110 protein-coding genes and 1 other RNA gene (1 of these 111 cut by a window edge) are annotated in these 111,070 nt (G+C 65.8%); 72 read left to right on the top strand and 39 right to left on the bottom strand.

All coding sequences use genetic code 11. From position 1 onward, the window contains the following. The 3 genes in view from FFS62_RS21830 to FFS62_RS21820 are tightly spaced (at most 2 nt apart) and all read left to right on the top strand, a layout consistent with a single transcriptional unit that may run on beyond the window. Positions 1-1,477, top strand: the final stretch of a protein-coding gene (locus FFS62_RS21830; RefSeq protein WP_256662346.1) for an alpha-2-macroglobulin. Its footprint begins 3,068 nt before the window's first position; 1,477 of the gene's 4,545 nt are visible here — the last part of the coding sequence; its start codon lies beyond the left edge, outside the window; it ends in the stop codon at positions 1,475-1,477. A gap of 2 nt (positions 1,478-1,479) precedes the next feature. Beyond that, the gene (locus FFS62_RS21825) at positions 1,480-3,129 is read left to right on the top strand and encodes a DUF2300 domain-containing protein (protein WP_137974965.1); all 1,650 of its coding nucleotides are present in this window, start codon (positions 1,480-1,482) and stop codon (positions 3,127-3,129) included. Next, entirely contained in the window at positions 3,126-3,914 is a 789-nt protein-coding gene (locus FFS62_RS21820; RefSeq protein ID WP_137974964.1) for a YfaP family protein, read from the top strand. The genes FFS62_RS21825 and FFS62_RS21820 overlap by 4 nt, the downstream gene beginning before the upstream one ends. An 81-nt stretch (positions 3,915-3,995) precedes the next feature. On the opposite strand, the gene FFS62_RS21815 is transcribed toward FFS62_RS21820, so the two are convergent. Genes FFS62_RS21815 through gatC form a run of 5 tightly spaced genes read right to left on the bottom strand, consistent with a single transcriptional unit; the run spans position 3,996 to position 8,135 of the window. Continuing rightward, entirely contained in the window at positions 3,996-4,379 is a 384-nt protein-coding gene (locus FFS62_RS21815) for a carboxymuconolactone decarboxylase family protein (RefSeq protein ID WP_137974963.1), read from the bottom strand. A gap of 43 nt (positions 4,380-4,422) precedes the next feature. Then, positions 4,423-4,875, bottom strand: a complete 453-nt coding sequence (locus FFS62_RS21810) for a septal ring lytic transglycosylase RlpA family protein (RefSeq protein WP_137974962.1) — start codon at positions 4,873-4,875, stop codon at positions 4,423-4,425. Positions 4,876-4,922: 47 nt separating this feature from the next. Then, positions 4,923-6,368, bottom strand: a complete 1,446-nt coding sequence (gene gatB / locus FFS62_RS21805) for an Asp-tRNA(Asn)/Glu-tRNA(Gln) amidotransferase subunit GatB (protein WP_137974961.1) — start codon at positions 6,366-6,368, stop codon at positions 4,923-4,925. 11 nt (positions 6,369-6,379) lie between these two features. After that, positions 6,380-7,831, bottom strand: a complete 1,452-nt coding sequence (gatA, locus tag FFS62_RS21800) for an Asp-tRNA(Asn)/Glu-tRNA(Gln) amidotransferase subunit GatA (protein WP_137974960.1) — start codon at positions 7,829-7,831, stop codon at positions 6,380-6,382. Positions 7,832-7,847: 16 nt separating this feature from the next. Next, positions 7,848-8,135 (bottom strand): Asp-tRNA(Asn)/Glu-tRNA(Gln) amidotransferase subunit GatC, encoded by a 288-nt coding sequence (gatC, locus tag FFS62_RS21795; protein ID WP_137974959.1) that lies wholly within the window; start codon positions 8,133-8,135, stop codon positions 7,848-7,850. Positions 8,136-8,353: 218 nt separating this feature from the next. Here gatC and mreB point away from each other — a divergent pair, with 218 nt between their 5' ends. From mreB to tldD, 8 genes are all read left to right on the top strand, one after another. Continuing rightward, entirely contained in the window at positions 8,354-9,391 is a 1,038-nt protein-coding gene (mreB, locus tag FFS62_RS21790) for a rod shape-determining protein MreB (RefSeq protein ID WP_021701292.1), read from the top strand. A gap of 126 nt (positions 9,392-9,517) precedes the next feature. Further along, positions 9,518-10,501, top strand: a complete 984-nt coding sequence (mreC, locus tag FFS62_RS21785) for a rod shape-determining protein MreC (RefSeq protein WP_371920170.1) — start codon at positions 9,518-9,520, stop codon at positions 10,499-10,501. Next, complete coding sequence (mreD, locus tag FFS62_RS21780; protein ID WP_137974958.1) at positions 10,501-10,989, top strand: rod shape-determining protein MreD; 489 nt, start codon at positions 10,501-10,503, stop codon at positions 10,987-10,989. The genes mreC and mreD overlap by 1 nt, the downstream gene beginning before the upstream one ends. Positions 10,990-11,060: 71 nt before the next feature. Further along, entirely contained in the window at positions 11,061-11,645 is a 585-nt protein-coding gene (locus FFS62_RS21775) for a nucleoside triphosphate pyrophosphatase (protein WP_137974957.1), read from the top strand. A gap of 69 nt (positions 11,646-11,714) precedes the next feature. After that, positions 11,715-13,172, top strand: a complete 1,458-nt coding sequence (gene rng / locus FFS62_RS21770) for a ribonuclease G (RefSeq protein ID WP_137974956.1) — start codon at positions 11,715-11,717, stop codon at positions 13,170-13,172. Next, entirely contained in the window at positions 13,173-17,012 is a 3,840-nt protein-coding gene (locus tag FFS62_RS21765; RefSeq protein WP_137974955.1) for a YhdP family protein, read from the top strand. 46 nt (positions 17,013-17,058) lie between these two features. Next, a complete protein-coding gene (locus tag FFS62_RS21760) occupies positions 17,059-17,913 on the top strand; it encodes a carbon-nitrogen hydrolase family protein (protein ID WP_137974954.1) in 855 nt (284 codons plus the stop codon). Further along, a complete protein-coding gene (gene tldD / locus FFS62_RS21755; RefSeq protein ID WP_137974953.1) occupies positions 17,910-19,367 on the top strand; it encodes a metalloprotease TldD in 1,458 nt (485 codons plus the stop codon). Before FFS62_RS21760 ends, tldD begins: the two co-directional genes overlap by 4 nt. A gap of 45 nt (positions 19,368-19,412) precedes the next feature. Here tldD and yjgA read toward each other — a convergent pair whose 3' ends face one another. After that, positions 19,413-19,934: a ribosome biogenesis factor YjgA gene (yjgA, locus tag FFS62_RS21750; RefSeq protein ID WP_137974952.1), complete on the bottom strand. Its 522-nt coding sequence runs from the start codon at positions 19,932-19,934 to the stop codon at positions 19,413-19,415. 89 nt (positions 19,935-20,023) lie between these two features. Between yjgA and pmbA the strand changes: the two genes are divergently transcribed. Beyond that, positions 20,024-21,370: a metalloprotease PmbA gene (gene pmbA, locus FFS62_RS21745; protein ID WP_137974951.1), complete on the top strand. Its 1,347-nt coding sequence runs from the start codon at positions 20,024-20,026 to the stop codon at positions 21,368-21,370. A 57-nt stretch (positions 21,371-21,427) separates the two neighbouring features. On the opposite strand, the gene FFS62_RS21740 is transcribed toward pmbA, so the two are convergent. The 10 genes from FFS62_RS21740 to FFS62_RS21695 all read right to left on the bottom strand — a co-directional run bounded on the left by FFS62_RS21740 (position 21,428) and on the right by FFS62_RS21695 (position 28,503). Further along, positions 21,428-21,700, bottom strand: coding sequence for an HPr family phosphocarrier protein (locus FFS62_RS21740; RefSeq protein WP_137974950.1), 273 nt, complete (start codon positions 21,698-21,700; stop codon positions 21,428-21,430). An 8-nt stretch (positions 21,701-21,708) separates the two neighbouring features. Then, complete coding sequence (rapZ, locus tag FFS62_RS21735) at positions 21,709-22,566, bottom strand: RNase adapter RapZ (protein ID WP_137974949.1); 858 nt, start codon at positions 22,564-22,566, stop codon at positions 21,709-21,711. A gap of 14 nt (positions 22,567-22,580) precedes the next feature. Next, on the bottom strand, positions 22,581-23,045 hold the full coding sequence (gene ptsN, locus FFS62_RS21730; protein ID WP_137974948.1) for a PTS IIA-like nitrogen regulatory protein PtsN: 465 nt from the start codon (positions 23,043-23,045) through the stop codon (positions 22,581-22,583). Positions 23,046-23,058: 13 nt separating this feature from the next. After that, positions 23,059-23,367 carry a ribosome hibernation-promoting factor, HPF/YfiA family gene (hpf, locus tag FFS62_RS21725; RefSeq protein WP_021701305.1) on the bottom strand — a complete coding sequence of 103 codons (309 nt, stop codon included), beginning with the start codon at positions 23,365-23,367 and terminating at the stop codon, positions 23,059-23,061. Positions 23,368-23,524: 157 nt separating this feature from the next. Then, positions 23,525-25,027, bottom strand: a complete 1,503-nt coding sequence (locus tag FFS62_RS21720) for an RNA polymerase factor sigma-54 (protein ID WP_137974947.1) — start codon at positions 25,025-25,027, stop codon at positions 23,525-23,527. A gap of 140 nt (positions 25,028-25,167) precedes the next feature. Continuing rightward, positions 25,168-25,893 carry an LPS export ABC transporter ATP-binding protein gene (lptB, locus tag FFS62_RS21715; RefSeq protein WP_137974946.1) on the bottom strand — a complete coding sequence of 242 codons (726 nt, stop codon included), beginning with the start codon at positions 25,891-25,893 and terminating at the stop codon, positions 25,168-25,170. After that, positions 25,893-26,438, bottom strand: a complete 546-nt coding sequence (lptA, locus tag FFS62_RS21710; protein ID WP_137974945.1) for a lipopolysaccharide transport periplasmic protein LptA — start codon at positions 26,436-26,438, stop codon at positions 25,893-25,895. Before lptA ends, lptB begins: the two co-directional genes overlap by 1 nt. After that, entirely contained in the window at positions 26,425-26,994 is a 570-nt protein-coding gene (gene lptC / locus FFS62_RS21705) for an LPS export ABC transporter periplasmic protein LptC (RefSeq protein ID WP_137974944.1), read from the bottom strand. The genes lptA and lptC overlap by 14 nt, the downstream gene beginning before the upstream one ends. Before the next feature lie 9 nt (positions 26,995-27,003). Beyond that, complete coding sequence (locus tag FFS62_RS21700; protein WP_137974943.1) at positions 27,004-27,528, bottom strand: HAD family hydrolase; 525 nt, start codon at positions 27,526-27,528, stop codon at positions 27,004-27,006. Further along, on the bottom strand, positions 27,529-28,503 hold the full coding sequence (locus tag FFS62_RS21695) for a KpsF/GutQ family sugar-phosphate isomerase (protein ID WP_137974942.1): 975 nt from the start codon (positions 28,501-28,503) through the stop codon (positions 27,529-27,531). It abuts the gene before it with no gap. Between the two features lie 245 nt (positions 28,504-28,748). Between FFS62_RS21695 and FFS62_RS21690 the strand changes: the two genes are divergently transcribed. From FFS62_RS21690 to hisC, 10 genes are all read left to right on the top strand, one after another. Then, positions 28,749-29,558 (top strand): ABC transporter ATP-binding protein, encoded by an 810-nt coding sequence (locus FFS62_RS21690; RefSeq protein WP_137974941.1) that lies wholly within the window; start codon positions 28,749-28,751, stop codon positions 29,556-29,558. Then, positions 29,558-30,355, top strand: a complete 798-nt coding sequence (gene mlaE, locus FFS62_RS21685; protein WP_137974940.1) for a lipid asymmetry maintenance ABC transporter permease subunit MlaE — start codon at positions 29,558-29,560, stop codon at positions 30,353-30,355. The genes FFS62_RS21690 and mlaE overlap by 1 nt, the downstream gene beginning before the upstream one ends. Then, on the top strand, positions 30,355-30,822 hold the full coding sequence (gene mlaD / locus FFS62_RS21680; protein WP_137974939.1) for an outer membrane lipid asymmetry maintenance protein MlaD: 468 nt from the start codon (positions 30,355-30,357) through the stop codon (positions 30,820-30,822). The genes mlaE and mlaD overlap by 1 nt, the downstream gene beginning before the upstream one ends. Before the next feature lie 2 nt (positions 30,823-30,824). Continuing rightward, a complete protein-coding gene (locus FFS62_RS21675; protein WP_137975011.1) occupies positions 30,825-31,472 on the top strand; it encodes a phospholipid-binding protein MlaC in 648 nt (215 codons plus the stop codon). Then, entirely contained in the window at positions 31,469-31,777 is a 309-nt protein-coding gene (locus FFS62_RS21670) for a lipid asymmetry maintenance protein MlaB (protein WP_137974938.1), read from the top strand. Before FFS62_RS21675 ends, FFS62_RS21670 begins: the two co-directional genes overlap by 4 nt. Positions 31,778-31,894: 117 nt before the next feature. Then, entirely contained in the window at positions 31,895-32,134 is a 240-nt protein-coding gene (locus tag FFS62_RS21665) for a BolA family protein (protein WP_137974937.1), read from the top strand. 28 nt (positions 32,135-32,162) lie between these two features. After that, positions 32,163-33,428 (top strand): UDP-N-acetylglucosamine 1-carboxyvinyltransferase, encoded by a 1,266-nt coding sequence (murA, locus tag FFS62_RS21660; protein ID WP_137974936.1) that lies wholly within the window; start codon positions 32,163-32,165, stop codon positions 33,426-33,428. 12 nt (positions 33,429-33,440) lie between these two features. Beyond that, complete coding sequence (hisG, locus tag FFS62_RS21655; RefSeq protein ID WP_043309132.1) at positions 33,441-34,076, top strand: ATP phosphoribosyltransferase; 636 nt, start codon at positions 33,441-33,443, stop codon at positions 34,074-34,076. A 125-nt stretch (positions 34,077-34,201) separates the two neighbouring features. Further along, positions 34,202-35,512: a histidinol dehydrogenase gene (gene hisD / locus FFS62_RS21650; RefSeq protein WP_137974935.1), complete on the top strand. Its 1,311-nt coding sequence runs from the start codon at positions 34,202-34,204 to the stop codon at positions 35,510-35,512. Positions 35,513-35,570: 58 nt separating this feature from the next. Continuing rightward, positions 35,571-36,626, top strand: coding sequence for a histidinol-phosphate transaminase (gene hisC / locus FFS62_RS21645; RefSeq protein ID WP_137974934.1), 1,056 nt, complete (start codon positions 35,571-35,573; stop codon positions 36,624-36,626). 55 nt (positions 36,627-36,681) lie between these two features. Here the strand turns inward: hisC and algW are convergent, their stop codons facing one another. Then, complete coding sequence (algW, locus tag FFS62_RS21640) at positions 36,682-37,842, bottom strand: Do family serine endopeptidase AlgW (RefSeq protein WP_137974933.1); 1,161 nt, start codon at positions 37,840-37,842, stop codon at positions 36,682-36,684. A gap of 114 nt (positions 37,843-37,956) precedes the next feature. On the opposite strand from algW, the gene FFS62_RS21635 reads away from it, so the two are divergent. From FFS62_RS21635 to cysN, 3 genes are all read left to right on the top strand, one after another. Beyond that, positions 37,957-38,715 carry a Nif3-like dinuclear metal center hexameric protein gene (locus FFS62_RS21635; RefSeq protein ID WP_137974932.1) on the top strand — a complete coding sequence of 253 codons (759 nt, stop codon included), beginning with the start codon at positions 37,957-37,959 and terminating at the stop codon, positions 38,713-38,715. 123 nt (positions 38,716-38,838) lie between these two features. Next, on the top strand, positions 38,839-39,756 hold the full coding sequence (gene cysD / locus FFS62_RS21630; RefSeq protein WP_137974931.1) for a sulfate adenylyltransferase subunit CysD: 918 nt from the start codon (positions 38,839-38,841) through the stop codon (positions 39,754-39,756). Positions 39,757-39,768: 12 nt separating this feature from the next. Continuing rightward, positions 39,769-41,667 (top strand): sulfate adenylyltransferase subunit CysN, encoded by a 1,899-nt coding sequence (gene cysN / locus FFS62_RS21625; RefSeq protein ID WP_137974930.1) that lies wholly within the window; start codon positions 39,769-39,771, stop codon positions 41,665-41,667. A gap of 195 nt (positions 41,668-41,862) precedes the next feature. Here cysN and FFS62_RS21620 read toward each other — a convergent pair whose 3' ends face one another. Continuing rightward, positions 41,863-42,297: a YhcB family protein gene (locus FFS62_RS21620; protein WP_137974929.1), complete on the bottom strand. Its 435-nt coding sequence runs from the start codon at positions 42,295-42,297 to the stop codon at positions 41,863-41,865. Between the two features lie 132 nt (positions 42,298-42,429). Between FFS62_RS21620 and FFS62_RS21615 the strand changes: the two genes are divergently transcribed. The 3 genes from FFS62_RS21615 (at position 42,430) to zapE (ending at position 45,589) form a co-directional block, all read left to right on the top strand. After that, complete coding sequence (locus FFS62_RS21615) at positions 42,430-43,062, top strand: alpha/beta hydrolase (RefSeq protein WP_171016390.1); 633 nt, start codon at positions 42,430-42,432, stop codon at positions 43,060-43,062. A gap of 11 nt (positions 43,063-43,073) precedes the next feature. Next, entirely contained in the window at positions 43,074-44,420 is a 1,347-nt protein-coding gene (locus FFS62_RS21610; RefSeq protein ID WP_137974928.1) for a tryptophan--tRNA ligase, read from the top strand. Between the two features lie 74 nt (positions 44,421-44,494). After that, positions 44,495-45,589 carry a cell division protein ZapE gene (zapE, locus tag FFS62_RS21605; protein WP_137974927.1) on the top strand — a complete coding sequence of 365 codons (1,095 nt, stop codon included), beginning with the start codon at positions 44,495-44,497 and terminating at the stop codon, positions 45,587-45,589. Between the two features lie 79 nt (positions 45,590-45,668). Here zapE and FFS62_RS21600 read toward each other — a convergent pair whose 3' ends face one another. After that, the gene (locus tag FFS62_RS21600; protein WP_171016389.1) at positions 45,669-46,571 is read right to left on the bottom strand and encodes a GlxA family transcriptional regulator; all 903 of its coding nucleotides are present in this window, start codon (positions 46,569-46,571) and stop codon (positions 45,669-45,671) included. Positions 46,572-46,792: 221 nt separating this feature from the next. On the opposite strand from FFS62_RS21600, the gene FFS62_RS21595 reads away from it, so the two are divergent. Together FFS62_RS21595 and nfi are read left to right on the top strand one after the other, a co-directional pair. Next, positions 46,793-47,929, top strand: a complete 1,137-nt coding sequence (locus FFS62_RS21595; RefSeq protein WP_137974925.1) for an acyl-CoA dehydrogenase family protein — start codon at positions 46,793-46,795, stop codon at positions 47,927-47,929. Between the two features lie 88 nt (positions 47,930-48,017). After that, positions 48,018-48,725, top strand: a complete 708-nt coding sequence (nfi, locus tag FFS62_RS21590; protein WP_137974924.1) for a deoxyribonuclease V — start codon at positions 48,018-48,020, stop codon at positions 48,723-48,725. Positions 48,726-48,728: 3 nt separating this feature from the next. Here the strand turns inward: nfi and FFS62_RS21585 are convergent, their stop codons facing one another. Then, positions 48,729-49,766 (bottom strand): NADP(H)-dependent aldo-keto reductase, encoded by a 1,038-nt coding sequence (locus tag FFS62_RS21585; protein WP_137974923.1) that lies wholly within the window; start codon positions 49,764-49,766, stop codon positions 48,729-48,731. Between the two features lie 276 nt (positions 49,767-50,042). Between FFS62_RS21585 and rplM the strand changes: the two genes are divergently transcribed. The 7 genes from rplM to FFS62_RS21550 all read left to right on the top strand — a co-directional run bounded on the left by rplM (position 50,043) and on the right by FFS62_RS21550 (position 54,850). After that, complete coding sequence (rplM, locus tag FFS62_RS21580) at positions 50,043-50,471, top strand: 50S ribosomal protein L13 (protein WP_137974922.1); 429 nt, start codon at positions 50,043-50,045, stop codon at positions 50,469-50,471. Between the two features lie 14 nt (positions 50,472-50,485). Then, the gene (gene rpsI / locus FFS62_RS21575) at positions 50,486-50,878 is read left to right on the top strand and encodes a 30S ribosomal protein S9 (RefSeq protein ID WP_137974921.1); all 393 of its coding nucleotides are present in this window, start codon (positions 50,486-50,488) and stop codon (positions 50,876-50,878) included. Between the two features lie 251 nt (positions 50,879-51,129). Then, on the top strand, positions 51,130-51,723 hold the full coding sequence (gene petA / locus FFS62_RS21570; protein ID WP_137974920.1) for a ubiquinol-cytochrome c reductase iron-sulfur subunit: 594 nt from the start codon (positions 51,130-51,132) through the stop codon (positions 51,721-51,723). Further along, positions 51,723-52,934, top strand: a complete 1,212-nt coding sequence (locus FFS62_RS21565; protein ID WP_137975009.1) for a cytochrome bc complex cytochrome b subunit — start codon at positions 51,723-51,725, stop codon at positions 52,932-52,934. The genes petA and FFS62_RS21565 overlap by 1 nt, the downstream gene beginning before the upstream one ends. Next, a complete protein-coding gene (locus tag FFS62_RS21560; RefSeq protein WP_137974919.1) occupies positions 52,934-53,716 on the top strand; it encodes a cytochrome c1 in 783 nt (260 codons plus the stop codon). The genes FFS62_RS21565 and FFS62_RS21560 overlap by 1 nt, the downstream gene beginning before the upstream one ends. Positions 53,717-53,803: 87 nt before the next feature. Then, positions 53,804-54,421 (top strand): glutathione S-transferase N-terminal domain-containing protein, encoded by a 618-nt coding sequence (locus FFS62_RS21555; protein ID WP_137974918.1) that lies wholly within the window; start codon positions 53,804-53,806, stop codon positions 54,419-54,421. Positions 54,422-54,436: 15 nt separating this feature from the next. Beyond that, entirely contained in the window at positions 54,437-54,850 is a 414-nt protein-coding gene (locus FFS62_RS21550; protein ID WP_137974917.1) for a ClpXP protease specificity-enhancing factor, read from the top strand. 65 nt (positions 54,851-54,915) lie between these two features. On the opposite strand, the gene FFS62_RS21545 is transcribed toward FFS62_RS21550, so the two are convergent. The 4 genes from FFS62_RS21545 to FFS62_RS21530 all read right to left on the bottom strand — a co-directional run bounded on the left by FFS62_RS21545 (position 54,916) and on the right by FFS62_RS21530 (position 58,330). After that, positions 54,916-55,449: a BON domain-containing protein gene (locus tag FFS62_RS21545; RefSeq protein WP_137974916.1), complete on the bottom strand. Its 534-nt coding sequence runs from the start codon at positions 55,447-55,449 to the stop codon at positions 54,916-54,918. After that, positions 55,446-56,039, bottom strand: a complete 594-nt coding sequence (locus FFS62_RS21540) for a phosphoheptose isomerase (protein WP_137974915.1) — start codon at positions 56,037-56,039, stop codon at positions 55,446-55,448. The genes FFS62_RS21545 and FFS62_RS21540 overlap by 4 nt, the downstream gene beginning before the upstream one ends. A 127-nt stretch (positions 56,040-56,166) precedes the next feature. Beyond that, entirely contained in the window at positions 56,167-56,523 is a 357-nt protein-coding gene (locus FFS62_RS21535) for a YraN family protein (protein ID WP_137974914.1), read from the bottom strand. Then, on the bottom strand, positions 56,519-58,330 hold the full coding sequence (locus FFS62_RS21530) for a penicillin-binding protein activator (RefSeq protein ID WP_137974913.1): 1,812 nt from the start codon (positions 58,328-58,330) through the stop codon (positions 56,519-56,521). The genes FFS62_RS21535 and FFS62_RS21530 overlap by 5 nt, the downstream gene beginning before the upstream one ends. A gap of 91 nt (positions 58,331-58,421) precedes the next feature. Between FFS62_RS21530 and rsmI the strand changes: the two genes are divergently transcribed. The 18 genes from rsmI to lpxC all read left to right on the top strand — a co-directional run bounded on the left by rsmI (position 58,422) and on the right by lpxC (position 77,785). Beyond that, positions 58,422-59,321 (top strand): 16S rRNA (cytidine(1402)-2'-O)-methyltransferase, encoded by a 900-nt coding sequence (gene rsmI, locus FFS62_RS21525; protein ID WP_137974912.1) that lies wholly within the window; start codon positions 58,422-58,424, stop codon positions 59,319-59,321. A gap of 40 nt (positions 59,322-59,361) precedes the next feature. Beyond that, positions 59,362-59,711: RNase P RNA component class A (rnpB, locus tag FFS62_RS21520), an RNA gene on the top strand. Between the two features lie 295 nt (positions 59,712-60,006). After that, positions 60,007-60,462: a division/cell wall cluster transcriptional repressor MraZ gene (gene mraZ / locus FFS62_RS21515; RefSeq protein WP_137974911.1), complete on the top strand. Its 456-nt coding sequence runs from the start codon at positions 60,007-60,009 to the stop codon at positions 60,460-60,462. Between the two features lie 2 nt (positions 60,463-60,464). Continuing rightward, complete coding sequence (gene rsmH, locus FFS62_RS21510) at positions 60,465-61,406, top strand: 16S rRNA (cytosine(1402)-N(4))-methyltransferase RsmH (RefSeq protein WP_137974910.1); 942 nt, start codon at positions 60,465-60,467, stop codon at positions 61,404-61,406. Then, entirely contained in the window at positions 61,403-61,696 is a 294-nt protein-coding gene (gene ftsL, locus FFS62_RS21505) for a cell division protein FtsL (protein WP_137974909.1), read from the top strand. Before rsmH ends, ftsL begins: the two co-directional genes overlap by 4 nt. Next, positions 61,693-63,447 (top strand): penicillin-binding protein 2, encoded by a 1,755-nt coding sequence (locus tag FFS62_RS21500; RefSeq protein ID WP_137974908.1) that lies wholly within the window; start codon positions 61,693-61,695, stop codon positions 63,445-63,447. The genes ftsL and FFS62_RS21500 overlap by 4 nt, the downstream gene beginning before the upstream one ends. Next, the gene (locus tag FFS62_RS21495) at positions 63,447-64,910 is read left to right on the top strand and encodes a UDP-N-acetylmuramoyl-L-alanyl-D-glutamate--2,6-diaminopimelate ligase (RefSeq protein WP_137974907.1); all 1,464 of its coding nucleotides are present in this window, start codon (positions 63,447-63,449) and stop codon (positions 64,908-64,910) included. The genes FFS62_RS21500 and FFS62_RS21495 overlap by 1 nt, the downstream gene beginning before the upstream one ends. Further along, a complete protein-coding gene (murF, locus tag FFS62_RS21490) occupies positions 64,903-66,276 on the top strand; it encodes a UDP-N-acetylmuramoyl-tripeptide--D-alanyl-D-alanine ligase (protein ID WP_137974906.1) in 1,374 nt (457 codons plus the stop codon). The genes FFS62_RS21495 and murF overlap by 8 nt, the downstream gene beginning before the upstream one ends. A 2-nt stretch (positions 66,277-66,278) precedes the next feature. Then, a complete protein-coding gene (gene mraY, locus FFS62_RS21485; RefSeq protein WP_137974905.1) occupies positions 66,279-67,361 on the top strand; it encodes a phospho-N-acetylmuramoyl-pentapeptide-transferase in 1,083 nt (360 codons plus the stop codon). A 6-nt stretch (positions 67,362-67,367) separates the two neighbouring features. Further along, the gene (murD, locus tag FFS62_RS21480; RefSeq protein WP_137974904.1) at positions 67,368-68,714 is read left to right on the top strand and encodes a UDP-N-acetylmuramoyl-L-alanine--D-glutamate ligase; all 1,347 of its coding nucleotides are present in this window, start codon (positions 67,368-67,370) and stop codon (positions 68,712-68,714) included. 2 nt (positions 68,715-68,716) lie between these two features. Continuing rightward, positions 68,717-69,934 carry a putative lipid II flippase FtsW gene (gene ftsW, locus FFS62_RS21475; protein WP_137975008.1) on the top strand — a complete coding sequence of 406 codons (1,218 nt, stop codon included), beginning with the start codon at positions 68,717-68,719 and terminating at the stop codon, positions 69,932-69,934. Continuing rightward, positions 69,924-70,994, top strand: coding sequence for an undecaprenyldiphospho-muramoylpentapeptide beta-N-acetylglucosaminyltransferase (gene murG / locus FFS62_RS21470; RefSeq protein WP_137974903.1), 1,071 nt, complete (start codon positions 69,924-69,926; stop codon positions 70,992-70,994). Before ftsW ends, murG begins: the two co-directional genes overlap by 11 nt. Before the next feature lie 34 nt (positions 70,995-71,028). Then, positions 71,029-72,435, top strand: a complete 1,407-nt coding sequence (murC, locus tag FFS62_RS21465) for a UDP-N-acetylmuramate--L-alanine ligase (protein ID WP_218569309.1) — start codon at positions 71,029-71,031, stop codon at positions 72,433-72,435. Further along, a complete protein-coding gene (locus tag FFS62_RS21460; RefSeq protein ID WP_137974901.1) occupies positions 72,432-73,373 on the top strand; it encodes a D-alanine--D-alanine ligase in 942 nt (313 codons plus the stop codon). Before murC ends, FFS62_RS21460 begins: the two co-directional genes overlap by 4 nt. A 3-nt stretch (positions 73,374-73,376) precedes the next feature. Continuing rightward, positions 73,377-74,249 carry a cell division protein FtsQ/DivIB gene (locus FFS62_RS21455; protein WP_137974900.1) on the top strand — a complete coding sequence of 291 codons (873 nt, stop codon included), beginning with the start codon at positions 73,377-73,379 and terminating at the stop codon, positions 74,247-74,249. Positions 74,250-74,271: 22 nt separating this feature from the next. After that, positions 74,272-75,516: a cell division protein FtsA gene (gene ftsA / locus FFS62_RS21450; protein ID WP_137974899.1), complete on the top strand. Its 1,245-nt coding sequence runs from the start codon at positions 74,272-74,274 to the stop codon at positions 75,514-75,516. A gap of 51 nt (positions 75,517-75,567) precedes the next feature. Then, positions 75,568-76,767, top strand: a complete 1,200-nt coding sequence (ftsZ, locus tag FFS62_RS21445; RefSeq protein ID WP_137974898.1) for a cell division protein FtsZ — start codon at positions 75,568-75,570, stop codon at positions 76,765-76,767. A gap of 106 nt (positions 76,768-76,873) precedes the next feature. Further along, positions 76,874-77,785, top strand: a complete 912-nt coding sequence (lpxC, locus tag FFS62_RS21440; RefSeq protein WP_137974897.1) for a UDP-3-O-acyl-N-acetylglucosamine deacetylase — start codon at positions 76,874-76,876, stop codon at positions 77,783-77,785. Between the two features lie 82 nt (positions 77,786-77,867). Here lpxC and FFS62_RS21435 read toward each other — a convergent pair whose 3' ends face one another. Beyond that, positions 77,868-78,320 (bottom strand): DUF721 domain-containing protein, encoded by a 453-nt coding sequence (locus FFS62_RS21435; RefSeq protein WP_137974896.1) that lies wholly within the window; start codon positions 78,318-78,320, stop codon positions 77,868-77,870. A 246-nt stretch (positions 78,321-78,566) separates the two neighbouring features. Between FFS62_RS21435 and secA the strand changes: the two genes are divergently transcribed. From secA to FFS62_RS21415, 4 genes are all read left to right on the top strand, one after another. Further along, positions 78,567-81,299, top strand: coding sequence for a preprotein translocase subunit SecA (secA, locus tag FFS62_RS21430; RefSeq protein ID WP_137974895.1), 2,733 nt, complete (start codon positions 78,567-78,569; stop codon positions 81,297-81,299). A gap of 101 nt (positions 81,300-81,400) precedes the next feature. Next, complete coding sequence (gene argJ / locus FFS62_RS21425; RefSeq protein WP_137974894.1) at positions 81,401-82,633, top strand: bifunctional glutamate N-acetyltransferase/amino-acid acetyltransferase ArgJ; 1,233 nt, start codon at positions 81,401-81,403, stop codon at positions 82,631-82,633. Positions 82,634-82,812: 179 nt separating this feature from the next. Continuing rightward, complete coding sequence (locus tag FFS62_RS21420; RefSeq protein WP_137974893.1) at positions 82,813-83,445, top strand: glutathione S-transferase family protein; 633 nt, start codon at positions 82,813-82,815, stop codon at positions 83,443-83,445. Next, on the top strand, positions 83,442-84,383 hold the full coding sequence (locus FFS62_RS21415) for a Nudix family hydrolase (protein ID WP_137974892.1): 942 nt from the start codon (positions 83,442-83,444) through the stop codon (positions 84,381-84,383). Before FFS62_RS21420 ends, FFS62_RS21415 begins: the two co-directional genes overlap by 4 nt. A gap of 31 nt (positions 84,384-84,414) precedes the next feature. Here FFS62_RS21415 and FFS62_RS21410 read toward each other — a convergent pair whose 3' ends face one another. The 4 genes from FFS62_RS21410 to FFS62_RS21395 are packed head-to-tail and all read right to left on the bottom strand — an operon-like array spanning position 84,415 to position 88,938. After that, positions 84,415-84,999 carry a cob(I)yrinic acid a,c-diamide adenosyltransferase gene (locus FFS62_RS21410; RefSeq protein ID WP_137974891.1) on the bottom strand — a complete coding sequence of 195 codons (585 nt, stop codon included), beginning with the start codon at positions 84,997-84,999 and terminating at the stop codon, positions 84,415-84,417. Then, positions 84,999-87,020, bottom strand: a complete 2,022-nt coding sequence (locus FFS62_RS21405) for an ATP-binding protein (RefSeq protein WP_371920169.1) — start codon at positions 87,018-87,020, stop codon at positions 84,999-85,001. Before FFS62_RS21405 ends, FFS62_RS21410 begins: the two co-directional genes overlap by 1 nt. A 44-nt stretch (positions 87,021-87,064) precedes the next feature. Further along, complete coding sequence (locus FFS62_RS21400) at positions 87,065-87,976, bottom strand: putative 2-dehydropantoate 2-reductase (protein WP_137974889.1); 912 nt, start codon at positions 87,974-87,976, stop codon at positions 87,065-87,067. Beyond that, a complete protein-coding gene (locus FFS62_RS21395) occupies positions 87,973-88,938 on the bottom strand; it encodes a response regulator (RefSeq protein WP_137974888.1) in 966 nt (321 codons plus the stop codon). Before FFS62_RS21395 ends, FFS62_RS21400 begins: the two co-directional genes overlap by 4 nt. A 148-nt stretch (positions 88,939-89,086) precedes the next feature. On the opposite strand from FFS62_RS21395, the gene FFS62_RS21390 reads away from it, so the two are divergent. Next, positions 89,087-89,566 carry a YajQ family cyclic di-GMP-binding protein gene (locus FFS62_RS21390; RefSeq protein ID WP_137974887.1) on the top strand — a complete coding sequence of 160 codons (480 nt, stop codon included), beginning with the start codon at positions 89,087-89,089 and terminating at the stop codon, positions 89,564-89,566. A 107-nt stretch (positions 89,567-89,673) separates the two neighbouring features. Then, the gene (locus FFS62_RS21385) at positions 89,674-90,510 is read left to right on the top strand and encodes a mechanosensitive ion channel family protein (RefSeq protein WP_137974886.1); all 837 of its coding nucleotides are present in this window, start codon (positions 89,674-89,676) and stop codon (positions 90,508-90,510) included. Here the strand turns inward: FFS62_RS21385 and FFS62_RS21380 are convergent, their stop codons facing one another. Both FFS62_RS21380 and FFS62_RS21375 read right to left on the bottom strand, forming a co-directional pair. Then, positions 90,511-92,121, bottom strand: a complete 1,611-nt coding sequence (locus tag FFS62_RS21380) for an AmpG family muropeptide MFS transporter (RefSeq protein ID WP_137974885.1) — start codon at positions 92,119-92,121, stop codon at positions 90,511-90,513. It abuts the gene before it with no gap. A 38-nt stretch (positions 92,122-92,159) separates the two neighbouring features. Continuing rightward, entirely contained in the window at positions 92,160-92,552 is a 393-nt protein-coding gene (locus FFS62_RS21375; RefSeq protein ID WP_137974884.1) for an MGMT family protein, read from the bottom strand. On the opposite strand from FFS62_RS21375, the gene FFS62_RS21370 reads away from it, so the two are divergent. Both FFS62_RS21370 and FFS62_RS21365 read left to right on the top strand, forming a co-directional pair. Further along, positions 92,551-93,546: a DUF481 domain-containing protein gene (locus FFS62_RS21370; RefSeq protein WP_137974883.1), complete on the top strand. Its 996-nt coding sequence runs from the start codon at positions 92,551-92,553 to the stop codon at positions 93,544-93,546. The genes FFS62_RS21375 and FFS62_RS21370 overlap by 2 nt on opposite strands. A gap of 107 nt (positions 93,547-93,653) precedes the next feature. After that, complete coding sequence (locus tag FFS62_RS21365) at positions 93,654-94,661, top strand: DUF481 domain-containing protein (protein WP_137974882.1); 1,008 nt, start codon at positions 93,654-93,656, stop codon at positions 94,659-94,661. 5 nt (positions 94,662-94,666) lie between these two features. Here the strand turns inward: FFS62_RS21365 and FFS62_RS21360 are convergent, their stop codons facing one another. The 6 genes from FFS62_RS21360 to FFS62_RS21335 form a co-directional block, all read right to left on the bottom strand. Next, positions 94,667-95,419: a phytanoyl-CoA dioxygenase family protein gene (locus FFS62_RS21360; protein ID WP_137974881.1), complete on the bottom strand. Its 753-nt coding sequence runs from the start codon at positions 95,417-95,419 to the stop codon at positions 94,667-94,669. Positions 95,420-95,717: 298 nt separating this feature from the next. Next, positions 95,718-96,518, bottom strand: coding sequence for a cyclic nucleotide-binding domain-containing protein (locus tag FFS62_RS21355; protein WP_137974880.1), 801 nt, complete (start codon positions 96,516-96,518; stop codon positions 95,718-95,720). A 106-nt stretch (positions 96,519-96,624) separates the two neighbouring features. Then, positions 96,625-96,897, bottom strand: coding sequence for a TfoX/Sxy family protein (locus tag FFS62_RS21350; RefSeq protein ID WP_137974879.1), 273 nt, complete (start codon positions 96,895-96,897; stop codon positions 96,625-96,627). A gap of 26 nt (positions 96,898-96,923) precedes the next feature. After that, a complete protein-coding gene (locus tag FFS62_RS21345; protein ID WP_137974878.1) occupies positions 96,924-97,685 on the bottom strand; it encodes a class I SAM-dependent methyltransferase in 762 nt (253 codons plus the stop codon). 12 nt (positions 97,686-97,697) lie between these two features. After that, positions 97,698-98,042 (bottom strand): pentapeptide repeat-containing protein, encoded by a 345-nt coding sequence (locus FFS62_RS21340; protein WP_137974877.1) that lies wholly within the window; start codon positions 98,040-98,042, stop codon positions 97,698-97,700. Between the two features lie 56 nt (positions 98,043-98,098). Next, entirely contained in the window at positions 98,099-99,661 is a 1,563-nt protein-coding gene (locus FFS62_RS21335) for a bifunctional aminoglycoside phosphotransferase/ATP-binding protein (RefSeq protein WP_137974876.1), read from the bottom strand. Positions 99,662-99,779: 118 nt separating this feature from the next. Here FFS62_RS21335 and mrcB point away from each other — a divergent pair, with 118 nt between their 5' ends. The 3 genes from mrcB to FFS62_RS21320 are packed head-to-tail and all read left to right on the top strand — an operon-like array spanning position 99,780 to position 103,164. Next, positions 99,780-102,098 carry a penicillin-binding protein 1B gene (gene mrcB, locus FFS62_RS21330; protein WP_137974875.1) on the top strand — a complete coding sequence of 773 codons (2,319 nt, stop codon included), beginning with the start codon at positions 99,780-99,782 and terminating at the stop codon, positions 102,096-102,098. 23 nt (positions 102,099-102,121) lie between these two features. Next, positions 102,122-102,835, top strand: coding sequence for a tetratricopeptide repeat protein (locus FFS62_RS21325; protein ID WP_137974874.1), 714 nt, complete (start codon positions 102,122-102,124; stop codon positions 102,833-102,835). Further along, the gene (locus tag FFS62_RS21320; RefSeq protein WP_137974873.1) at positions 102,835-103,164 is read left to right on the top strand and encodes a YqcC family protein; all 330 of its coding nucleotides are present in this window, start codon (positions 102,835-102,837) and stop codon (positions 103,162-103,164) included. The genes FFS62_RS21325 and FFS62_RS21320 overlap by 1 nt, the downstream gene beginning before the upstream one ends. A 16-nt stretch (positions 103,165-103,180) precedes the next feature. Here FFS62_RS21320 and FFS62_RS21315 read toward each other — a convergent pair whose 3' ends face one another. After that, a complete protein-coding gene (locus FFS62_RS21315; RefSeq protein WP_137974872.1) occupies positions 103,181-103,612 on the bottom strand; it encodes a DUF4124 domain-containing protein in 432 nt (143 codons plus the stop codon). Positions 103,613-104,020: 408 nt separating this feature from the next. On the opposite strand from FFS62_RS21315, the gene FFS62_RS21310 reads away from it, so the two are divergent. Together FFS62_RS21310 and ilvN are read left to right on the top strand one after the other, a co-directional pair. Next, the gene (locus tag FFS62_RS21310; RefSeq protein WP_137974871.1) at positions 104,021-105,751 is read left to right on the top strand and encodes an acetolactate synthase 3 large subunit; all 1,731 of its coding nucleotides are present in this window, start codon (positions 104,021-104,023) and stop codon (positions 105,749-105,751) included. 2 nt (positions 105,752-105,753) lie between these two features. After that, a complete protein-coding gene (gene ilvN, locus FFS62_RS21305) occupies positions 105,754-106,245 on the top strand; it encodes an acetolactate synthase small subunit (RefSeq protein ID WP_137974870.1) in 492 nt (163 codons plus the stop codon). Between the two features lie 40 nt (positions 106,246-106,285). Here the strand turns inward: ilvN and ilvY are convergent, their stop codons facing one another. Beyond that, complete coding sequence (gene ilvY, locus FFS62_RS21300; protein WP_137974869.1) at positions 106,286-107,167, bottom strand: HTH-type transcriptional activator IlvY; 882 nt, start codon at positions 107,165-107,167, stop codon at positions 106,286-106,288. A gap of 125 nt (positions 107,168-107,292) precedes the next feature. Here ilvY and ilvC point away from each other — a divergent pair, with 125 nt between their 5' ends. From ilvC to msrQ, 4 genes are all read left to right on the top strand, one after another. After that, entirely contained in the window at positions 107,293-108,309 is a 1,017-nt protein-coding gene (ilvC, locus tag FFS62_RS21295) for a ketol-acid reductoisomerase (RefSeq protein ID WP_137974868.1), read from the top strand. 156 nt (positions 108,310-108,465) lie between these two features. Then, entirely contained in the window at positions 108,466-109,281 is an 816-nt protein-coding gene (gene pssA / locus FFS62_RS21290) for a CDP-diacylglycerol--serine O-phosphatidyltransferase (RefSeq protein ID WP_137974867.1), read from the top strand. A gap of 63 nt (positions 109,282-109,344) precedes the next feature. After that, positions 109,345-110,346: a protein-methionine-sulfoxide reductase catalytic subunit MsrP gene (msrP, locus tag FFS62_RS21285; protein ID WP_137974866.1), complete on the top strand. Its 1,002-nt coding sequence runs from the start codon at positions 109,345-109,347 to the stop codon at positions 110,344-110,346. Continuing rightward, positions 110,346-110,975 carry a protein-methionine-sulfoxide reductase heme-binding subunit MsrQ gene (gene msrQ, locus FFS62_RS21280; RefSeq protein ID WP_137974865.1) on the top strand — a complete coding sequence of 210 codons (630 nt, stop codon included), beginning with the start codon at positions 110,346-110,348 and terminating at the stop codon, positions 110,973-110,975. Before msrP ends, msrQ begins: the two co-directional genes overlap by 1 nt. Positions 110,976-111,070: the final 95 nt, after the last annotated feature.

Below are 111,070 nucleotides of genomic sequence, written 5' to 3'. Positions count from 1 at the left end.
GGACGCCAGCAATATCCGCCTGCGCCTCGGCGACAGTAGCCAGATGCTGTTCCGCTCGGCCCTCGACGACCTGCTGGAATACCCCTACGGCTGCGTCGAGCAGACCGCCAGCCGCCTGTTGCCGCTGAGTCTGGCCTACCCGACGCTGGCCAAGGGCGAGGCGCGTATCGGCGACCGCCTGCGCCTGATCATGCAGAACAGTCGCCTGCGCCTGGTGCAGATGGCCGGGCCGGAAGCGACCTTCACCTGGTGGGGCGAGGGTGAGAACGCCGATGCCTTCCTCACCGCCTACGCCTACTACGCCGACTGGCACGCCAGCCGCGCCCTGGCCGTGCAGCTGCCGCCGGAGCACTGGCAACGCGTGCTGGATATTTACGCCGCGCAGGCGCCGAGTGTGCCGCTGCTGCAGCGCGCGCTGATCCTCGGCTTCGCCCGCGAGATGCGGCTGCCCACCGAGACCCTGCTCAAGGGCCTGCTCGACGACCTGGCCGACGCTGCCGAGGGCGAGGAGGTGGCACTGGACGACAGCGGCGAGACCAGCCTGGTGATGGCCTACCCGGACTCGCGCCTGGGCCTGGACCTGGCCCGCGTACTGGCCGCCGACATGGCCGGCAGCAAGGTCGGCCTGCCGCCGCGCTTCGCCGTCGGCCTGGCCGCCGCCCGCGAGCGCGTCGCGGCCAGCACCCAGCCATTCGCCGAGGCGGTGCGCCTGTCGCGTGGCCCGGTCGATCCGCTGCAGATCAATGCCCTGTTGCAGCGCCTGACCCCGGCCCAGGCCACCCTGGAGCGTGCCTTGGCGCTGACCTGGCTGCAGCGTCGCCTGGGCGATGCCCCGCTGGTCGCTGTACCGCAGCCGGGCGCCAGCTGGCAGGCCCGCGGGGGTGCCAGCGGCGAGACCCTGTGGCAGTGGCAGGGCAACCAGCCGCCGAGCGCCCTGGAACTGCCGGCCGAGCTGGGCAGCCCACTGGTTGCAGCGCTCAGTTACGACAGCGCCGCCACCCCGCCGAGCGGTCCGCTGGAGGTGAAGGTCAGCCGCCGCCTGCTGCGCCTGGTGCCGGGCGAGGCGGCGTTCAGCTTCAGCGCCGAGGAGGTGGGTGACGGCCCGATCTCCGGCGACCAGCTGTATCTGGACGAGATCACTTTGGAGAGCGAGGCCGAGACGCCGCGTCGTTATGGCCTGCTGGAAGTACCGCTGCCGCCGGGAGCGGACGTCGAGCGCACGACCTGGGGCCTGCAGGTCAGCGGCCTGGATTCGGAGGAGGCGGCGCCGCTGGAGAAGGCCCGCCACGAGCCCGGCCAGCTGCTGTATGCGGTGCCGGTGGATAGCCTGCAGGGCACTCTCACGTTGCGCCACCTGGTGCGCTTCTCGCAGAAGGGTGAGTTCCACCTGCCGCCGGCGCGCTACTCGCGCATGTATGACCCGCAGGCTCAGGCCTTCGAGCAGAAGCCGGCGCTGGCCGAGCTGAAGGTCGAGTAAGGATGCGCGCGTTCGCCTGGCTGGCGCTGTTGCCGCCGCTGTTGGCGTCGGCCGGGCCGGGGCCGCTGCAGCTGGCCTGGCACACGCCGCAGGGCGCCGAGTTGCTGCGTCTGGACGAGCAGCAGCTACTGTCCCGTGAGCCGTTGCCGGCGGGCCTGGAGGCGCCGCTGGGCAGTCTGTGGAAGCTGTTCGTCTACGCCTACCAGGTCGACCGCGGCCTGCCCGATCCGGGCTACGCCTGCACCGGCCAGGATCGCGAGGAGCTGTACTGCTGCAAGGCCGGCGAGCGCATCGACCGCGACCAGGCGCTGGTGCGCTCCTGCGGCCTGTACTTTGCGCCGCAACGTCTCGGCCTGCGGGCCGGCGAGTGGCGCGACTATTGGCAGGCGCGACGTGCGCCGGACTGGCTGCTCGACCTCGACGGCCTGCAGCCCCAGCGCCGGGTGGCGGTAGGCGAACTGCTCGACAGCCTGGCCACGCTGCCGGCCCAGGTCGAGGCGCGCCGTGTGCTGCTCGACGTGCCGGTCAGCTCCGCCGACGGCGCGCTGCTCGGCCCGTTGGGCGGCCGCCTGCGGGTGAAGACCTGGAGCTGGCTGGCCGATGGCGATGCCCAGGCGCGCCAGGGTGGCTTCGCCGGCTGGCTGGTCGACGGCACATCGCTCTGGGCCGGCGGTTCCGGTACCAGCCAGGCTGTGCTCAAACGCCATGCCGAAGCTCTCGGCAGGGTGCTGCCGGCGCCCTGGCCGGCGGAGCCGGGCGGCTGCGTCGAGGTAGCGCTGTTCGATCGTTATCCGCTGCGCAGCCTGGTGCGCGCGGACGGCGTGGCGCTCAGCCAGTCCGGTGCACTACGTGGGCGTTACCGGGCAGAGTTCGTCAACGGCAACGCCCTGGAGATCGAGAGCCAGGGCGAGCTGTTCCTGCTGGCTGGCGAGCAGCCCAAGCTAGTGGCGCGCCTGAGTCGTGAGGAGTACGTGGCGCGGGTGCTCGACCGCGAGGCGACGGCGCAGCCGGCCGAGGCGGCCAAGGCCCTGGCGGTGAGCATCCGCAGTTACCTGCTGCAGAACGGCGAGCGCCGTGGCGAGTGCATGGCGATCCGCGACAGCAGCGCCCAGCAGCGGGTGGCGCCGCGTCCGGCCAGCGCCGCCGCGCGCGAGATCGCCGCCTGGACCGCCGACCTGGTGCTGGCCGGCAGTCCCGTCACCTATCACGCCGATCAGTCCGGCGCGGATCGCCTGGCCTGGAGCCAGGCCGTCGAGCAGGCCCAGGCCGGCCTGCGTTACGACGCCATTCTCGCCCGCGCCTTTCCGCGTGCCAGCCTTGGGCGTTGGGACCGGCCGGTGGCCGCCTGCCAACCACTGCCATCCGCCGAGGACTGGCTGCACAAGCAGCGCCGCAGCTGGCGCGAGCTGCTGGACAGCGAGCCGGGCTATGCCGAGACCGCCGAGTTCGCCGTGTGCCGCCTGTACAGCGGCAACCCGCATGTTGATCGCGAGCGTCGGCGTATCTACGTGCGCGGCCTGCACTCGCTGCAGGACCGCCTCGACCTGACCCACGAATACCTGCACCTGGCCTTCGACGCCCATCCGAATGGCCAGGATGAAACCTATATCGAGGGCCTCGCCCGTCATCTGCTGCTGGAAGCTCAGCCATGAATCATCGCCTGTATCCCTTCGTCCTTCTGGCCTGCACCATGCCCATCGGTGCTTTCGCCGGGGTCACTTTAGACACCCCGCGCGCCGGCTGGCGCACCGGCTCCGATGAGGGCGCGCACTTCATGCAGGAGGTCAACTACCCGGCCTCGACAGTCAACAGCGCGCCCGACCAGGGCGACAGCGCACGCATCCGCGGGCAGATCAGCGCTACCGACAAGGCGCCCAGCGGCGCGCCGGCGCGCCTGGTGGTCAATGGCCTGAGCATGCCGCTCAAGGTGCAGGAGGGGGGCGGCTTCGACCGGCCGTTCGTGTTCCCGGCCGGCAGCAACAATGTCGAAGTGCGCAGCCCGGATGGCCAACAGGTGCGCCGCGTGCAGTTCTACAACAACGGCAGCGGCGAGACACCGGCCAAGCTGCGGGTGGTGCTGTCCTGGGACAGCGACAACACCGACCTCGACCTGCACCTGGTGACGCCCGATGGCGGTCACGTCTGGTACGGCGAGCGCGCCCTGGCCAACGGTGCGGCGCTGGACGTGGACGTGACCGGCGGCTTCGGCCCGGAGATGATCGCCTCGCCGACCCCGCTCAAGGGCGAGTACCTGGTCTACGTCAACTACTACGGCGGCGGGCAGGGCTCCGAGGGCGACCCGGCCCAGGTGCTGACCACGGCGCAGGTGACGCTGATCAGCGGCGAGGGCAGTTCCAACGAGAAGCAGGAATCCTTCCTCATCCCCATGCGCGCGCCGGGCGAACTGACCCTGGTGAAGCGCTTCAGCTATCCCTGAGCGGTTGGATAGCTCGTGTAGGGAGGGTGAAACCCGCGCCACTCATGGCGCATCGCACGCGGGTTGCACCCGCCCTACGGTTCAGGCGTCGGGCGCCTGCCAGGTGTCGATCACTTCCTGCGCCGCACGAAAGGCGTCGATGGCCGCCGGCACGCCGGCGTAGATGGCGCAGTGCAGCAGCGCCTCGCGGATCTCTTCCACGCTGCAGCCGTTGTTCAGCGCGCCGCGCACATGGCCCTTCAGCTCCTGCGGGCACTTCAGCGCGGTCAGCGCGGCCAGGGTGATCAGGCTGCGGGTCTTGCGCTCCAGCACGCCGCGGGTCCAGACCCCGCCCCAGGCGTGTTCGTTGACGAACTCCTGCAGCGGTTGGCTGAACTCGGTGGCGTTGTTCAGGGCGCGGTCGACGAAGGCGTCGCCCATCACTTCACGGCGCACCTGTTCACCGGCTTTGGCGTTGTCGTTCATGGCTGCTCCTGGGCGGCCCCGGTGCTGCGGGGCCGGATGGGTATCAGTTGTCCACGCTCTCGACCCGCACCTGGGCGACGCCGGCGCGCAGCATGCCCAGCTCGCGGGCGGCGGCCTGCGACAGGTCGATCAGGCGGCCGCGGGTATGCGGGCCGCGGTCGGTGATGCGTACCACCACCGAACGGTCGTTGGCCAGGTTGGTAACCTTGACCCGCGTGCCGAACGGCAGCTCGCGGTGGGCGGCGGTGAAGGCGTTGTTGTTCAGGCGCTCGCCGCTGGCGGTGCGCCGGCCTTGGTGGCGCGAGGCGTAGTAGGACGCCTTGCCCTGGGCCTGGTAGCTCGGCTCCGCCTTGGGTTTGGCGACCGGTGTCGGTGCCTTGACCACCGGAGCAGTCTTGGGCGGCGGCGCGGGTGGCGTGGGTTGCTGCACAGCTGGCTGGCTGACGCAGCCGGCCAGCAGCAACAGCGGCAGGATGAAAGTCGCGATCTTGTGCATGGCGGCTCCCGAAGAAGGGAACGCCGGGTTGCCCCGGCGTTGCGCTCTTAGTTTTCGAGCTTCTTTTTCAGCAGCTCGTTGACTTGGCCGGGGTTGGCCTTGCCCTTGGCGGCCTTCATCGCCTGGCCGACGAAGAAGCCGAACATCTTGCCGCGCTTGGCCTCGTCGCTGGCGCGGTACTGTTCGACTTGCTCGGCGTTGGCGGCCAGTACTTCGTCGAGCAGCTTCTCGACGGCGCCGCTGTCGGTGTTCTGCACCAGGTCCTTGGCCTTGATGATCTCGTCTGGCGAGCCTTCACCTTCGGCCATGGCGGCGAACACGGTCTTCGCGGCCTTGCCGTTGATGGTGCCGTCCTTCAGGCGCAGGATCATCTCCCCCAGGTGCTGGGCGGAGACTGGCGACTGCTCGATCTCCAGGTTGTCCTTGTTGAGCAGACTGGACAGCTCGCCCATCACCCAGTTGGCGGCCAGCTTGGCGTCGCCGCAGGTCTGCTGAACTTGCTCGAAGTAATCGGCCAGCTCGCGGCTGGCGGCCAGCACGCTGGCGTCGTAGGCGGACAGGCCGAACTGCGCCTCGAAGCGCTCGCGCTTCTGCACCGGCAGTTCCGGCAGGCTGGCGCGCACCTCATCGAGGAAGCTCTGCTCGATCACCACCGGCAGCAGGTCGGGGCAGGGGAAGTAGCGGTAGTCGTTGGCTTCTTCCTTGCTGCGCATGGAGCGCGTCTCGTTGGCCGCCACGTCGTACAGCACGGTCTCCTGAACGATCTTGCGCCCGGACTCCAGCTCGTCGATCTGCCAGGCGATCTCGGTGTTGATGGCGCGCTCGATGAACTTGAACGAGTTGACGTTCTTGATCTCGCGGCGTGTGCCGAACTCGGCCTGGCCCTTGGGCCGTACCGAGACGTTGCAGTCGCAGCGCAGCGAGCCTTCGGCCATATTGCCATCGCAGATGCCGAGGTAGCGCACCAGGGCGTGGATGGCCTTGGCGTAGGCCACGGCCTCCTTGGCGCTGCGCATTTCCGGCTCGGAGACGATCTCCAGGAGCGGTGTGCCGGCGCGGTTCAGGTCGATACCGCTCATGCCGTGGAAGTCTTCGTGCAGACTCTTGCCGGCATCCTCTTCCAGGTGCGCGCGGGTGATGCCGATGCGCTTGGTGCTGCCGTCTTCCAGAGTGATATCGAGGAAGCCCTTGCCGACGATGGGGTGGTCCATCTGGCTGGTCTGGTAGCCCTTGGGCAGGTCCGGGTAGAAGTAGTTCTTACGGGCGAAGACGTTCTTCGGCGCGATCTCGGCGTCGATCGCCAGGCCGAACTTGCAGGCCATGCGCACGGCCTCGGCGTTCAGCACCGGCAGGGTGCCGGGCATGCCCAGGTCGACCAGGCTGGCCTGGGTGTTGGGCTCGGCGCCGAAGGTGGTGGCGCTGCCGGAGAAAATCTTCGATTGGGTGCTGAGCTGAGCGTGGATCTCAAGCCCGATCACGGTTTCCCATTGCATCTTTATCGTCCTCAGAAGCCGCTCGGTGCTTGTTTGTGCCAGTCGCTGACCTGCTGGTACTGGTGCGCGACATTCAGCAGGCGACCTTCCTGGAAGTAGTTGCCGAGCAACTGCACGCCGACCGGCAGACTGTCGACGAAGCCGGCGGGCATCGACAGGCCGGGGATGCCGGCCAGGTTGGCGGTGATGGTGTAGATGTCTTCCAGGTATTCGGCGACCGGGTCGTTGTTCTTCGCGCCGATCTTCCAGGCCAGGTTCGGCGTGGTCGGGCCGAGGATCACGTCGACCTCGTTGAAGGCGGCGACGAAGTCGTTCTTGATCAGGCGGCGGATCTGCTGGGCCTTGATGTAGTAGGCGTCGTAGTAGCCGGCGGAGAGGGCGTAGGTGCCGACCATGATGCGCCGCTTCACCTCTGCGCCGAAGCCTTCGCCGCGCGAGCGCTTGTACAGGTCCTGCAGGTCCTTGGGGTTCTCGCAGCGGTAGCCGAAGCGCACGCCGTCGAAGCGCGACAGGTTGGAGCTGGCTTCCGCCGGGGCGATCACGTAGTAGGCCGGGATGGCGTGCTGCATATTCGGCAGGGAAATCTCTTTGACGCTGGCGCCGAGCTTTTTCAGCTCTTCGACCACCGCCATGACCTTCTCGCCGATGCGGGCGTCGAGGCCGGCGCCGAAGTATTCCTTGGGCAGGCCGATGCGCAGGCCGGCCAGCGGCTGGGTCAGGGCGGCCAGGTAGTCATCCACCGGCTGGTCGACGCTGGTCGAGTCTTTGGGGTCGAACCCGGCGATGGCGCCGAGCAGCAGGGCGCAGTCCTCGGCGGTGCGGGCCAGCGGGCCGCCCTGATCGAGGCTGGAGGCATAGGCGATCATGCCCCAGCGCGAAACGCGGCCGTAGGTGGGCTTGATCCCGGTGAGGTTGGTCAGCGCGGCCGGCTGGCGGATCGAGCCGCCGGTATCGGTGCCGGTGGCGGCCGGCAGCAGGCGCGCGGCCACGGCGGCGGCGCTGCCGCCGGAGGAGCCGCCCGGCACGCGGGAAGTGTCCCAGGGGTTCTTCACCGGGCCGTAGTGGCTGGATTCGTTGGCCGAGCCCATGGCGAACTCGTCCATGTTCAGCTTGCCCAGGGTCACGGTACCGGCGGCGGCCAGTTTGTCGACCACGGTGGCGTCGTAGGGCGCCTTGAAGCCGGTGAGGATCTTCGAGCCGCAGCTGGTCAGCACGCCCTTGGTGCAGAACAGGTCCTTGTGGCCGATCGGCGCGCCGAGCAGGGCGCCGTCTTCACCGCTGGCGCGGCGGGCGTCGGCGGCCTTGGCCTGCTCCAGCGCCAGGTCGGCGGTCACGGTGATGAAACTGTTCAGTTGCGGGTCGAGCTGCTGGATACGGGCCAGCAGGGCGCCGGTCAGCTCGGCGGAGGAGAAGGTCTTGTCCTTCAGGCCGCGGGCGATCTCGGCCAGGGTCAGTTGGTGCATGGGAAACCCTTTCCTTTTATTCGATGACTTTCGGCACGAGGAACAGGCCGCTTTCCACGGCCGGGGCGACCGCCTGGTAGGCGTCGCGTTGGTTCTGTTCGGTCACTACGTCGGCGCGCAGGCGCTGGGTGGCTTCCAGCGGGTGGGCCAGGGGCTCGATGCCGCTGGTGTCGACTGCCTGCATGGCGTCGATCAGGCCGAGGATGTTGTTGAGGGTCGCGGTGGTTTGTGGAATCTCGCCTTCGCTCAGGCCGAGACGGGCCAGATGGGCGATTTTTTCCACGTCGGAGCGTTCGAGCGCCATCGTGATTCTCCAAGAAGCAGGCGGGTGACCGGGCGGAAGCAGGCGGGGAACGGATGCCGCATGGGGCGGTCAGATGCCGCGATTTGGGGCCCTAAAGGCCCGGAAAAGCAGGCAATTTAGCACAGACGCCGCCTTGCCCAAAAGGTCGCTCATTGATAGAGTTTGCCGCACTTTTTTACCCAGCGTTTTCATCGCGCTCTGGCTAGGGCTTCTTTCTCATGTTCAAGAAACTGCGTGGCATGTTTTCCAGCGATCTGTCGATCGACCTGGGCACCGCCAATACCCTGATCTATGTCCGCGAGCGTGGCATCGTCCTCAACGAGCCTTCCGTGGTCGCCATTCGTAGCAGTGGCAACCAGAAATCCGTGGTTGCCGTCGGCACCGAGGCCAAGCGCATGCTCGGCCGTACCCCGGGCAACATTTCCGCGATCCGCCCGATGAAAGACGGCGTGATCGCCGACTTCAGCGTCTGCGAGAAGATGCTGCAGTACTTCATCAACAAGGTTCACGAGAACAGCTTCCTGCAGCCGTCGCCGCGCGTGCTGATCTGCGTGCCGTGCAAGTCCACCCAGGTCGAGCGCCGCGCCATCCGCGAATCCGCCCTCGGCGCCGGTGCTCGTGAAGTGTTCCTGATCGAAGAGCCGATGGCCGCCGCCATCGGCGCCGGCCTGCCGGTCGAAGAGGCCCGCGGCTCCATGGTCGTCGATATCGGCGGCGGCACCACCGAAATCGCCCTGATCTCGCTGAATGGCGTGGTCTACGCCGAATCCGTCCGCGTCGGTGGCGACCGCTTCGACGAAGCCATCATCACCTACGTGCGCCGCAACTACGGCTCGCTGATCGGCGAATCCACCGCCGAGCGCATCAAGCAGGAAATCGGCACCGCCTACGCCGGTGGCGATGTGCGCGAAGTCGACGTGCGTGGCCGCAACCTGGCCGAAGGCGTACCGCGCAGCTTCACCCTCAACTCCAACGAAGTGCTGGAGGCTCTGCAGGAGTCCCTGGCGACCATCGTTCAGGCCGTGAAGAGCGCCCTGGAACAATCCCCGCCCGAGCTGGCCTCGGACATCGCCGAACGCGGCCTGGTGCTGACCGGTGGTGGCGCCCTGCTGCGCGACCTGGACAAGCTGCTGGCCCAGGAAACCGGCCTGCCGGTGATCGTCGCCGAAGACCCGCTGACCTGCGTGGCGCGCGGCGGTGGTCGTGCCCTGGAGATGATGGATCGTCACTCGATGGACCTGCTGTCCACCGAGTGATCTTTCCCGATGTGAGCCGAAGCCGGAAGCGAAACTTCCGGCTTTGTGTTTTCTAGCCGTCAGCCGAGGGTAGCTGCCATCAAACCGCTATTTGCCAAGGGACCGTCGCTGGGCGTACGACTGCTGGTGCTGGTCGTGCTGTCGGCCGTGCTGATGGTGGTGGATGCGCGTTTCGAGGTGCTGCAGCCGCTGCGCACCCAGGTCGGCCTGATCACCGAGCCGGCCTATCGCATCGCCCGCCTGCCGGTCACCCTCTGGGAGGATGCGACCCAGCAGCTCACCAGCCGCAGCGAGCTGATGGCCGAGAACGAGAAGCTCAAGGCTGAGTCGCTGCTGATGCAGGGCCGCCTGCAGAAGCTGGCCACCCTCACCGAGCAGAACGTGCGCCTGCGCGAGCTGCTCAACTCCGCCGCCCTGGTGGACGAGCGGGTGCTGGTCACCGAGCTGATCGGCGTCGACCCCAACCCCTTCACCCACCGCATCCTGATCGACAAGGGCGAGAAGGACGGCGTATTCCTCGGCCAGCCGGTGCTCGATGCCCGTGGCCTGATGGGCCAGGTGGTCGAAGTGATGCCCTATACCGCCCGCGTGCTGCTGCTGACCGACACCAACCACAGCATTCCGGTGCAGGTGAATCGTAACGGTCTGCGTGCCATCGCCGCCGGCACCGGCAACCCGGAGCGCTTGGAGCTGCGCCACGTGGCCGACACCGCGGATATCAAGGAAGGCGATCTGCTGGTCAGCTCCGGCATGGGCCAGCGCTTCCCGGCCGGTTACCCGGTGGCCACGGTCAACGAAGTGGTGCACGACTCCGGTCAGCCCTTCGCCATCGTCCGCGCCGTGCCCACCGCCGCCCTCAATCGCAGCCGCTACATGCTGCTGGTATTCACCGACGGGCGCACCGCCGAGCAGCGCGCCACCGAGGCCGCCGAGGCCCAGGAGGCCGCCGACCGCGAGGCCGCCGATGGCCAGGCCAAGCCCGCGGCACAGCCGGCGCCGACCGCCGTGCCGCCGCAGGGCGCGCCGAGCGGCACGGCGCCGGCGCAACCGGCGGCTGCCCCGGCGCCTACCGCACCCGCCGCTCCGGCCGTCGAACGGGAGAGTCAGTGATGGTCCAGGTCAAGGCACGCAACGGCTGGATCATCTGGGCCAGCCTGGCGCTCGCCCTGCTGCTCAGCGTGGCGCCCATGCCGCAGTTCATGGAGATCGGCCGCCCCTTGTGGCTGGCGCTGTTCCTGTCCTATTGGGTGCTGGCCGTGCCGCACCGCATCGGCATGATCGGCGCCTGGTGCATGGGGCTGGTGGAGGACGTGCTGTTCGGCTCGCTGCTCGGGCAGAACGCGCTGATCCTGACCCTGATCATCTTCCTGGTGCTGTCCCTGCAGCGCCGCCTGCAGATGTTCCCCATGTGGCAGCAGAGCCTGGTGCTGCTGGTGGTGTTCGGCATCGCCCAGCTGGTGCAGCTGTGGCTCAACGCGCTGACCGGTAATCGCCCGCCGACCCTGGCCTTCGTCCTGCCTGCGCTGATCAGCGCCTTGCTCTGGCCCTGGGTGTTCGCCATCCTGCGTGGGCTGCAACAACGCTTCGCCGTCCATTGAGTCCGGCCCGGGCTGGTTCCGGGCGGGCTCCGCTTCATCCTCCACCCCACCCCTGATAGGGAGATGTCTGCATGGCCAAGCTGCACCTGGCCTCGGGTTCCCCCCGCCGGCGCGAGCTGCTGGCGCAGATCGGTGTGTCCTTCGTCACGCTGAGCGCCTCGATTGACGAGACGGCATTGCCTGATGAACCCGCCGAGCGCTATGTAGAGCGCCTGGCGCGGGAAAAGGCGCAGGCCGGTCTGGCTGCGCTGGAACAGGCGCAGACGGCTGTGGTGCTGGGCGCCGACACCAGCGTGGTGCTCGACGGGCGTATTCTCGGCAAGCCGGAGAACCGCGCCGAGGCGCTGGCCACCCTGGCGGCGCTGTCCGGCCGCGAGCATCAGGTGCTGACCGCCGTGGCCCTGGCCAGCGCCGGGCGCATCGAATCGCTGGTGGTGACCAGCCGGGTGCGTTTCCGCCCACTGCGTGCGGGCGAGGCCGAGGCCTATTGGGACACCGGCGAGCCGTGCGACAAGGCGGGCAGCTATGGTATTCAGGGACTGGCGGCGGTGTTCGTCAGCCAGATCGAGGGTAGCTATTCGGCCGTGGTCGGCCTGCCGCTGTGCGAAACCGCGCAGCTGCTCGAGGAATTCGGGATTCCGTGCTGGCAGGCCTGACCTGCCGGCCCAAACAGTTAGAGTGGCAGCGGCCCCTGGCCAGCAGTCGCGACGCGCAGAGTAGGACGCATGAGCGAAGAGATCCTGATCAACATCACGCCGATGGAGTCGCGCGTGGCGGTGGTGGAAAACGGCGTGCTGCAGGAAGTGCACGTCGAGCGCACGCAGAAGCGTGGCATCGTCGGCAATATCTATAAAGGCAAGGTGGTGCGGGTGCTGCCGGGAATGCAGGCGGCCTTCGTCGACATCGGTCTGGAGCGCGCCGCCTTCATCCATGCGGCGGAGATTTCCACCCGCGAAGGCAGCGCGGTGGAATCCATCGGCGCGCTGGTCCACGAGGGCCAGAGCCTGGTGGTGCAGGTGACCAAGGACCCGATCGGTACCAAGGGCGCGCGCCTGACCACTCACCTGTCCATTCCTTCCCGCTATCTGGTCTACATGCCACGCACCGCGCATGTCGGCATCTCGCTGAAGATCGAGGACGAGGCCGAGCGCGAGCGCCTCAAGCAGGTGGTGGCCGACTGCGTCGCCGCCGAGGGCATCGAGGAAGCCGGCGGCTTTATCCTCAGGACCGCCGCGGACGGCGCCGGGGCCGACGAGATCCTCGCCGACATCCGCTACCTGCGTCGCCTGTGGGAGCAGATCGCCGCGCAGATGAAGACCGCGCCGACCCCCTCGGTGATCTACGAGGACCTGTCCCTGGCCCTGCGCACCCTGCGCGACCTGGTCAATCCGAAGATCGAGAAGATCCGCGTCGACTCGCGGGAGACCTTCGGCAAGATCACCCAGTTCGTCGACGAGCTGATGCCGGAGATCGCCGATCGCCTGGAGCATTACCCCGGCGAGCGGCCGATCTTCGACCTGTACGGCGTCGAGGACGAGATCCAGCGCGCCCTGGAGCGCAAGGTGCCGCTCAAATCCGGCGGCTACCTGATCGTCGATCCGGCCGAGGCGATGACCACCATCGACGTCAATACCGGCGCCTTCGTCGGCCACCGCACTCTCGAAGAGACCATCTTCAAGACCAACCTCGAGGCGGCCACCGCGATCGCTCGCCAGCTGCGCCTGCGCAACCTGGGCGGGATCATCATCATCGACTTCATCGACATGGAAGATGAAGAACACCAGCGCCAGGTGCTGCGCACCCTGGAGAAGCAGCTGGAGCGCGACCACGCCAAGACCAACATCATCGGCATCACCGAGCTGGGCCTGGTGCAGATGACCCGCAAGCGCACCCGCGAGAGTCTCGAACAGGTGCTGTGCGAGCCGTGCAGCTGCTGCCAGGGCCGCGGCAAGCTGAAGACCCCGGAAACCATCTGCTACGAGATCTTCCGAGAGATCCTCCGTGAGGCCCGCGCCTACCAGGCCGAGGGCTATCTGGTGCTGGCCGAGCAGAAGGTGGTCGACCGCCTGCTCGACGAGGAGTCGGGCAATGTCGCCGATCTGGAGGCCTTCATCGGTCGGCCCATCAAGTTCCAGGTGGAGAGCATGTATTCCCAGGAGCAGTACGACGTGGTGCTGCTCTGAATGAACTTCCTCGCTAGCCTGCTGAACAGGCTACTGCGCTGGGGCCTGGGCCTGTGCGCGCTGGTGCTGGTGCTGGCCGCGCTGTACGTCAGTCTGGGCCGCGAGCTGGTGCCGCTGGTGGCCGAGTACCGCGACGAAGTCGAGGCCAAGGCCGCCACCGCGCTGAACATGCCGCTCGCCATCGGCAGCCTGGAGGGCGGCTGGCGTGGCCTGGCGCCGGTGCTCACGGCCCATGACGTGCTGGTCGGCGAAGGCGCCAGCGCTGTGCGCCTGGATCAGGTACGGCTGGTGCCGGACGTATTGGCCAGCCTGCTGGCGCGCGCGCCGCGCATCGCCAACCTGCAGGTCGAGGGCCTGCAACTGAGCCTGCGCCAGGATGCCGAAGGGCGCTGGGCGGTGGAGGGCCTGCCGCAGCGCCAGCCATCCAAGCCGCTGGACCCGCAGAAGCTGATCGACGGCCTGGGCATGCTCAGCAAGGTCTCCCTGCTCGGCAGCCAGCTGACCTTCGAACCCTTCGAACAGCCGCCGCAGAGCCTCACCTACATCGACCTGACCCTGCGCAGCGGCAGCGTGCGCCAGCGCCTCGATGGCCGCCTGCGCCTGCCCGATGGCCAGCCGCTGGCGTTCAACCTGCGCGTGCGTCTGGATCCTCAGGACTGGCGCGCCAGCAGCGCCGATGCCTACCTCAGCCTGCCGCAGAGCGACTGGGCGACCTGGCTGCCCAAGGGCCTGACCCGCGACTGGCAATTGAGCAGGGCCCAGGCCGGCGGCGAGTTCTGGCTGGAGTGGGCGCAAGGGCAGGTGCAGCGCGGCGCGGCGCGTCTGCATGCGCCGGAGATTCGTGGCGCCTACGCCAGGCGCGAGCCGGTGCAGGTCAGCGACCTGGGCCTGAGCGCCTATTTCGAGCGGCGCGCCGATGGCTTCGACCTGCTGGTGGACGCCCTGGCCCTGAGCCTGGGCGAGACCCGCTGGGGCGAGGCGCAGCTGGCCCTGAAGCAGACCCTGGACAGCGCCGGCCAGGTCGAGCGCTGGAGCCTGAGCGCCGATCATCTCGACCTGACCCCGCTGACGCCGGTGGTACTGGCCCTGGCGCCGCTGCCGGACAAGGCCGCGGAGATTGTCGGCGCCCTGCGCCCGCGTGGCGCGCTGCGCAACCTGCAGCTGGACTACCTGCCGCAGCTGAGCGACGCCAAGCGCGTGCAGTTCTCGAGCAATCTGGAGCGCGTCGGCATTGGCGCCTGGCAGGGCGTGCCGGCGGTGGACAACGCCAGCGGCAGCGTGCGCGGCGACCTGGGCAGCGGCGAGGGGCTTGCCGCCAGCGAGAACTTCGGCCTGCACTTCCCCAACCTGTTCCCCGAGATGTGGCGCTACCGCCAGGCCGGCGCCCGCCTGCTGTGGGAGCTCAACGACGAGGGGCTGACCCTGCAGAGCCCCTATCTGCAGGTGGTCGGCGACGAGGGTCGGGTGGCCGGCGACTTCCTGGTGCGCCTGAAGAAGGACCCGGCCCTGGAGGACTACATGGACCTGCGGGTCGGCCTGCAGGACGGCGATGCCCTGCAGGCCAAGAAGTACCTGCCGACCCTCTCGCCCGGCCTCAGCCCGGCCCTGGCCCAGTGGTTGAACGAGTCGATCCGCAAGGGCCATATCGACGACGGCTGGTTCCAGTACCAGGGCTCCCTGGCCAAGGGCGCCGAGGATGCCTCGCGCAGCATCAGCCTGTATTTCCTGGTGGACGGCGCCGAACTGGCCTTCCAGCCCGGCTGGCCGGTGCTGCGCGAGGCCCGCGGCGAGGTGCTGATCGAGGACGACGGCGTCGATGTGCGGGTGCCCGAGGCTCGCATTCTCGACAGCCGCGTGCGCGACGTGACGGTCAACGTACCCAGGGCGCCGGCGGGGCAGTCGCCGCGCCTGGCGCTGAACGGCGAGCTGGACAGCAGCCTGCCCGATGCCCTGAAGATTCTGCAGGAGGCGCCGATCGGCACCGCCGAGATCTTCGCCGGCTGGCAGGGGCAGGGCCCGCTGAGCGGCAAACTGAAGCTGGACATTCCCCTGGCCAAGGGTCAGAAGCCCCAGGTGCAGGTGGACTTCGCCACTGAGGGCGCCCAACTGCAGATCAGCACGCCCAAGCTGGCGCTGAGCCAGATCAAGGGCGCATTCCGCTTCAACACCGCCACCGGCCTCAGCGCTCCGGATATCCGTGCCCACGCCCTGGGCCACGCCGTGCGCGGCCGGGCCGTGGCCGAAGGGGCGCGCGGCAATGCGCGCACGCGCATCGAGGCCAGCGGCAAGATCCCCCTGGCCCAGCTCACCGGCTGGCTGGGGGTGACCCAGCCGTTGCCGCTCAAGGGCGAGATTCCCTACAAGCTCAACCTGGCGCTGGACGGCGGCGACAGCCAGCTGCGTATCGAGTCCGACCTCAAGGGCCTGGCCGTGGAGCTGCCGGCTCCTTTCGCCAAGGCCGCCGCCGATGCGCGTCCCACCACCTGGCGCATGACCCTGCAGGGCAATGAGCGGCGCTACTGGCTGGACCATGGCAGCGTGGCCAGCCTGGCTTTCGCCGCGCCACCGGGGGCGGCGCTGCAGGGGCGCGGCGAGCTGCGCCTGGGCGGTGAGCCGGCCCGCCTGCCATCGGACCAGGGCCTGCGCGTCAGCGGGCGCATCGCCGAACTGGACTGGAGCGCCTGGCAGGCCGTGGCCAAGCCGCATGCCGGTCTGGCCGGGGATGGTCAAACCCTGCGCTTCTTCCGTGGCGCCGATCTCAATATCGATCGCTTCAGCGGTTTCGGTACCCAGGTCGACAACCTGGCGGTCAAGCTGGCGCGGGCCGAGGCCGGCTGGCAGCTGGGTCTGAACAGTGCGCTGCTGGAAGGGCAGGTCGCTCTGCCGGATGCCAAGGACGCGCCGATCGGCATCGACCTGGCGCGCCTGAGCTTCCCGCCGGCCGAGCCGCGCAAGGCTGACGAGCCATCCGAGCCGGATGCCCCCGATCTGCTAGCCACCGTCGATCCGCGGCAGATTCCCGCCCTGGACGTGCGCATCGCCAAGGTCATGCAGGGCGATGCGCTGGTCGGCGCCTGGTCACTCAAGGCGCGGCCGACGCCCCAGGGCGTGGACTTCAGTGATATATCGCTCGACCTCAAGGGCCTCAAGCTCGGTGGCAGCGCCGGCTGGCAGGGCGCGCCGGGGGCCAGCTCCAGCTGGTACAAGGGGCGCATCGAGGGCAAGAACCTGGCCGATGTGCTGAGCGCCTGGGGCTACGCGCCCAGCGCCACCAGCGAACGTTTCCGCCTGGATGTGGATGCCAACTGGCCCGGTTCGCCGGCCTGGTTCGGCCTCAAGCGCCTGTCCGGCCGTCTCGACGCCAGCCTGCGCAAGGGCCAGTTCGTCGAGGTGCAGGGCTCGGCCTCGGCCCTGCGCGTGTTCGGCCTGCTCAACTTCAACTCGATCAGCCGCCGCCTCCGCCTGGACTTCTCCGACCTGCTCGGCAAGGGCTTCAGCTACGACACCACCAAGACCCTGCTGGTCGGTGAGAACGGCGTGTTCCAGACCCGCGAGCCGCTGCGAGTGGTCGGCCCGTCCAGCACCCTGGAACTGGACGGCACCCTGGACATGGCCCGTGACCAGATCGACGCCAAGCTGCTGGTGACCCTGCCGGTGACCAACAACCTGCCGCTGGCTGCGCTGATCGTCGGCGCGCCGGCCGTCGGCGGTGCCCTGTTCGTGGTCGACAAGCTGCTCGGCGACCGCGTGGCGCGCTTCGCCAGCGTGCAGTACAAGGTCAAGGGCCCCTGGCAGAACCCTGAGATCAGCTTCGATAAACCGTTCGAGAAGCCACGTTGAAGCCAGTTCGGGCGACTTGCGGTAGCATGCGGGCAAGGAGGCCTTCATGTCCCTCGCCGTAATCCAGATGGTCAGCCAGGACGATGTTCTGGCCAATCTTGCCGCCGCCCGCCGCCTGCTCGAACAGGCGGCCGAGCGCGGTGCGCGTCTCGCCGTGCTGCCGGAAAACTTCGCCGCCATGGGCCGCCGCGACCAGGCCGACCTCGGCCGGGCCGAGGCCGCGGGCACCGGTCCCATTCTGCCCTGGCTGCGCCAGGCCGCCCGTGATCTAGGGTTATGGGTAGTGGCAGGAACCATCCCGCTGCCGCCGGACTCTCGACCCGAGGCCAAGGCCCATGCCTGTTCGCTGCTGGTCGACGAGCACGGCGAGCGGGTGGCGCGCTACGACAAGCTGCACCTGTTCGACGTGGATGTGGCCGACAGCCGTGGCCGCTACCGCGAGTCCGACGACTACGCTTTCGGCGAGCAGGTGGTGGTGGCCGATACGCCCGTGGGGCGCTTGGGCCTGAGCGTGTGCTACGACCTGCGCTTCCCCGAGCTGTACAGCCGGCTGCGCGAGGCCGGCGCCGAACTGATCAGCGCACCGGCGGCCTTCACCGCCGTTACCGGCGCCGCCCACTGGCAGGTGCTGACCCGCGCCCGTGCCATCGAGACCCAGTGCTACGTGCTGGCGGCGGGGCAGGGCGGTACGCACCCGGGAGGGCGCGAGACCTTCGGCCACTCGGCGATCATCGATCCATGGGGCCGGGTACTGGCCGAACAGACGGAAGGCGAAGCGGTACTGCTCGCCGAACGCGATGCCGCCGAGCAGGCGGCTGTGCGCCAGCGCATGCCGGTGGCGCGACACAGACGATTCATTGCGCCGGCCGAGCCCGGCCCGGCGCCCACGGAGCAGTTATGAGCGACATCCTCGGCCGCGTCAGCGGCCACCTGCTGGCCCCCGGCAACCTGACCATCGAGCAGTTGCCGGCGATCCTCGGCGAACTGGCCGGCCCCGGTATCGACGCGGCCGACCTGTACTTCCAGAGCCAGGTCTCCGAGTCCTGGGTGCTGGAGGACGGCATCGTCAAGGAAGGCAGTTTCAACCTCGACCAGGGTGTGGGCGTGCGCGCCCAGTCCGGCGAGAAGACCGGTTTCGCCTACAGCAACGCCATCCATGCCGAGGCCCTGAGCCAGGCGGCCCGCGCCGCCCGCTCGATCGCCCGCGCCGGCCAGCAGGGCCGCGTGCAGGCCTTCGCCAGCCCGGCGGTGGTCGCCCTGTATGGCCAGGACAACCCGCTGGAAGTGCTGGAGCGCGCCGAGAAGGTCGAGCTGCTCAAGCGCATCGACGTGTTCACCCGCACCCTCGACCCGCGCATCAAGCAGGTCACCGTCAGCCTGGCCGGGGTCTGGGACCACGTGCTGGTGGCCGCCAGCGATGGCAGTCTGGGCGCCGACATCCGCCCGCTGGTGCGCTTCAACGTCAGCGTGATCGTCGAGCAGAACGGTCGCCGCGAGCGTGGCGGCCATGGCGGCGGCGGGCGCAGCGACTACCGCTACTTCCTCGAGCAGGACGGCAACGGCGAAGAGCGCGCCATGGGCTATGCCCGCGAGGCGCTGCGCCAGGCCCTGGTCAACCTGGAGGCGGTCCCCGCGCCGGCCGGTACCCTGCCGGTGGTGATGGGCGCCGGCTGGTCCGGCGTGCTGCTGCACGAGGCGGTCGGCCATGGCCTGGAAGGCGACTTCAACCGCAAGGGCAGCTCGGCCTACAGCGGTCGCGTCGGCCAGCCGGTGGCGTCCAAGCTGTGCACCATCGTCGATGACGGCACCCTGGCCGGGCGCCGCGGCTCGCTGAGCCTGGACGACGAAGGCACCCGCACCCAGTGCACCACGCTGATCGAGAACGGCGTGCTCAAGGGCTACATGCAGGACAAGCTGAACGCCCGCCTGATGGGCGTGGCGCCGACCGGCAACGGCCGTCGCGAGTCCTACGCGCACCTGCCGATGCCGCGCATGACCAACACCTACATGCTGGCCGGCGAGAGCGACCCGGAAGAGATCATCCGCTCGGTGAAGCGCGGCATCTACTGCGCCAACCTCGGCGGCGGCCAGGTGGACATCACCAGCGGCAAGTTCGTGTTCTCCACCAGCGAGGCCTACCTGATCGAGGACGGCAGAATCACTGCGCCGGTGAAGGGCGCGACCCTGATCGGCAACGGTCCTGAGGCCATGAGCAAGGTTTCCATGGTCGGCAACGACCTGGCCCTGGACAGCGGTGTGGGCACGTGCGGCAAGGACGGTCAGTCGGTGCCGGTGGGCGTCGGCCAGCCGACCCTGAAGATCGACGCGATCACCGTGGGTGGCACCGGCGCCTGAGGCGCCGGCGCGGGACACGCCCGGTGATCCGGGGCGGCGGGAGGTTTAACGCAGGCCGCGCTGGACCTCGTCCAGGTCGCGGATGTACTTGAAGATTTTGCGTGCGGCGGCTGGCGGTTTGTTCCGCGCCGCCTCGTGCTGGGCATGACGGATCAGGCTGCGCAGGTGCTGGCGGTCGGCCTCCGGGTAGTCGACGACGAAGCTCTCCAGGGTGGTGTCGTCACCTGCGACCAGACGATCGCGCCAGCGCTCCAGGGCGTGGAAGCGTTCGTTGTACTCGCGGGTGGAGCTGTCGACCTGGTCGATCAGGGCGAGGATGCCCTCGATGTCCTGGTCGCGCATGAGCTTGCCGATGAACTGGACGTGGCGCTTCTTGGCGGCATTGGCCGTGTGTTTCGGCGACTCGGCCAGGGCCTTGCGCAGGCCGTCGGTGATCGGCAGCTTGGCGATCAGGTCGGGCTTGAGGGTGGTCAGGCGCGCGCCGAGATCCTGCAGGGCGTGCAGCTCGCGCTTGATCTGGGTCTTGCTCTTCTCGCCGGAGAAGTCTTCGTCGTATGAATCAGCCATGGGGGCGGTCCGGATGGAAACGCCGCCATGATAACCAGTCAGGGAGGGCCTGTCCGCAGCGGACCGGCCGCCCGTCGTTGGAGTGCAACATGAGTTCAGCACAAGCAGTGGGCCCGCAGGCCCTGCCGGATCTGCAGGCGCAGGTCGAGCAGATCATCGCCGAGGCGCGCCGCCAGGGCGCCAGCGCCTGTGAGGTGGCGGTGTCGATGGAGCAGGGCCTGTCCACCACGGTGCGCCAGGGCGAGGTGGAGACGGTCGAGTTCAACCGCGACCAGGGCTTCGGCATCACCCTGTATGTCGGCCAGCGCAAGGGCTCGGCCAGTACCTCGGCCAGTGGCGAGGCAGCGATACGGGAGACGGTGGCCGCCGCCCTGGCCATCGCCAAGCATGCCTCGGAAGACGATTGCGCCGGCCTTGCCGACGCCGCGCTGATGGCTCGTGAGCTGCCCGAGCTGGACCTCTACCACCCCTGGGCCATTGCACCGGAACAGGCGGTGGAGCTGGCCCTGGTCTGCGAGGCGGCGGCCTTCGCCACCGACAAGCGCATCAGCAACGCCGACGGCACCAGCCTCAGTACTCATCAGGGTTGTCGGGTCTATGGCAATAGCCATGGCTTCGTCGGCGGCTATGCCAGCACCCGCCATAGCCTGAGCTGCGTGATGATCGCCGAGGGCGACGGGCAGATGCAGCGTGACTACTGGTACGACGTCAATCGCCAGGGCGAGCTGCTGGCCGACCCGGCGAAGATCGGCCGCCTGGCCGCCGAGCGCAGCGTGGCGCGTCTCGGTGCGCGCCCCGTGCCGACCTGCGAGGTGCCGGTGCTGTTCGCGCCGGAGCTGGCCACCGGGCTGTTCGGCCACTTCCTCGCCGCCGTTTCCGGCGGCAACCTCTATCGCCACTCCTCGTTCCTCGAAGGCGCGCTGGGCCAGCGCCTGTTCCCCGAATGGCTGAGTCTCGACGAGCGCCCGCACATTCCGCGCGCCATGGGCAGCGCCACCTTCGACGGTGACGGTCTGGCCACCTACGCCAAGCCGTTCGTGGCCGGCGGCGAGCTGGTGTCCTACATCCTCGGCACCTACTCCGGGCGCAAGCTGGGCATGCCGAGCACGGCCAACTCCGGTGGCGTGCACAACCTGTTCGTCAGCCATGGCGACGAGGATCAGCAGGCGCTGCTCAAACGCATGGGGCGTGGCCTGCTGGTCACCGAGCTGATGGGGCAGGGTCTCAATCTGGTCACCGGCGACTACTCGCGCGGCGCCGCCGGTTTCTGGGTAGAGAACGGCGAGATCCAGTTCCCGGTGCAGGAAGTCACCATCGCCGGCAACCTGCGTGACATGTTCAGCCAGATAGTCGCGGTGGGCAGCGACCTGGAACTGCGGGGCAATATCCGCACCGGCTCGGTGCTGATCGAGCGGATGACCGTCGCAGGCAGCTGAGTCTTTCGCGGCTACAAAAAAAGGGGGCCCTCGGGCCCCTTTTTCATGCGTCGGTGTTTACTCGCCTTCGTCGAACTTGTTGTTGATCAGCTCGACCAGCGCGTCCAGCGCCTCGTCTTCGCGTTCGCCTTCGCTGAACAGGTGCAGGTTGGTGCCCTTGCCGGCAGCCAGCATCATCACCGCCATGATGCTCTTGCCGTCCACCTGGCTCTCCGCCGAGCGGCCGACGCGGACCTGGCAGGGGAAGCCACTGGCCACGCCGACGAACTTGGCGGCGGCGCGGGCGTGTAGGCCGAGCTTGTTGATGATGGTGATTTCGCGGGTGGGCATTGCAATCCTTAGCCGAGGTCGCGGTGGCGGACCTGGACGTTCTTCAGTACGGGTTTCAGGGCTTCGCCCAGGCGGTTGGCCAGGTACACCGAGCGATGGTGGCCACCGGTGCAGCCGATGGCGATGGTGACGTAGGAGCGGTTGCTGGCGGCGAAGCGCGGCAGCCACTTGTGCAGGTAGGCCTGGATGTCCTGGTACATCTCCTCCACGTCCGGCTGCGCCGCCAGGTACTCGGCTACCGGGGCCTCCAGGCCGGACATGTCGCGCAGGTCCGGCTTCCAGTAGGGGTTGGGCAGGCAGCGCACGTCGAACACCAGGTCGGCGTCCACCGGCATGCCGCGCTTGAAGCCGAACGATTCGACCAGGAAGGCGGTGCCCGGCTCCGGCTTGTTCAGCAGGCGCAGCTTTAGGGTGTCGCGCAGTTGGTAGAGGTTCAGGTGGGTGGTGTCGATCTTCAGGTCGGCCAGGTCGATGATCGGCGCCAGCAGCTGCGCCTCGTCACGAATGGCCTCGCCCAGGGCACGATCCTCGTTGGTCAGCGGATGACGCCGCCGGGTCTCGGAGAAGCGCTTGAGCAGGGTGTCCTCATCGGCATCGAGATACAGCACGTCGCATTGGATATGGCGGCTGCGTACTTCATCGAGCAGTTCGGGGAAGCGCTTGAGTTGGCTGGGCAGGTTGCGTGCGTCCACCGACACGGCGACCTGCGGGTGCAGCAGCTCGGTCTGCAGCAGGGCGCGCTCGGCCAGGTCCGGCAGCAGGCCGGCGGGCAGGTTGTCGATGCAGTAGAAGCCGTTGTCTTCCAGTACGTCGAGGGCGGTGCTCTTGCCCGAGCCGGAACGTCCGCTGACGATGATCAGACGCATGCCGCCTCCCGTGCTCAGTGGCCGCTCTGAACGTCGACCACGACCTGGTACAGGCTCTCGTTGCTCTGCGCCTGGCGCAGGCGCTCGCGCACCTCACTACGGTCGAGCATGCTGGCGATCTGGCGCAGCAGCTCCAGGTGCTCGTCGGTGGCCGCTTCCGGCACCAGCAGGACGAACAGCAGGTCTACCGGTGCACCGTCGATGGCGTCGAAGTCCACCGCCGAGTCCAGGTGCAGCACGGCGCTGATCGGTGCGCTGCAGCCGGGCAGGCGGCAGTGGGGAATGGCGATGCCATTGCCGAAGCCGGTGGAGCCGAGCTTCTCGCGAGCGATCAGGTTTTCGAAGATGTCCTGGGCGTCCAGATCGGTGAGATCGCGGGCGACCAGGTTGGCAATCTGTTCGAGTACACGTTTCTTGCTGCCTCCCGGCACGTTCACCAGGGAACGTGCGGGAGTCAGGATGGTTTCGAGTCGGATCATCTGGGAGGGGCTGTCAGCGAGCCGTGGCGCCTTGCAGGCGACCCAGCTGCTTTTCCTTGTGCTTGATCAGTTGTCGGTCGAGTTTGTCGGTCAGCAGGTCGATGGCCGCATACATGTCTTCGTGTTCGGCGTTGGCGACGATTTCGCCGCCGGCAATGTGCAGGGTCGCTTCGATCTTCTGCTTCAGCTTCTCGACCTCCATGATGACCTGCACATTGGTGATCTTGTCGAAATGGCGTTCCAGCCGGCTCAACTTCTCGCCGACATAGTCACGCAGAGCGTCGGTCACATCCAGTTGATGTCCACTGATGTTGACTTGCATACCGCTTCTCCTTGTTGCCTGGTGTAAGAGACAGACTAGCTTGCCTGCCGCCGTAACACGTTGGCTGAAAGGGCTGGTGCACTGCGGGCCATGGTCCCCCCATGCAGGGTATCTGGCGCTCGGTACGGTGGTGCAGAAGCCTTCCGCTCAGGGCCGCTTACATCAGTCGCTTGCGTTCGCTGGATGGCGCTATGCCGAGCGATTCGCGGTACTTGGCGACAGTGCGGCGGGCTACCTGAATGCCCTGTGCTTCCAGTAAACCAGCGATCTTGCTGTCGCTCAACGGCTTTTTCGCGTTTTCCGCGGCCACCAGTTTCTTGATGATGGCGCGGATCGCGGTGGACGAGCATTCGCCGCCCTCGGAGGTGCTGACGTGGCTGGAGAAGAAGTACTTCAGCTCGTAGATACCGCGCGGGGTGTGCATGAATTTCTGCGTGGTGACGCGCGAGATGGTCGACTCGTGCATGCCCACCGCCTCGGCGATGTCATGCAGGACCAGGGGCTTCATGGCCTCGTCACCATATTCGAGGAAGCCGCGCTGGTGCTCGACGATCTGCGTGGCGACCTTCATCAGCGTCTCGTTGCGGCTCTGCAGGCTCTTGATGAACCAGCGCGCCTCCTGCAGCTGATTGCGCATGAAGGTGTTGTCGGCGCTGGAGTCGGCGCGTTTGACGAAGCCGGCGTATTGCGGGTTGACCCGCAGGCGCGGTACCGCTTCCTGGTTGAGCTCCACCAGCCAGCGTTCGTTGTGCTTGCGCACTATCACGTCCGGCACCACGTATTCCGGCTCGCTGGCCTCGATCTGCGAGCCCGGGCGCGGGTTGAGGCTCTGGATCAGCTCGATGACCTGGCGCAGCTCGTCCTCTTTCAGCTTCATGCGGCGCATCAGCTGGCTGTAGTCGCGGCTGCCGAGCACGTCGAGGTGGTCGCCGGCCAGGCGCTGCGCCTCGGCCAGCCAGGGCGTGCTGGTTGGCAGCTGGCGCAGCTGCAGGAGCAGGCACTCGCGCAGGTCACGGGCGCCGATGCCGGCGGGCTCGAAGTGCTGGATGCGGTGCAGGACGGCTTCGACCTCGTCGGCTTCGATCTCCAGTTCCGGATCGAAGGACTCGACGATCTCGTCGATGGATTCTTCCAGGTAGCCCTGGTTGTTGATGCAGTCGATGATGGTGACGCCGATCAGCTTGTCGGTATCGGACATCGGCACCAGGTTGAGCTGCCACAGCAGGTGGCTCTGCAGGCTCTCTCCGGCGGAGGTGCGGGTGGTGAAGTCCCACTCGTCGTCATCGTTGCTCGGCAGGCTGCTGGCGCTGGTCTGGTAGACGTCTTCCCAGGCGGTGTCGACCGGCAGCTCGCTGGGAATGCGGTCGTGCCATTCGCCGTCTTCGGCGCTCTCGTTGTTGTTCACCGCGACGGTGCTGTCCTGGAAGCTCGAGCTGTCCTGCTGGGCAGGGCTGTTCTGCTCGGCGTTGTCGGCCATCGGGTCGGAGTTGTCGAAGTCTTCGCCTTCCTCCTGACGTTCCAACATGGGGTTGGATTCCAGGGCCTCCTGGATTTCCTGCTGCAGGTCCAGGGTGGAGAGCTGGAGGAGACGGATGGCCTGTTGCAGCTGCGGAGTCATCGTCAGCTGCTGGCCCATCTTGAGGACTAGCGACGGTTTCATGGTGTGGGGCTGGGTACCTTGTTCACTTGCCGGCGCGCGGCGCCATCCACTGCAAGGCGGCGAACCGCCCTAGGAAGCAAATTATATGCCTGACCTTGAATGATTCTAGCCCTTTGCGCAAGCCCCGCACGGGGCTCGGCTCAGAGACGGAATTCGTGGCCCAGGTAGACTTCCTTGACCAGCTGGTTGGCCAGGATGGTCTCGGCATCGCCTTCGGCGATCAGCTGGCCATCGTTGACGATATAGGCGGTCTCGCAGATATCCAGGGTCTCGCGCACGTTGTGATCGGTGATCAGCACACCGATACCCTTGGCCTTGAGGTGATGGATGATCTGCTTGATGTCGCCGACCGAGATCGGGTCCACGCCGGCGAAGGGTTCGTCGAGCAGGATGAACTTCGGCTCGGTGGCCAGGGCGCGGGCGATCTCCACGCGGCGCCGTTCGCCGCCGGACAGGCTCATGCCGAGACTGTCGCGGATGTGGTTGATGTGGAATTCCTGCAGCAGGGCTTCCAGCGCCTCCTGGCGGCCGGCGCGGTCGAGGTCCTTGCGGGTCTCTAGGATCGCCATAATGTTGTCGGCCACCGACAGCTTGCGGAAGATCGAGGCTTCCTGCGGCAGATAGCCGATGCCGGAACGGGCGCGACCGTGCATGGGCTGGTGGCTAATGTCCTGGCTGTCGATCAGCACGCGGCCCTGATCGGCCTGGACCAGGCCGACGATCATGTAGAAGCAGGTGGTCTTGCCGGCGCCGTTGGGGCCGAGCAGACCGACGATCTGGCCGCTGTCGATGGACAGGCTGACGTCGCGGACCACCTGGCGGCCCTTGTAGCTCTTGGCCAGGTGCTGGGCTTTGAGAGTCGCCATTACTGCGCCTGCTCCGGCTGGCCGTTCTTCTTGCGTGGCTGCAGGATCATGTCGATGCGCGGACGCGGCGTGGAGACATCGCTGCCCGTGGCGCGGCCGGCGTTGACGATCTGACGCTGGGTGTCGTAGACGATCTTCTCGCCTTCGAAGGTATTGCCCTGCTGGATCACCTTGGCCTGGTCGATCAGTACGATGCGCTCGTTGCTCGCGTAGTACTGGATGGTCAGGCCATAGGCCTTGACGATGTCCTTGTCGACCGATGGCTTCTGCTCGTAGTAGGCCGGTTTGCCCACCGAGGTGAAGACCTCGATCTCGCCGTTGGCATCCTGAGTGATGGTCACGGTGTCGCCGGTGATCTTCATGGTGCCCTGGGTGATCACCACGCCGCCGCGATACACGGCCACACCTTGCTTGTCATCCAGTTCTGCGCTGTCTGCCTGGACCCGGATCGGTTGCTCGCGGTCGCTGGGCAGGGCCCAGGCGCTGGCGCTTCCGAGCGCGGCGCTCAGGCTGAGCAGTAGGGGGAAGGTTTTAACGAACCTCATGCTGGCCTCTTACGTTGGACAGCAAGTTGATCTTGCCGTCGTTCATGTACGCTTTCATTCCCTGTGCCGTGGTCACCCCATTGGCGGCCTCGATTCTAACGGCTTGCTGGGTCTGCGCATATTCCTCGTCGGGGAATACGGTGACCCGGCTGCTGGTGATCACGGTCGGGCGGCTCTTGGCATCGGTGCGGGCGATGCGCACGTTGTCGATCAGCTCGACCTGCTTGCCCTCCGGCGCCACCTCGCCCTTGTCGCTGCGCACGTGCCAGGGGAACTGGGTGCCGCGGTACAGTTGCAGGTCAGGCTTGTCCAGCAGGGTGATGTCGCTGGCCTTGATGTGTTCCAGCTTGGCGGCGGTCATCTCGTACTGCAGCTTGCCGTCTTCCTGGAACTGCTGGGTACTGGCGCCGACCACGTAGAAGTCGATGGCGTTGTCGGCCTCGGCGGCCGCCCGGCGCTCCATGAAGCTCTCGGGGCGAATGTTCCAGTAGCCGAGTGCGCCGATCAGGGCGACTGCCAGTAGGCCGAGCACGTAGTTGCGCAGTTTGCCGTTCATGGACAGATCCTAAAGGTAGGCGGCCTGGGCGGCTTCGAGCGTGCCCTGGCCGCGCATGATCAGCTCGCAGAACTCGCGCGCCGCGCCTTCGCCGCCGCGGGCGCTGGTCACGCCGTGGGCGTGCTGGCGGACGAAGCCGTCGGCGCTGGCCACGGCCATGCCCAGACCGACGCGGCGGATCACTGGCAGGTCGGGCAGGTCGTCGCCCAGGTAGGCGACCTGTTCGTAGCTCAGACCCAGCTCGCCGAGCAGCTCATCCAGCACTACCAGCTTGTCCTCGCGGCCCTGGTACAGGTGCTGGATGCCGAGGTTCTGCGCGCGGCGCTCGACCACCGGGGTCTTGCGTCCGCTGATGATGGCGGTGCGCACTCCGGAGTTGATCAGCATCTTGATGCCGTGGCCGTCCAGGGTATTGAAGGTCTTGAACTCGCTGCCGTCGACGAGGAAGTACAGCTTGCCGTCGGTGAGCACGCCGTCAACGTCGAAGATGGCGAGCTTGATGGCCTTGGTGCGTTGCAGCAGTTCGTTGCTCATTTACATCACTCCGGCGCGCAGCAGGTCGTGCATGTTGAGGGCGCCAACCGGCTTGTCCTCGTCATCCACCACGACCAGTGCGTTGATCTTGTGGTCTTCCATGATTTTCAGGGCCTCGGCGGCGAGCATCTCGGCGCGGGCGGTCTTGCCGTGAACGGTCATCACCTGGTCGATGCTCGCCTCGCGCACGTCTATGCCCTTGTCCAGGGTGCGGCGCAGGTCACCGTCGGTGAAGATCCCGGCCAGCTTGCCATCGGCCTCGACGATCACGGTCATGCCCAGGCCCTTGCGGGTCATTTCCAGCAGCGCCTCGCGCAGCGAGGTGCCGCGCTGTACCAGCGGCAGGCGCTCACCGGCATGCATCACGTTCTCCACCTTGAGCAGCAGGCGACGGCCGAGGGCGCCACCCGGATGGGAGAAGGCGAAATCTTCGGCGGTGAAGCCGCGGGCTTCCAGCAGGGCGATGGCCAGGGCGTCGCCGATCACCAGGGAAACGGTGGTGGAGGAGGTCGGCGCCAGATTCAGCGGGCAGGCTTCCTGGGCCACGCGGGCGTCCAGATTGACTTCGGCGGCCTTGGCCAGCGCAGATTCGGGATTGCCGGTCATGCTGATCAGCTGGATGCCCAGGCGCTTGATCAGCGGCAGCAGGGTGACGATCTCGGCAGTGGAGCCAGAGTTGGACAGCGCCAGAACCACGTCGTCCTTGGTGATCATGCCCATGTCGCCATGGCTGGCCTCGGCCGGGTGCACGAAGAACGCCGGGGTGCCGGTGCTGGCCAGGGTGGCGGCGATCTTGTTGCCGATATGGCCGGACTTGCCCATGCCGACCACGACCACGCGCCCGCTGCAGTTCAGGATCATCTCGCAGGCGCGCACGAAGTCGGCGTCGATGCGGCTCAGCAGGCTCTCCACGGCCTCGGCTTCGAGGCGGATGGTGCGCTGCGCGGACTGGATCAGGTCGCTGGTCTGGCTCATGAGATCTTCGCGGTGCTCGGCATAAAAGGCAGGGAGTATACCGACAAAGGCGGTCGGCCTCACCTGGCACTCGGCACGCTCGGTGCATCTTGTGACCAATTGTTGTGAAAAAGTTGCAGCGGCTTGGGCTGCAATAGCCGCCAATGCTATATTCCGCGCCCTGTTCGGCCTGACCGCGGCGCGAGGTGTCCCTGTCGTGGGAACTTGCGTCTGTCCATGGAAGGGCCGCATCACAAGGAGTTTGGATGAGCGCCGAGAATGCCTATGCCGTCGAGTTGAAGGGTCTGACCTTCAAGCGTGGCGCGCGCAACATCTTCGATAATGTCGATATCCGCATCCCGCGTGGCAAGGTCACCGGGATCATGGGGCCGTCCGGCTGCGGCAAGACCACCCTGCTGCGCCTGATCGCCGCCCAGCTCAAGCCGGCCAGTGGTGAAGTCTGGGTCAATGGACAGAACCTGCCGACCCTGTCGCGCAGCGACCTGTTCGACATGCGCAAGCAGTTTGGTGTCCTGTTCCAGAGTGGTGCGCTGTTCACCGACCTGGACGTGTTCGAGAACGTCGCCTTCCCGCTGCGCGTGCATACCCAACTGTCCGACGAGATGATCCGCGACATCGTGCTGATGAAGCTGCAGGCCGTTGGCCTGCGTGGCGCCGTCGAGCTGATGCCGGACGAGCTGTCGGGTGGCATGAAGCGCCGTGTGGCGCTGGCCCGGGCCATCGCCCTGGATCCGCAGATTCTCATGTACGACGAGCCGTTCGTCGGTCAGGACCCCATCGCCATGGGCGTGCTGGTGCGCCTGATCCGTTTGCTCAACGACGCTCTCGGCATCACCAGCATCGTGGTTTCCCATGACCTGGCCGAGACCGCCAGTATCGCCGACTACATCTATGTGGTGGGCGATGGTCAGGTGCTGGGGCAGGGCACGCCGGCCGAACTGATGAATTCCGATAACCCGCGTATCCAGCAGTTCATGAAAGGCATTCCGGACGGTCCGGTGCCTTTCCACTATCCGGCGCCGGATTATCTCGATGATTTGCTGGGAGCGCGCTGATGCGTAGGAAGTCCCCTCTCGAACGCATCGCCCTGCTCGGGCGCGCCGGCATCGACGTGGTCGAGGCCATGGGCCGTTCGACCCTGTTCCTGCTCAGCTCGCTGTTCGGCCGCAGTGGCCTGCGCAATGGCGGCCAGTTGCTGATTCGCCAGCTCTACTCGGTGGGCGTGCTGTCGCTGCCGATCATCGTGGTCGCCGGCCTGTTCATCGGCATGGTGCTGGCCCTGCAGGGCTACAACATCCTCACCAGCTATGGCTCCGAGCAGGCGGTGGGGCAGATGGTCGCTCTGACCCTGCTGCGCGAGTTGGGTCCGGTGGTCACCGGTCTGCTGTTCGCCGGTCGTGCCGGTTCGGCGCTGACCGCCGAGATCGGCAACATGAAGTCCACCGAGCAGCTGTCCAGCCTGGAAATGATAGGCGTCGACCCGCTCAAATACATCATCGCCCCGCGCCTGTGGGCCGGTTTCATCTCCATGCCGCTGCTGGCCGCCATCTTCAGCGTGGTCGGCATCTGGGGTGGCGCCATGGTCGCGGTGGACTGGCTGGGTGTGTACGAAGGCTCGTTCTGGTCGAACATGCAGAACAGCGTGGAATTCACCGAAGACGTGCTCAACGGCGTGATCAAGAGCATGGTATTCGCCTTCGTCGTGACCTGGATCGCCGTGTTCCAGGGCTATGACTGCGAGCCGACCTCGGAAGGCATCAGCCGCGCCACCACCAAGACCGTGGTGTATGCCTCCCTCGCCGTGCTCGGCCTCGACTTTATTCTGACCGCCCTGATGTTTGGAGATCTCTGATGCAAAGCCGCTCCCTGGAAATCGGCGTCGGCCTGTTCCTGCTGGCTGGACTGCTGGCGCTGCTGCTGCTCGCCCTGCGGGTCAGCGGCCTGTCCGCCGCCAGCTCGGGTGATACCTACAAGCTGTATGCGAACTTCGACAACATCGCCGGTCTTACCGTTAGGGCCAAGGTGACCATGGCCGGCGTGACCATCGGCAAGGTCACCGCCATCGACCTAGATCGCGACAGCTATACCGGTCGCGTGACCATGGAACTCGAGAAGCGGGTCGACAACTTGCCGCTGGACTCCACCGCCTCCATCCTCACCGCCGGTCTGCTGGGCGAGAAGTACATTGGCATCAGCGTCGGTGGCGAGGAGGATCTGCTCAAGGATGGCAGCACCATCCACGACACCCAGTCGGCGCTGGTGCTGGAAGACCTGATCGGCAAGTTCCTGATGAACTCGGTGAATAAGGAAAGCAAATGAACATGTTGAAGATCCTGCGCCGCGGCCTGCTGGTCCTGCTGGCGAGTCTGCCGCTGGCGGCCATGGCCGCGCCCAGCGCCCATGATGTGGTGAAGGGCACCACCGACGAGCTGCTCGGTGACCTCGAGGCCAACAAGGCCGCCTACAAACAGAATCCGCAGTCCTTCTACGACACCCTGGATCGCATTCTCGGCCCGGTGGTGGATAGCGAAGGCATCTCGCGCAGCATCATGACCGTGAAGTACTCGCGCGGCGCCAGCGATGCGCAGTTGCAGCGTTTCGAGGATAACTTCAAGCGCAGCCTGATGCAGTTCTACGGCAACGCCCTGCTGGAATACGACAACCAAGGCATCCGCGTGCTGCCGGCCAAGGCCGAAGGCGCCGACCGCGCCAGCGTCGGCATGGAAGTCACCGACAAGAAGGGCACCGTCTATCCGGTTTCCTACACCATGGTGCTGATCGACGGGCAGTGGAAGCTGCGCAACGTGATCATCAACGGCATCAACGTCGGCAAGCTGTTCCGCGACCAGTTCGCCGACAGCATGCAACGCAATGGCAACGACCTGGACAAGACCATCGACGGCTGGGCCGAAGTGGTGGCCAAGGCCAAGGACAGCGCCGAAGGCCAGCAGGCGAGCGGCCAGCAATGAGCGAAGCCGCCATCCGTCAGGGTGCCGGCGGCGAGCTGCTGCTCTCCGGCGTGCTCGACTATCGCAGCGGCCCGGCCCTGCGCGAGAGCGGGCGTCAGCTGATCGCCGCCAGTCCGGCCCGCGAGCTGGTGCTGGACTGCGCGGCGGTGGCGAAATCCAGCAGCGTCGGCCTGTCCCTGCTGCTGGCCTTCATGCGCGACGCCAAGGCGGCCGGCAAGAATCTGAGCGTGCGTGGCCTGCCGCAGGACATGCAGGGCATCGCTCGGGTCTCTGGTCTGCAGCAGCTGCTCGGCCTGTCGGCCTGATAGCCCACCAGAGCCCTCCGTCTGCCGGGCTTCGCAGGCGGGGGGCTTTTTTGTATCATTGCCGACCCCGCGAGCCTTGGGCCCGCCAGAATCCTTTTGCGCCGATCGAGGTTGAGCATGCAGGCCGTAGAAGTTAAGAACCTCCTGGAGGCCAAGCTGCCCAACACCCGCGTCGAGGTGGAGGGCGAAGGCTGCAACTTCCAGCTGAACCTGATCAGCGATGAGCTGGCCGCGCTCAGCCCGGTCAAGCGCCAGCAGCAGATCTACGCCCATCTCAACGAGTGGATCGCCAGTGGCGCCATCCATGCCGTGACCATGAAATTCTTCAGCCAGGCCGCCTGGGCCGAGCGTTCCTGAGCCTGCGGGCAACGAGATCGAGATCCGAATGGACAAACTGATTATTACCGGCGGTATCCGCCTCGATGGCGAAATCCGTATCTCCGGTGCGAAGAACTCCGCCCTGCCGATCCTGGCTGCCACCCTGCTGGCCGACACCCCGGTCACCGTGTGCAACCTGCCGCACCTGCACGACATCACCACCATGATCGAGCTGTTCGGCCGCATGGGCGTGCAGCCGATCATCGACGAGAAGCTCAGCGTCGAAGTCGACGCCAGCAGCATCAAGACCCTGGTCGCGCCGTACGAGCTGGTGAAGACCATGCGCGCCTCGATCCTGGTGCTCGGCCCGATGGTTGCCCGTTTCGGTGAAGCCGAAGTCGCGCTGCCCGGCGGTTGCGCCATCGGTTCGCGTCCGGTCGACCTGCACATCCGCGGTCTGGAAGCCATGGGCGCGAAGATCGACGTCGAAGGCGGCTACATCAAGGCCAAGGCGCCGGAAGGCGGCCTGCGTGGCGCGCACTTCTTCTTCGATATCGTCAGCGTGACCGGTACCGAGAACATCATGATGGCCGCGGCCCTGGCCAAGGGCCGTACCGTGCTGGAAAACGCCGCGCGTGAGCCGGAAGTGGTCGACCTGGCCAACTTCATCAACGCCATGGGCGGCAAGGTCAGCGGTGCCGGCACCGACACCATCGTCATCGACGGCGTCGAGCGCCTCGGTGGCGGTCGCTACAGCGTGATGCCCGACCGTATCGAAACCGGCACCTACCTGGTGGCTGCAGCGGCTACCGGTGGCCGCGTCAAGCTCAAGGACACCGATCCGACCATCCTTGAGGCCGTACTGGCCAAGCTGCAGGAAGCTGGCGCCGAGATCACCACCGGCAAGGACTGGATCGAGCTTGACATGAAGGGCAAGCGTCCGAAGGCCGTCAACGTGCGCACCGCGCCGTACCCGGCCTTCCCGACCGACATGCAGGCCCAGTTCATCTCCCTCAACGCCATCGCCGAGGGCACCGGTACCGTCATCGAGACCGTGTTCGAGAACCGCTTCATGCACGTCTACGAGATGAACCGCATGGGCGCGCAGATCCTGGTCGAAGGCAACACCGCCATCGTCACCGGCGTGCCGGCGCTCAAGGGCGCTCCGGTCATGGCTACCGACCTGCGCGCCTCTGCCAGCCTGGTGATCGCTGCGCTGGTCGCCGAGGGCGAAACCCTGATCGACCGCATCTACCACATCGACCGTGGTTACGAGTGCATCGAGGAAAAACTGCAGTTGCTCGGCGCCAAGATCCGCCGCGTGCCGGGCTAGTAAGGGCATTTCATGCTGACCATCGCGCTGTCCAAGGGCCGCATCCTCGACGACACCCTGCCGCTGCTCGCCGCGGCAGGCATCGAGCCGACCGAGAATCCGGAAAAGAGCCGCAAGCTGATCATCCCGACCACTCAGGATGACGTGCAGCTGCTGATCGTGCGCGCCACCGACGTGCCGACCTATGTCGAGCATGGCGCCGCCGACCTCGGCGTGGCCGGCAAGGACGTGCTGATGGAGTACGGCGGCCAGGGCCTGTACGAGCCGCTTGACCTGCAGATCGCCAACTGCAAGCTGATGACCGCCGGCAAGGTCGGCGCGCCGGAGCCGAAAGGTCGCCTGCGCGTGGCCACCAAGTTCGTCAACGTGGCCAAGCGTTACTACGCCGAGCAGGGCCGTCAGGTCGACGTGATCAAGCTGTACGGCTCCATGGAGCTGGCCCCGCTAGTCGGCCTGGCCGACAAGATCATCGACGTGGTCGACACCGGAAACACCCTGCGTGCCAACGGTCTGGAGCCCCAGGAGCTGATTGCCCACATCAGCTCGCGACTGATCGTCAACAAGGCCTCGATGAAGATGCAGCATGGCCGCATCCAGGCGCTGATCGAGACCCTGCGTGGCGCCGTCGAGGCGCGACACCAAAGCTGATACCACTCCGACGCGACCATCGGTCGCGTCCGCCTATCCGTGTCATAGCCAGAATTCTCAGGTGCCCGCACGGAGCGGCTGGTACTCTACGGGCGCCTGAGCAATAGCCAATCAAGAGGCCCGCTATGACCGCTCCTACCGCCATCCGCCGACTCAATGCCGCTGACCAGGACTTCGCGCGACACCTGGATCATCTGCTGAGCTGGGAAAGCGTGTCGGATGACGCGGTCAACCAGCGTGTGCTCGACATCATCAAGGCCGTGCGCGAGCGCGGCGATGCCGCCCTGGTCGAGTTCACCGAGAAGTTCGACGGCTTGCAGGTCGCCGCCATGGCCGACCTGATCCTGCCGCGCGAGCGCCTGGAGCTGGCCCTGACCCGCATCAGCGCCGAGCAGCGTGCTGCCCTGGAGAAGGCCGCCGAGCGCGTGCGCCTGTACCACGAGCGGCAGAAACAGGACTCCTGGACCTACACCGAGGCCGACGGCACGGTGCTGGGGCAGAAGGTCACCCCGCTGGACCGCGCCGGCCTGTACGTGCCGGGCGGCAAGGCGTCCTACCCATCCTCGGTGCTGATGAACGCCATCCCGGCCAAGGTCGCCGGCGTGCCGGAAGTGGTCATGGTGGTGCCGACCCCGCGTGGCGAGATCAACGAGATCGTCCTGGCCGCCGCCTGCATTGCTGGCGTCGACCGGGTGTTCACCATCGGTGGCGCCCAGGCCGTGGCTGCGCTGGCCTACGGCACCGAGAGCGTGCCGCCGGTGGACAAGATCGTCGGGCCGGGCAACATCTATGTGGCCACTGCCAAGCGTCACGTGTTCGGCAAGGTCGGCATCGACATGATCGCCGGCCCGTCGGAGATTCTGGTGGTCTGCGACGGCCAGACCGACCCGGACTGGATCGCCATGGACCTGTTCTCCCAGGCCGAACACGACGAGGACGCCCAGGCCATCCTGGTCAGCCCGGACGCCGCCTTCCTCGATCGCGTGGCCGCGAGCATCGCCAGGCTGCTGCCGACCCTGGAGCGCGAGACCATCGCCCGCACCTCCATGGAGGGTCGCGGCGCGCTGATCCAGGTCGCCGACATGGCTCAGGCCATCGAAGTGGCCAACCGCATCGCGCCGGAGCACCTGGAACTGTCGGTGGAGAACCCCGAGCAGTACCTGCCGCAGATTCGCCATGCCGGCGCCATCTTCATGGGCCGTTATACCGCGGAGGCCCTGGGCGACTACTGCGCCGGGCCCAACCACGTGCTGCCGACTTCCGGGACCGCGCGCTTCTCCTCGCCGCTGGGCGTGTACGACTTCCAGAAGCGCTCGTCGATCATCCATTGCTCGGCCGAAGGTGCCTCCGAGCTGGGCAAGGTCGCCTCCGTGCTGGCCCGTGGAGAGTCGCTGACTGCCCACGCGCGCAGCGCCGAGTACCGCATCAAGAACTGAATCGCGCAGGCGCGCCGTGCGCGCCTCACTGAACATCGAATCGAGGAGAGAAGGGCAGATGAGCAAATTCTGGAGCCCCTTCGTCAAGGACCTGGTGCCCTACGTGCCGGGTGAGCAGCCGAAATTGGCCAAGCTGGTCAAGCTCAACACCAACGAGAACCCCTACGGCCCGTCGCCCAGGGCGGTCGCGGCCATGCAGGCCGAGCTGGGCGACAACCTGCGCCTGTACCCGGACCCGAACAGCGACCGCCTCAAGCAGGCTGTGGCCGACTACTACGGTGTGAGCACCGCCCAGGTGTTCGTCGGCAATGGCTCCGACGAGGTGCTGGCGCATGCCTTCCACGGCCTGTTCCAGCACGGCAAGCCGCTGCTGTTCCCCGACGTGACCTACAGTTTCTACCCGGTCTATTGCGGCCTGTACGGCATTCCCTATGAGGCGCTGGCCCTGGACGAGCAGTTCCAGATCCGCACCGAGGACTATGCGCGACCCAATGGCGGGATCATCTTCCCCAACCCCAATGCACCGACCGGTTGCCTGCTGCCGCTGGAGGCCGTCGAGCGCCTGCTGCAGGGTAGCCCGGACAGCGTGGTGGTGGTGGACGAGGCCTATATCGACTTCGGTGGCGAGACGGCGATCAAGCTGGTCGACCGCTACCCGAACCTGCTGGTGACCCAGACCCTATCCAAGTCGCGCTCGCTGGCCGGCCTGCGGGTCGGCATCGCGGTCGGCCACCCGGACCTGATCGAGGCGCTGGAGCGGATCAAGAACAGCTTCAACTCCTACCCGCTGGATCGCATGGCGATCGTCGGTGCGGCGGCGGCCTTCGAGGACGAGGACTACTTCCGCGAGACTTGCCAGCGGGTGATCGACAGTCGCGAGCAGGTGGTGGCCGCGCTCTCCGGCCTGGGCTTCGAGGTGCTGCCATCGGCGGCCAACTTCGTCTTCGCTCGCCATCCGCAGAAGGACGCCGGCGAGCTGGCCGCGGCGCTGCGCGAGCACGGCGTGATCGTGCGCCACTTCAAGCAGCAGCGCATCGCCCAGTTCCTGCGCATCACCATCGGCAACCCGGAGCAGAACCTGGCGTTGCTGGATGCCTTGGAACACGTCCTCTAACCAGAGACCGCAACGAAAAAGGCGCCCCGCGGGGCGCCTTTTTTCATGGGGCTTTCTATGGTTGTTGCGGCTGCTGCACCTCGGCCGGCGGCCGCACGCCGATCTCGGCGGTCAGCTCCAGTGCTTCGCCGCCACGCAGCACAGTGATCGCCACCTTCTCGCCGGGTTGCGTGCGCGCCACCTGGTTCATCGAGCGGCGGCCGTCCACCGCGGCCTCGTCGCCGATCTTCAGGATCAGGTCGCCCGGTTGCAGACCGGCCTTCTGTGCCGGGCCACCGCGGTAGATCCCGGCGACCAGGATTCCGGCGCGGCCCTGCAGGCCGAAGGACTCGGCCAGCTCCGGGGTCAGCGGTTGCACCTCGATGCCCAGCCAGCCGCGGATCACCTGGCCCTGCTCGATGATGGCCTTCATTACCTCGCGGGCCAGCTTGACCGGGATGGCGAAGCCGATGCCCTGGGAACCGCCGGACTTGGAGAAGATCGCCGTGTTGATGCCGATCAGGTTGCCGTGTGCATCGACCAGGGCGCCGCCGGAGTTGCCCGGGTTGATCGCCGCATCGGTCTGGATGAAGTCTTCGTAGGTGTTGAGGCCCAGCTGGTTGCGTCCGGTGGCGCTGATGATGCCCATGGTCACGGTCTGGCCGACGCCGAAGGGGTTGCCGATGGCCAGGGTGACGTCGCCGATCTGGATCTGGTCGGAGCGGCCGAGGGTCATGGGTGGCAGGTTCTGCAGATCGATCTTGAGTACCGCCAGGTCGGTTTCCGGGTCACTGCCGATCAGTCGGGCCAGGGTTTCGCGACCGTCCTTGAGAGCTACCACTATCTGGTCGGCGCCACTGACCACATGGTTGTTGGTCAGCAGATAGCCTTCGGCGCTCATGATCACCGCCGATCCCAGGCTCGACTCCATGCGCCGCTGCTTGGGCAGGTTGTCGCCGAAGAAACGGCGGAACACCGGATCGTCCAGCAGTGGATGAGTGGACGACTTGTTGACCATCTTGGTGGTGTACAGGTTGGCTACCGCCGGCGCTGCACGGCTCACCGCGTCGGCATAGGACACCGGGCCTTCCTGGGCGATTCCGTAGCGCGGCGCCTGCTGCAGATGCACCTCGTTGCTGGGCAGGCCGACCCATTGCGGGTAGCGCTGGATCAGCAGCAGAGCCAGCAACAGACCGACCAGCAGGGGCCAGCCAAGGAAGCGCAGGGCCTTGAGCATCTGAGTGAAATCCTGAGGGTTGCGAGAGCCTGGAGCGGCCCTTAAGGTGGCGGCATTATAGAGGCGCCGCAGCCGGGAAGGGCAGCGTCCGCGACAGTTTGATGAGGAAATTCCATGGCCATCGCCCTGACCACCCTGGTCGAGGAAGCCGACCGCTTTCTCGGCGCCGCGCGCATCAGCGACTACTGCCCCAACGGCCTGCAGGTCGAGGGCCGGCCACAGGTACGGCGCATCGTCAGCGGCGTGACCGCCAGCCAGGTGCTGCTGGATGCTGCCGTGGAGGCCGAGGCCGACGTGGTGCTGGTCCATCATGGCTACTTCTGGAAGGGCGAGGACGCCTGCATCACCGGCATGAAGCGCCGCCGCCTGCAGACCCTGCTGGGCCATGACATCAGCCTGCTGGCCTACCACCTGCCGCTGGATGTGCATGCCGAGGTGGGCAACAACGTGCAGCTGGCGCGCCAGCTCGATATCACCATCGAAGGTCCGCTCGATCCGGATAATCCGAAGATTGTCGGCCTGCTCGGCTCCCTGGCCGAGCCGCTGAGCGCCCGTGACTTCGCCCGCCGCGTGCAGGAAGTGCTGGGGCGCGAGCCGCTGCTGGTAGAGGGCGCGGGCATGGTACGCAAGGTCGGCTGGTGCACCGGTGGCGGCCAGGGCTACATCGACAACGCCATCGCCGCCGGCGTCGACCTGTACCTGACCGGCGAGGCTTCGGAACAGACGTTCCACAGCGCTCGCGAGAATGGCATCGGCTTCATCGCCGCCGGCCATCACGCCACCGAACGCTATGGCGTGCAGGCCTTGGGCGACTATCTGGCGCGGCGTTTTGCCGTCGAACACCTGTTCATCGATTGCCCCAATCCGGTCTGAAAACCGGGCATATACCTAGATCGTTTCGATCTAACAGGCTGCCTGAATAGAATAGGGCGCTGTGCTAGAGTGCGCGCTCGTCCACGGCCCGCCGGCCGTCCATCCCTGATTCCGTGATAAGCCATGCTCGACAAACTGACGCACCTGAAACAGCTCGAGGCGGAAAGTATCCACATCATTCGTGAAGTGGCCGCCGAATTCGACAACCCGGTGATGCTGTATTCCATCGGTAAAGATTCCGCCGTGATGCTGCATCTGGCGCGCAAGGCGTTCTTCCCCGGTAAGCTGCCGTTCCCGGTCATGCACGTGGACACTCGCTGGAAGTTCCAGGAGATGTATCGCTTCCGCGAGAAGATGGTCAAAGAGTACGGGCTGGACCTGATCACCCACATCAATCCGGATGGTGTGGCGCAGGACATGAACCCCTTCACCTACGGCAGTGCCAAGCACACCGACGTGATGAAGACCGAGGGGCTCAAGCAGGCGCTGGACAAGTACGGTTTCGACGCCGCTTTCGGTGGCGCGCGCCGTGACGAAGAAAAGTCCCGTGCCAAGGAGCGCGTGTATTCCTTCCGCGACAGCAAGCATCGCTGGGACCCGAAGAACCAGCGTCCCGAGCTGTGGAACGTTTACAACGGCAAGGTCAAGAAGGGCGAGTCGATCCGCGTCTTCCCGCTGTCCAACTGGACCGAGCTGGACATCTGGCAATACATCTATCTGGAGCAGATCCCGATCGTGCCGCTGTACTTCGCTGCCGAGCGCGAAGTGATCGAGAAGAATGGCACGCTGATCATGATCGACGACGAGCGCATCCTCGAACACCTTTCGGACGAAGAGAAAGCCCGTATCCAGAAGAAGATGGTGCGTTTCCGCACCCTCGGCTGCTACCCGCTGACCGGTGCGGTGGAGTCTACGGCGACCACGCTGACCGACATCATCCAGGAAATGCTTCTGACCCGTACTTCCGAGCGTCAGGGCCGTGTGATCGACCACGATCAGGCTGGCTCGATGGAAGAAAAGAAACGTCAGGGCTACTTCTAAGGATTCCGTACCATGAGCCACCAATCCGATCTGATCAGCCAGGACATCGTTGCGTACCTGGCCCAGCACGAACGCAAAGAACTGCTGCGCTTCCTCACCTGCGGCAACGTCGACGATGGCAAGAGCACCCTGATCGGGCGCCTGCTGCACGACACCAAGATGATCTACGAAGACCATCTAGAAGCCATCACCAAGGATTCCAAGAAGGTCGGCACCACCGGCGATGATGTCGACCTGGCGCTGCTGGTTGACGGCCTGCAGGCCGAGCGCGAGCAGGGCATCACCATCGACGTGGCGTACCGCTATTTCAGCACCGCCAAGCGCAAGTTCATCATCGCCGACACCCCCGGCCATGAGCAGTACACGCGCAACATGGCCACCGGGGCCTCCACCTGCGACCTGGCGATCATCCTGATCGACGCGCGCTACGGTGTGCAGACCCAGACCAAGCGCCACAGCTTTATCGCCTCGCTGCTGGGCATCAAGCACATCGTCGTGGCCATCAACAAGATGGACCTCAAGGGCTTCGATCAGGGCGTGTTCGAGCAAATCAAGGCCGACTACCTGAAGTTCGCCGAGGGCATCTCGCTCAAGCCAACTTCGCTGCACTTCGTGCCGATGTCGGCGCTGAAGGGCGACAACGTGGTGAACAAGAGCGAGCAGTCGCCCTGGTACACCGGCCAGTCGCTGATGGAAATCCTCGAGACCGTGGAAGTTGCCGGCGATCGCAACTTCGACGACCTGCGTTTCCCGGTGCAGTACGTCAATCGCCCGAACCTGAACTTCCGCGGTTTCGCCGGCACCCTGGCCAGCGGCATCGTGCGCAAGGGCGACGAAGTCATCGCCCTGCCGTCGGGCAAGGGCAGCAAGGTCAAGTCCATCGTCACCTTCGAAGGCGAGCTGGAGCAGGCCGGTCCGGGCCAGGCGATCACCCTGACCCTGGAAGACGAGATCGACGTGTCCCGCGGCGACATGCTGGTGCATGCCGATAACCGCCCGCAGGTGGTCGACAGCTTCGACGCCATGCTGGTGTGGATGGCCGAAGAGCCGATGCTGCCGGGCAAGAAATACGACATCAAGCGTGCCACCAGCTACGTGCCGGGCTCGATCGCCAGCATCGCCCACCGCGTCGATGTGAACACCCTGGAAGAGGGCGCGGCGAGCAGCCTGCAGCTCAACGAGATCGGCAAGGTCAAGGTCGCCCTGGATGCGCCGATCGCCCTCGACGGCTACGCGCACAACCGCACCACTGGCGCCTTCATCGTCATCGACCGCCTGACCAACGGCACCGTCGGTGCCGGCATGATCATCGCCGATGCTGTCGGCGCGGGTGGCGGCACTCACCACGGTGAACTGGCCCACGTGTCGACCGAAGAGCGCGCCGTGCGCTTCGGCCAGCAGCCGGCCACCGTGCTGTTCAGCGGCCTGTCCGGCGCCGGCAAGAGCACCCTGGCCTATGCCGTCGAGCGCAAGCTGTTCGACATGGGTCGTGCCGTGTATGTGCTGGATGGCCAGAACCTGCGTCATGACCTGAACAAGGGTTTGCCGCAGGACCGCGCCGGGCGTACCGAGAACTGGCGCCGTGCTGCTCACGTGGCGCGCCAGTTCAACGAAGCCGGCCTGTTGACCCTGGCCGCGTTCGTCGCCCCGGATGCCGAGGGCCGCGAGCAGGCCAAGGCGCTGATCGGCAATGACCGTCTGATCACCGTCTACGTCCAGGCTTCGCCGCAGGCCTGTGCCGAGCGTGATCCGCAGGGCCTGTACGCCGCCGGCGGCGATAACATTCCGGGCGAGTCCTTCGCCTACGACGTGCCGCTGAATGCCGATCTGGTGATCGACACCCAGTCGGTATCGGTGGAAGAGGGCGTCAAGCAGGTGCTCGACCTGTTGCGTGCTCGCGGCGCGATCTGATCGCGACGTCGGTAAGAAAAGCCCTGCCTAGTGCGGGGCTTTTTGTTTTAACGGCTCCGTAGGGTGCGCTGTGCGCACCAAGACAGGCCACGGCGGGTGCGCATGGTGCACCCTACGGATAATTGGCGGGCTTAACCTGCCCCGCGGACGCATAAAAAAGCCCCGCATTGGCGGGGCCTTTGGGTTGGGCCGGCTTCAGCGCTTGAGGCCGAAAGTCTCGTCCAGAGTGCCGGGGCTGTCCGGCTCCTTCGGCGCGTAGTCCTTGGGTGCCTCGTTGCTCTTCGGCGGGGTCAGGCGCTCGCGCGGGGCCTTGCCGTCGTCGGTGTTGAGGGCGGCCAGCAGGCGCTGACGGGTCAGCTCGTCGGCGGCCAGGCGGTTGGCGCCGTGGGACAGGTGCTCCTGCACGTCCTGGTAGCTCTGGGTGAGCTTCTTCACCAGGCTGGCGGTGGTGTTGAAATGGGTCACCACTTCGCTCTGGTAGCTGTCGAAGCGCTGCTGCATTTCGTCCAGCTGGCGCTGGGTGCGGCTGGGTGCGGCGTTGGGCAGCAGGCGTGCCGCCAGGAAGCCGATGGCGACGCCAACCAGCAGGGCGATGGCGGGCAGCAGCCAGGGGGTGAGCGATTGTTCCACGAGTCCTTCCTCTGAAAGCGGCTTTGTTTTACGGTAGCGGCTCTCGCCGGCGCTGTATACCGCGGCAAAGCCCTGTTGTGCGATGTGCCTAACCAAGACGTGTCGACCCTGTCCGGGGTCACGGAGTTCCTGCTGTTGATCCGCGAAACCCCTCTGCTGCTCGACGGTCCCTGCGGCCAGCTCGAAGCCCTGTTCTGTGAAGTGCCGGACGCCCGCGGCGTTGCCCTGATCTGCCACCCCAACCCGGTGCAGGGCGGCACCATGCTCAACAAGGTGGTCTCCACCCTGCAGCGCGCGGTGCGCGACATGGGCTATCACACCTTGCGCTTCAACTACCGCGGCGTCGGTGCCAGTGCCGGCAACCACGACATGGGCAGCGGCGAGGTGGATGACGCCGAGGCAGTCGCCCACTGGTTGCGTGGCCAATACCCCGAACTGCCGTTGACCCTGCTCGGCTTCTCCTTCGGTGGCTTCGTCGCCGGCGCTGTGGCCGGGCGTCTGGAAGACCAGGGTGTGGCGACCGAGAAACTGTTCATGGTCGCGCCCGCCGTGCATCGCCTGCAGGCGCCCGAGCACCTGCCGCAAGGCGGCGAGCTGGTGGTAATACAGCCGGAGCAGGACGAGGTGGTGGAGCCCGCGGCGGTCTACGCCTGGTCGGCAGCGCTTCCCCGTGCCCATGAGCTGCTGAAGGTGGCAGAATGCGGCCACTTTTTTCACGGCAAGTTGCCTGAGCTGAAAGACCTGGTTCAGCCGCGTATCCAATAAGCGAAACCACTATGACCACCCGTATCCTCACCGGCATCACCACCACCGGCACCCCGCACCTGGGCAACTACGCCGGCGCCATCCGCCCGGCCATCGTCGCCAGCCGCGCCGCCGACGCCGACTCCTTCTACTTCCTCGCCGACTACCACGCGCTGATCAAGTGCGACGAGCCGGCGCGTATCCAGCGTTCGCGCCTGGAGATCGCCGCCACCTGGCTGGCTCTTGGGCTGGACGTGAACAAGGCGACCTTCTATCGCCAGTCCGACATTCCCGAGATTCCCGAGCTGTGCTGGCTGCTCACCTGCGTCGCGGGCAAGGGCCTGCTCAACCGCGCCCACGCCTACAAGGCCTCGGTGGACAAGAACGTCGAGCAGGGTGAAGACCCGGATGCCGGTATCACCATGGGGCTGTTCAGCTACCCGGTGCTGATGGCGGCGGACATCCTGATGTTCAACGCGCACAAGGTGCCGGTCGGCCGCGACCAGATCCAGCACGTGGAGATGGCCCGTGATATCGGCCAGCGCTTCAACCACCTGTTCGGTCAGGGCAAGGAGCTGTTCACCCTGCCCGAGGCGGTGATCGAGGAGGAAGTGGCGACCCTGCCCGGCCTCGACGGTCGCAAGATGAGCAAGAGCTACGACAACACCATCCCGCTGTTTGGCACTGCCAAGCAGCTGAAGGAGGCGATCGCGCGCATCGTCACCGACTCCAGGCTGCCGGGCGAACCCAAGGATGCCGACGGCTCGCACCTGTTCACCCTGTACCAGGCCTTTGCCACCCCCGCCCAGCAGGCCGAGTTCCGCGCCGAGCTGGAAGGCGGCCTGGCCTGGGGCGAGGCGAAGAACCGCCTGTTCCAGCTGCTCGACGCCGAGCTGGGCGAGGCCCGCGAGCGCTACAACGCGCTGATCACCAAGCCGGCCGACCTGGAAGACATTCTCCTGGCGGGTGCCGCCAAGGCGCGCAAGATCGCCACCCCGTTCCTCGGCGAGCTGCGCGAGGCGGTGGGCCTGCGCTCGTTCCGCGAGCAGGTGCAGACCCTCGGTGGCGAGAAGAAGAAAGCGGCCAAGAGCGCGCGCTTCGTCAGTTTCCGTGACGAGGACGGTAGCTTCCGCTTCCGCCTGCTGGACGCCGCCGGCGAGCAGCTGCTGCTGTCAAAGTCCTTCGCCGACGGCAAGGCTGCCGGCCAGGCCAGCAGGCGCCTGCAGTCCGGCGAGGCGCTGGATGTGCGCGCCGAGGGCCAGGCCTTCTCCGTGTGGCTGGATGGCGAGTCGGTCGGCAATAGTCCGGCCTTTGCTGACGCCGCCGCCGTGGATGTCGCCATCGCCCGCCTGCGCGAGGCTCTCGCCCCGCAGGAGTGAGACACGGCGTGATTGCCAAGCAACGGGGCCGTCGCTAAAGTGACCGCCCCGTTTTTGTTACCGAAGTTCCCAGCATGACTCCTCTTGAGCGTTATCAGGCCGATCTGAAGCGGCCGGACTTCTTCCACGACGCCGCGCAGGAAAACGCCGTGCGCCACCTGCAGCGTCTGTACGACGATCTGGTGGCCGACTCCCAGGCTTCCTCCGGGCTGTTCGGCAAGCTGTTCGGCAAGAAACGCCAGGAGCCGGTCAAGGGCATCTACTTCTGGGGTGGCGTCGGCCGCGGCAAGACCTACCTGGTCGATACCTTCTTCGATGCGCTGCCGTTCGAGCAGAAGATGCGCACCCACTTCCACCGCTTCATGAAGCGTGTGCACGAGGAAATGCGCACCCTCAAGGGTGAGAAGAACCCGCTGACCATCATCGGCAAGCGCTTCGCCGACGAGGCGCGGGTGATCTGCTTCGACGAGTTCTTCGTCAGCGATATCACCGACGCCATGATCCTCGCCACCCTGCTGGAGGAGCTGTTCAAGAACGGCGTGAGCCTGGTGGCCACCTCCAACATCGTGCCGGACGGCCTGTACAAGGACGGCCTGCAGCGCGCGCGCTTCCTGCCGGCCATAGCCCTGGTCAAGCAGTACACCGAGGTGGTCAACGTCGACAGCGGCGTGGACTATCGCCTGCGTGCCCTTGAGCAGGCCGAGCTGTTCCACTGGCCGCTGGATGCCGAGGCCGAGATCAGCCTGGAGAAGAGCTTCAATAGCCTGCTGCCCGAGCACTGCAAGGTGGAAGAGAACAAGGCGCTGATGATCGAGAATCGTCCGATCATGGCGCGCAAGGAAGGCGACGACGTGGCCTGGTTCGAGTTCCGCGAGCTGTGCGACGGCCCGCGCAGCCAGAACGACTACATCGAGCTGGGCAAGATCTTCCACGCGGTGATCCTGGCCAACGTCGAGCAGATGGGCGTGGCCAAGGACGACATGGCGCGGCGCTTCATCAACCTGGTGGACGAGTTCTACGACCGCAACGTCAAGCTGATCATCTCCGCCGAGGTGGAGTTGAAGGACCTGTATACCGGCGGCCGCCTGAGCTTCGAGTTCCAGCGCACCCTCAGCCGCCTGCTGGAGATGCAGTCCCACGAGTTCCTGTCGCGGCCGCACAAGCCGTAACGGCGACACGCTTCAGCGAGAAGGGCTGCCCATGGGTGGCCCTTCTGCGTTTCTGCGGCCTGCGTAAGGCGGCCTGCGCTCAGGCGCTGTCCTTGTGCTGGAACTGCCGGCGGTACTGATTGGGTGACAGCTCGGCATGCTGGCGGAACAGGCGGGCGAAGAAGCTGGCGTCGTCGTAGCCCACTTCGTAGCTGATGGTCTTGATGCTCTTGCGAGTGGCGCTGAGCAGGCCCTTGGCCGTTTCGATGCGCAGGCGCTGCAGGTAGTGCAGGGGTTTGTCGCCGGTCGCCGCCTGGAAGCGCCGCATGAAGTTGCGAATGCTCATGCCGTGCTGGCGCGCCACGTCCTCGATGCGGAATTTCTCGGCGAAGTGCTCTTCCAGCCACTGCTGTACCTGCAGGATGGCCACGTCCTGGTGCAGCTTCTGTCCGCCGAAGCCGATGCGCCCCGGGCTGTAGCTGCGCTGGGTCTCGTAGAGGATGTCGCGCGATACGCCCTGGGCGATGCCGGCGCCGCAGTAGCGCTCGATCAGGTAGATGTAGAGGTCGCAGGCCGAGGTGACGCCGCCGGCGCAGTACAGGTTGTCGGCGTCCGACAGGTGCTTGTCCTGGTTCAGCAATACCTTGGGGAAGCGCTCGGCGAACTCGCGGAAGAAACGCCAGTAGGTGGTCGCCTCCTTGCCGTCGAGTAGGCCGGCCTGGGCCATCCAGAACACGCCGGTGGCCTCGCCGCAGATGGCGCTGCCGGCGGCGTGCCGTTCGCGCAGCCAGGGGAGGACCTCGGGGCAGCGCTGGCAGAGGGCGTCGAAGTCGCCCCAGAACGCCGGCAGGATCACCACCTCGGCCTCGCCCAGGCTGCCATCCACCGGGATCACCGCCTCGCTGAAGCTGGTCACGGCCTGGCCGTCCGGGCTGACCACGCGGATCTGGAACGCCGAGGTGGGGCCCAGGCCCTGCTGCTTGCCGTGGCGCAGTCCGGCCATGTGGAAGAAGTCCCGGGCCTGCATCAGGGTGGCCGCGAAGACGCCGTCGGTGGCGAGTATGGCGATGCGTGTGGGCGACATGTTTGTTGTTCTTGTTGGTGATTAAACGGTCATCAGGTGGCTGGATCGTCTTATTTTTTGTCGCATGTGTCCAGTGCCCCCGATAACGGTGCTGGCCTAGAGTGTGGGCACCCAACGATCACTCAGAAGCAGGTGTAACAATGATTCCAAGAACCCTGTTCAGCTCCGAGCACGAGCTGTTCCGCGAGTCCGTGCGCAAGTTCTTCGAGCAGGAGGCGGCGCCTTTCCACGCCCAGTGGGAAAAGGACGGTCACATCGACCGCGCCCTGTGGAACAAGGCCGGGGATGCCGGCATGCTCTGCTCGCACATTCCCGAGGAATACGGCGGCATGAGCGCCGACTTCCTCTACAGCGCCGTGGTGATCGAGGAGCAGTCGCGCCTCGGCCTGTCCGGCGTCGGCTTCTCGCTGCACTCGGACATCGTCGCGCCCTACATTCTTCACTACGGCAGCGAAGCGCAGAAGCAGCACTACCTGCCGAAGATGGTGACCGGCGAAGTGGTCACCGCCATCGCCATGACCGAGCCGGGCACCGGCTCCGACCTGCAGGGCGTGAAAACCACCGCCGTCCTGGATGGCGATCACTATGTGATCAACGGCTCCAAGACCTTCATCACCAATGGCTGGCTGGCCGACATGGTGATAGTCGTGGCCAAGACCGATCCCAAGGGCGGCGCCAAGGGCATCAGCCTGTTCCTGGTGGATGCCAACACCCCGGGCTTCTCCAAGGGCAAGCGCCTGGAGAAGGTCGGCATGAAGGCCCAGGACACCTCCGAGCTGTTCTTCCAGGACGTGCGCATTCCCAAGGACAACCTGCTCGGCAAGGAAGGCATGGGCTTCGTCTACCTGATGCAGGAGCTGCCCCAGGAGCGCCTGACCGTGGGCGTGGGCGCCATCGCCTCGGCCGAGGCGGCGATCAAGTGGACTCTGGACTACACCCGTGAGCGCAAGGCCTTCGGCAAGTCCGTGTCGGACTTCCAGAACACCCGCTTCAAGCTGGCCGAGATGACCACCGAGGCGCAGATCGGTCGGGTGTTCGTCGACCGCTGCCTGGAGCTGCACCTGCAGGGCAAGCTGGATGTGCCGACCGCGGCGATGCTCAAGTACTGGGGTACCGACCTGCAGTGCAAGGTGATCGACGAGTGCGTGCAGCTGCACGGCGGCTACGGCTACATGTGGGAATACCCGATCGCCCGCGCCTGGGCCGACTCGCGGGTGCAGCGCATCTATGCCGGCACCAACGAGATCATGAAAGAGATCATCTCCCGCTCGCTGTAAGCCTCTCCTGGTTCGCCTGCGGTCGTCGCGGGCGAACCAGCCTCTGCCCATGTCGGTCTACCGATCCATTGCGGGATTGGAGTTGCCGATGCATACATCACCCTTCGCCGATTGGGACGGGACCGCGCAACAGGCGCGCGTGCTACAGGGCACGTTGGCCGAGCGAGTGGTGCTGGAGGACGACTTCGTGCCGCCGCGGGTGATCGCCGGTGTGGATGTCGGCTTCGAGGAGCAGGGCAGCATCACTCTGGCGGCCGCCGTGCTGCTCAATGCCGATACCTTGCAGTTGATGGCTCATAGCGTGGCGCGCATTCCCACCAGCATGCCCTATGTGCCGGGCCTGCTGTCCTTCCGCGAGCTGCCGGCCTTGCTCCAGGCGTTGCGCGATCTGCCGCAGATACCGGATTTGATCTATTGCGATGGCCTGGGCATCGCCCATCCGCGCCGGCTCGGCATCGCCTCGCACTTGGGTGTGGTGACCGGGTTGCCGACCATTGGCGTGGCCAAGAGCATCCTGGTTGGTACCCATGCGGAGTTGCCGCAGGAGAAGGGCTCCCGCGTGCCGCTCAGGCATGCGGGTGAGCAGGTCGGCTGGATGCTGCGCAGCAAGGACAAGGTCAAGCCGCTGATCGTCTCGCCCGGGCACCGTGTGAGCATGGGCACTGCGGTGGAGCTGGTGCTGGCCTGCTGCCGTGGCTATCGCCTGCCCGAGCCGACCCGTCTGGCGGATCGGCTGGCTTCGCGCCGCGGCGAGATGCCGGCGCCCCAGGCGGGCACGCCGGATCTGTTCGGCTGAGCCTCAGGGCGCCGGGTTGGGCTGTTCGCGATGGATGGCCTCGATGCCCTCCAGAACTTCTGCCGAGAGCCGGAGATCGGTGCTGCCCAGGTTGCTCTCCAGCTGTTCCAGGCTGGTGGCGCCGATGATGTTACTGGTGACGAAGGGCTGGCGGGTGACGAAGGCCAGCGCCATCTGCGCCGGGTCCAGGCCGTGCTCTCGGGCCAGCTGCACGTACCGGTCGCAGGCGGCCAGTGACTGTGGGTTGGTGTAGCGCGAGAAGCGGCTGAACAGGGTGATCCGCGCATTGGCTGGCCGGGCGCCGTTGGCGTACTTGCCGGACAGCATGCCGAACGCCAGCGGCGAGTAAGCCAGCAGACCACATTGCTCGCGGATCGCCACTTCTGCCAGGCCCACCTCGAAGCTGCGGTTGAGCAGGTTGTAGGGGTTCTGGATCGACACCGCGCGGGCCAGGCCCAGGCTGTCTGCCAGCTGCAGGAACTTCATGGTGCCCCAGGGCGTTTCGTTGGACAGGCCGATATGGCGGATCTTGCCGGCCGCGATCTGCTCGCCGAGGGCTTCGAGGATCTCTTGCAGCGGGGTGAAGTCCTGCTCCTGATGGCGGTAGCCGAGCTGGCCGAAGAAGTTGGTGCTGCGCTCCGGCCAGTGCAGCTGGTACAGATCGATCCAGTCGGTCTGCAGGCGCTTCAGGCTCTCGTCGACGGCGGCGCTGATATGCGCGCGGTTGTGCTTGAGCTGGCCGCCGCGGATGTAATCGATGCCATTGCCGGGGGCGGCCACCTTGCTGGCCAGGATCCACTCGGCGCGGTTGCCGCGGGCCTTGAAGTAGTTGCCGATGATGCGCTCCGTGGCGCCGTAGGTATCGCCGCGCGGCGGCACCGGGTACATCTCGGCGGTGTCGAGGAAGTTTATCCCCGCGGCACGGGCGCGGTCGATCTGGGCGAAGCCTTCGGCCTCGCTGTTCTGCTCACCCCAGGTCATGCTGCCCAGGCACAGGGCGCTGACGCTCAGGTCGCTGCGGCCCAGTTGACGGTATTCCATGTGCATTTCCTTGATTCAAGCGGGAGCGCCAAGCATAAAGCAGGTTGCTATTTTCGCAGCAATCGGCATAATTCCGCGGCTTTCTCGGCGGGGATGCCTAGCCCGTACGAGAAGGAAGGTGGGGATGCCTAGCCCACCGAAACCCCGCCGTAGCGGACGCGCTGACCCGAGCCCCCGACAGCGTCTGTTTCCGGCTGTCTTTGACCTTGTCAAAGCAAGCACTATTCAGTAAGATCCGCCGTCTTATTTTCAGGGCGGCCCCTGAGGCTATAGCGAATGAAGACTTTTACTGCAAAACCGGAAACTGTTAAGCGCGACTGGTACGTCGTCGACGCTGCAGGTCAGACCCTGGGTCGTCTGGCCACCGAAATCGCGAGCCGTCTGCGCGGCAAGCACAAGCCGGAATACACCCCGCACGTTGATACCGGCGACTACATCGTCGTGATCAATGCCGAGCAGGTGCGTGTAACTGGCGCCAAGACCTCCGACAAGATGTACTACTCGCACTCCGGTTTTCCGGGTGGCATCAAGGAAATCAGCTTCGAGAAGCTGATCGCCAAGGCCCCCGAGCGCGTGATCGAGACCGCGGTCAAGGGCATGCTGCCGAAGAATCCGCTGGGTCGCGACATGTATCGCAAGCTGAAGGTGTACAAGGGTGCCGTTCACCCGCACACCGCTCAGCAGCCCCAAGAACTGAAGATTTAACGGAATAGTTCATTATGTCGGCGACTCAAAATTACGGCACTGGCCGTCGCAAGACCGCTACCGCACGCGTATTCCTGCGTCCGGGCACTGGCAAGATCTCCATCAACAACCGCAGCCTGGATAATTTCTTCGGCCGCGAGACCGCTCGCATGGTCGTGCGTCAGCCGCTTGAGCTGACCGAGACCACCGAGAAGTTCGACATCTACGTCACCGTTCTCGGTGGTGGTGTCAGCGGTCAAGCGGGTGCGATCCGTCACGGCATCACCCGTGCCCTGATGGACTACGACGAAGGCCTGCGTCCTGCCCTGCGCAAAGCTGGCTTCGTGACTCGCGATGCCCGTGAAGTAGAGCGTAAGAAAGTCGGTCTGCGTAAAGCGCGTAAGCGTCCGCAGTACTCGAAGCGTTAATTCGCTGCTACGTTCAAAGACGCCCAGCCTCTTCGGAGCTGGGCGTTTTTTATTGCTGCCGGTTTTTACTCTGCGACAACCTGTCGCATTGGTGGAAAGCCCGGTCTGCAAGGCCTGCGACCAATTTGTATCCGGTAATTACCTTGTCAGAAAAGGGGCTTTTCTTTACCATTCGGCAAATTTTGTGCGGCCCGATTTATTACTTAGTAGAGGCCTGACCACAGGCCACAAAGCTGATGGGAGACGACTGAATGAGCAATGACGGCGTGAATGCAGGCCGGCGTCGCTTCCTGGTGGCGGCCACTTCGGTGGTAGGTGCTGCCGGAGCGGTGGGTGCTGCGACTCCGTTTGTGGGGTCATGGTTCCCCAGTGCCAAGGCCAAAGCGGCCGGTGCACCGGTGAAAGTGAATATCGCCAAGGTCGAACCCGGCCAGCAGATGATCGCCGAATGGCGCGGTCAGCCGGTATTCATCGTGCGTCGTACCGAGGAGATCCTGGCCAACCTGACCAAGATCGACGGCAACGTTGCCGACCCGGAATCCGCCGCCTCCGTGCAGCCGGAATACGTCGACAAGAAGACTCGCGCGATCAAGCCGGAAATCCTGGTGCTGGTCGGTCTGTGCACCCACCTGGGCTGCTCGCCGTCCTTCCGCCCGGAAGTGGCCCCGGCCGACCTCGGCCCGGAGTGGGTCGGCGGTTACTTCTGCCCCTGCCACGGTTCGCGCTACGACCTCGCCGGTCGCGTCTACAAGGCCCAGCCCGCGCCGCTGAACCTACCGGTTCCGCCGCATTCCTACGAGTCCGATGAAGTCATCGTCATCGGCGTGGACCAGGAGAAAGCATGATGGAAAAATTCATGGCCTGGGTCGATGCGCGCTTCCCCGCGACCAAGATGTGGGAAGACCATCTGAGCAAGTATTACGCTCCGAAGAACTTCAACTTCTTCTATTTCTTTGGCTCGCTGGCACTGCTGGTGCTGGTCAACCAGATCCTCACCGGCATCTGGCTGACCATGAGCTTCACCCCGTCCGCCGAGGAAGCCTTCGCTTCCGTCGAGTACATCATGCGCGACGTGGAGTTCGGCTGGATCATCCGCTACCTGCACTCCACCGGTGCCTCCGCGTTCTTCGTGGTGGTCTACCTGCACATGTTCCGCGGTCTGCTCTACGGCTCCTACCAGAAGCCGCGCGAGCTGGTGTGGATCTTCGGCATGCTGATCTACCTGTGCCTGATGGCCGAGGCCTTCATGGGCTATCTGCTGCCGTGGGGCCAGATGTCCTACTGGGGCGCCCAGGTGATCATCTCGCTGTTCGGTGCCATCCCGGTGATCGGCGATGACCTGACCCAGTGGATCCGTGGTGACTACCTGATCTCCGGCATCACGCTGAACCGCTTCTTCGCCCTGCACGTGATCGCTCTGCCGATCGTCCTGCTCGGCCTGGTCGTGCTGCACATCCTGGCGCTGCACGAAGTCGGCTCGAACAACCCGGACGGCGTCGACATCAAGAAGAACAAGGACGAGAACGGCGTGCCGATCGACGGCATCGCGTTCCATCCCTACTACACCGTGAAAGACATCGTCGGCGTGGTGGTCTTCCTGTTCGTCTTCTGCGCCATCGTGTTCTTCTTCCCGGAGATGGGTGGTTACTTCCTCGAGAAGCCGAACTTCGAACAGGCCAACCCGTTCAAGACCCCCGAGCACATCGCTCCGGTGTGGTACTTCACCCCCTTCTACGCCATCCTGCGCGCCGTGCCGGACAAGCTGCTGGGCGTGATCGCCATGGGCGCCGCCATTGCCGTGCTGTTCGTCCTGCCGTGGCTCGACCGTAGCCCGGTCAAGTCGATGCGCTACAAGGGCTGGCTGAGCAAGGTCTGGCTGCTGGTGTTCTGCGTGTCCTTCGTGATCCTCGGCGTGCTGGGCGTACTGGCACCGACTCCGGGCCGTACCCTGCTGTCGCAGATCTGCACCGCGCTGTATTTCGCCTACTTCATCCTGATGCCGTTCTACACCCGGATGGAGAAGACTAAACCGGTTCCGGAAAGGGTGACTGGCTGATGAAAAAGCTATTTGCTGCATTTGTTATCGCTGCACTGCCGGCCTTCTCCTTTGCCGCTGGCGGCCATGGCGTCGAGCTGGATAAGGTCGACCTCGACCTGACCGACAAGGCTGCTCTGCAAGATGGCGCGCGTACCTTCGCCAACTACTGCATGGGCTGCCACAGCGCCAAGTTCCAGCGCTACGAGCGCGTTGCCGATGACATCGGCATCCCGCACGAACTGATGCTGGAGAACCTGGTGTTCACCGGTGCCAAGATCGGCGATCACATGAAGATCGGCATGAAGCCGGAAGATGCCAAGGCCTGGTTCGGCGCTGCGCCGCCCGACCTGACCCTGGTAGCCCGCGTACGCGGCGCCGACTGGCTGTACACCTACCTGCGCACCTTCTACGAGGATCCGACTCGTCCGCTGGGTGCCAACAACAAGGTGTTCCCGAACGTCGGCATGCCCAACGTGCTGGTCGGCCTGCAGGGTCGCCAGGTCGTCGGCTGCAAGCAGGTTCAGGTGGTCGAGGAAGGCAAGAAGCAGTACGACCCGCTGACCGGCGCGCCGATCACCCACGAGGCCTGCGACCAGCTGACCATCGTGCCGAAGACCGGCACGCTGACCGAGGCTGAGTTCGACGAGAAGGTGCACAACCTGGTGACCTTCCTCGCCTACTCGGCCAACCCGGTCAAGCTGGAAAGCCAGCGCATCGGTACCTATGTCCTGCTGTACCTGGCCTTCTTCTTCGTGTTTGCCTATCTGCTGAAGCGCGAATACTGGAAGGACGTGCACTGATACACTGCGTCACCGTTGTAAACGCACGCGCCCCTCAAGGGCGCGTGCGTTTTTCTGTTTCTGCCATTTCGAAAAGTGAGGGGCGCCATGGCCGCGACCAATAAGCTGGCCTGTTATTCCGACCCTGCCGACCACTATTCCCATCGCGTGCGGCTGGTGCTGGCCGAGAAGGGCGTCAGCGCCGAGATCATCGATGTCCAGGCCGGGCGCTGTCCGCCCAAGCTGGCCGAGGCCAATCCCTATGGCGGTGTACCGACCCTGGTCGATCGTGACCTGGCCCTGTACGAATCCACCGTGGTGATGGAGTATCTCGACGAGCGCTACCCGCATCCGCCGCTGCTGCCGGTGTATCCGGTGGACCGGGCCAAGAGCCGCCTGCTGATGCATCGTATCCAGCGCGACTGGTGCAAGCTGGTCGACCAGATTCTCGACTCGCGCACCAAGGAGGCGGATCGTGCCGTGGCGCGCAAGGAGCTGCGCGAGAGCCTGACCGGCGTCTCGCCGCTGTTCGCCGACAAGCCGTTCTTCCTCAGTGACGAGCTGAGCCTGGTGGACTGCTGCCTGCTGCCGATCCTCTGGCGTCTGCCGAGGCTGGGTATCGAGCTGCCGCGCCCGGCCAAGCCGCTGCTGGACTACATGGAGCGGGTGTTCGCCAGCGAGGCCTTCCAGGCCAGTCTATCCACCGTCGAGCGCGACATGCGCTGAGCCGAGGAGGCCGAGATGAACTCCAGTCGCCCCTACCTGGTACGTGCCCTGTACGAGTGGATCGTCGACAACGACTGCACGCCGCACCTGCTGGTGAATGCCGAGTTCCCCGGCGTGCGCGTGCCGGCCGGCTACGCCAACGACGGGCAGATCGTCCTCAACGTGTCGCCCAGCGCTGTGCGCAACCTGCACATGGATAACGAGGCGGTCAGCTTCGAGGGGCGTTTCGGTGGCGTGGCGCATTCGCTGTTCGTGCCGTCCGGCGCCATGCTGGCGATCTATGCGCGGGAGAACGGCCAGGGCATGGTCTTCGAGCTGGAGCCGCCGGTCGACGATGACGAGGAAGGACCGGAGCCCGATGATGACGGACCGTCCGGCGGCGAGCCGCCACGACCCAGCGGGCGGCCCAGCCTGAAGGTGGTCAAGTAGCAATAAAAAAGGCGATCCGAGGATCGCCTTTTTCATGTCCGCCGCAGGGGTGCCCCCGCGTCGGCTCAGTTGGTGTACTGGTACAGGGTGACGATCTTCTGCACGCCGGACACGCCCGACACCACGTTGGTGGCGGCGGCGCCTTCGGCGCGGGTCACCAGGCCGAGCAGGTAGACGATGCCGTTCTCGGTCACCACCTTGACCTTGGCGCTCGGCACCTTGCTGTCAGCCAGCATCATCGTCTTGATCTTGCTGGTGATCAGCGCATCGTTACTGCGAGCCAGGGCGCTGGTGGGCTGCAGTACCTGGATTTCGTTATGCAGCTTCTTCACGCCCTGCACGCCGTTGGCGATCTGCCCGGCCTTCTGCTTCAGGTCGTCACGCGGAGTCTGGCCGGCCAGCAGGATCACGCCGTTGTAGCTGGTGACCACGATGTGCGAAGTCGGGCCGGTCAGGTCCGGGTGCGAGCGCGACACGGCACTGGCCACGTTCGGCTCGAGGAACTGGTCGTCGATCTTGTTGCCGATGCTGCGGTTGCTGCAGCCGCCGAGGGCCAGGCCCAGGGCGAGGGTGGCGAGGATCAGGGCATTGCGGGTCATTCTTCACTCCCGAACAGTTGACGATCAATCAGGTCGCACAGGCAATGGATGGCGAGCAGGTGCACTTCCTGGATGCGCGCGGTGACCTTGGAGGGCACGCGGATTTCGACGTCCTCCGGCAGTAGCAGCGAGGCCATGCCGCCACCGTCGCGGCCGGTCAGGGCGACCACTACCATTTCGCGGTCATGGGCGGCCTGGATGGCCTGGATCACGTTGGCCGAGTTGCCGCTGGTGGAGATCGCCAGCAGCACGTCGCCGGGCTGGCCGAGGGCGCGGATCTGCTTGGAGAACACCTCGTTGTAGCTGTAGTCGTTGGCAATCGAGGTGATGGTCGAGCTGTCGGTGGTCAGGGCGATGGCCGGCAGGCTGGGGCGCTCGCGCTCGAAGCGGTTGAGCAGCTCGGAGGAGAAGTGCTGGGCATCGCCGGCCGAGCCGCCGTTGCCGCAGGTGAGGATCTTGCCCTCGTTGAGCAGCGAATGAACCATGACCTGGCTGCCGTGCTCGATGAAGGGTACCAGCACTTCCATGGCCTGCTGTTTGGTATCGATGCTGGCCTGGAACATCTGGCGAATGCGGTTTTGCATATCCATGGAATGGAACCTTAGGTGTGCTGGCTGAGACAGCCGGAAATGACGAAAGTCGCCGTGGCGCGTGATGAGCGGGGTTGTACCCGAAGACGGCGCCGCGGGTCGACTTGAAATTCTTGATCGGGCCTATTCACGTTTCGAAAGCGTTGCGTAGCCAGTTCAGTCCGGAATCGCCTGGCCCTATTGCCACCACGTCGAAGCGGCAGGGCTGCTTGCCCCAGCGATTCTCGCGCTGCAGGAACAGCTCGGCGGCGAGAATCAGGCGCTGGCGCTTGCGGGCGTCGACGCTTTCCAGCGCGCCACCCCAGGCGGCGTGCTTACGGTAGCGAACCTCGACGAATACTACTGTATCGCCGTCGAGCATGACCAGATCGAGCTCGCCGCCGCGGCAGCTCCAGTTCTGCGCCAGCAGGCGCAGGCCCTGTTGCTGCAGGTGGTCGCGCGCCAGGCTCTCGGCGGCGCGACCGCTGTCCTGGCGCGAATTAATTGAGGCTATCCGGCAGGCGCTGGACCTGGCCGTTGCGGAACTCGGCCCAGGGCAGCTGGCGCTCGACGCGCTGGGCCTGGTTCAGGCTCAGGTTGCCGGAAAGGCCTTCGACCTGGCTGTCCGGCAGGGCCTTGAGCTGGCTCAGGCGCGGGGCCAGGCGGAACGCATCGACGCCCATGGCGTACAGGCGGCCCAGGCTGCCGGCGGCCTGCGGCCATTGCTGGTCGACCTGCTGACGCAGGGCGTCGTTGCTGTCCAGCAGCCAGGGCGTCTCGCAGAAGCGGATGCCTTCCAGGTCCTGGTACTGCGCCGGGTTCTGCCCGCCGGTGTAGAGGTGCGAGGTGGCGTATACCGGCAGGTCGCCGGCGTACTGGAAGGCCAGGGTCGGCTTGATCTGCTGGGCCTGCTGCGGGGTGGCGGCGAGGAAGATGAAGTCGATGTCCTGGCGGCGTGCCGGCAGGGCGGCCAACTGGGTGCCCAGGGTGCTCTGCAGGCGCTTGGCGCGCGCCTCGCTCTGGCGCAGCTGGAGCAGATCGGCGATCTGCTGGGCCAGTTCCACCGGCTGGTCGACATGCTCGGCGGCGATCAGATTGCCGCCGGCGGCCTGCCAGCTCTGCTGGAAGGCGGCCAGTACGCGGTTGCCCCACTCACCCCGCGGCACCAGGGCCACGGCGCTGCGCATGCCATCGGCCCAGGCGCGGCGGGCCACTTCGCGCGCCTCGTCTTCGGCGGCCAGGCCGAACTGGAACAGCTGGGCAGGTGCCTCGCGACCGGCGTCGCTGTAGTTCAGGGCCAGGGTGGTCAGCGGCAGCTGCGGGCGTTCGCTGAGTTGCTTGACCAGCGGCTTCTCAAGCGGGCCGACCACCAGTTGCGCGCCGTCGGCCTGGGCCTGGCGGTAGAAGTCGTCCAGCGAGGACAGGCGCGAGCTGTCGTACAGCAGGATTTCCGGCGGATTCTGTCCGGCCTGCTGGGCCTGGTAGTGGGCGGCGAGGAAGCCGTCGCGCAGGGCGCGGGCCACCGAGGCCAGTTGGCCATCTTGCGGCAGCAGCAGGGCGATCTTTTGCAGGGGCTGGCCGGCCAGTTCCTTCAGCTTGCCCAGGGCCTGCGGCAGTTGCTCGGCGGCCGGGTGCTGCGGGTGCTGATTCTTCCAGCCATCAATGGCGGCCAGTTGCTGGTCCGGGGTGCCGGCACTCTTGGTGGCCAGGGCCAGGCTCAGCCAGCCGTCCAGGTCGCTGTCGCCGGAGCTGATCAGCTGGCTCTGCGGCAGGCTGGAGACCAGGCTCCAGATCGCCTCATGGTTGGCGTTGGCGGCTTCGCCGGACAGCAGCGGTGCAATGAACACGCGCTCGCGGGCGGCGGCCAGGGTCTGGCCGTCGGCCTCGAGGGAGCGGGCCTGGACCAGCTGGGTGCGGATCTGCTGCTCCACCGGCAGCTCGCCCAGGCGCTCCAGGCTCGGGTGCTGCAAGGTCTTGAGGGCGCTCTTCGGCTTGTTGCGGGCCATGGCCAGCTCGGCATCGAGGGTGGCGGCGAACACCTGCTGAGCCGGTTTCAGGCCGTCCAGCGAGATTTCGTCGAGGATGCGCGTGGCGCGGCCGATGTCTTGCTGGCGGTAGGCCTGGTCGGCGGCCGAAAGGCGCAGCAGGGCGGCTTGCTCCGGCTCGCTGGTGCTGGCTTGCTGCAGCAACTGGTCGATGCTGGCCTGAGGGGTGCGCGGCAGCTCGCCCAGGCTGGACGAGGGCGAACCGGCACAGGCGGCCAGGAGGCCGGCAAGGCAGAGGGCGGAGAGCGGGCGCAGGCAGGCGATCATCTAATACGTTCCTGGTATTGATCAGAAAGAAGGCGGGATTGTACCCAAGCCCCGCCGCAGGCGCGATGTCGGTGCCTGGAAACGGGCTACAATGCGCGCTTTCCGCAATCGAGGTGCGCCCGTGAGTGCTTCCGCTGTTCCCGCCGCCGTCGGCACGCTGTATGTGGTCGCCACGCCGATCGGTAATCTGGACGATATCAGCGCGCGGGCGCTGCGCATCCTCGGTCAGGTGGCGCTGATCGCCGCCGAGGACACCCGGCATTCGGTACGCCTGCTGCAGCACTTCGGCATCGCCACGCCGCTGGCGGCTTGTCACGAACACAACGAGCGCGACCAGGGCGGGCGTTTCCTTGCCCGCCTGCAGGCCGGTGAGGACGTGGCGCTGATCTCCGACGCGGGCACGCCACTGATCTCCGACCCCGGCTTTCATCTGGTGCGCGCCGCGCGTGCGGCCGGCATTCGCGTGGTGCCGGTGCCGGGCGCCTGCGCGCTGATCGCCGCGTTGTCGGCGGCGGGGCTGCCGTCCGATCGTTTCAGTTTCGAGGGTTTCCTGCCGGCCAAGACGGTCGGGCGCCGTGGGCGACTTGAGCAGGTCAGGGAAGATGCGCGCACCCTCATCTATTACGAGGCGCCGCATCGCCTGCTTGAATCCCTCGCCGATATGCGTGACATCTTCGGTGCGGACCGACTGGCCGTGCTGGGGCGCGAGCTGACCAAGACCTTCGAGACCCTCAAGGGGCTGCCGCTGGGCGAGCTGCACGACTGGGTGGCGGCCGACAGCAACCAGCAGCGCGGCGAGTGCGTGATCCTGGTCGCTGGCTGGCAGGCGCCGGAGGGTGACGAGGCGGTGAGTGGCGAGGCCCTACGTGTGCTCGATCTGTTGCTGGCCGAACTGCCGCTCAAGCGCGCGGCGGCGCTGGCGGCGGAGATCACCGGGGTGCGCAAGAACCTGCTGTACCAGGTCGCCCTCGATCGGCAGAAAGACGCTTGAGCTTGTCCTGAGTCGCCTGGATCGCTACCCTTGGCGGCGGAGAGTCGATCGGACAGTCGCCGCCTTCCTTATGGGAGGGGGAGGAAAGTCCGGGCTCCATAGGGCGGAGTGCCAGGTAACGCCTGGGAGGCGCGAGCCTACGGAAAGTGCCACAGAAAATAACCGCCTAAGCGTTTCGGCGCCGGTAAGGGTGAAAAGGTGCGGTAAGAGCGCACCGCACGGCTGGTAACAGTCCGTGGCTAGGCAAACCCCACTCGGAGCAAGACCAAATAGGGTTCCATCGGCGTGGCCCGCGCTGGAACCGGGTAGGTTGCTAGAGGCGTGCAGTGATGTACGTCGTAGAGGAATGACTGTCCTCGACAGAACCCGGCTTACAGATCGACTCTCCTCCTTTCTTCTATCCGCTTCGTCTTCCAATACCGAAAAATTCTTACTCTTAAGAAATTACTTTAAGTTCGAAGATTAGCTTCATGAACTTGAAGAAATTCGCCCCCAAAAAACCTCTGTTTTGCTGCTGAAAAAGCCCCGCTTAGTTCGCTAAATCACCGTCCCATAAGGATTTTTCCTAGTTTTCGCGCCTTGACGCTAGGGGGCGCGCATTCCTATAGTGTGCCGAAGTGGCACAAAGTGGAAAAAAGTGGGTCATAAGGGCATGGAAAGCTAATAACAGTGGGGAAGCGCAGCCTTGTTTCGTGGAGCTAACGCCATCAGTCTCGACGCCAAAGGGCGACTCGCGATGCCGAGCCGGTATCGCGACGAGCTCGTTTCGCGTTGTGCTGGCCAGCTCATCGTCACCATCGATGCTGTAGACCCCTGCCTGTGCGTTTATCCCCTGCCGGAGTGGGAGCTGATCGAAGCCAAGCTCCGCGACCTGCCTTCCCTGCGTGAAGAAACCCGCCGCCTGCAGCGCCTGCTGATCGGCAACGCCGTGGATATCGAGCTGGACGGCAGTGGCCGCTTCCTCGTGCCGCCGCGTCTGCGCGCGCACGCGGGTCTGGACAAGCACGCGATGCTGGTTGGCCAACTGAACAAATTCCAACTGTGGAACGAGGATGCCTGGAACGCGCTTGCCGACGCCGACCTGGCCGCCATCAAACAACCCGGCGCTCTGCCGGACGACCTGCGCGACCTGATCCTGTGACCATGACCAGCAGCTTCCGCCACATCACCGTGCTGCTCGACGAGGCCGTCGAGGCTCTCGCCGTGCGCGCGGATGGCTGCTACCTGGACGGCACTTTCGGGAGGGGCGGGCACAGCCGGCTGATCCTCGAAAGGCTCGGGCCAGAGGGCCGGTTGCTCGGGTTCGACAAGGACCCACTGGCAATCGCAAGCGGAAATGCACTGGCGGCCGAAGACGGCCGCTTCGTCGTTGTACAGCGCAGCTTCGCCGACCTCGGCGAAGAGGCGGCCGCGCACGGCCTGGTCGGCAAGGTCGACGGCCTGCTGCTCGACCTCGGCGTGTCCTCGCCGCAGCTGGACGATGCCGAGCGCGGCTTCAGCTTCCTCAACGACGGTCCGCTGGACATGCGCATGAACCCGGATGCCGGCGTCAGCGCCGCCCAGTTCATTGCCAGCGCCAGCGCCGACGAGATCGCCCGGGTGTTCAAGGAATACGGCGAGGAGCGTTTCGCCAAGCGCATGGCCCGCGCCGTGGTCGAGCGCCGCGAACAGAAGCCGTTCGAGCGCACCGCCGACCTGGCTGCCGTGCTGACCGAGGCCAATCCGGCCTGGGAAAAGGGCAAGAATCCGGCGACCCGCGCTTTCCAGGGCCTGCGCATTCACGTCAACAACGAGCTGGGCGATCTCGAGCGTGGTCTCGATGCCGCGCTGGAGACCCTGGCCGTGGGTGGGCGTCTGGTGGTGATCAGCTTCCACTCGCTGGAAGACCGCATCGTCAAACAGTTCATGAAGCGCCAGGCTAAGGGCGAAGCGGACAACCTGCCGCGCGACCTGCCGATCATTCCCAAGGCCTTCGAGCCGCGCCTCAAACTGCTGGGCAAGCCGATCTACGCCGGCGAAGCCGAGCTCAAGGCCAACCCGCGCTCGCGCAGCGCGGTGATGCGCGTGGCGGAGAAGCTGCGTTGAGCCGCCTGTACGCCAAACCCCTGCCGCCCGGCAGCCTGCTGCTGGCCCTGCTGTTCGGCGCCGTGCTGCTGTCGGCTATCGCCGTGTCCTACAGCGCGCACTGGAATCGCCAGCTGCTCAATGCCCTCTATACCGAGCTCAGCGTGCGCGACAAGGTGCAGGCCGAGTGGGGCCGCCTGATCCTGGAGCAGAGTACCTGGACCGCGCACAGCCGCATCGAGACCCTGGCCGCCGGCCAGCTGAAGATGCGCATTCCCGAGCCCGCCGAAGTGCAGATGGTGGCGCCATGATCGGCCTCGAAGGCGCTCTCTATCCCTGGCGCTTCCGCCTGGTGCTGGCCCTGCTGGCGCTGATGGTCGGCGCCATCGTCTGGCGCATCGTCGACCTGCACGTGATCGATCACGACTTCCTGCAGGCCCACGGCGACGCTCGCAGCGTGCGGCATATCCCGATTCCGGCGCACCGCGGCCTGATCACCGACCGCAATGGAGAGCCGCTGGCCGTGAGTACTCCGGTGACCACCCTGTGGGCCAACGGCAAGGAGCTGGCCAAGGCGCCACAGCGCTGGAGCGACCTGGCCGCCGCCCTGGGTCAGGAGCCGAAGGCCTTCGCCCAGCGTCTGGAGCAGGCCAAGGAACGCGAGTTCATGTACTTGGTGCGCGGCCTGACCCCCGAGCAGGGCCAGCGCATCCTCGATCTCAAGGTGCCGGGCGTGTACGGCCTGGAAGAGTTCCGCCGCTTCTACCCGGCCGGCGAAGTGACCGCCCATGTGGTCGGCTTCACCGACGTCGATGACCGTGGTCGCGAGGGTGTGGAGCTGGCCTTCGAGGACTGGCTGGCCGGCGTGCCGGGCAAGCGCCAGGTGCTCAAGGACCGTCGTGGTCGCCTGATCAAGGACGTGCAGGTGGCGCAGAACGCCAAGGCCGGCAAGGCCCTGGCGCTGTCCATCGACCTGCGTCTGCAGTACCTGGCCCACCGCGAGCTGCGCAATGCGCTGGTCGAGCAGGGCGCCAAGGCCGGCAGCCTGGTGATGATCGACGTGAAGACCGGCGAAGTGCTGGCCATGGTCAATCAGCCGTCCTACAACCCGAACAACCGTCGCAACCTGCAGCCGGCCGCCATGCGCAACCGCGCCATGATCGACGTGTTCGAGCCGGGTTCGACCGTCAAGCCGATTTCCATGGCCGCCGCCCTACAGACCGGGCGCTGGAAGCCGGAAAACAAGGTCGAGGTCTACCCCGGCTCGCTGCAGATCGGTCGCTACACCATCAAGGACGTGTCCAAGACCCAGGGCCCGGTGCTCGACCTGACCGGCATCCTGATCAACTCGTCCAACGTCGGCATGAGCAAGGTCGCCTTCGATATCGGCGGCGAGACCATTCACGACATGATGAGCAAGGTGGGCTTCGGCCAGGACACCGGCCTGGGCTTCCCCGGCGAGCGTGTCGGCGAGCTGCCCAGCCATCGTGAGTGGCGCAAGGCCGAGACCGCGACGCTGTCCTACGGCTACGGAGTGTCGGTGACCGCCATCCAGATGGCCCATGCCTATGCCACCCTGGCCAACAACGGTCAGGTGCTGCCGTTGTCGATGACCCGTGTGGACCACAAGCCGATCGGTGCCCAGGTGGTGCCGGAAGATGTGGCCAAGACCCTGCAAGGCATGCTGCAGCAGGTGATCGAGGCGCCGCGCGGCGTGTTCCGCGCCCAGGTGCCGGGCTACCACGTGTCCGGCAAGAGCGGCACCGCGCGTAAGGCCAGCGTCGGCACCAAGGGTTATACCGCCAACGCCTACCGCTCGATGTTCGCCGGCTTCGCGCCCAGCTCCAATCCGCGCATCGCCATGATGGTGGTGATCGATGAGCCGAGCAAAGCCGGCTACTTCGGCGGCCTGGTCTCAGCGCCGGTGTTCAGCAAGGTGATGGCCGGCTCCCTGCGCCTGATGAACATCACTCCAGACAACCTGCCGCCGCCAGTCGATCCGGCTGCGGCGCCGCAGCCGCAGACTGCCGACGCGGCCGCCAACCCGGGAGGGCGAATCTGATGCCCATGCCCCTCAATCAACTGCTGCCGCAGGCAAGCGGCGCCACCCTGATCCGTGAACTGACCCTGGATAGCCGCAAGGTGCGCCCAGGCGACCTGTTCCTCGCCGTGCCCGGCCTGGCCCAGGACGGTCGCGCCCATATCGCTGATGCCATCGCCCGCGGCGCCACCGCTGTGGCCTATGAGGCCGAAGGCGCTTCCCCCATGAGCGCGAGCAGCGCCGAGCTGGTGCCGATCAAGGGCCTGGCCGGCCAGCTGTCGGCCATCGCCGGACGCTTCTATGGCGAGCCGAGCCGTGGCGTGCGCCTGGTCGGTGTCACCGGTACCAACGGCAAGACCAGCGTCAGCCAGCTGCTGGCTCAGGCCCTCGATCTGCTGGGCGAGCGCTGCGGCATCGTCGGCACCCTCGGCACCGGCTTCTTCGATGCGCTGCAGAGCGGTCGCCACACCACGCCGGACCCGATTGCCGTGCAGGCCACCCTGGCCGACCTCAAGCAGGCCGGCGCTCGCGCCGTGGCCATGGAGGTGTCGTCCCACGGCCTGGATCAGGGCCGCGTGGCCGCCCTGGACTTCGACGTGGCGGTGTACACCAACCTGTCCCGCGATCATCTGGATTACCACGGCTCGATGGAGGCCTACGGCGCAGCCAAGGCCAAGTTGTTCGCCTGGCCGGAACTGAAGTGCCGGGTGATCAACCTGGACGACGAGTTCGGCCGCCAGCTGGCGAGCGAGGAGCATGAATCGCGTCTGATCGGCTACAGCCTGAGCGATGCCTCCGCCTACCTGTTCTGCCGCGAAGCCCGCTTCGACGATCACGGCGTGCAGGCGAGCCTGATTACCCCACAGGGCGAAGGCCATCTGCGCAGCCCGCTGCTCGGTCGCTTCAACCTGAGCAATCTGCTGGCCGTAGTCGGCGCGTTGCTCGGCCTGAACTATGGCCTGGACGAAATCCTCCATGTGCTGCCGCAGCTGCAGGGCCCGGTCGGGCGTATGCAGCGCTTCGGTGGTCAGCAGCTGCCGCTGGTGGTGGTCGACTACGCCCACACCCCGGATGCCCTGGAAAAAGTGCTGGAGGCCCTGCGTCCCCACGTGAGTGGCCGCCTGCTGTGCCTGTTCGGCTGTGGCGGCGACCGCGATCGCGGCAAGCGCCCGCTGATGGCCGCCGTGGCCGAGCGCCTGGCTGATGCGGTGCTGGTGACCGACGACAACCCGCGCAGCGAAGACCCGGCGCAGATCCTCGCCGACATTCGCGCCGGCTTCGCAAAACCCGAGGCCGTCGAGTTCGTCCATGGTCGTGGCGATGCCATCGCTCGTCTGATCGCCGCCGCGCAGGTCGGCGATGTGGTGGTGCTGGCCGGCAAGGGCCACGAGGATTATCAGGAGATCGCCGGCATGCGCCATGCCTTCTCCGACCTGGATGAAACCACCAAGGCCCTGCAGGCCTGGGAGGCTGCCCATGCTTAAGCCGCTGCTGCTGAGCGAAGTGGCCCCGGCGCTGGATGGCTACGTGGCGGGCGCCGACCTGGCGTTCTCCGCCGTCTCCACCGACAGCCGCAAGATCGAGGCCGGCCAGCTGTTCATCGCCCTGGTCGGGCCGAATTTCGACGGCCACAACTACCTGGCCGAGGTCGCTGCCAAGGGCGCCGTCGCCGCCCTGGTGCAGCGCGAAGTGGCCGATGCGCCGCTGCCGCAGCTGGTGGTCAATGACACCCGCATCGCTTTGGGCCAGCTCGGCGCGCTGAATCGCGCCGCCTTCGCCAAGCCGCTGGCCGCCGTCACCGGCTCGAGCGGCAAGACCACGGTCAAGGAGATGCTCGCCAGCATTCTGCGCGCCGGCCTGAACGGCCCGGTGCTGGCCACCCGTGGCAACCTGAACAACGACCTCGGCGCGCCGCTGACCCTGCTGGAGTTGGCTCCCGAGCACGTCGGCGCGGTGATCGAGCTGGGCGCCAACCATGTCGGCGAGATCGCCTACACCGTCGGCCTGACCAAGCCGCAAGTAGCCATTATCACCAACGCCGGGCTGGCCCATGTCGGCGAGTTCGGCGGGCCGGAGAAGATAGTCGAAGCCAAGGGCGAGATTCTCGAAGGCCTGGCTGCCGACGGTGTGGCCGTGCTCAACCGTGACGACAAAGCCTTCGCCACCTGGCAGACCCGCGCCAAGGGTCGCCAGGTGCTGAGCTTCGCCCTGCGCGACCAGGCGGCCGATGTGCACGCCACCGAACTGTGGCGCGACGCCCGCGGCTGCGCCGGCTTCGCCCTGGCCGGTATTGCCGGTGCGGCGCGTATCCAGCTCAATCTGCTGGGTGAACACAGCGTGGCCAACGCCCTGGCTGCCGCTGCCGCCGCGCATGCCCTCGGCGTGCCGCTGGTCGGGATCAAGCAGGGCCTGGAAGCGCTGCAACCGGTCAAGGGCCGCGCCGTGGCTGACCTGGCGCCGAATGGCGTGCGGGTGATCGACGACAGCTACAACGCCAACCCGCTGTCCATGTGTGCGGCAGTGGATATACTCGCCGCCTTCTCCGGCCGCACCGTCCTGGTGCTGGGAGATATGGGCGAGTTGGGCGAATGGGCCGAGCGGGGCCATCGCGACGTCGGCGCCCATGCCGCCGGCAAGGTCGATGCGCTCTATGCCGTGGGTCCGCTGATGGCGCATGCCGTCGCAGCCTTCGGTGCCAATGGCCGCCATTTCGCCGATCAAGCCAGCCTGATCGAAGCGCTTCGCGTCGAGTCGGGTGACACCACCATTCTAATTAAAGGCTCGCGCAGCGCGGCGATGGAACGAATCGTCGACGCGTTGCTGCAACGGGCATCGGGGGAGGCTCACTAATCATGCTGCTGCTGCTGGCCGAGTACCTGCAACAGTTCTACACCGGCTTCGGGGTGGTCCAGTACCTGACCCTGCGCGGGATTCTCGGCGTGCTCACCGCGCTGGCCATGTCGCTGTGGCTGGGCCCGTGGATGATCCGCACCCTGCAGATCCGCCAGATCGGCCAGGCCGTGCGCAACGACGGTCCGCAGTCGCACCTGTCGAAGAAGGGCACGCCGACCATGGGCGGCGCGCTGATCCTCACCGCCATTGCCGTCAGCACCCTGCTCTGGGCCGACCTGACCAACCGCTACGTGTGGACCGTGCTGGCCGTGACCCTGCTGTTCGGCGCCATCGGCTGGGTCGACGACTACCGCAAGGTGATCGAGAAGAACTCGCGCGGCCTGCCGAGCCGCTGGAAATATTTCTGGCAGTCGGTGTTCGGCCTGGCCGCCGCCGTCTTCCTCTATATGACCGCGCAGAGCCCGGTGGAAACCACCCTGATCGTGCCGGTGCTCAAGGACGTGGCGATCCCCCTGGGCGTGGGCTTCGTGGTGCTGACCTACTTCGTCATCGTCGGCACCAGCAACGCGGTCAACCTGACCGACGGCCTCGACGGCCTGGCCATCCTGCCCACCGTGATGGTGGCCGGCGCGCTGGCGATCTTCTGCTACCTGTCGGGCAACATCAAATTCGCCGAATACCTGCTGATCCCCTACGTGCCGGGCGCCGGTGAGCTGATCGTGTTCTGCGCCGCGCTGGTCGGTGCCGGCCTCGGCTTCCTGTGGTTCAACACCTATCCGGCCCAGGTCTTTATGGGCGACGTGGGAGCCCTCGCGCTGGGCGCCGCACTGGGCACCATCGCCGTGATCGTCCGCCAGGAAATCGTGCTGTTCATCATGGGTGGCGTGTTCGTCATGGAAACCCTGTCGGTGATGATCCAGGTCGCCAGCTTCAAGCTGACCGGCAAGCGCGTGTTCCGCATGGCGCCGATCCATCACCACTTCGAACTCAAAGGCTGGCCGGAGCCGCGCGTGATCGTGCGTTTCTGGATCATCACCGTGATCCTGGTGCTGATCGGCCTGGCCACGTTGAAACTGAGGTAATAGAGAGTGTCGCTGATCGCTTCCGACCAGTTCCGCATCGTTGTCGGCCTCGGCAAGAGCGGCATGTCCCTGGTGCGCTTCCTCGCGCAGCAGGGCGTGCGCTTCGCCGTGGCCGACACACGCGCGAACCCGCCGGAGCTGGCGACCCTGCAACGCGACTACCCGCAGGTGGAAGTGCGCTGCGGCGAGCTGGACGTGGACTTCCTGTGCCGCGCCTCGGAGCTGTACGTGAGCCCCGGCCTGGCCCTGGCCACCCCGGCGCTGCGCGAGGCGGCGGCCCGTGGCGTGAAGATGTCCGGCGATATCGACCTGTTCACCCGCCATGCCAAGGCGTCGATCGTCGCCATCACCGGCTCCAACGCCAAGAGCACCGTCACCACCCTGGTCGGTGAGATGGCGGCGGCGGCCGGGCGCAGGGTCGCCGTCGGCGGCAATATCGGTACGCCGGCGCTGGACCTGCTCAACGATGACGTCGAGCTGTACGTACTGGAGCTGTCCAGCTTCCAGCTGGAGACCACCGAGCGCCTCAATGCCGAAGTGGCCACCTGCCTGAACGTTAGCGAAGACCACATGGATCGCTACGACGGCATGCAGCACTACCACTTGGCCAAGCACCGCATCTTCCGTGGAGCGCGCCAGGTGGTGGTGAATCGCGACGACGCCCTGTCCCGTCCGCTGATCGCCGACCAGGTGCCGTGCTGGAACTTCGGCCTGGGCAAGCCCGACTTCAAGCGCTTCGGCCTGATCGAAGAGAACGGCGAGAAGCTGCTGGCCTTCCAGTTCGAGACGCTGATGCCGACCGCCGAACTGAAGATCCGCGGCGCCCACAACCAATCCAACGCCCTCGCGGCCCTGGCTCTCGGCCACGCCGTCGGCCTGCCGTTCGAGGCCATGCTGCAGACCCTGCGCAACTTCGCCGGCCTGCCGCACCGTTGCCAGTGGGTGCGTGAGCTGCGCGGCGTGGGTTACTACGATGACTCCAAGGCCACCAACGTCGGCGCCGCCCTGGCCGCCATCGAAGGCTTGGGTGCCGATATCGCCGGCAAACTGGTGCTGATCGCCGGTGGCGATGGCAAGGGCGCCGATTTCTCTGCCTTGAAGGCGCCGGTCGCCAAGTTCTGCCGCGCCGTGGTGCTGCTCGGCCGCGATGCCGAACTGCTCGCCACTGCCCTGGGCGATGCCGCGCCGCTGGTGCGGGTGAAGACCCTGGACGAGGCCGTGCAGCGCGCTGCCGAGCTGGCCCAGTCGGGCGACGCCGTGCTGCTGTCGCCGGCCTGCGCCAGCCTGGACATGTTCAAGAACTTCGAAGAGCGTGGGCGCCTGTTCGCCCAGGCGGCGGAGGGCCTGCAATGACCCTGCTGGCCCGCCTGCTCGCCGCCCCGTCGCCGCTGCGTACCCGTCGCGGCATCGACCTCGACTTCCCGCTGCTGGCCGGTTGCCTGGCGCTGCTCGGCCTGGGCCTGGTGATGATCACCTCGGCCAGCTCGGAAGTGGCCGCGGCCATGTCCGGCAACCCGCTGTACCACATGATCCGCCACCTGATTTACCTCGGCCTGGGCATCTCCGCCGCGCTGCTCACCTTGCTGATCCCCATGTCGATGTGGCAGCGCTTCGGCGGCAGCCTGCTGATCGTGGCCTTCGTCCTGCTGGTGCTGGTGCTGCTGCCGGGCATCGGCCGCGAAGTGAACGGCGCCAAGCGCTGGATCGGCTTCGGCCTGTTCAACCTGCAGCCGTCCGAGCTGGCCAAGCTGTTCACCGTGGTGTTCATCGCCGGCTACCTGGTGCGTCGTCAGGAAGAAGTGCGCGAGAAGCTCTCCGGCTTCCTCAAGCCGATGCTGGTGCTCGGCCCGATGGCCGTGCTGCTGCTGGCCGAGCCGGACTTCGGTGCCACCGTGGTGTTGTTCGGTTCCTGCATCGCCATGCTGTTCCTCGGCGGCATCAACCTGGTGCGCTTCATTCCGCTGGCCGGCGTGGTGCTCGGCCTCGGCGTGCTGGTGATGACCAGCCAGGCCTATCGCCTGGAGCGCCTGACCAACTTCGTCGACCCTTGGGCCGACCAGTACGGCGCCGGCTACCAACTGAGCCAGGCGCTGATCGCCTTCGGTCGCGGCGAATGGCTCGGCGTCGGTCTGGGCAACAGCATCCAGAAGCAGTTCTATCTGCCGGAAGCGCACACCGACTTCGTCTTCGCCGTGCTGGCCGAGGAGCTGGGCATGGTCGGCGCCTTGGCCACCGTCGGCCTGTTCGTCTTCGTCGCCGTGCGCGCCCTGTACATCGGCCTGTGGGCGGAGAAGGCCAAGCAGCTGTTCTCCGCCTACGTCGCCTACGGTATCGCCATGCAGTGGATCGGCCAGGTGCTGATCAACATCGGCGTGAACGTCGGCCTGCTGCCGACCAAGGGCCTGACCCTGCCGTTCCTCAGCTACGGCGGCAGCTCGCTGATCATCTGCTGCGTCTGCCTGGCCATGCTCCTGCGCATCGAGTGGGAACGTCGCACCCAGCTGGGCAGCGAGGAAGTGGAATTCACCGAGTCGGACTTCTTCGACAGCGAGGAGGTCGGCCATGCGCGGTAATGTCCTGATCATGGCCGGCGGCACCGGCGGCCACGTGTTCCCGGCCCTGGCCTGTGCCCGCGAGTTCAAGGCGCGCGGTTATGCCGTGCACTGGCTGGGCACTCCGCGCGGCATCGAGAACGAGCTGGTGCCGGCGGCCGAGCTGCCGCTGCACCTGATCCAGGTCTCCGGCCTGCGCGGCAAGGGCAAGCTGTCCCTGCTCAAGGCGCCGTTCCAGCTGATCCGCGCGCTGCTGCAGGCGCGCAAGGTGATGCGCGAGCTGCAGCCGGTCTGCGTGCTGGGCATGGGTGGCTATGTCACCGGTCCGGGCGGCCTGGCCGCGCGGATGAACGGCGCGCCGCTGGTGATCCACGAACAGAACGCCGTGGCCGGCACCGCCAACCGCAGCCTGGCGCCGTTCGCCAGTCGCGTGTGCGAGGCCTTCCCGAACACCTTCGGCAAGAGCGACAAGCTGCGCACCACCGGCAACCCGGTGCGTGAGGAGCTGTTCCTCGAGACCCCGCGCGATGCCCTGGGCAAGCGCCGGCCGCGCCTGCTGGTGCTGGGCGGCAGCCTGGGCGCCGAACCACTGAACAAGCTGCTGCCCGCGGCCCTGGCCAAAGTGGCCGGCGAGCTGCGCCCGCAGGTGTTCCACCAGGCCGGCAAGCAACATGATCAAGTCACCGCGGAGCGTTATCGCGAAGCCGCGGTCGAAGCCGAGGTCGCGCCCTTCATCAAGGACATGGCCGGTGCCTATGCCTGGGCCGACCTGGTGATCTGCCGCGCCGGCGCGCTGACCGTCAGCGAACTGGCCGCCGCCGGCCTGCCGTCTTTCCTCGTGCCGCTGCCGCACGCGATCGACGACCACCAGACCCGCAATGCCGAATATCTGGCCAAGGAGGGCGCCGCCTTCCTTCTGCCGCAACATGCCACTGACGCGGACAAGCTCGCCGCGCAGTTGACCGAGGTTCTGATGCATCCCGAAAAACTCAAGGCCATGGGCCGCACCGCGCGCAGCCTGGCCAAACCGGACGCCACCCGCACGGTGGTCGAAATCTGCCTGGAGGTGGCCCGTGGCTAAGTCTCCCGCTGCTGCCCGTTCGGAAATCCGCCGCATGCGCCGCATCCGCCGCATCCACTTCGTCGGCATCGGCGGCGCCGGCATGTGTGGCATCGCCGAGGTGCTGCTCAACCTGGGCTACGAAGTGTCCGGCTCCGACCTCAAGGCCTCGGCCGTGACCGAGCGCCTGGAGAGTTTCGGCGCGATCATCTTCATCGGCCACCGCGCCGAGAATGCCGAGCAGGCCGACGTGCTGGTGGTGTCCAGCGCGGTGAACACCAGCAACCCGGAAGTCGCCACCGCCCTGGAGCGCCGCATCCCGGTGGTGCCGCGCGCCGAGATGCTCGCCGAGCTGATGCGCTACCGTCACGGCATCGCCGTCGCCGGTACCCACGGCAAGACCACCACCACCAGCCTGCTGGCCTCGGTGTTCGCCGCCGGCGGCCTGGACCCGACCTTCGTCATCGGCGGCCGCCTGAATGCCGCCGGCACCAACGCCCAGCTCGGCAGTAGCCGCTACCTGATCGCCGAGGCGGACGAGAGCGACGCCAGCTTCCTGCACCTGCAGCCAATGGTCTCGGTGGTCACCAACATCGACGCCGACCACATGAGCACCTATGGCGGCGACTTCAACGTTCTGAAGAAGACCTTCATCGAATTCCTGCACAACCTGCCGTTCTACGGTCTGGCCGTGCTCTGCGTGGACGACCCGGTGGTGCGCGAGCTGCTGCCGCAGGTGGCCCGTCCGACCGTGACCTACGGCTTCGCCGAGGACGCCGACGTGCGCGCCATCAACGTGCGCCAGGAAGGCATGCGTACCTTCTTCACCGTGCTGCGCCGCGACCGCGAGCCGCTCGATGTGTCGGTGAATATGCCGGGCAACCACAACGTGCTGAATTCCCTGGCCACCATCGCCATCGCCACCGACGAGGGCATCGACGATGCCGCCATCGTCGCCGGTCTGTCCGGCTTCCAGGGTGTCGGCCGGCGCTTCCAGGTGTACGGCGAACTACCAGTGGACGGCGGCAGCGTGATGCTGGTCGACGACTACGGTCACCACCCGCGCGAAGTCGCTGCGGTGATCAAGGCCGTACGCGGTGGCTGGCCGGAGCGCCGCCTGGTGATGGTCTACCAGCCGCACCGTTACAGCCGTACTCGCGACCTATATGACGACTTCGTTCAGGTGCTTGGCGACGCCAAGGTCCTGCTGCTGCTGGAGGTCTACCCGGCCGGTGAGGAACCGATTCCCGGTGCCGACAGCCGCCACCTGTGCCACAGCATTCGCCAACGCGGCCAGCTCGACCCGATCTACGTCGAGCGTGGCACCGAACTGGCCCCGATCATCAAGCCGCTGCTGCGTGCCGGCGACATCCTGCTGTGCCAGGGCGCCGGCGATATCGGCGGCGTGGCCCCACAACTGATCAAGCACCCGCTGTTCGCTGTCCAAGGTGAGTTGAAATGAGCCTGCATTCCACCCTCGATCCCAAGGCCTTCGGCCGCGTCGCCGTGCTGTTCGGCGGCAAGAGCGCCGAGCGCGCGGTGTCGCTGAAGTCCGGCGCTGCCGTGCTGGCAGCCCTGCAGGCGGCCGGTGTGGACGCCTTCGGCATCGACGTCGGTGACGACTTCCTGCAGCGCCTGGTCGCCGAGAAGATCGACCGCGCCTTCATCGTGCTGCACGGCCGTGGCGGCGAAGACGGTTCCATGCAGGGTCTGCTTGAATGTGCCGGCATCCCCTACACCGGCAGCGGCATCCTCGCTTCCGCCCTGGCCATGGATAAGCTGCGCACCAAGCGCGTGTGGCTGAGCCTGGGTCTGCCGACGCCGAACCACGCTGCCTTGGCCAGTGAAGAGGACTGCCGTGCTGCGGCTGCCGAGCTGGGCTTCCCGCTGTTCGTCAAGCCGGCCCACGAGGGCTCCAGCATCGGCATGGCCAAGGTCACCGATGTCGAGGCGCTGATCGCGGCCTGGAAAGATGCCAGTCGCTACGACTCGCAGGTGCTGGTCGAGCAGATGATCGATGGCCCCGAGTACACCGTCGCCATGCTGCGCGGCCAGGTGCTGCCGCCCATCGGCCTGGGCACTCCGCACACCTTCTACGACTACGACGCCAAGTACCTGGCCAATGACACCCAGTACCGCATTCCCTGTGGCCTGTCGGCCGACAAGGAAGCCGAGCTGAAGGAACTGACCGCGCGTGCCTGCGAGGCCGTGGGCACCCAGGGTTGGGCGCGCGCCGACGTGATGCAGGACGCCAGCGGCAAGTTCTGGCTGCTGGAAGTGAACACCGTGCCGGGCATGACCGATCACAGCCTGGTGCCGATGGCCGCACGCGCCGCCGGTCTGGATTTCCAGCATTTGGTGCTGGCGATCCTGGCCGACAGCGTAGAGGCGAGGGGCTAAACCATGGTCGCCACCCTCCGTCACCCGCAGCCCATAGGAGGCGCCACCCGGCGTCAGCCTATCGCTGCGCGCGGCGCGAGCCGGATGGTGGCCAAGGAACCGTTGTCCGCGCGCCTGCCGAAGGCGGATTTCGGTGGCGTCGGCCGCGGCCTCAAGCGCCTGGGCTGGCCGCTGTTGCTGGTGGCCCTGGGCCTGGGTACCTACGAGGGTGCCCAGCGCCTGCTGCCGTATGCCGACCGGCCGATTGCCCGGGTCAGCGTGCAGGGCGAGCTGAGCTACATCAGCCAGCAGGCCGTGCAGGAGCGCATCGCGCCCTATGTCTCGGCCAGCTTCTTCACCATCAACCTGGCCGGCATGCGCGCCGAGCTGGAGCAGATGCCGTGGATCGCCCACGCCGAAGTGCGCCGGGTGTGGCCGGACCAGGTCTCTATCACCCTGGAAGAGCAGCTGCCGGTGGCCCGCTGGGGCAACGAGGCGCTGCTCAACAATCAGGGCCGCGCCTTCGCCCCGCGCGAGGCGGCCAATTACGAACACCTGCCGATGCTGTCCGGGCCGCAACGCGCCCAGCAGCAGGTGATGCAGCAATACCAGGTGCTCAGCCAGCTGTTGCGGCCGATGGGTTTCACCATCAGCAGCCTGGAGCTGCGCGAGCACGGCAGCTGGTTCATCAGTACCGCCCAGGGCGTGGACATCCTCCTGGGCCGGGATCACCTGGTCGACAAGATGCGCCGGTTCGCCGGCATCCACGACAAGGTGCTCAAGCAGCAGATAGCGAATATCGCGCGTATCGACCTGCGCTATGCCAACGGCCTGGCCGTGGCCTGGCGTGAGCCGGTGCCGCCGACGGCAACCGAAGCGACGGTCGCCGTCCAGTGAATCGAGGAGAACAATAGAGACCATGGCAAGCGTGCAGAGCGGCAAGATGATCGTCGGCCTGGACATCGGCACCTCCAAGGTGGTGGCGCTGGTGGGCGAGGTGACGGCCGATGGCGAGCTGGATATCGTCGGTATCGGCACCAGCCCGTCGCGCGGCCTGAAGAAGGGCGTGGTGGTGAACATCGAATCCACCGTGCAGTCGATCCAGCGCGCCATCGAAGAGGCGCAGCTGATGGCCGGCTGCCGCATCCACTCGGCCTTCGTCGGCATCGCCGGCAACCATATCCGCAGCCTGAACAGCCACGGCATCGTCGCCATCCGCGACCGCGAAGTGAGCCCGGCCGACCTGGAGCGCGTGCTCGATGCCGCCCAGGCCGTAGCCATCCCGGCCGATCAGCGCGTGCTGCACACCCTGCCGCAGGACTACGTGATCGATAACCAGGAGGGCGTGCGCGAGCCGCTCGGCATGTCCGGCGTACGCCTGGAGGCCAAGGTGCACGTGGTCACCTGCGCCACCAACGCCGCGCAGAACGTCGAGAAGTGCGTGCGCCGCTGCGGTCTGGAAGTGGACGACATCATTCTGGAACAGCTGGCTTCCGCCTACTCGGTGCTGACCGAGGACGAGAAGGAGCTGGGTGTGTGCCTGGTCGACATCGGTGGCGGTACCACCGACATCGCCATCTTCGCCGATGGTGCGATACGTCACACGGCGGTGATTCCGATCGCCGGCGATCAGGTCACCAATGATATTGCAATGGCATTACGCACCCCGACCCAGTATGCCGAGGAAATCAAGATTCGGTATGCTTGCGCCCTAGCCAAACTGGCGGGTCCAGGGGAAACCATCAAGGTTCCCAGTGTGGGAGACCGGCCACCGCGGGAGCTGTCCCGTCAAGCTCTGGCCGAGGTTGTCGAGCCCCGTTACGACGAGCTCTTCACCCTCATCCAGGCCGAGCTGCGGCGCAGCGGCTACGAGGACATGATCCCGGCCGGGATTGTCCTCACCGGCGGCACCGCCAAGATGGAAGGCGCCGTCGAACTGGCCGAAGAGATCTTTCACATGCCGGTGCGTTTGGGCGTACCCCACAGCGTCAAGGGACTGACCGACGTCGTGCGTAATCCAATTTATTCCACAGGCGTGGGCCTGCTGATGTACGGGCTGCGGAAGCAGTCCGACGGCTTCCACGCGCCTGGGATTCAGTATGGCGATGAGCCCAAAACACCGGTACTGGAACGGCTGAAACGCTGGGTCCAGGGCAATTTCTGATGTGAAACCCGCGGTAGCTGTAGGCGATAACTAAAAAGAAGGAGAGGGGAAATGTTCGAACTAGTAGATAACGCTCCACAAAGCGCAGTTATCAAAGTCATCGGCGTGGGCGGCGGCGGCGGTAACGCCGTCAACCACATGATCAAGAACAACATCGAAGGCGTGGAATTCATCTGCGCCAACACCGATGCCCAGGCGTTGAAGAACGTCGGCGCGCGCACCGTGCTGCAACTCGGCCCGGGCGTGACCAAGGGGCTGGGTGCCGGCACCAACCCGGAAATCGGTCGTCAGGCCGCCATGGAAGATCGTGAGCGCATCGCCGAAGTGCTGAGCGGCGCCGACATGGTCTTCATCACCACCGGCATGGGTGGCGGTACCGGTACCGGTGCGGCGCCGATCATCGCCGAAGTGGCGAAGGAAATGGGTATCCTCACCGTTGCCGTGGTGACCCGTCCGTTCCCGTTCGAAGGCCGCAAGCGCATGCAGGTCGCCGACGAGGGCATCCGTGCCCTGTCCGACGTGGTCGACTCGCTGATCACCATCCCCAACGAGAAGCTGCTGACCATCCTCGGCAAGGACGCCAGCCTGCTGTCCGCCTTCGCCAAGGCTGACGACGTGCTGTCCGGCGCCGTGCGCGGCATCTCCGACATCATGCAGCGTCCGGGCCTGATGAACGTCGACTTCGCCGACGTGAAGACCGTGATGGGCGAAATGGGCATGGCCATGATGGGTACCGGCTGCGCCAGCGGTCCGAACCGTGCTCGCGAGGCCACCGAGGCCGCCATCCGCAACCCGCTGCTGGAAGACGTCAACCTGCAGGGCGCCCGCGGTATCCTGGTCAACATCACCGCCGGTCTGGATCTGTCCCTGGGCGAGTACGCCGCGGTCGGCGAGATCATCGAGGCCTTCGCCTCCGAGCACGCCACCGTCAAGGTCGGCGCGGTGATCGATCCTGACATGCGCGACGAGCTGCACGTGACCGTGGTCGCTACCGGCCTGGGCGCGCGCATCGAGAAGCCGGTCAAGGTGGTCGACAACACCATCGCGGCTGCCGCCGTTGCCGTTCCGGCTGCCACCATCAGCGCCGCTCCTCGCGCTGCCGAGCAACCGGCTGTCAACTACAAGGACTACGAGCGCCCGACCGTTCAGCGCCAAAGCCTCGCCGGCAGTGCCGCCGCGGCCAAGCTGAACACTCAGGACGACCTGGACTATCTGGACATCCCGGCCTTCCTGCGTCGTCAGGCTGATTGATGGTATCTATCAGGAGTATATCGGTGATTGGTGTTCAGCAAAGGGCGGTTCTGCTATCATCGCCGCCCATTGTTGAAAACAGTTCGCAACAAGCGCAGCCAAAACCATGATCAGACAACGCACCCTGAAGAACATCATCCGAGCCACCGGCGTTGGCCTGCACTCGGGGGAGAAGGTTTACCTGACCCTCAAGCCGGCCCCGGTGGATACCGGTATCGTGTTCCGTCGCACCGATCTGGATCCGGTCGTGGAAATCCCCGCCCGCGCCGAGAATGTCGGTGAGACCACCATGTCGACCACTCTGGTCAATGGTGAGGTCAAGGTGGACACCGTCGAGCACTTGCTTTCGGCCATGGCAGGCCTGGGTATCGACAACGCCTACGTCGAGCTGTCGGCGTCAGAAGTCCCGATCATGGACGGCAGTGCCGGTCCCTTTGTATTCCTGATTCAGTCTGCTGGCCTGGAAGAGCAGGAAGCACCGAAGAAGTTCATCCGCGTGCTGCGCGAAGTGACAGTGGAGGAGGGCGACAAGCGCGCCACCTTCCTGCCCTTCGACGGCTTCAAGGTGAGCTTCGAGATCGATTTCGATCATCCGGTGTTCCGTGGTCGCACCCAGACCGCCAGCGTCGACTTCTCCAGCACTTCCTTCGTCAAGGAAGTGAGCCGCGCCCGTACCTTCGGGTTCATGCGCGACATCGAGTTCCTGCGTTCGCAGAACCTGGCACTCGGCGGCAGCGTGGAAAACGCCATCGTGGTCGATGAGTTCCGCGTGCTCAACGAAGACGGCCTCCGTTACGAGGACGAATTCGTCAAGCACAAGATCCTCGACGCCATCGGCGACCTCTACTTGCTGGGCAACAGCCTGATCGGCGAGTTCAAGGGCTTCAAGTCCGGACACGCGCTGAACAATCGTCTGCTGCGCACCCTGATCGAGCAGAAAGATGCTTGGGAAGTGGTGATCTTCGACGATGCCAGCACCGCGCCGATCTCCTACATGCGCCCGGTTGCGGCCGTGTAAGCAATACCCCTCCCTTCTGTTGTATTCAGGCCACCCTCGGGTGGCCTGTTTTTTTCTGGCGATTATCCGGCACAGCGAAAGCTCAGTCGCGCTTGGCGTTGCGCGCCAGGCGCTCGAGGGCGGCGCGCAGCTTCGGATCGCCGATGCCTTCGGCGGCGCTGCACAGGCTGTCGGCCGCGGCCTCGGACAGCTCGGTCTTGTTCGTCTGATAGGTGGCGTGGGTGTTCGGCGGGCGCACCTTGACCTGGATCTTCTGCAGCCCGGCGAACTCCGGCAGTACCTGCAGCAGGCGCTGCAGACGACGCTGCTGATAGTGCAGGCGAGTGGCCCAGTGGCCGTTGCTGGTCAGCAGCAATAGGCAGCCGTCGTGCCAGCTGGCCACCTGGCAGTGCTCGCGCGCTGCTGGCTCCAGCTGCGCCTCCACCAGGGTCTGCAGCTTGCCCAGGCGCTGGGCGGCGCTGAACAGCGCGCGCAGCGGCTTGTGCTCGCGCAGCAGGGCGTCGGCAGTCTTGGCGGGTGGTGGGCGAAGGCTCATGGCGGCGGATTCGTGGGCTGGTGCGCCCATGTTAGCAAAGGCCCTTGCAGCTGTCGGTCATCGTCCCCATATAAGGTGCACGGCGTGCCTGCGGGCATGCTTGGCGTATCCGGCAGACTCGCAGGAGTTCACCCTTTTCTCGCCAACGTTTCCGAGTAGAATGCCCCCTTTGCACGCAGCCGAGCTGGCTGCCGGGCTGGCCTTCTGCGCCGCCCCCCATCCCCCAGAGTGGAAGAATCTGCCGATATGTTTGCGCCACTGTTGAAGAAACTCTTTGGAAGCAAGAACGAGCGTGAAGTCAAACGCATGCTCAAGACAGTGACCGCGATCAACGCCCTGGAAGAGCAGATGCTGGCGCTCTCCGACGAGCAGCTCAAGGCCAAGACCGAAGAGTTCAAGGCGCGTGTGGCCAAGGGCGAGAGCCTCGACCAGATTCTTCCCGAAGCTTTCGCCGTGGCCCGTGAGGCTGGCAAGCGGGTGATGGGCATGCGTCACTTCGACGTGCAGCTGATCGGCGGCATGACCCTGCACGAGGGCAAGATCGCCGAGATGCGCACCGGCGAGGGCAAGACCCTGGTGGGCACCCTGGCGGTGTATCTCAACGCGCTGTCCGGTAAGGGCGTGCACGTGGTCACGGTGAACGACTACCTGGCCCGCCGCGACGCCAACTGGATGCGTCCGCTGTACGAATTCCTCGGTCTGTCCGTCGGCGTGGTGATCCCCTTCATGCCGCCGGAAGAGAAGCGCGCCGCCTACGCCGCCGACATCACCTACGGCACCAACAACGAATTCGGTTTCGACTACCTGCGCGACAACATGGCCTTCGCCCTGGAAGAGAAGTTCCAGCGCGAACTCAACTTCGCCGTGATCGACGAAGTCGACTCCATCCTCATCGACGAAGCCCGTACCCCGCTGATCATCTCCGGTCAGGCCGAAGACAGCTCCAAGCTGTACATGCAGATCAACCAGCTGATCCCGCGCCTCAAGCAGCACATCGAGGAAGAGGAAGGCGTGGTCACTCAGGAAGGCCACTACAAGGTCGACGAGAAGACCCGCCAGGTCGAACTCAACGAGGCCGGCCACCAGTACGTCGAAGAGATGCTCAGCGCCGCCGGTCTGCTGGCAGAGAACGAGAGTCTCTACGCCGCGCACAACCTCGGCCTGCTCACCCACGTCTACGCCGGCCTGCGCGCGCACAAGCTGTTCCACCGCAACGTCGAATACATCGTGCAGAACGGCCAGGTCATCCTGATCGACGAGCACACCGGCCGTACCATGCAGGGCCGCCGCCTGTCCGAGGGCCTGCACCAGGCCATCGAGGCCAAGGAGGGTGTGAACATCCAGGCCGAGAGCCAGACCCTGGCCTCGACCACCTTCCAGAACTACTTCCGCCTGTACAAGAAGCTCTCCGGCATGACCGGCACCGCCGACACCGAGGCCTTCGAGTTCCGCCAGATCTACGGCCTCGACGTGGTGGTCATTCCCACCCACCGCCCGGTGGCGCGCAAGGACTACAACGACCTGGTCTACCTGACCCAGGAAGAGAAGTACCAGGCGATCATCACCGACATCCGCGATTGCCAGGCCCAGGGCCGTCCGATCCTGGTCGGTACCGCCTCGATCGAGACTTCCGAGTACGTCTCCAAGCTGCTCGAGCAGGCCGGCATCGAGCACAAGGTGCTCAACGCCAAGTACCACGAGAAGGAAGCCGAGATCATCGCCCAGGCCGGTCGTCCGGGCGCCGTGACCCTGGCCACCAACATGGCCGGCCGTGGTACCGACATTCTGCTGGGCGGCAACTGGGAGGCCGAAGTGGCCGCCCTGGAAGCGCCGAGCGACGAGCAGGTCGCGCAGATCAAGGCCGACTGGCAGAAGCGTCACCAGCAGGTGATCGAGGCCGGCGGCCTGCACGTGATCGCCTCCGAGCGCCACGAATCCCGCCGTATCGACAACCAGCTGCGCGGCCGTGCCGGCCGCCAGGGTGACCCGGGCTCCAGCCGTTTCTACCTGTCCCTGGAGGACAGCCTGATGCGCATCTTCGCCTCCGATCGGGTGAAGAACTTCATGAAAGCCTTGGGCATGCAAGCCGGCGAGGCCATCGAGCACAGCATGGTGACCAACGCCATCGAGAAGGCCCAGCGCAAGGTCGAAGGTCGCAACTTCGACATGCGTAAACAGCTGCTCGAATACGACGACGTGGCCAACGAGCAGCGCAAGGTGATCTACCACATGCGCAACAGCCTGCTGGCCGCCGACAACATCGGCGAGACCATCATCGAATTCCGCGAGGAAGTGCTGGCCGCCACCATCAATAGCCACCTTCCGCCGCAGTCGCTGCCCGAGCAGTGGGATATCACCGGTCTGGAAATGGCACTGTACAGCGACTTCGGCGTGCGTCTGCCGATCCAGCAATGGCTGGACGACGACGAGAAACTGTACGAGGAAACCCTGCGCGAGAAGATCCTCGCCGAGCTGCTCGCCGCCTACGCCGAGAAGGAAGAGCTGGCCGGCGCCGAGGCCCTGCGCACCTTCGAGAAGCAGATGCTGCTGCGCGTGCTGGACGACCTGTGGAAGGACCACCTGGCCACCATGGACCACCTGCGTCACGGTATCCATCTGCGCGGCTATGCGCAGAAGAATCCCAAGCAGGAATACAAGCGCGAGTCCTTCACCCTGTTCCAGGACCTGCTCGACTCGATCAAGCGCGACACCATCCGCGTGCTGTCCCATGTCCAGGTGCGCCGCGAAGACCCGGTCGAGGAAGAGGCGCGCCTGCGTCGCGAGGCCGAGGCCATGGCCGAGCGCATGCAGTTCCAGCATGCCGAGGCCTCGGCGATGCCGGCTGCTGAGGGCGAGGAAGCTGAAGGTGAGCTGGCGGTTGCCACGCCGGTGCGCAGCGATCCGAAGATCGGCCGCAATGAGCCGTGCCCCTGCGGTTCCGGCAAGAAGTACAAGCACTGCCACGGCCAGGTCGGCTAAACCGCACCTAGCCTGCTATACAGACAACGCCGCGACCGGCTCTCTGCCGCTCGCGGCGTTTTTCCAATTTCTGTGTCACTGTCCAAGTAAGGAGCGCTGCTATGGCCGTTGGTCTCGGTCCCCTGCCCACACTGCACCCGGTTCCCGGTTTCGAACTCGGCATTTCCTCCGCCGGCATCAAGCGCCCGGGGCGCAAGGACGTGGTGGTGATGCGCTGCGCCGAAGGCTCGCGGGTGGCCGGTGTGACCACCACCAACGCCTTCTGCGCCGCCCCGGTGCTCGTCACCCGTGAGCGCGTGGCCGGCGATGTGCGCTACCTGCTGACCAACACCGGCAACGCCAACGCCGGCACCGGTCCGGACGGCCTGACCAACGCGCGCCGCACCTGCGCCGCGCTGGCCGCGCTGACCGGCGTTGCCGAGGAAGCGGTGCTGCCGTTCTCCACCGGGGTGATCGGCGAGCCGTTGCCGGTGGCGAAGATCGAGGGCGCCCTGCAGGCCGCCCTGGACGATCTCGACGAGAACCACTGGGCCGAGGCCGCCACCGGCATCATGACCACCGACACCCTGCCCAAGGGCGCCAGCCGCCAGTTCCAGCACGATGGCGTGACCGTCACCGTGACCGGCATCAGCAAGGGCGCCGGCATGATCCGCCCGAACATGGCCACCATGCTCGGCTACATCGCCACCGACGCCAAGGTCGCCCGCGGCGTGCTGCAGGACCTGGTGCGCGACGCGGCGAACAAGTCGTTCAACCGCATCACCATTGATGGCGACACTTCGACCAATGACTGCTGCATGCTGATCGCCACCGGCCAGGCCGCGCTGCCGGAGATCACTTCCGCCAGCGGCGAGCTGTTCGCCAAGCTCAAGCAGGCGGTGCTGGAGGTGTTCATGGAAGTGGCCCAGGCCATCGTCCGTGACGGCGAGGGCGCCACCAAGTTCGTCACCGTGCAAGTCAACGGCGGTGGCAATCACCAGGAGTGCCTGGACGTGGCCTACGCCGTGGCCCACTCGCCGCTGATCAAGACCGCGCTGTTCGCCTCCGATCCCAACTGGGGCCGGATCCTCGCCGCCGTCGGCTATGCCGGCGTGCCGAACCTGGACGTGAGCAAGATCGACGTGTTCCTCGGCGACGCGCTGCAGGGTGAAGTGCGCATCGCCAGTCAGGGTGGCCGCGACGCGGCCTACACCGAGGACCAGGGCGCCGCGGTCATGGCCCGCGCCGAGATCGGCATCCGCATCGAGCTGGGCCGTGGTGCCTGCAGCGAAACCATCTGGACCACCGATCTGTCCCACGAGTACGTGAAGATCAACGCCGAATACCGCACCTGAGCCATGAACTTCCCCTCTCCCGTTGGGAGAGGGGGTAGGGGTGAGGTTGTTGCGGGCGACTCGCAGCCCCCGGCTATGTGCTGCCATTCCCCGCACTCATAGGGGCATGCGCAAGCGGAATTGTCCGCGGCCGCCGAGGCCGCGTACGCTCCGTGTACAACCTTTCTAGGAGAGCGAACATGTCCCTCAAGCTGGTGATCGGCGACAAGAACTATTCCTCCTGGTCGCTGCGCGCGGCCCTGGCCATGGACCTGACCGGCGCGCCCTACGAGGAGATCCTCGTGCATCTGTACCGGCCGGACAGCCGCACTCAGCTGTTGACGCATGCGCCGACCGGCAAGGTGCCGGTGCTGCACACCGAGGACGGCCCGGTGTGGGATTCGCTGGCCATCGCCGAATACCTGGCCGAGCGTTTCCCCGAGGCGCACCTGTGGCCGCGTGGCCAGTACGCCCGTGCCCTGGCGCGCAGCGTGTGCGCCGAGATGCATAGCGGCTTCATGGCCCTGCGCAGCCACATGTCCATGGACCTGGCGCGCGACCAGGCCCTGGCCGAGATTCCCGCCGAGGTCCAGACCGACATCGACCGCGTGTGCAAGCTGTGGGCGGACTGCCGCCAGCGCTTCGGTCAGGACGGTCCGTTCCTGTTCGGCCACGCCAGCATCGCCGATGCCTTCTTCGCCCCGGTGGCGGCGCGCCTGCGCAGCTATCGCGTGGCGCTGCCGACCGAGGCCGCCGCCTACGTCGACACCGTCTACCAGTGGCCGGCGTTCCAGCGCTGGTACCAGGCCGCGCTGCAGGAGACCAGGGCTTGAAACGGATTCATGTGGCCGCCGCGGTGATCCGTGGCGCCGATGGTCGAGTGCTGCTCGCCAAGCGCCCGCAGGACAAGCACCAGGGCGGCCTGTGGGAGTTTCCCGGCGGCAAGGTGGAGGAAGGCGAGGCGGTGGAGCTGGCCCTGGCCCGCGAGCTGGAAGAGGAGCTGGGCATCCACGTCGGCGCCGCCCGCCCGCTGATCCAGGTGCATCACGACTACCCGGACAAGCAGGTGCTGCTGGATGTCTGGGAAGTCTCCGCCTTCACCGGCGAGCCCCATGGCGCCGAGGGCCAGGCGTTGGCCTGGGCCACCGAGCGCGAGCTGCTCGACTACGAGTTCCCCGCCGCCAACCAGCCGATAGTTTCGGCGGCGCGCCTGCCGGACACCTACCTGATCACCCCGGAGGGCCTGGAACCGGCCGAGCTGCTGCGTGGCGTGCGCGCCGCCCTGGCGGCCGGCGCCAGGCTGATCCAGCTGCGTGCACCGAACATGTTCGATCCGCAGTACCGCGATCTGGCGGTGGATATCCAGGGCCTGTGCGCCGGCAAGGCGCAGCTGATGCTCAAGGGGCCGCTGGAGTGGCTGGGGGATTTCCCCGCCGCCGGCTGGCACCTGACCGCCGAGCAGCTGCGCAAGTACGCGCCCAACGGCCGGCCGTTCCCCGGTCAGCGCTGGCTGGCCGCTTCCTGCCACAGTGCCGAGGAGCTGGCGCTGGCCGCGCGCATGGGCGTGGACTTCGTCACCCTGTCGCCGGTGCAGGCCACCCAGACCCATCCCGAGGCCACGCCGTTGGGCTGGGATGCCGCCGCCGAGCTGCTGCGCGGCAGCAACCTGCCGGCCTTCCTGCTCGGTGGCGTCGGCCCGCAGGATCGCCAGCGCGCCTGGCAGGCGGGGGCCCAGGGCGTGGCCGGTATCCGCGCATTCTGGCCGCAATGAAATAGGCGATGCCCCCGGGCATCGCCATCCTTCAGCCTTGCTGCGGTTTCTCCGCCGCCTGCCACAGCACCTCGTCGATGCCCTGGCGGCGGGCGATCAGCCGGGCGGCGACGAACAGCAGGTCGGACAGTCGGTTGACGTAGGCCATGCCCACCGGGCGCAGCGGCTCATCGGCGTTTAGCCGCTGGCAGCGCCGTTCGGCAGTGCGCGCCAGGCTGCGGCAGACATGGGCCTGGGCCACCAGGCGCGAGCCGCCCGGCAAGATGAAGTTCTGCAGCGGGCCGAGTTCCTCGTTCCAGCGGTCGATGGCCGCCTCCAGGCGCGCCACCTCGTTTTCCTGCAGAGCCTGGTAGTCCGGCATCGCCAGCTCGCCGCCGAGGTCGAACAGACGGTGCTGGCAGGGCGCCAGGACCGCGATGATCTCGCCCAGTCCGGGACATGTGGTTGCCTGTTCATTCAGGTCCGCCAGCAGCAGGCCGAGCTGGCTGTTCAGCGTATCCAGCTCGCCCATGGCTTCCACCCGCGGGTGATCCTTGGCCACGCGGCGGCCATCGGCCAGGCCGGTCTCGCCCTTGTCGCCGGTCTTCGTGTAGATCTTGCTCAGTCGATGGCCCATCAGACGCTCGTGCTTTCGGTGGGGGCGGCCAGCGGCAGGCGCAGGGTGAAGCAGGTGCCCTGGCCCTGGGTGGATTGCACTTCCAGCTGCCCCTTGTGGTTGTTGGTGACGATGAAATAGGACACGGACAGGCCAAGGCCGGTGCCCTGGCCAACTTCCTTGGTGGTAAAGAACGGCTCGAAGATGCGCTTGCGCACCAGCTCGGGCATGCCGATGCCGTTGTCTTCCACCTGGATCTCCGCCCACGGCGGGTTGCAGCGGGTACGCAGGACGATGCGTCCCGGCTCGTCCTCATCGTCGCGCAGGTGGATGGCCTGGGCGGCGTTCTTCAGCAGGTTGAGCAGCACCTGTTCCATCTCGTTGGCGGTGGCGGGGACCGGGCCCAGTTTGGGGTCGAAGTCGCGTTCGATGGCGATGCCGCGGAAGTCGAAGCTCTCGGTCAGGTCGAAGTCGTTGCCGGCGATCTCCAGCGCCTGATCGATCAGCACCGGCAGCTGGCAGGGCGCCAACTGGCGGTTGCTGCGGCGGCTGAAGGCGAGCATGTGGCTGACGATTTTGGCCGCCCGGGAGCCGGCCTGGGCGATGCCGTCGAGCAACTGGGGAATCTCGCGGCTGTGCAGGTAGGCGTTGACGTCATCCAGGGCGATGCCCGCTTCCACGGCCAGGTCCTGGTTCTTCGCCAGTTCCGGCGACAGGCGCCGGCGGATGTTCTGCACGTTGTGCAGGATGGCGCCCAGCGGGTTGTTGATCTCGTGGGCCATGCCGGCGGCCAGGCCACCCACGGAGAGCATCTTCTCCGACTGCACCATCATCTCCTCCAGCGACAGGCGCTGGGTGATGTCGTCGATACGGATCACCACGCCACGGCCGCCAGCGCCCATCAGCGGGTAGAAGGTCAGGGCGTAGTGGTGGGCATCCTCGTCCTTGCGCCAGGTGACGCGCTCGATCTTCTCCACCTTGTGCTGTTCGGCGGTGCGCTTGAGCTGGGCAAGGAACGGCTTGAGCGGCGGGAAGGCGAGGAACACCGGCTGGTTCAGCGCCTCGTCCAGCGGCGTGCCGGAGAGGGCGCTGGCCTCCTGGTTCCACTGGGTGACGTAGAGCTGGTCGTCGAGGGCGATCAGCGCCGAGGGCATGGAGTCGATGATGTTGTTCAGGTAGTTCTGGAAGCCGGTGAGCTTCTTCTCGATCTTGCTGCGCACCTGCACTTCCAGCTCCAGCTTGCGGTTGGAGTGGCGGGTCTCCTCGGCCAGGCTCTGGGCCTGGCTGAAGGCGCTCTCGGCGTCGTCGCGGGCGCGCTTGAGCTGCTGCTCGCGGGCCTCGATGCGGCCGAGCATGGTGTTGAAGGCATCGGCCAGGCTGCCGATCTCGTCGCGGTTGCCGCGGGCGGCGCGCAGCGAGTAGTTCTCCTCGCGGGTGACCTGGCGCGACAACTCCTCCAGGCGGCGGATCGGCCGGGTGATCAGCCTGCGCACCTGGCGGGCGATCAGCGCCCAGAGCACCACGCTGATGGCGAGGATCGCCAGGCTGGCGGTCAGGGTGCCGGTGTAGAAGGCCCCGGGCAGCTCGCTGGAGGCCACCAGCAGCAGGTAGCCGGGCGGCTGGCCCGCTTGCGGCAGGGGAATCACCTGGGTGGAGCGGAATTCGCGCAGGCGCCAGTGCTCCAGTTCGTCGCTGCGCGACGGCAGCTGCAGCTCGGCGCCCAGCTGCAGCTCGGCCAGGCGCACGCCGGTGCCGTTGTACAGGGCGGCGGCGCGCAGCGGGGCGTAGTTCTCCAGGCGCTCCAGCAGCTTCTGCGCGGCCTCGGGCGTCGCCAGGGCGTGCCGGCTCAGCTCGGGGGTGGCGATCAGTTTGCCGATGGTCTGCAGGGCCTGGGGCGCGACGCTTTCCTGGGAGATCCAGTAGGCCGCGCTGATGAATGCCAGGTTGGCCACCAGCATGACCGCGGCCAGCAGGATTAGCAGCGCGAAGAGCAGCTTGCGGCCGACCGGCAGGTTGTCGAGGCGCTGGCGCAGACGGGTCAAGGGCGCGGCTTCCATTGAGGCTGGAGGGGCAGGGTAACGCTCGTTCACGTCACGGGCAATCCGCGGGCGGTGAGGTGCTCGCGCAGGCGCTGCAGCAGATCGTCCAGGTGTGGCAGCTTCAGTTGCAGGCGCTCGGCCTGGGTGCAGGCATGGCCCAGTAGGTAGGCGATCTCGGTGCGCCGGCCCTGGGCCACGTCCTGGTACATCGAGGAATAGTTGGCCGCGGTGCCGTCGATCACCCGCAGGACCTCGGCGTGCAGGTCCTCGGCGGCGTCTGGCTGGCCGGCCTGGCGCAGCAGCTCGGCCAGCTCGGTGCACAGCCCGGCCACCTCCTGCGGCCAGTCACGCAGGCCGCCGTTGCGGCAGTCGTGCAGCACGGTCAGCGGGTTGATCGCGCAGTTCAGCGCCAGCTTGCGCCACAGCTTGGCGAGGATGTCGTGGGTCCACTGGTGGGGAATATCGGCGGTATCCAAGTCGTCCAGCCACTCCGGAGTCCGCCGCTCGCCCTGCACGCCGAGCCAGGTATGGCCGCGGCCGGCGTAGACCACGCGGAAATCGCCCTCGCGGAAGGCGCCCTCGGTGCTGGAGGCGAACACGCAGCGCGCTCGTGGCAGGCGCGTGGCTACCGCCTCTTGGCTGCCCAGGCCGTTCTGCAGCAGGATGATCTCGGCGCCCGGGGCCAGGCGCGGCGCCAGGGCGGCGGTGGCCTCCTCGGCGTCATAGGCCTTGCAGGCCACCAGCAGGCGGCGGATCGGCGCGCCGTGGCTCGGCGTTTCCGCAGCGATGGGATGCAGGTTGGCCTGGCCATCTTCCACCAGGGTCAGGCCGCCGGCGGCGCGGTAGCGGGTCAGGCTGGCCTGGTCACGCAGGATCAGTTTTACCGGTACCCCGGCGCGGGCCAGGCGCGCGGCCCACAGGCCGCCCAGGCTGCCGGCACCGAGTACGTGCCAGCTCACTGTGGCAGCGGCAGGCGCAGTGCGCTGACCCGGCCGCTGGCGTAGGACTCCGGCAGGACGCGGCTGGCCTCGGCGAACAGGTAGTGCGGCTCGACGGGCAGCGACTTGGCATCCAGGCCGACCAGGGAGATGCCGGCCTTGAGGCTGATGAAGCCTTCGCTGGTCTTGAACGCCTTGAGGTTGAGGCCTTCGTGCAGGCGCTTGAAGCTGCTCGGCGAGCATTCGTGCAGGTCGTCGAGCATGGCGATCATGCCGAAGTGGGTGTCATCCACCCGGGTCAGCACGTCCAGCGGACGCACCAGTTGCTGCAGGCGCCGCGCCACGCCGTGCAGCACTTCGTTCCAGAAGCCGTTGCCGTACTGACGGCGCAGGGCTTCGCCTTCCTGCAGGCCGATCAGCAGATAGCACAGGGCGCCACCGCGGGACTCGACCTGACGCAGGCAGTCGTTGAGCTTCTGCTGCAGATAGCGCGGATTGCCCAGGCCGGTCAGCGAGTCGACCAGGTTGCGCTGCTCCAGGCTGGAGATGTTCTGGGTCAGCATGCGGTTTTCATTGAGCAGGCGCTGCAGGGTGTTGCACAGGCGGTCGGCGGCATACACGCGCGGCACCAGCTGTTCGTTCATCGCCGCCTTGCTGATGAAGTCGTCGACGCCACGGTCGAAGGCCTCCACCAGCACGTTCTCGCCTTCCTTGCCGGTGAGCAGGATGACGTAGGTGTAGTGCTCGGCCGTCTCGTCCAGCTGGCGCACCCGCCCGGTCAGCTCGAGGCCGTCCATCTCCGGCATCAGCCAGTCGGCCAGCAGCACGCTGGCGGGACGTTTTTCCAGCAGGCGCAGGGCTTCCGCGGCACTGTTGGCGAAGCGCACATCCTGGTAACCGGCCTGACTCAGGGCGCGGCCGATCATGGCGCTGGAAAACTTGGCGTCGTCCACCACCAGGATGCTGAGATGGGGGTTGGGCATTGAGGGGCTCACTGGCAGGAAAGGTGGCCGCCGCAGGTTGGCTGAGCGGCGTGGATCAGACTGGTTATAATGGGCGCGCCAATTTTATCGTCAAGTCAGGCGCGCTCAGTCCGTGAGGGGGATCGCGCCGTCCATCAGGAGCAAGCCCATGCCTTCGTTCGACGTGGTGTCGGAACTGGACAAGCACGAACTCACCAACGCGGTCGACAACGCCGTCAAGGAACTCGACCGCCGCTTCGATCTGCGCGGCAAGTGCAGCATCGAGAGCAAGGACAAGACCATCACGCTGACCGCCGAGGCCGAGTTCATGCTCGAGCAGGTCCTCGATATCGTGCGCGCCAGCCTGATCAAGCGCAAGATCGACTGCCAGTGCATGGAGGCCAAGGATGCCTATGCATCGGGCAAGGTGATGAAGCAGGAGGTGACCTTCCGCGAAGGCATCGACAAGGAGCTGGCGAAGAAGATCGTCGCCCATATCAAGGACAGCAAGCTCAAGGTCCAGGCCGCCATCCAGGGCGAGCAGGTGCGCATCACCGGCAAGAAGCGCGACGACCTGCAGGAGGCGATTGCCGCCCTGCGCGCCAAGGAATTCGGCATGCCGCTGCAGTACAACAACTTCCGCGACTGATCTGCCGGGAACCTCCGGCGCCGCGCGCACGTCCCAAGCAGTACACCCCTCACCGCCATGGCCAGCCATGGCGGTGTCGTTTCTGCCGTCCGAACAGGAGTGCGCTGATGCAATTCTCATACGACGAACTGGTGCGGCTGTCCCAGGCCTGGCTGCCGGTGGTGCTGGAGTACAGCGGCAAGCTGACCCTGGCACTGGTCACCCTGGTGCTCGGCTGGTGGCTGATCAACCGTGTGACCGGGCGCCTGCAGCTGCTGATGGAAGGGCGCAAGGTGGACCGGGCACTGACCGGCTTCATCGGCAGCCTGGCCAATATCCTGCTCAAGGTGCTGCTGATGGTCAGCGTGGCGACCATGATCGGCATCTCTACCGCTTCCTTCATCGCCGCCATCGGTGCCGCCGGCCTGGCCATCGGCCTGGCCCTGCAGGGCAGCCTGGCCAACTTCGCCGGCGGCGTGCTGATCCTGCTGTTCCGCCCATTTCGCATCGGCGACTGGATCGAGGCCCAGGGCCAGTCCGGTACCGTGGACAGCATCCAGATCTTCCACACCGTGCTACGCACCGGTGACAACCGGACGGTGATCCTGCCCAACGGCGCGCTGTCCAACGGCGCCATCGTCAACACCTCGCGCCAGGCGACCCGGCAGATAGTGTTCGACGTCAAGGTCGACTACGACAGCGACCTGCAACAGGCCCAACAGGTGCTGCGCGAGATGGCGGAGGATCCGCGGGTGCTCAAGGATCCGGCGCCGGCGGTGGTGGTCGCGGGCCTCGGCGAGACCGCCATCACCCTGTCGCTGCGGGTGTGGACGGCCAACTCGGACTACTGGCCGGTGACCTTCAAATTCAACGAGGAGATCCGCGACCGCCTGCGCCAGGTCGGCGTGGATATCGCCGTGCCGGGACTGCTGGCGCGGACCATCAAGGCCGCTACGCCGGCCTGATCAGGGTTCGCTGCGTGGCGCCGGCGTGCTCGGCGCGGGCAGCGGCTGGCTGCCCTGCTGGCGCCACTGCAGGATGATCAGCAGCAGGGTGGGAATGCCCAGTAGTGCGGTGGCGAGGAAGAACTGGGCGTAGCCGGCCTTCTCCACCATCACGCCCGAGTAGCCGCCGACCAGGCGCGGCAGCAGCAGCATGATCGAGCTGAGCAGGGCGTACTGGGTGGCGGAGAACTTCAGGTTGGTCAGGCTCGACAGGTAGGCGACGAAGGCCGCCGTGGCCAGGCCCGAGCTGAGGTTGTCGAGGGTGATGGTGAGCACCAGCATCAGCATGTGCGGGTCCAATACCTGCAACAGGTGGCCGACCGTCTGCTGGCCATAGCTGGTCGGGTCCGTTATCACACCGAGGCCGGAAAGCGTGGCGAACAGCAGGTTGGTGCCGGCCGAGGCCGCGCCGCCCAGCAGCAGGATCGGCAGGATGCCGAAGCGCACGATCAGCAGGCCGCCGAGGGCCGCGCCGAGCAGGGTCATGATCAGGCCGAACAGCTTGCTGACACTGGCGATCTGGCTCTTGGCGAAGCCCATGTCGATGTAGAAGACGTTGGCCATCACCCCCATCACGGTATCGGACATGCGATAGGTGGCGATCAGGCCGAGCAGCAGCAGGGCCTGCCAGCGGTAGCGCAGGATGAAGTCGTTGACCGGCGTCAGCACCGGCGCCAGGCCGCGACGGCCCATGCGTGACAGGCACACGGCGGTGAGAATGGTGTAGAGCAGGAAGCGCAGGGTGGCGCGGTCTTCGCGCAGCAGCTCGCCGAGGTCGATCTCGCCGCCGAACAGCAGGACGATGTCGCTGCGGAAGAACTGGGTGAACATGGCCGGCACCGACACCAGCAGCACGATCAGCACCAGTACCGAGGCCAGCTGGCGATACAGACCGTAGCGCGCGGCCGCCATCTGCGTCTGCAGCGGCACCGGCGGTTCGCGCATCCACAGGGTGGTGATCACCCCCGGCAGCATCAGCATGGCGAACAGCAGGTAGGTGCTGGCCCAGGCGCCGTGCTGGTAGCCGGCGCCCGGGTTGCCGAACCAGCCGGCGAAGTACAGCGCGCCGGCGGTGGCCAGCAGGGCGGCGACCCGGTAGCCGGCCATGTAGCTGGCGGCCAGGGCGGCCTGGCGGGTGTCGTCGACGATCTCCAGGCGGTAGGCGTCCACCGCGATATCCTGGGTGGCGGAGGCGAAGGCCACCACCACGGCCACGCCGATCAGCCAGGACAGGTGCTGCTGCGGATCGCACAGGGCCATGCCGATCAGGCCGAAGGCCACCAGGCCCTGGGACAACACCAGCCAGGAGCGGCGGCGGCCGAGGCGGCTGAGCAGCGGCAGGCGCCACTGGTCGAGCATCGGTGCCCACACCCACTTGAACGCGTAGGCCAGGCCGATCAGGCTGGCGTAGCCGATGGTCTGGTGGGTCACCCCTGCCTCGCGCAGCCACACCGAGAGGGTGGAGAACACCAGCATGTACGGCAGGCCGGCGGCGAAGCCCAGCAGCAGCAGGGCCAGGGTGGCCGGATGGGCATAGGTGGCGAGGGCGGCGCGCCAGGTTCTACGGGGCATGGGCGTGTTCGGACGAGGGCTCGGGCAAAGGGCGCACTCTAACCGTTCGCCTCCATCGGGCGCCAGCCGTGGCGGCGCATGTCGACGCGATCGTTGCGGATGGTCAGGCCCTCGGCGCGCAGGCGTGCGCGCTGTTCCTCGCCGGAAGGCGTGCCGGCCGCCAGGCTGAGACGGCCGCCGGCGCCGAGCACGCGATGCCAGGGCAGGCGGGTGTCCCCGGGCAACTGGCTGAGGGTACGGCCGACCCAGCGCGCGGCGCGGCCGAGGCCGGCCAGGGCGGCCAGTTCGCCATAGCTGATCACCTTGCCCTCGGGAATCTGCGCCATCACCAGATACAGCGCCGCACGGCGTCCTTCGGCACTTGCCGTGGGCTCCAGGGCTGGGGCATGTTCTGCCTTGTCGCCTCGTTCCTTCTTCGGTGGTCTGGCCATGTCGCGCGTCCTGCTGTCCTGTCTGTTGCTGAGCCTGGCTTGGCCTGTCGCCGCGGATACCGTGTGGCTGAACAACGGCGACCGCCTGAGTGGCGAGATCCTGTTGCTCGATGGCGGCAAGCTGGCGCTGAAGACCAAGTATGCCGGCCGCGTGCTGATCGACTGGAAGGATATCGACACCCTGGCCTCGGACAAACCCCTGATGCTGCGCCGCGAGGGTCTGGACAGCGAGATCGGGCACCAGCTCAAGGCGGCCGACAAGGGCAAGGTACAGGTGGTCAATGGCCGTAGCGAAACGGTGGCGCTGGCCAGCATCACTCGGTTGGTGCCGCCGCGTCCGCTGCTCAAGGACCGGGTCTGGGAGGGCAACCTGGATGCCAAGCTGGACATGGAGCGCAACGAGGACCGCACCGACGAGTGGAAGCTCAAGGGCGACACCCGCGTGGAGCACGGGCGCTGGCGCCACGTGTTGCGCGGTGAGCTGGAGAACGAGACGGAGAACGGTGAGAAGACCGAGGACAACTGGGAGTTGGAGTACGACCTCGACCGCTTCTTCACCGATCACTGGTTCTGGCGCAGCGGCTACGAGCAGCAGGAGGACCAGTTCGAAGGTATCACCCGCCAGCGCATCCTCGGCACCGGGCCGGGTTATCGCTTCTGGGACAACGAGCTGGGCCGTCTCGACCTGGTCGGTCAGGTCAATCGGGTGCGCCTGGACTCGCCCTATGGCGATCTGTCGTTCGACACCTGGTCCATGGAATGGGACTACAAGCGCCTGCTGTGGGGCTCGCGTCTGGAGTTCTACAGCACGGCCGAGTTGCAGGTGCCGCAGATCGACGAGATCGACTATGTGTTCGATGGCGAGGCGGGGCTGCGCTATCGCCTCAACGACTGGGCGCGGCTGTCGCTGCTGTACGAGCTGAACCAGCTGCGCGGGCTGGGCACCACGGTGTCCGACCGGCATTACCTGATCGGTCTCGGGGTCGGTTGGTAAGCGAATCGGCTGAACTTAGGCTGTCATTCTTCGGTCTGTGCTTGCTCACGCGGTGTGCATCCGGATAATGCGCGCCTTTTTCCAGGACCAGCCTGTTGTCGATGCCCATGAAGCCGTCCCGCTCCCTGCTCTGCCTGGCGCTCGCCGCCGTTCCCACCTCGCTGCTCGCCGACACCGTCTGGCTGAAGAACGGCGACAAACTCACCGGTACCATCCGGCTGTTCGATAGCGGCAAGCTGCTGTTGCAGACCGAATACGCCGGCAGCATCACCCTGGATGTGAAGAAGATCGCCACCCTGGAAAGCGACCGCGCGCTGCTGGTGAAGCAGAACGATTTCGTCGGCGAACATGCCAAGTCGCTCAAGCCGGCCGGGCAGGGCCAGGTCGAGCTGGTCAACGGCACGGCGCCGCGCGTGGTGGAACTGGCGTCGATCAGCCAGATGCTGCCGCCCAAGCCGCTGGTGCAGGACCTGACCTGGGATGGCACGCTGGACTTCTCCGCCGACTACAAGCAGGCCGAGAACGACATCAAGGACTATGACATCGACCTCGATACCAAGGCGCGCCACGGCGCCTGGCGGCATGGTATCGCCGCCGAGTACGACCACGAGACCAAGGACGACGAGCGCAAGACCGACCGCGTTGAGCTGGAGTACGACCTCGATCGCTTCCTCACCCAGAAGTTCTTCTGGCAGGGCCAGCTGAAGTACAGCCACGACCGCATCGAGGACCTGGAGACCCAGCGCACCATCGGTACCGGCCCCGGTTACCAGTTCTGGGACAACGAACTGGGCGCCTTCTCCATCGCCGGTCTGCTCAACCGCAACGACTACGTGTTCGCCGATGGCAGCAGCGAGCACTTCAACTCCGCCGCCATGGAGTGGGACTACAAGCGCTACCTGCACGGCAAGAATCTCGAGCTGTACACCCAGGGCGAACTGGGCGCGCCCTTCACCGACGAGATCGACTACGTCATCGATACCGAGGCCGGCGTGCGCTACAAGCTCAACAGCTGGGCGGCGCTGAGCCTCAAGGCCGAGTGGGACAAGGTCGCCAGCGAGCATGGCGACACCAACGAGCGCCGCTACATGATCGGCTTGGGCGTGGGCTGGTAAGCCGCTCAGTCGTACTCCGCCTCTGCGTGGTCGCCCAGCAGCCTGAGCTGGCGCGGCGTACAGGCGGCCAACACCTGCGGATTGAAGCGCCACTGCAGATAGGGCGAGAACTTCTGCGTCACCATGCGTCGGCCGTAATGCACCTGCAGCAGGTAGCGGCTGCGCTCGGATGTGCGGTTTCGGCTGCCGGCGTGCCACAGCTCGCTGCGCAGGAACAGCACGTCGCCGGCGCGACACAGCACCGGTTGCGGTCCGTGGCCGCGCCAATCCTGCTCGCCCTCTGTCGGCGGCCGACCGGCGCGGTGGCTGCCGGGAATCACCAGGGTCGGGCACAGGTCCTCGTCGATATCGCTCAGGTACAGCTGCGCCGTGCAGATCTGCATCGGTAGCTCGAAGGTCGGATCGTTCAGCAGGCTGCTCGGCAGCTGCATCGCCAGGTAGTCGAGATGCAGCCCGGCGCCGATGAAGCCGGGATGGCAGCGCCAGGCGGTCTGGCCGATCACATGACAGTCGGCACCGAGCGCCGCCTCCGCCAGTTCGATCACGCCCGGCAGGTCCAGATAGGGCAGCCACAGCGGGTCGCGGTTGAACACGCACTTGTAGTGATCGACCAGGCCGGTGTAGTCCCAGTGCTGCGGCTGCAATGCGTCGGTGGCGGCACGCAGCTCGGCGAGCTGGCGGCTATCCAGCACGCCGCGCAGCAGCGCGAAGCCCTGCTGGTGCAGCGACTGCAGGTGGTGCGCGGTGGCCCGGTCCATGAGTGTGTTCCGCTGGCGGAAGTCCTCTCCATGCTGGCACGCGCGCGAATCGCAGGCAAAAAAAGACCCGGCAAAGTGCCGGGTCAATAACCGTGATTAGCCTGATGAGGAGATAATCTGAAGAGTCCGACTGCGTGGTCTCTTGAGCTTATCGGCTGATCTCGCGACCAGTTGCGGTAATAATAACAATTCTCATTTTGCAGTCAACACTCGGATGAGAATTATTTTCGACTGGTTGGCAAAAGCCCGGAAAAACAAACCCCGGCCTGGGCCGGGGTCTGGCGCGTCAGTGCTGGACTCAGGTGGGCTGCAGCTGGGTACGCAGCTGGGTGACTTCCTTGTTCAGCAGGTCGATGCGCCGTGCCATGCTCTCGATCAGGCTGTGGGCGATGCGCGGGTTGCTCTGCATCAGGCTGAGGAACTGGTCCTTGGGGATCACCATCACGGTGCAGGGCTCGCTGGCGATCACCGTGGCGCTGCGCTTCTCGCGGGTGAACACGGCCATGGCGCCGAAGATCTCGTCCTTCTGCACGTCGCCGACCTTCTGCCCATCGACATGGGCCTCGGCGTGGCCCTCGATGATCACGAACACGTGGTCGGCGTCATCACCCTGGTGGATCAGCTCTTCGCCGGCGGCGAAGTGTTGGAAACCGGTGGCCGGGCGGATTTCCGGCTGCTTGAGGCGAGCCAGGGCGTCGGAGAGCAGGGCGGTGTGGCCGATCAGGTACTGGATGAACAGCTCCTGGCGCTGCTCGCTGCCGTAGATGTGCTTGAACACCTCGTTGCGCGCATAGGGCACCAGGCTCAGCTGCTCTTCGCTGCTGTAACGGCAGCTGGGCAGGTCGATGCCCTGGCGCAGGCCGACCAGGTCGCCTTCCTGCAGATAGAACAGCGGGCGCTCATCGACCTGGGCGTGCAGCAGGCCGTTCTCGATGATGTACAGCTGGTTGCCGGGCAGGATCTTCGCCAGGTCATCGACCTGTTCCAGACGCAGGGAGGCACCGCTGGGCTGCAGCCCGTCGAGCAACTGCGTGGGAATGCTCTGCAGGCGTTGGATCAGCTGGTCGGCGTAGGCCGGTTGCTCCCCGAGTAGGTACATAAAGGTAATTCCTTGAACTGGCTGCGCTGACGATAAGGCACGCGGGTGTCCGCAACAATAGGTGGCGACGTGGTACAGGTAAATCCCGCCGCTCGGAGGTTGTGAGCTAGCTCTTGTTGCTTGCCCCAGGTTCGTCCAGCTGGCCGTTGAGTCTGGCCTTGAGCCCGGGGGGCAGATCGTTCCAGTGGACGTCGAGCAAGGCGCCTTCGATCGCATAGAGCAGGACCTTGGAGGCGCGGAAGCCGCGGGCGCGCACCGCCCGGTAGGCGTCCACCGCGCCCAGGCGGCGCAGGTCGTTGGCGCTGTGAATGCCTACCGCGTGCAGCCACTGTGCCGAGGTCTTGCCCAGGTTCTTCAGGTGTTGCAGTTCATCGTTCATGGCGCCTCCTTGCCTCTCTTGCGCAGTCACGAATGAGGCCGGGTCGGGAGGCCTGCGAGAAAGTGTAGCGGCCAACGCACAAAACGCTTTTGCTGCCCGTCGCCCCAGGCCTGGCGCAGCCTGGGCAGCAGCTCCGGCAGGGGATCGCGGCCGCTGGCCTGCTCCAGCTTCTGCACGGCGGACCAGGTGCCGAGGTAGCCCATCAGCTGCTGCAGGTCCCACTCCAGCTCGATGGCGAAGGCCGGCACCTGGATGCGCGCAAACGGCGGCTGGATATCGCGGTAGCCGGCATCGACGCTGGCGCGACCGCTGGGCCAGTAACCGCCCAGGGTGTTCCAGTAGAAGTCGTCGAGCATCGTGTCCAGCGCAGCGTCGATGCGCAGCAGGCTATAGCACCAGGCGCAGAACAGCCCGTCCGGCCTGAGCAGGCGGCGGGTCTCGGCGAAGAACGCCGGCGTGGCGAACCAGTGCAGGGCCTGGGCCACCACGATCAGGTCGAGGCTGGCATCGGCCAGCGGCTGGGCGCTGGCGTCCGCGGCGAAGCAGTCGACGCCTTGCAGGTCGGGGGCGGCGCGCAGTTGCTCGGGGCTGCCGTCGCAGGCCAGCACCTGGTCGAAGTGTTGCAGCAGCGGGCGGCTGGCCTGGCCGTTGCCGCAGGCGATGTCCAGCGCGCGTTCCTGGCCGGGGCTGTTGGCGGCCAGCCAGGTAAACAGGCTGTCGGGGTATTGCGGGCGGAAGCTGGCATAGGCGTCGGCACGATTGCCGAACAGGCGGGTGATCTCGCTCATGGAGCCTCGGCGTCAGAGGGGGCGATAGCGCATGCGGGTGCCGAACTGCATGGACAGGAGAATCTCGTCGGCGCACAGCTGGGCCGGGAAGTAGGCGCCGGAGATCTGCGCGTGAGCGATGCTGGCGCCTTCCAGGTTGGCCTCGCGCAGGTCCAGGCCGCGCAGGTCGGCGCCACGGAAATAGGCGTCGGTGAAGTCGATGCGGCTGGCTTCCAGCAGACGCAGGTCGAGACCGCGCAGATCGGCGCCGCGCAGGTCGACGGGGCCGTCCTTGGGTTTCTGCTTGTTGAAGTCGGCAACCTTCTCGTCACGCAGCAGGCGGTAGAGCGGGTTATCCAATTGGCGGGGCTGGCTCATGGGGTGCCTCCATTCAGGGCCTGTCGGCAGTATAGACAGTCCCCGAGGGACGCGACTCAGAGCCCGGGCAGGCGTTGGCGAATGCTGTCGATCAGGCCGTCCAGGCTAGCCGCCTGGTGGGTGTCGACGCGGCGGCTGTGGGCCTGCTCGTCCGCATTCAGTTCGTCGCGGCTGGCCTGCTGGGCCTGGATCACTTCGAGGGTGGCATCGGACGGGTCGTTGCCCTCGGCCTGGCGTTGCTGCAGCCAGGCGGCGATCACGTCCTGCGGAGCCTGGCAGTCGAGGATCAGGAACGGCGCGCCATTCTGCTCGGCGACCTGCCAGGCGGCGGCGCGCTGGTCGTGCTTGAGGTAGGCGGCGTCCAGAACCACCGGGAAACCGGCGTGCAGGGCGCTTTCCGCCAGTTGATGCAGCCGGGCATAGGTCGCGGTGCTGGCTTCGGCGCTGTAGATGCCGTCGTTCAAGCCGCCTTTGGCGGCATCCGGCTGCTCGCCGAACAGGCGCTTGCGTTCCACGTCCGAACGCAGGCGAATCGCGCCCAGGGCTTCGACCAGGCGCAGCGCTACCTGGCTCTTGCCGACGGCGGAGACGCCGCTGGTGATGGCCAGGAACGGCGTGGGAATGGCGCTGTAGCTTTCCGCCAGGTTGGCGTAGTTGCGGTACTGGCGCAGGGTGGCGGCCTTCTGCACCGCGTCGCTCTGGTGGGCCAGGCTGAACAGCGCGACCTTGGCTCGCACCAGGGCGCGGTGGGCCTTGTAGAGGTTGAACAGCTCCAGGGCGTCGTAGTCGCCGCTGCGTTCCAGCCAGGCGCTGACGAAACGTCGCGACAAGGCTTTGAGGCCGCGGTCTTCCAGGTCCATGGCGAGGAAGGCGGCGTCCAGGGCGGTGTCGATCAGGCGGAATTCCTCGTTGAATTCGATGCAGTCGAACAGCACGACCTTGCCGTCGAGCAGGGTGGCGTTGCCCAGGTGGATATCGCCATGGCACTCGCGGATCGCGCCGGCCTCGGCGCGCCGGGCCAGCAGAGGTTCCAGGCGGGCGATGCTGGTTTCCACCCAACCTTCCAGGGCCTCGAGTTGGCGCAGGTCGGCGGCGTCGGACAGCAGCGGGCGGATCTGTACGAAGTTCTGCCGCATCGGCGCGACGATGGCCTGTGGCTCGCACAGCGGGTGATCGACAGCCACGGCCGGGGTACGGCCGTGGAAGTCGGCGATCTGCTGGGCCAAGGCGTCAATATGCGCCGGGGTCAGCTCGCCGCGCGACTGCACCGCGCTGAGCAGTCGGGTCTGCGGGAACTGGCGCATCTTCAGCACGTACTCGATGGCCGCGCCTTCACCGCCCAGTTGCGGGGCATTCTCGCTGCCGGTGATCGGCAGCACGTCCAGGTACAGGCCCTCGGTCAGGCGCTGGTTGAGGCGCAGCTCTTCGCCGCAGAAGTGCTGGCGCTTGCTCAGGTCGGTGAAGTCGAGAAAGCCGAAGTTGACCGGCTTCTTGATCTTGTAGGCGTAGGGACCAGTGAGCAGCACCCAGGAGATGTGCGTCTCGATGACCTGGAATCCTTCCACCGGATGGGGGTAGAGGGCCGGGTTCTGCAGGGCGGCGATCAGGGCTTGGCTCACGGTCTTTCCTTGTGCTTCTGGCATCGATAAGAGGCGGCATTATGGCCGCTGTGAGGCGCTCTGCAAACCGCCGGGGCGCGCCTGTCGGCCCCTGGCAAAGTGCGTATAATGCCGCGCCATGACTCGTTCCCGTACCCCCCGCAAAGGCGCCAAGCGCCGCGCCAGCAGCCGTTCCTGGCTGGGCTGGCTGTTCAAACTGTCGCTGGTCGGCCTGGTGCTGCTGGCCGGTTTCGCCGTTTACCTGGACGCCGTGGTGCAGGAGAAATTCTCCGGCAAGCGCTGGACGGTGCCGGCCAAGGTCTATGCGCGGCCGCTGGAGCTGTTCGTTGGCCAGAAGCTCAGCAAGGAAGACTTCCTTACCGAGCTGGATGCCCTCGGCTATCGTCGCGAAGGCGCCGCCAACGGCCCGGGTGCGGCGGCGGTGAACGGCAATCTGGTCGACCTGCATACCCGCGGCTTCCAGTTCTACGAAGGTAACGAGCCGGCCCAGCGGGTGCGGGTGAAGTTCTCCGGCGATTACGTGGCCGGCCTCAATCAGGGCAGTGGCGCCAAGCTGGCGGTGGCGCGCATGGAGCCGCTGCTGATCGGCGGCCTGTACCCGGCGCACCATGAAGATCGAATCCTGATCAAGCTGGATCAGGTGCCGCCCTACCTGGTCGAAACCCTGGTGGCGGTGGAGGATCGCGAGTTCTTCAATCACTTTGGTGTGTCGCCCAAGGGCATCGCCCGCGCCGTGTGGATCAACGCCACGGCCGGCCAGCTGCGCCAGGGCGGCAGTACCCTGACCCAGCAGTTGGTGAAGAACTTCTACCTCACCAGCGAGCGCAGCCTGACCCGCAAGCTGACCGAAGCCATGATGGCGGTGCTGCTGGAGCTGCACTACGACAAGAAGGAGATCCTCGAGGCCTACCTCAACGAGGTGTTCCTCGGTCAGGACGGCCAGCGCGCTGTGCATGGTTTCGGTCTGGCCAGCCAGTACTTCTTCAGTCAGCCGCTCGGCGAGCTGAAGCTAGAGCAGGTGGCCCTGCTGGTCGGCATGGTCAAGGGGCCGACCGTATACAATCCGCGGCGCAACCCGGAGCTGGCGCTCAAGCGCCGCAACCTGGTGCTCGATCTGCTGGCGGAGCAGGGCGTGGTCACCGCCGAAGTGGCCGAGGCAGCCAAGCAGAAGCCGCTGGGCGTGACCAAGCGCGGTAGCCTGGCCGACAGCTCGTTCCCCGGCTTCCTCGATCTGGTCAAGCGCCAACTGCGCGAGGACTACCGCGAGGAAGACCTGACCGAAGAAGGCCTGCGCATCTTCACCAGCTTCGATCCGATCCTGCAGCTCAAGGCCGAGTCGGCGCTGGGCGAGACCCTCAAGCGCTTGTCCGGGCGCAAGGGTGTGGACGAAGTGGAAGCGGCCATGGTGGTGACCAATCCGGAGACTGGCGAAATACAGGCGCTGATCGGCAGTCGCCAGCCGCGCTTCGCCGGTTTCAACCGGGTGCTGGACGCCAATCGACCGATCGGCTCGCTGATCAAGCCGGCCGTGTATCTCACCGCCCTTGAGCGTCCGAGCCAGTACACCCTGACTAGCTGGCTGGAGGACACGCCGTTCTCGGTGAAGGGCCAGGATGGCCAGGTCTGGCGGCCGAAGAACTACGACGGCAAGGCCCACGGTTCCATCTATCTCTATCAGGGCCTGGCCAACTCCTACAACCTGTCGACTGCCAAGCTGGGCCTGGAACTGGGCGTGCCGAATGTGCTCAAAACCCTCGAGCGCCTGGGCGTCGAGCGCGAGTGGCCGGCCTATCCGTCGATGCTGCTGGGCGCTGGCGCGCTGAGCCCGATGGAAGTGGCCACCATGTACCAGACCCTGGCCAACGGCGGCTTCAATACGCCGTTGCGCGGTATTCGCAGTGTGCTGGCCGCCGAGGGCGAGCCGCTCAAGCGCTACCCCTTCCAGATCCAGCAGCGTTTCGATCCGGGTGCCATCTACCTGGTGCAGAACGCCATGCAACGAGTGATGCGCGAAGGCACCGGGCGCTCGGTGTACAGTCAGCTACCGGCGTCGCTGAATCTGGCTGGCAAGACCGGTACCAGCAACGACTCGCGTGACAGCTGGTTCGCCGGCTTCAGTCAGGATCTGCTGGCAGTGGTATGGATGGGCCGCGACGACAACGGCACGACACCGCTGACCGGCGCCACCGGCGCTCTGCAGGTCTGGACCGGTTTCATGAAAAAGGCCGACCCGCTGCCGCTGGACATGCCGATGCCGGACAATGTCACGCCGGCCTGGGTGGACGCTTATAGCGGCCAGGGCTCCGCCGCTGGCTGCCCGAATGCCGTGGAAATACCCTATATCCGTGGCAGCGAGCCGGCTCCCGGTCAGCCTTGCGGCCTGCTGGAGGCGCCGGCGGACAACGTGATGGACTGGGTGCGTGGTTGGCTCAACTGAATTCGCTGAAGTGAGAAAAATGCATGGCTAAGTGGTGGGTTTGCGTGATGCTGGCGTCGGCGGTTCTGTCCGGATGTGCCAGTGTGCCCAGGGGGGCGATTCCGGTGCAGGACTCCTCAGGTCGCCTGATGGAAGACGAGCAGGGCGCCTTCGCCGGCCGCGGCGCAACGAGTGCCCAGCCGCAACAGGCGCAGCCCCAGAGCCTGCCGGAGGATTCCGGCGTGGTGGTAATGGTGCCGGGCGGCGTGACGTCCGCGCCGCTGGAAACCTATCCGGATGGCAGCAGCGCGACGCCGGCTACCTACGGTTCGGCGCCGCTGAGCAGTGGTCCGATTTCCAGCGCGGGTGCCTATCAGCAGCCTAGCGCGCCCAGTGGCATTCCCACTGGCGGTAGCCTGGCCGGTGATGAGCAGCTGGATGGTCCGGTGCTAGCGCTGCTCACCAGTGCCCAGCAGCAACAGGGCAGTGGTGATCTGGAAGGCGCTTCGTCCAGCCTGGAGCGTGCCCAGCGCATCGCCCCGCGGGAGCCGCAGGTGCTCTATCGCCTGGCCGAGGTGCGTCTGGCCCAAGGGGATGCGGCCCAGGCCGAACAGCTGGCGCGCCGTGGTCTGAGCTTCGCCAGTGGTCGCCCGGCCCTGCAGGCCGGCCTATGGGGCCTGATCGGCCAGGCTCGTGAGCGTCAGGGCGACCCCGCTGGCGCCGCCCAGGCCCGTGAGCGGGCGCGGGTCAATCTCTGATGGACTCGCGCTTCTCGGCGTTGGCCGATCAGCTTCTGCTGATCGAGCGAGAGTTGCGTGTGCTGGGCATGTGGTCGGCCGAGTCGCCGTCTGCCGAGGCGCTGGCCAGCCAACAGCCGTTCTGCGTCGATACCTTGGACTTCGGGGCCTGGCTGCAGTGGATTTTTCTGCCACGGATGAAGCAGCTGCTGGAGTCCGATGGGCCATTGCCGTCGGTTTCCGGTATTCGTGAGATGGCAGAAATGAGCTGGCCTGGCAGTGAGGCTCAAACGCGAGGGTTGCTGGCGGCGCTGGGGGAGTTCGATCGGTTGATTGGGAGCGCTCATTGAGCGCTCCGGGTTTCTTCTATTTGCAATGTTCCGCAATCGCCTTTTCGCTTTCGGCGATTCTGGCTTGACGCTCCTCTTCATTCAAGCGGCGCAATTCTCCCTTCTCTTCCACGCGTATCCGAGGGTTGTTGCGCAGTTGTGCTAGGTCCGTGCGGACATCTTCGCAGTATTTCTTGCGCTCTGCCTCTTGCTTGGCAACGTCTTGCTTGACCTTCTCGTCGACTGTCTCCTGCTGCTTGTCGCCTGATTCGGCAGCGGCTTTCGGTTGAGGAGGGGCGACCTTGGGTTGGGAAATGTTCGGATTTACCGACGCGGCTTCCTGCCCCTCCGGCGGCTGCGAGCCAAAGTGAACATTACCTTGGCCATCCACCCACTTGTAAATCTGGCCGGCAGTGGCACCAGTGCTCAGGGCGAGCAGCACACTGCACGCGAGAATCATGCGACGCATGTCGTTTCCTTTTATCGGCAGCAAAACCTGCCCGTTACTATAACCAAAACCCGCGAATCTTCATCCTGCGCCATGTCACAAGCCGGCAGCGCAAGAAACTGTGACGTATAACTTGACTTGGCGTTCGCTAATCCGAACAATCGGTCCCTCCTGCTGTTGTGAGGTCCGCCGCAAGCGTCCCTCAGCTCAGTGGAAAAAGGCGCTACCCGTGCCGACCCCCGTTACACCCGCAACGCGTTACCTCGCGCTGGGAAGGAAGGGCTCCGCAAGATTGGGCCGTTCCGCTACTCGTCAGGCAGACCCCTGCATTATCAGCGACCACAGTCGCGCCCGTCCGCTGACCAGTAAGACCTACTCAAAGGACCACTCGTTGTCGGGTGGTGATCTGGCGTTCTAGAGGTGAACAACGTGGAGCTTTTATCCGGCGCTGAAATGGTCGTCCGCTCGTTGCGTGACGAAGGCGTTAAGTACATCTATGGGTACCCGGGCGGTGCCCTCCTGCACATCTACGATGCCCTGTTCAAGGAACCGGAAGTTACCCACATCCTGGTTCGTCACGAGCAGGCCGCCACTCACATGGCCGACGGCTACGCCCGTGCCACCGGCAAGGCCGGTGTGGTGCTGGTGACTTCTGGCCCGGGGGCGACCAATGCCATTACCGGCATTGCCACCGCCTACATGGACTCGATCCCGATGGTGATCATCTCCGGTCAGGTGCCCAGCACCGTGGTCGGTACCGACGCCTTCCAGGAAACCGACATGGTCGGTATCTCGCGTCCGATCGTGAAGCACAGCTTCATCATCAAGCATCCTTCGGAAATCCCCGAAGTGATCAAAAAGGCTTTCTACCTCGCCCAGTCCGGCCGTCCCGGCCCGGTGGTCGTGGACATTCCCAAAGACATGGGCGATCCGTCGCAGAAGTTCGAGTACAGCTACCCGAAGAAGGTCAAGCTGCGCTCCTACAGCCCGGCTGCCCGTGGTCATTCCGGGCAGATCCGCAAGGCCGCCGAGATGATTCTGGCCGCCAAGCGTCCGGTCATGTACTCCGGTGGCGGCGTGGTCATGGGCGGCGCTTCCGAGCCGCTGACCGAGCTGGCGCGCATGCTCAATATCCCGGTGACCAACACCCTCATGGGGCTTGGCGCCTTCCCGGGCACCGATCGCCAGTTCGTCGGCATGCTCGGCATGCACGGCAGCTACACCGCCAACCTGGCCATGCACCACGCCGACGTGATCCTGGCCGTCGGTGCGCGTTTCGATGATCGCGTGATCAATGGCGAGACTGCGGCCAAGTTCTGCCCGAACGCCAAGATCATTCACATCGACATCGACCCGGCCTCGATCTCCAAGACCGTCAAGGCCGACATCCCGATCGTTGGTCCGGTGGACAGCGTGCTGACCGAGATGGTCGCCATCCTCAAGGAAATCGGCGAGACCCCGAACAAGGAAACCGTCGCCAACTGGTGGAAGCAGATCGACGAGTGGCGTGGTAGCGGCCGCCTGTTCCCCTACAACGAGGGTGACGGCAGCATCATCAAGCCGCAGGCGGTGATCGAGACCCTCAGCGAAGTGACCCGTGGCGACGCCTACGTCACTTCCGACGTGGGCCAGCACCAGATGTTCGCGGCGCAGTACTACCGCTTCAATAAGCCCAATCGCTGGATCAACTCCGGTGGCCTGGGCACCATGGGCTTCGGCTTCCCGGCCGCCATGGGCGTCAAGCTGAACTTCCCGGAAGCCGACGTGGCCTGCGTCACCGGCGAGGGCAGCATCCAGATGAACATCCAGGAGCTGTCGACCTGCCTGCAGTACGACCTGCCGGTGAAGATCATCAACCTGAACAACGGTGCTCTGGGCATGGTTCGCCAGTGGCAGGACATGCAGTACAGCAGCCGTTATTCGCACTCCTACATGGAATCGCTGCCTGACTTCGTCAAGCTGGCCGAGGCCTATGGTCACGTGGGCATGCGCATCACCGACCTGAAAGACCTCAAGCCGAAGATGGAAGAAGCCTTCGCCATGAAGAACCGCCTGGTGTTCCTCGACATCGCCGTCGATACCAGCGAGCACGTGTACCCGATGCAGATTCGCGGCGGTGCCATGCGTGACATGTGGCTGAGCAAGACGGAGCGGACCTGAACATGCGCCATATCATCTCCCTGTTGCTGGAAAACGAACCCGGTGCCCTGTCGCGCGTGGTTGGCCTGTTCTCCCAGCGCAACTACAACATCGAAAGCCTGACCGTGGCGCCGACCGAAGACCCGACCCTGTCGCGTCTGACGCTGACCACCGTGGGGCATGACGATGTGATCGAGCAGATCACCAAGAACCTCAACAAGCTGATCGAAGTGGTCAAGCTGGTGAACCTGTCGGAAAGCGCGCACATCGAGCGCGAGCTGATGCTGGTGAAAGTGAAGGCCACCGGCGCCCAGCGCGCCGAGGTCAAGCGCACCACCGACATCTTCCGCGGGCAGATCGTCGACGTGACCAGCAGCGTCTATACCATCCAGCTGACCGGTACCAGCGACAAGCTGGACAGCTTCATCCAGGCCATCGGCACCGCGTCGATCCTGGAGACCGTGCGCAGCGGTGTCACCGGTATTGCGCGTGGCGATAAAGTCCTGAGTATCTGATCGTCATGTTGCGAAAGAGCCCTGCCCAGTGCGGGGCTTTTTATTTCTGGCGGTTCCAGAAGGCGGCGATCAGCGGGTCCTTGAGGCGCCTCTGCAGGGCGAACAGGCCGATGTCGTAGGCGGTCAGCGGCGGCTGGATATCGTAGATGCGGATGCGCGCGGTCAGCGGGCTGTTGTCCAGGACGATCTGTGGCACCACGCCGATGCCGAACCCCAGGCTCACCATGCTGACGATGGCCTCGTTGCCGCTCACCTGGGCGTAGATGCGCGGCTTGATGTTGTGGCTCTTCAGCCAGCGGTCGGTGCGGGTTCGCGCCAGTCCCTCTTCCGAGAGGATCATCGGTACGTCTTTCCAGCTTTCCGCGCTGGGGTGTTTCAGTTGCTCGTCGCTGAGTAGCTGTGACGACTGTGGACCGATGAAGCGCAGCTCGGAACGGGCGATGGGCTGAAACTCGACGTCGGCCGGCAGGTTGTCCGGGCGAGCGCCGATGGCCAGGTCTTCCAGTTCCTGCTGCACGCGCTCGACGGCCTTGGCAGGGTCGCCGGTGTGCAGCTTCATTTCGATGCGCGGGTAGTTCTGCCGGAAGCTGCTGAGGATGTCGTACAGAAAGCTGTAGCTGGCCGTGACCGAGCAATACAGGGAGAGCTCGCCGTGCAGGATTAGTTGGTCCTGCTTGAAAGTCTGACGAATGGCCTGCCAGCCGTTCATCACTTCCTGGGCGTACTCGCGAAACTGCTGGCCCTCGCGGGTCAGTCGCACCGAGCGGTTGTCGCGCAGAAATAGCGGGGCGCCAAGTTCATCTTCGAGTTGCTTGATGCTGCGGCTAAGAGCGGAAGGACTGACGTGCTGTTCACGGCTGGTCTTGCCGAAGTGCAGGTTGTCTGCCAAAGAAAGAAAAAGCTTGAGTGCGTGGCTGTCCATATCCGTTTCATATATCGGCATGTTGTATTGCAAATATATCATTTTACGCAATGGAGAGGATGGCTTAAGGTGCCTCCGTAGCGGTGCTGAGCACCCCCTTTATTCGATCCAGAAGAGCCAAGAACATGAAAGTTTTCTACGACAAAGACTGCGACCTCTCCATCATCCAGGGCAAGAAAGTCGCCGTTATCGGCTACGGCTCCCAGGGCCACGCCCAGGCGTGCAACCTGAAAGACTCCGGTGTTGATGTCACCATCGGTCTGCGCAAGGGCTCCGCTACCGTCGCCAAGGCCGAGGCTCATGGCCTGAAAGTGACCGACGTGGCCACCGCCGTAGCCAACGCCGACCTGGTCATGATCCTGACCCCGGACGAGTTCCAGGGCCGCCTGTACAAGGACGAGATCGAGCCGAACATCAAGAAAGGCGCCACCCTGGCCTTCTCCCACGGCTTCTCGATCCACTATAACCAGGTCGTGCCGCGTGCCGACCTCGACGTGATCATGATCGCGCCGAAGGCCCCGGGCCACACCGTGCGTTCCGAGTTCGTCAAAGGCGGCGGCATCCCTGACCTGATCGCCATCTACCAGGACGCTTCCGGCAATGCCAAGAACGTCGCCCTGTCCTACGCCGCCGGCGTCGGCGGCGGTCGTACCGGCATCATCGAGACCACCTTCAAGGACGAGACCGAAACCGACCTGTTCGGTGAGCAGGCCGTTCTCTGCGGCGGCTGCGTCGAGCTGGTCAAGGCCGGTTTCGATACCCTGGTCGAAGCCGGCTACGCGCCGGAAATGGCCTACTTCGAGTGCCTGCACGAGCTGAAGCTGATCGTCGACCTGATGTTCGAAGGCGGCATCGCCAACATGAACTACTCGATCTCCAACAACGCCGAGTACGGCGAGTACGTGACCGGTCCGGAAGTCATCAACGCCGAATCCCGTCAGGCCATGCGCAACGCCCTGAAGCGCATCCAGGACGGCGAATACGCCAAGATGTTCATCAGCGAAGGCGCGGCTAACTACCCGTCCATGACTGCCTACCGCCGCAACAATGCCGCTCACGGCATCGAAGTGGTCGGCGAGAAGCTGCGTGCGATGATGCCGTGGATCTCCGCCAACAAGATCGTCGACAAGACCAAGAACTGAGTCTTCGATGTTCGAAAAAGAACGCGGCTTCGGCCGCGTTTTTTTATGCGCGTAGCGGGCTTCTGGTATAAAGCCCACTCGTTTAGCCGTGCCGCCGGCGAACCTGCGTCGGTGGTATCGGTCGAAGTCTCATCCAATCGCTGCAAGGTATTGTTCATGAACGAACGTCCCGAGGACTCCGGCAAGGCCCCCGAACCGGAGAGCCTGCTGCCCATCGATGAACACGTGGAGGAAGGCCAGGATGCCGAGGGCCGCAAGGTCCGCCACCGTGGCATCTATCTGTTGCCCAACTTGTTCACCACGGCGGCGCTGTTTTCCGGCTTCTACGCCATCGTCAACGGCATGAACGGCCAGTTCGATCACGCCGCCATCGCCATCTTCGTTGCCATGGTGCTCGACGGCCTCGACGGCCGCGTGGCTCGCCTGACCAACACCCAAAGCGCCTTCGGCGCGGAGTATGACTCGCTGTCCGACATGGTCGCCTTTGGCGTCGCGCCGGCACTGGTCGCCTTCGAGTGGGCTCTCGGTAGCCTGGGCAAAGTCGGCTGGATGGTCGCCTTCATCTATGTGGCCGGTGCTGCGCTGCGTCTGGCGCGTTTCAATACCATGGTCGGCAAGGCCGACAAGCGCTACTTCATCGGCCTGGCCAGCCCCGCTGCTGCAGCATTGGTGGCCGGTACCGTGTGGGCCTTCAGCGACTTCGGCATCAAGGGCTCGAACATGGCCTTCGTGGTCGCCCTGTTGGTGGCTGCCGCCGGGACGCTGATGGTCAGCAACATCAAATACCACAGCTTCAAGGACCTGGATCTCAAGGGGCGTGTGCCTTTCGTGGCCATTCTGATCGTGGTGCTGGTGTTCGCCGTGGTGTTCAGCGATCCGCCCCGCATCCTGCTGCTGATCTTCCTCGCCTACGCGGCGTCCGGTCCTGTGCAATATTTGTTGCAACTGCGTCGGCGCAAAGCGGCCGAGTGATGTAATTTCCTCGCGGCTCCGCAGTCTACTGGCGCATTCGATGTCCAGGCTGTGGAGCCCGCCATGCTGATCAAGACCCCTCCCGCATCCGCAGAGCGCGAATGCGATATCACCCCCGAAGCCGTTTACCTCTCCCGGCGCCGTTTCATGGCCGCTGCTGGCGGAGCCATGGCGTTGAGTGTGTTGCCAGCGCAAGCGGATGCCACTCGGTACACGCATGTCGAGCCCGGTTCAATGCCCGGCTGGTTTGCCGAGAAGCTGCCCGATGTGCGCTGGCAAGCGGTAACGGCGGGTGAAGAGGCGCTGACGCCCTATCCGGATGTCACGCAGTACAACAACTTCTACGAGTTCGGCACTAACAAGGGCGATCCTGCGCGCCACGCCGGCAAGCTCGAGGTCGAGCCCTGGTCGGTGATGATCGATGGCGAGGTGGCCAAGCCTGGCCCGGTATCGCTCGAACAACTGGTCCAGCCGCATCGGCTGGAGGAGCGCATCTATCGTCTGCGCTGCGTCGAAGCCTGGTCCATGGTCATCCCTTGGCTCGGCTTCCCGCTGGCCGATTTGCTCAAACGCGCCGAGCCGACCGGCAATGCCAAGTTCGTCCGTTTCGAAACCAAGGTGGCGCCAGAGCAGATGGCGGGTGTGCGCTCCGGATTCTCGCTGATCGACTGGCCCTATGTAGAGGGGCTGCGCATGGATGAGGCCATGCATCCCTTGGCGATCATGGCGGTGGGTCTCTACGGACGCGTTCTGCCCAATCAGAATGGCGCGCCGCTGCGCCTGGTGGTGCCGTGGAAGTACGGCTTCAAGAGCATCAAATCCATCGTGCGCATCAGTCTGGTTGCGGAGCAGCCGAAAACTACCTGGGAAAGTCTGGCGCCAGACGAATATGGTTTCTACGCCAATGTGAACCCAGGCGTCGACCATCCGCGTTGGAGCCAGGCGACCGAGCGCCGTCTACCCAATAGTCTGTTCAGTCCCAATGTCGTCGATACCAGGCTGTTCAACGGCTATGACGAAGTGGCCAGCCTCTATGCCGGTCTCGATCTGCGGAAGCATTACTGATGCGCTTCCCGATCTGGCGTGGGTTGGTGTTTCTCGTGGCCTTGTCATTTCCCGCGTATTGGCTGTACGAAGGATTGCAGCGACTGACCGGCCCCGATCCCGGCAAGGTGCTGGTGGATAACTTGGGGCAGGGCGGGCTGATCTTATTGCTGCTGACGCTGAGCATGACCCCGCTTCGCCGCATGACCGCCTGGGGTGGCTGGTTGGCGGTGCGGCGTCAGCTGGGGCTGTGGTGCTTCTCATATATAGTGCTGCACCTCTGCGGCTATCTGCTGTTCATTCTCGGCCTGCGCTTTGATCGTTTGCTGGTGGATATCAGCGAACGCCCTTACATCATTGTCGGTGCGCTGGCGCTATTTGGCCTGCTGCCGCTCGCGCTGACTTCCAATCGTTACAGTCAGCGCCGCCTGGGCGCGCGTTGGCGGCAGCTGCATAGATTGGTATACCCGATTCTCGGCCTGGCGTTGCTGCACATGCTGTGGGTAGTGCGCTCCGACATAGGTGAGTGGCTGGCCTATGCCGCATGCGGCGGCGCTCTGATGCTCTTGCGTCTGCCGGGTGTGGCGAGCGCCTTGCCGGCCCTTCACGAGAAGATGACAAAAACTTTGCACAAAGGAGTTGACGGTTAGATTTGGTCCCCTATAATGCGCACCACTTCCGGCGCAGTTCTCTCGGAAAACTCCTTGAAATTCAAAGAGTTGGATGAAAAAAAGAGATTGACCGG

It is taken from the genome of Pseudomonas sp. F(2018), assembly GCF_005508865.1.
Lineage (GTDB): Bacteria > Pseudomonadota > Gammaproteobacteria > Pseudomonadales > Pseudomonadaceae > Aquipseudomonas.
This window is presented reverse-complemented; position numbering and strand designations above follow the sequence as displayed.

Bases quoted from the DNA above. Each gene is read 5' to 3' on its own strand.
- msrQ (WP_137974865.1), top strand. From the start codon at position 110,346: ATGCGCTTCCCGATCTGGCGTGGGTTGGTGTTTCTCGTGGCCTTGTCA.
- hisC (WP_137974934.1), top strand. From the start codon at position 35,571: ATGAGCAAATTCTGGAGCCCCTTCGTCAAGGACCTGGTGCCCTACGTG.
- murF (WP_137974906.1), top strand. From the start codon at position 64,903: ATGCTTAAGCCGCTGCTGCTGAGCGAAGTGGCCCCGGCGCTGGATGGC.
- rng (WP_137974956.1), top strand. From the start codon at position 11,715: ATGAGCGAAGAGATCCTGATCAACATCACGCCGATGGAGTCGCGCGTG.
- FFS62_RS21585 (WP_137974923.1), bottom strand. From the start codon at position 49,766: ATGGAATACCGTCAACTGGGCCGCAGCGACCTGAGCGTCAGCGCCCTG.
- FFS62_RS21700 (WP_137974943.1), bottom strand. From the start codon at position 27,528: ATGAGCAACGAACTGCTGCAACGCACCAAGGCCATCAAGCTCGCCATC.
- FFS62_RS21595 (WP_137974925.1), top strand. From the start codon at position 46,793: ATGATTCCAAGAACCCTGTTCAGCTCCGAGCACGAGCTGTTCCGCGAG.
- murG (WP_137974903.1), top strand. From the start codon at position 69,924: ATGCGCGGTAATGTCCTGATCATGGCCGGCGGCACCGGCGGCCACGTG.
- murA (WP_137974936.1), top strand. From the start codon at position 32,163: ATGGACAAACTGATTATTACCGGCGGTATCCGCCTCGATGGCGAAATC.
- hisG (WP_043309132.1), top strand. From the start codon at position 33,441: ATGCTGACCATCGCGCTGTCCAAGGGCCGCATCCTCGACGACACCCTG.
- FFS62_RS21360 (WP_137974881.1), bottom strand. From the start codon at position 95,419: ATGGACCGGGCCACCGCGCACCACCTGCAGTCGCTGCACCAGCAGGGC.
- nfi (WP_137974924.1), top strand. From the start codon at position 48,018: ATGCATACATCACCCTTCGCCGATTGGGACGGGACCGCGCAACAGGCG.
- mrcB (WP_137974875.1), top strand. From the start codon at position 99,780: ATGACTCGTTCCCGTACCCCCCGCAAAGGCGCCAAGCGCCGCGCCAGC.
- FFS62_RS21555 (WP_137974918.1), top strand. From the start codon at position 53,804: ATGGCCGCGACCAATAAGCTGGCCTGTTATTCCGACCCTGCCGACCAC.
- ilvN (WP_137974870.1), top strand. From the start codon at position 105,754: ATGCGCCATATCATCTCCCTGTTGCTGGAAAACGAACCCGGTGCCCTG.
- gatC (WP_137974959.1), bottom strand. From the start codon at position 8,135: ATGGCGCTCGAACGCTCCGACGTGGAAAAAATCGCCCATCTGGCCCGT.
- mraY (WP_137974905.1), top strand. From the start codon at position 66,279: ATGCTGCTGCTGCTGGCCGAGTACCTGCAACAGTTCTACACCGGCTTC.
- argJ (WP_137974894.1), top strand. From the start codon at position 81,401: ATGGCCGTTGGTCTCGGTCCCCTGCCCACACTGCACCCGGTTCCCGGT.
- ptsN (WP_137974948.1), bottom strand. From the start codon at position 23,045: ATGATCCGACTCGAAACCATCCTGACTCCCGCACGTTCCCTGGTGAAC.
- petA (WP_137974920.1), top strand. From the start codon at position 51,130: ATGAGCAATGACGGCGTGAATGCAGGCCGGCGTCGCTTCCTGGTGGCG.
- pmbA (WP_137974951.1), top strand. From the start codon at position 20,024: ATGAGTTCAGCACAAGCAGTGGGCCCGCAGGCCCTGCCGGATCTGCAG.
- ilvY (WP_137974869.1), bottom strand. From the start codon at position 107,167: ATGGACAGCCACGCACTCAAGCTTTTTCTTTCTTTGGCAGACAACCTG.
- hpf (WP_021701305.1), bottom strand. From the start codon at position 23,367: ATGCAAGTCAACATCAGTGGACATCAACTGGATGTGACCGACGCTCTG.
- lpxC (WP_137974897.1), top strand. From the start codon at position 76,874: ATGATCAGACAACGCACCCTGAAGAACATCATCCGAGCCACCGGCGTT.
- FFS62_RS21495 (WP_137974907.1), top strand. From the start codon at position 63,447: ATGCCCATGCCCCTCAATCAACTGCTGCCGCAGGCAAGCGGCGCCACC.
- FFS62_RS21420 (WP_137974893.1), top strand. From the start codon at position 82,813: ATGTCCCTCAAGCTGGTGATCGGCGACAAGAACTATTCCTCCTGGTCG.
- yjgA (WP_137974952.1), bottom strand. From the start codon at position 19,934: ATGGCTGATTCATACGACGAAGACTTCTCCGGCGAGAAGAGCAAGACC.
- zapE (WP_137974927.1), top strand. From the start codon at position 44,495: ATGACTCCTCTTGAGCGTTATCAGGCCGATCTGAAGCGGCCGGACTTC.
- mreD (WP_137974958.1), top strand. From the start codon at position 10,501: ATGGTCCAGGTCAAGGCACGCAACGGCTGGATCATCTGGGCCAGCCTG.
- murC (WP_218569309.1), top strand. From the start codon at position 71,029: ATGCGCCGCATCCGCCGCATCCACTTCGTCGGCATCGGCGGCGCCGGC.
- ftsZ (WP_137974898.1), top strand. From the start codon at position 75,568: ATGTTCGAACTAGTAGATAACGCTCCACAAAGCGCAGTTATCAAAGTC.
- FFS62_RS21820 (WP_137974964.1), top strand. From the start codon at position 3,126: ATGAATCATCGCCTGTATCCCTTCGTCCTTCTGGCCTGCACCATGCCC.
- algW (WP_137974933.1), bottom strand. From the start codon at position 37,842: ATGCTCAAGGCCCTGCGCTTCCTTGGCTGGCCCCTGCTGGTCGGTCTG.
- rplM (WP_137974922.1), top strand. From the start codon at position 50,043: ATGAAGACTTTTACTGCAAAACCGGAAACTGTTAAGCGCGACTGGTAC.
- hisD (WP_137974935.1), top strand. From the start codon at position 34,202: ATGACCGCTCCTACCGCCATCCGCCGACTCAATGCCGCTGACCAGGAC.
- FFS62_RS21500 (WP_137974908.1), top strand. From the start codon at position 61,693: ATGATCGGCCTCGAAGGCGCTCTCTATCCCTGGCGCTTCCGCCTGGTG.
- FFS62_RS21670 (WP_137974938.1), top strand. From the start codon at position 31,469: ATGAGCGAAGCCGCCATCCGTCAGGGTGCCGGCGGCGAGCTGCTGCTC.
- gatB (WP_137974961.1), bottom strand. From the start codon at position 6,368: ATGCAATGGGAAACCGTGATCGGGCTTGAGATCCACGCTCAGCTCAGC.
- FFS62_RS21395 (WP_137974888.1), bottom strand. From the start codon at position 88,938: ATGCCCAACCCCCATCTCAGCATCCTGGTGGTGGACGACGCCAAGTTT.
- ilvC (WP_137974868.1), top strand. From the start codon at position 107,293: ATGAAAGTTTTCTACGACAAAGACTGCGACCTCTCCATCATCCAGGGC.
- FFS62_RS21370 (WP_137974883.1), top strand. From the start codon at position 92,551: ATGTCGCGCGTCCTGCTGTCCTGTCTGTTGCTGAGCCTGGCTTGGCCT.
- cysD (WP_137974931.1), top strand. From the start codon at position 38,839: ATGCTCGACAAACTGACGCACCTGAAACAGCTCGAGGCGGAAAGTATC.
- FFS62_RS21550 (WP_137974917.1), top strand. From the start codon at position 54,437: ATGAACTCCAGTCGCCCCTACCTGGTACGTGCCCTGTACGAGTGGATC.
- FFS62_RS21410 (WP_137974891.1), bottom strand. From the start codon at position 84,999: ATGGGCCATCGACTGAGCAAGATCTACACGAAGACCGGCGACAAGGGC.
- FFS62_RS21635 (WP_137974932.1), top strand. From the start codon at position 37,957: ATGGCCATCGCCCTGACCACCCTGGTCGAGGAAGCCGACCGCTTTCTC.
- FFS62_RS21350 (WP_137974879.1), bottom strand. From the start codon at position 96,897: ATGAACGATGAACTGCAACACCTGAAGAACCTGGGCAAGACCTCGGCA.
- FFS62_RS21675 (WP_137975011.1), top strand. From the start codon at position 30,825: ATGTTGAAGATCCTGCGCCGCGGCCTGCTGGTCCTGCTGGCGAGTCTG.
- rsmH (WP_137974910.1), top strand. From the start codon at position 60,465: ATGACCAGCAGCTTCCGCCACATCACCGTGCTGCTCGACGAGGCCGTC.
- FFS62_RS21815 (WP_137974963.1), bottom strand. From the start codon at position 4,379: ATGAACGACAACGCCAAAGCCGGTGAACAGGTGCGCCGTGAAGTGATG.
- FFS62_RS21340 (WP_137974877.1), bottom strand. From the start codon at position 98,042: ATGAGCCAGCCCCGCCAATTGGATAACCCGCTCTACCGCCTGCTGCGT.
- FFS62_RS21325 (WP_137974874.1), top strand. From the start codon at position 102,122: ATGGCTAAGTGGTGGGTTTGCGTGATGCTGGCGTCGGCGGTTCTGTCC.
- FFS62_RS21775 (WP_137974957.1), top strand. From the start codon at position 11,061: ATGGCCAAGCTGCACCTGGCCTCGGGTTCCCCCCGCCGGCGCGAGCTG.
- FFS62_RS21765 (WP_137974955.1), top strand. From the start codon at position 13,173: ATGAACTTCCTCGCTAGCCTGCTGAACAGGCTACTGCGCTGGGGCCTG.
- pssA (WP_137974867.1), top strand. From the start codon at position 108,466: ATGAACGAACGTCCCGAGGACTCCGGCAAGGCCCCCGAACCGGAGAGC.
- tldD (WP_137974953.1), top strand. From the start codon at position 17,910: ATGAGCGACATCCTCGGCCGCGTCAGCGGCCACCTGCTGGCCCCCGGC.
- FFS62_RS21540 (WP_137974915.1), bottom strand. From the start codon at position 56,039: ATGGATATGCAAAACCGCATTCGCCAGATGTTCCAGGCCAGCATCGAT.
- FFS62_RS21825 (WP_137974965.1), top strand. From the start codon at position 1,480: ATGCGCGCGTTCGCCTGGCTGGCGCTGTTGCCGCCGCTGTTGGCGTCG.
- FFS62_RS21760 (WP_137974954.1), top strand. From the start codon at position 17,059: ATGTCCCTCGCCGTAATCCAGATGGTCAGCCAGGACGATGTTCTGGCC.
- FFS62_RS21375 (WP_137974884.1), bottom strand. From the start codon at position 92,552: ATGGCCAGACCACCGAAGAAGGAACGAGGCGACAAGGCAGAACATGCC.
- cysN (WP_137974930.1), top strand. From the start codon at position 39,769: ATGAGCCACCAATCCGATCTGATCAGCCAGGACATCGTTGCGTACCTG.
- FFS62_RS21365 (WP_137974882.1), top strand. From the start codon at position 93,654: ATGAAGCCGTCCCGCTCCCTGCTCTGCCTGGCGCTCGCCGCCGTTCCC.
- FFS62_RS21530 (WP_137974913.1), bottom strand. From the start codon at position 58,330: ATGATCGCCTGCCTGCGCCCGCTCTCCGCCCTCTGCCTTGCCGGCCTC.
- ftsA (WP_137974899.1), top strand. From the start codon at position 74,272: ATGGCAAGCGTGCAGAGCGGCAAGATGATCGTCGGCCTGGACATCGGC.
- FFS62_RS21560 (WP_137974919.1), top strand. From the start codon at position 52,934: ATGAAAAAGCTATTTGCTGCATTTGTTATCGCTGCACTGCCGGCCTTC.
- FFS62_RS21810 (WP_137974962.1), bottom strand. From the start codon at position 4,875: ATGCACAAGATCGCGACTTTCATCCTGCCGCTGTTGCTGCTGGCCGGC.
- lptC (WP_137974944.1), bottom strand. From the start codon at position 26,994: ATGAACGGCAAACTGCGCAACTACGTGCTCGGCCTACTGGCAGTCGCC.
- rpsI (WP_137974921.1), top strand. From the start codon at position 50,486: ATGTCGGCGACTCAAAATTACGGCACTGGCCGTCGCAAGACCGCTACC.
- FFS62_RS21545 (WP_137974916.1), bottom strand. From the start codon at position 55,449: ATGACCCGCAATGCCCTGATCCTCGCCACCCTCGCCCTGGGCCTGGCC.
- rsmI (WP_137974912.1), top strand. From the start codon at position 58,422: ATGCGCGCTTTCCGCAATCGAGGTGCGCCCGTGAGTGCTTCCGCTGTT.
- FFS62_RS21390 (WP_137974887.1), top strand. From the start codon at position 89,087: ATGCCTTCGTTCGACGTGGTGTCGGAACTGGACAAGCACGAACTCACC.
- FFS62_RS21355 (WP_137974880.1), bottom strand. From the start codon at position 96,518: ATGTACCTACTCGGGGAGCAACCGGCCTACGCCGACCAGCTGATCCAA.
- FFS62_RS21565 (WP_137975009.1), top strand. From the start codon at position 51,723: ATGGAAAAATTCATGGCCTGGGTCGATGCGCGCTTCCCCGCGACCAAG.
- FFS62_RS21690 (WP_137974941.1), top strand. From the start codon at position 28,749: ATGAGCGCCGAGAATGCCTATGCCGTCGAGTTGAAGGGTCTGACCTTC.
- FFS62_RS21665 (WP_137974937.1), top strand. From the start codon at position 31,895: ATGCAGGCCGTAGAAGTTAAGAACCTCCTGGAGGCCAAGCTGCCCAAC.
- FFS62_RS21315 (WP_137974872.1), bottom strand. From the start codon at position 103,612: ATGCGTCGCATGATTCTCGCGTGCAGTGTGCTGCTCGCCCTGAGCACT.
- FFS62_RS21320 (WP_137974873.1), top strand. From the start codon at position 102,835: ATGGACTCGCGCTTCTCGGCGTTGGCCGATCAGCTTCTGCTGATCGAG.
- FFS62_RS21740 (WP_137974950.1), bottom strand. From the start codon at position 21,700: ATGCCCACCCGCGAAATCACCATCATCAACAAGCTCGGCCTACACGCC.
- lptB (WP_137974946.1), bottom strand. From the start codon at position 25,893: ATGGCGACTCTCAAAGCCCAGCACCTGGCCAAGAGCTACAAGGGCCGC.
- FFS62_RS21460 (WP_137974901.1), top strand. From the start codon at position 72,432: ATGAGCCTGCATTCCACCCTCGATCCCAAGGCCTTCGGCCGCGTCGCC.
- FFS62_RS21455 (WP_137974900.1), top strand. From the start codon at position 73,377: ATGGTCGCCACCCTCCGTCACCCGCAGCCCATAGGAGGCGCCACCCGG.
- FFS62_RS21695 (WP_137974942.1), bottom strand. From the start codon at position 28,503: ATGAGCCAGACCAGCGACCTGATCCAGTCCGCGCAGCGCACCATCCGC.
- mlaD (WP_137974939.1), top strand. From the start codon at position 30,355: ATGCAAAGCCGCTCCCTGGAAATCGGCGTCGGCCTGTTCCTGCTGGCT.
- msrP (WP_137974866.1), top strand. From the start codon at position 109,345: ATGCTGATCAAGACCCCTCCCGCATCCGCAGAGCGCGAATGCGATATC.
- FFS62_RS21610 (WP_137974928.1), top strand. From the start codon at position 43,074: ATGACCACCCGTATCCTCACCGGCATCACCACCACCGGCACCCCGCAC.
- FFS62_RS21385 (WP_137974886.1), top strand. From the start codon at position 89,674: ATGCAATTCTCATACGACGAACTGGTGCGGCTGTCCCAGGCCTGGCTG.
- gatA (WP_137974960.1), bottom strand. From the start codon at position 7,831: ATGCACCAACTGACCCTGGCCGAGATCGCCCGCGGCCTGAAGGACAAG.
- mlaE (WP_137974940.1), top strand. From the start codon at position 29,558: ATGCGTAGGAAGTCCCCTCTCGAACGCATCGCCCTGCTCGGGCGCGCC.
- FFS62_RS21435 (WP_137974896.1), bottom strand. From the start codon at position 78,320: ATGAGCCTTCGCCCACCACCCGCCAAGACTGCCGACGCCCTGCTGCGC.
- lptA (WP_137974945.1), bottom strand. From the start codon at position 26,438: ATGAGGTTCGTTAAAACCTTCCCCCTACTGCTCAGCCTGAGCGCCGCG.
- FFS62_RS21380 (WP_137974885.1), bottom strand. From the start codon at position 92,121: ATGCCCCGTAGAACCTGGCGCGCCGCCCTCGCCACCTATGCCCATCCG.
- FFS62_RS21720 (WP_137974947.1), bottom strand. From the start codon at position 25,027: ATGAAACCGTCGCTAGTCCTCAAGATGGGCCAGCAGCTGACGATGACT.
- mreB (WP_021701292.1), top strand. From the start codon at position 8,354: ATGTTCAAGAAACTGCGTGGCATGTTTTCCAGCGATCTGTCGATCGAC.
- rapZ (WP_137974949.1), bottom strand. From the start codon at position 22,566: ATGCGTCTGATCATCGTCAGCGGACGTTCCGGCTCGGGCAAGAGCACC.
- FFS62_RS21600 (WP_171016389.1), bottom strand. From the start codon at position 46,571: ATGGCCGGACTGCGCCACGGCAAGCAGCAGGGCCTGGGCCCCACCTCG.
- FFS62_RS21345 (WP_137974878.1), bottom strand. From the start codon at position 97,685: ATGAGCGAGATCACCCGCCTGTTCGGCAATCGTGCCGACGCCTATGCC.
- secA (WP_137974895.1), top strand. From the start codon at position 78,567: ATGTTTGCGCCACTGTTGAAGAAACTCTTTGGAAGCAAGAACGAGCGT.